Source organism: Butyrivibrio sp. VCB2006 (genome assembly GCF_000420945.1).
In the GTDB taxonomy this organism is placed as follows: Bacteria; Bacillota; Clostridia; order Lachnospirales; family Lachnospiraceae; genus Butyrivibrio.
The window spans coordinates 1-115,343 of the sequence record NZ_ATVX01000001.1 but is presented as its reverse complement, the minus strand read 5'-3'; the positions used below and the strand labels follow the sequence as shown (position 1 = coordinate 115,343).

Annotated in this window: 97 protein-coding genes (1 of these 97 running past the window's edge); 20 read left to right on the top strand and 77 right to left on the bottom strand. The window is 41.6% G+C overall.

Annotated elements, in window-relative coordinates:
- From G613_RS0100490 to G613_RS0100450, 9 genes are all read right to left on the bottom strand, one after another.
- Nucleotides 1-989 carry the 5' portion of a sodium-dependent transporter gene (locus G613_RS0100490; RefSeq protein WP_029230773.1) on the bottom strand. 382 nt of this gene lie to the left of the window's left edge, so the window shows 989 of its 1,371 coding nt (coding positions 1-989); it begins with the start codon at nucleotides 987-989; its stop codon lies off the left edge, out of view.
- Nucleotide 990: 1 nt separating this feature from the next.
- The gene (amrA, locus tag G613_RS0100485; RefSeq protein ID WP_029230772.1) at nucleotides 991-2,388 is read right to left on the bottom strand and encodes an AmmeMemoRadiSam system protein A; all 1,398 of its coding nucleotides are present in this window, start codon (nucleotides 2,386-2,388) and stop codon (nucleotides 991-993) included.
- A 47-nt stretch (nucleotides 2,389-2,435) separates the two neighbouring features.
- Complete coding sequence (locus G613_RS0100480; RefSeq protein WP_029230771.1) at nucleotides 2,436-3,422, bottom strand: helix-turn-helix transcriptional regulator; 987 nt, start codon at nucleotides 3,420-3,422, stop codon at nucleotides 2,436-2,438.
- A gap of 54 nt (nucleotides 3,423-3,476) precedes the next feature.
- Entirely contained in the window at nucleotides 3,477-5,501 is a 2,025-nt protein-coding gene (locus tag G613_RS0100475) for a glycoside hydrolase family 31 protein (protein ID WP_029230770.1), read from the bottom strand.
- A gap of 103 nt (nucleotides 5,502-5,604) precedes the next feature.
- On the bottom strand, nucleotides 5,605-6,561 hold the full coding sequence (locus G613_RS0100470) for a methyl-accepting chemotaxis protein (protein ID WP_029230769.1): 957 nt from the start codon (nucleotides 6,559-6,561) through the stop codon (nucleotides 5,605-5,607).
- 13 nt (nucleotides 6,562-6,574) lie between these two features.
- Nucleotides 6,575-7,630 carry an FIST signal transduction protein gene (locus G613_RS0100465; protein ID WP_029230768.1) on the bottom strand — a complete coding sequence of 352 codons (1,056 nt, stop codon included), beginning with the start codon at nucleotides 7,628-7,630 and terminating at the stop codon, nucleotides 6,575-6,577.
- Between the two features lie 138 nt (nucleotides 7,631-7,768).
- Nucleotides 7,769-9,832 (bottom strand): FAD-dependent oxidoreductase, encoded by a 2,064-nt coding sequence (locus tag G613_RS0100460; RefSeq protein ID WP_029230767.1) that lies wholly within the window; start codon nucleotides 9,830-9,832, stop codon nucleotides 7,769-7,771.
- The gene (locus G613_RS0100455; protein WP_029230766.1) at nucleotides 9,829-10,668 is read right to left on the bottom strand and encodes a patatin-like phospholipase family protein; all 840 of its coding nucleotides are present in this window, start codon (nucleotides 10,666-10,668) and stop codon (nucleotides 9,829-9,831) included. The genes G613_RS0100460 and G613_RS0100455 overlap by 4 nt, the downstream gene beginning before the upstream one ends.
- Before the next feature lie 108 nt (nucleotides 10,669-10,776).
- Nucleotides 10,777-12,672: an EAL domain-containing protein gene (locus G613_RS0100450; protein ID WP_081647711.1), complete on the bottom strand. Its 1,896-nt coding sequence runs from the start codon at nucleotides 12,670-12,672 to the stop codon at nucleotides 10,777-10,779.
- 315 nt (nucleotides 12,673-12,987) lie between these two features.
- On the opposite strand from G613_RS0100450, the gene G613_RS0100445 reads away from it, so the two are divergent.
- Complete coding sequence (locus G613_RS0100445; RefSeq protein WP_029230764.1) at nucleotides 12,988-14,280, top strand: aminotransferase; 1,293 nt, start codon at nucleotides 12,988-12,990, stop codon at nucleotides 14,278-14,280.
- Between the two features lie 333 nt (nucleotides 14,281-14,613).
- On the opposite strand, the gene G613_RS0100440 is transcribed toward G613_RS0100445, so the two are convergent.
- The 3 genes from G613_RS0100440 to G613_RS0100425 form a co-directional block, all read right to left on the bottom strand.
- Nucleotides 14,614-15,636, bottom strand: a complete 1,023-nt coding sequence (locus G613_RS0100440) for an NAD-dependent epimerase/dehydratase family protein (protein ID WP_029230763.1) — start codon at nucleotides 15,634-15,636, stop codon at nucleotides 14,614-14,616.
- A gap of 68 nt (nucleotides 15,637-15,704) precedes the next feature.
- Nucleotides 15,705-16,202: a hypothetical protein gene (locus G613_RS0100435; protein ID WP_029230762.1), complete on the bottom strand. Its 498-nt coding sequence runs from the start codon at nucleotides 16,200-16,202 to the stop codon at nucleotides 15,705-15,707.
- Between the two features lie 233 nt (nucleotides 16,203-16,435).
- Nucleotides 16,436-17,008, bottom strand: a complete 573-nt coding sequence (locus G613_RS0100425) for a xanthine phosphoribosyltransferase (RefSeq protein ID WP_029230761.1) — start codon at nucleotides 17,006-17,008, stop codon at nucleotides 16,436-16,438.
- Nucleotides 17,009-17,091: 83 nt separating this feature from the next.
- Here G613_RS0100425 and G613_RS0100420 point away from each other — a divergent pair, with 83 nt between their 5' ends.
- Entirely contained in the window at nucleotides 17,092-17,454 is a 363-nt protein-coding gene (locus G613_RS0100420; RefSeq protein ID WP_029230760.1) for a hypothetical protein, read from the top strand.
- Between the two features lie 120 nt (nucleotides 17,455-17,574).
- Here G613_RS0100420 and G613_RS0100415 read toward each other — a convergent pair whose 3' ends face one another.
- Nucleotides 17,575-19,866, bottom strand: a complete 2,292-nt coding sequence (locus tag G613_RS0100415) for a hypothetical protein (protein WP_029230759.1) — start codon at nucleotides 19,864-19,866, stop codon at nucleotides 17,575-17,577.
- Nucleotides 19,867-20,112: 246 nt separating this feature from the next.
- On the opposite strand from G613_RS0100415, the gene G613_RS0100410 reads away from it, so the two are divergent.
- Complete coding sequence (locus G613_RS0100410) at nucleotides 20,113-20,325, top strand: helix-turn-helix domain-containing protein (protein WP_029230758.1); 213 nt, start codon at nucleotides 20,113-20,115, stop codon at nucleotides 20,323-20,325.
- An 87-nt stretch (nucleotides 20,326-20,412) separates the two neighbouring features.
- On the opposite strand, the gene G613_RS0100405 is transcribed toward G613_RS0100410, so the two are convergent.
- From G613_RS0100405 to lepA, 35 genes are all read right to left on the bottom strand, one after another.
- Nucleotides 20,413-20,769: a response regulator gene (locus G613_RS0100405; protein WP_029230757.1), complete on the bottom strand. Its 357-nt coding sequence runs from the start codon at nucleotides 20,767-20,769 to the stop codon at nucleotides 20,413-20,415.
- A gap of 64 nt (nucleotides 20,770-20,833) precedes the next feature.
- Nucleotides 20,834-21,721: a Uma2 family endonuclease gene (locus G613_RS18275; RefSeq protein WP_029230756.1), complete on the bottom strand. Its 888-nt coding sequence runs from the start codon at nucleotides 21,719-21,721 to the stop codon at nucleotides 20,834-20,836.
- Between the two features lie 135 nt (nucleotides 21,722-21,856).
- Nucleotides 21,857-22,438 carry a histidine phosphatase family protein gene (locus G613_RS0100395; RefSeq protein WP_029230755.1) on the bottom strand — a complete coding sequence of 194 codons (582 nt, stop codon included), beginning with the start codon at nucleotides 22,436-22,438 and terminating at the stop codon, nucleotides 21,857-21,859.
- Nucleotides 22,435-23,388 carry a ribosome small subunit-dependent GTPase A gene (rsgA, locus tag G613_RS0100390; protein WP_029230754.1) on the bottom strand — a complete coding sequence of 318 codons (954 nt, stop codon included), beginning with the start codon at nucleotides 23,386-23,388 and terminating at the stop codon, nucleotides 22,435-22,437. The genes G613_RS0100395 and rsgA overlap by 4 nt, the downstream gene beginning before the upstream one ends.
- 5 nt (nucleotides 23,389-23,393) lie before the next feature.
- Nucleotides 23,394-25,448, bottom strand: coding sequence for a Stk1 family PASTA domain-containing Ser/Thr kinase (gene pknB, locus G613_RS0100385; protein WP_029230753.1), 2,055 nt, complete (start codon nucleotides 25,446-25,448; stop codon nucleotides 23,394-23,396).
- Nucleotides 25,441-26,205, bottom strand: coding sequence for a Stp1/IreP family PP2C-type Ser/Thr phosphatase (locus tag G613_RS0100380; RefSeq protein WP_029230752.1), 765 nt, complete (start codon nucleotides 26,203-26,205; stop codon nucleotides 25,441-25,443). Before G613_RS0100380 ends, pknB begins: the two co-directional genes overlap by 8 nt.
- Before the next feature lie 52 nt (nucleotides 26,206-26,257).
- Nucleotides 26,258-27,316, bottom strand: a complete 1,059-nt coding sequence (rlmN, locus tag G613_RS0100375; protein WP_029230751.1) for a 23S rRNA (adenine(2503)-C(2))-methyltransferase RlmN — start codon at nucleotides 27,314-27,316, stop codon at nucleotides 26,258-26,260.
- Between the two features lie 66 nt (nucleotides 27,317-27,382).
- Nucleotides 27,383-28,735, bottom strand: coding sequence for a 16S rRNA (cytosine(967)-C(5))-methyltransferase RsmB (gene rsmB, locus G613_RS0100370; RefSeq protein WP_029230750.1), 1,353 nt, complete (start codon nucleotides 28,733-28,735; stop codon nucleotides 27,383-27,385).
- A 45-nt stretch (nucleotides 28,736-28,780) separates the two neighbouring features.
- Nucleotides 28,781-29,788, bottom strand: coding sequence for a methionyl-tRNA formyltransferase (gene fmt, locus G613_RS0100365; protein WP_029230749.1), 1,008 nt, complete (start codon nucleotides 29,786-29,788; stop codon nucleotides 28,781-28,783).
- A 1-nt stretch (nucleotide 29,789) separates the two neighbouring features.
- A complete protein-coding gene (gene def, locus G613_RS0100360; protein ID WP_029230748.1) occupies nucleotides 29,790-30,284 on the bottom strand; it encodes a peptide deformylase in 495 nt (164 codons plus the stop codon).
- Between the two features lie 81 nt (nucleotides 30,285-30,365).
- The gene (gene priA / locus G613_RS0100355; protein ID WP_029230747.1) at nucleotides 30,366-32,624 is read right to left on the bottom strand and encodes a replication restart helicase PriA; all 2,259 of its coding nucleotides are present in this window, start codon (nucleotides 32,622-32,624) and stop codon (nucleotides 30,366-30,368) included.
- A gap of 22 nt (nucleotides 32,625-32,646) precedes the next feature.
- Entirely contained in the window at nucleotides 32,647-34,137 is a 1,491-nt protein-coding gene (locus G613_RS0100350) for a UDP-N-acetylmuramoyl-L-alanyl-D-glutamate--2,6-diaminopimelate ligase (RefSeq protein ID WP_029230746.1), read from the bottom strand.
- 247 nt (nucleotides 34,138-34,384) lie between these two features.
- Entirely contained in the window at nucleotides 34,385-36,202 is a 1,818-nt protein-coding gene (recJ, locus tag G613_RS0100345) for a single-stranded-DNA-specific exonuclease RecJ (RefSeq protein ID WP_029230745.1), read from the bottom strand.
- A 168-nt stretch (nucleotides 36,203-36,370) separates the two neighbouring features.
- Complete coding sequence (locus G613_RS0100340; RefSeq protein WP_029230744.1) at nucleotides 36,371-38,635, bottom strand: protein translocase subunit SecDF; 2,265 nt, start codon at nucleotides 38,633-38,635, stop codon at nucleotides 36,371-36,373.
- Between the two features lie 16 nt (nucleotides 38,636-38,651).
- Nucleotides 38,652-40,091, bottom strand: a complete 1,440-nt coding sequence (gene scfB / locus G613_RS0100335; protein WP_029230743.1) for a thioether cross-link-forming SCIFF peptide maturase — start codon at nucleotides 40,089-40,091, stop codon at nucleotides 38,652-38,654.
- A gap of 157 nt (nucleotides 40,092-40,248) precedes the next feature.
- Nucleotides 40,249-40,395: a six-cysteine ranthipeptide SCIFF gene (gene scfA, locus G613_RS17745; RefSeq protein ID WP_013281386.1), complete on the bottom strand. Its 147-nt coding sequence runs from the start codon at nucleotides 40,393-40,395 to the stop codon at nucleotides 40,249-40,251.
- A gap of 92 nt (nucleotides 40,396-40,487) precedes the next feature.
- Nucleotides 40,488-41,774 carry an HlyC/CorC family transporter gene (locus G613_RS0100325; RefSeq protein WP_029230742.1) on the bottom strand — a complete coding sequence of 429 codons (1,287 nt, stop codon included), beginning with the start codon at nucleotides 41,772-41,774 and terminating at the stop codon, nucleotides 40,488-40,490.
- Nucleotides 41,771-42,436 carry an HAD family hydrolase gene (locus G613_RS0100320; RefSeq protein ID WP_029230741.1) on the bottom strand — a complete coding sequence of 222 codons (666 nt, stop codon included), beginning with the start codon at nucleotides 42,434-42,436 and terminating at the stop codon, nucleotides 41,771-41,773. The genes G613_RS0100325 and G613_RS0100320 overlap by 4 nt, the downstream gene beginning before the upstream one ends.
- 8 nt (nucleotides 42,437-42,444) lie before the next feature.
- Nucleotides 42,445-42,759, bottom strand: coding sequence for an L-rhamnose mutarotase (gene rhaM / locus G613_RS0100315; protein ID WP_026489596.1), 315 nt, complete (start codon nucleotides 42,757-42,759; stop codon nucleotides 42,445-42,447).
- Nucleotides 42,760-42,845: 86 nt separating this feature from the next.
- A complete protein-coding gene (hisS, locus tag G613_RS0100310; RefSeq protein WP_029230740.1) occupies nucleotides 42,846-44,114 on the bottom strand; it encodes a histidine--tRNA ligase in 1,269 nt (422 codons plus the stop codon).
- Between the two features lie 80 nt (nucleotides 44,115-44,194).
- A complete protein-coding gene (locus G613_RS18270) occupies nucleotides 44,195-46,150 on the bottom strand; it encodes an EAL domain-containing protein (protein ID WP_029230739.1) in 1,956 nt (651 codons plus the stop codon).
- A gap of 4 nt (nucleotides 46,151-46,154) precedes the next feature.
- The gene (locus G613_RS0100300; protein WP_029230738.1) at nucleotides 46,155-48,107 is read right to left on the bottom strand and encodes an EAL domain-containing protein; all 1,953 of its coding nucleotides are present in this window, start codon (nucleotides 48,105-48,107) and stop codon (nucleotides 46,155-46,157) included.
- 23 nt (nucleotides 48,108-48,130) lie between these two features.
- Nucleotides 48,131-48,391 (bottom strand): hypothetical protein, encoded by a 261-nt coding sequence (locus G613_RS0100295; RefSeq protein ID WP_029230737.1) that lies wholly within the window; start codon nucleotides 48,389-48,391, stop codon nucleotides 48,131-48,133.
- A gap of 75 nt (nucleotides 48,392-48,466) precedes the next feature.
- Nucleotides 48,467-50,668, bottom strand: a complete 2,202-nt coding sequence (locus G613_RS0100290) for a beta-galactosidase (protein ID WP_029230736.1) — start codon at nucleotides 50,666-50,668, stop codon at nucleotides 48,467-48,469.
- A gap of 71 nt (nucleotides 50,669-50,739) precedes the next feature.
- Entirely contained in the window at nucleotides 50,740-51,738 is a 999-nt protein-coding gene (locus G613_RS0100285) for a LacI family DNA-binding transcriptional regulator (protein ID WP_029230735.1), read from the bottom strand.
- Between the two features lie 37 nt (nucleotides 51,739-51,775).
- Entirely contained in the window at nucleotides 51,776-52,660 is an 885-nt protein-coding gene (locus G613_RS0100280) for a sugar ABC transporter permease (protein WP_051151005.1), read from the bottom strand.
- Nucleotides 52,660-54,060 (bottom strand): carbohydrate ABC transporter permease, encoded by a 1,401-nt coding sequence (locus G613_RS0100275; RefSeq protein WP_029230733.1) that lies wholly within the window; start codon nucleotides 54,058-54,060, stop codon nucleotides 52,660-52,662. Before G613_RS0100275 ends, G613_RS0100280 begins: the two co-directional genes overlap by 1 nt.
- 108 nt (nucleotides 54,061-54,168) lie before the next feature.
- Complete coding sequence (locus tag G613_RS0100270) at nucleotides 54,169-55,506, bottom strand: extracellular solute-binding protein (protein WP_029230732.1); 1,338 nt, start codon at nucleotides 55,504-55,506, stop codon at nucleotides 54,169-54,171.
- Between the two features lie 319 nt (nucleotides 55,507-55,825).
- The gene (gene dprA / locus G613_RS17735) at nucleotides 55,826-56,974 is read right to left on the bottom strand and encodes a DNA-processing protein DprA (RefSeq protein ID WP_029230731.1); all 1,149 of its coding nucleotides are present in this window, start codon (nucleotides 56,972-56,974) and stop codon (nucleotides 55,826-55,828) included.
- Between the two features lie 15 nt (nucleotides 56,975-56,989).
- Nucleotides 56,990-58,558 (bottom strand): YifB family Mg chelatase-like AAA ATPase, encoded by a 1,569-nt coding sequence (locus G613_RS0100260; RefSeq protein ID WP_029230730.1) that lies wholly within the window; start codon nucleotides 58,556-58,558, stop codon nucleotides 56,990-56,992.
- A 196-nt stretch (nucleotides 58,559-58,754) separates the two neighbouring features.
- Complete coding sequence (locus G613_RS0100255) at nucleotides 58,755-59,816, bottom strand: type IV pilus twitching motility protein PilT (protein WP_029230729.1); 1,062 nt, start codon at nucleotides 59,814-59,816, stop codon at nucleotides 58,755-58,757.
- Between the two features lie 76 nt (nucleotides 59,817-59,892).
- A complete protein-coding gene (gene yfbR, locus G613_RS0100250; RefSeq protein WP_029230728.1) occupies nucleotides 59,893-60,486 on the bottom strand; it encodes a 5'-deoxynucleotidase in 594 nt (197 codons plus the stop codon).
- A gap of 19 nt (nucleotides 60,487-60,505) precedes the next feature.
- Nucleotides 60,506-62,305 (bottom strand): oligoendopeptidase F, encoded by a 1,800-nt coding sequence (gene pepF / locus G613_RS0100245; RefSeq protein WP_029230727.1) that lies wholly within the window; start codon nucleotides 62,303-62,305, stop codon nucleotides 60,506-60,508.
- 114 nt (nucleotides 62,306-62,419) lie between these two features.
- The gene (gene hemW / locus G613_RS0100240; RefSeq protein WP_029230726.1) at nucleotides 62,420-63,550 is read right to left on the bottom strand and encodes a radical SAM family heme chaperone HemW; all 1,131 of its coding nucleotides are present in this window, start codon (nucleotides 63,548-63,550) and stop codon (nucleotides 62,420-62,422) included.
- Between the two features lie 27 nt (nucleotides 63,551-63,577).
- Nucleotides 63,578-65,386, bottom strand: coding sequence for a translation elongation factor 4 (lepA, locus tag G613_RS0100235; protein WP_029230725.1), 1,809 nt, complete (start codon nucleotides 65,384-65,386; stop codon nucleotides 63,578-63,580).
- 187 nt (nucleotides 65,387-65,573) lie between these two features.
- On the opposite strand from lepA, the gene rpsT reads away from it, so the two are divergent.
- Nucleotides 65,574-65,837, top strand: a complete 264-nt coding sequence (rpsT, locus tag G613_RS0100230; RefSeq protein ID WP_029230724.1) for a 30S ribosomal protein S20 — start codon at nucleotides 65,574-65,576, stop codon at nucleotides 65,835-65,837.
- A gap of 85 nt (nucleotides 65,838-65,922) precedes the next feature.
- Here rpsT and G613_RS0100225 read toward each other — a convergent pair whose 3' ends face one another.
- The 12 genes from G613_RS0100225 to rsxC all read right to left on the bottom strand — a co-directional run bounded on the left by G613_RS0100225 (nucleotide 65,923) and on the right by rsxC (nucleotide 77,722).
- Nucleotides 65,923-66,981, bottom strand: coding sequence for a putative ABC transporter permease (locus G613_RS0100225; RefSeq protein ID WP_029230723.1), 1,059 nt, complete (start codon nucleotides 66,979-66,981; stop codon nucleotides 65,923-65,925).
- 21 nt (nucleotides 66,982-67,002) lie between these two features.
- Complete coding sequence (locus tag G613_RS0100220; RefSeq protein ID WP_029230722.1) at nucleotides 67,003-67,962, bottom strand: TIGR03943 family putative permease subunit; 960 nt, start codon at nucleotides 67,960-67,962, stop codon at nucleotides 67,003-67,005.
- A gap of 67 nt (nucleotides 67,963-68,029) precedes the next feature.
- Nucleotides 68,030-69,310 carry a CobW family GTP-binding protein gene (locus tag G613_RS0100215; protein ID WP_029230721.1) on the bottom strand — a complete coding sequence of 427 codons (1,281 nt, stop codon included), beginning with the start codon at nucleotides 69,308-69,310 and terminating at the stop codon, nucleotides 68,030-68,032.
- A gap of 99 nt (nucleotides 69,311-69,409) precedes the next feature.
- Complete coding sequence (locus G613_RS0100210; RefSeq protein ID WP_029230720.1) at nucleotides 69,410-71,128, bottom strand: hypothetical protein; 1,719 nt, start codon at nucleotides 71,126-71,128, stop codon at nucleotides 69,410-69,412.
- A gap of 252 nt (nucleotides 71,129-71,380) precedes the next feature.
- Entirely contained in the window at nucleotides 71,381-71,884 is a 504-nt protein-coding gene (locus G613_RS0100205; RefSeq protein ID WP_029230719.1) for a Gx transporter family protein, read from the bottom strand.
- Nucleotides 71,885-71,950: 66 nt separating this feature from the next.
- Complete coding sequence (locus G613_RS0100200; RefSeq protein ID WP_029230718.1) at nucleotides 71,951-72,334, bottom strand: NusG domain II-containing protein; 384 nt, start codon at nucleotides 72,332-72,334, stop codon at nucleotides 71,951-71,953.
- Nucleotides 72,335-72,559: 225 nt separating this feature from the next.
- Nucleotides 72,560-73,354: an RnfABCDGE type electron transport complex subunit B gene (locus G613_RS0100195; protein WP_029230717.1), complete on the bottom strand. Its 795-nt coding sequence runs from the start codon at nucleotides 73,352-73,354 to the stop codon at nucleotides 72,560-72,562.
- Nucleotides 73,355-73,382: 28 nt separating this feature from the next.
- Nucleotides 73,383-73,967, bottom strand: coding sequence for an electron transport complex subunit RsxA (rsxA, locus tag G613_RS0100190; protein WP_029674322.1), 585 nt, complete (start codon nucleotides 73,965-73,967; stop codon nucleotides 73,383-73,385).
- Nucleotides 73,968-73,969: 2 nt separating this feature from the next.
- The gene (gene rsxE / locus G613_RS0100185) at nucleotides 73,970-74,830 is read right to left on the bottom strand and encodes an electron transport complex subunit RsxE (protein ID WP_029230715.1); all 861 of its coding nucleotides are present in this window, start codon (nucleotides 74,828-74,830) and stop codon (nucleotides 73,970-73,972) included.
- Between the two features lies 1 nt (nucleotide 74,831).
- Nucleotides 74,832-75,437 (bottom strand): RnfABCDGE type electron transport complex subunit G, encoded by a 606-nt coding sequence (locus G613_RS0100180; protein ID WP_029230714.1) that lies wholly within the window; start codon nucleotides 75,435-75,437, stop codon nucleotides 74,832-74,834.
- Nucleotides 75,434-76,387: an RnfABCDGE type electron transport complex subunit D gene (locus G613_RS0100175; protein ID WP_029230713.1), complete on the bottom strand. Its 954-nt coding sequence runs from the start codon at nucleotides 76,385-76,387 to the stop codon at nucleotides 75,434-75,436. The genes G613_RS0100180 and G613_RS0100175 overlap by 4 nt, the downstream gene beginning before the upstream one ends.
- Before the next feature lie 18 nt (nucleotides 76,388-76,405).
- A complete protein-coding gene (gene rsxC, locus G613_RS0100170; RefSeq protein ID WP_029230712.1) occupies nucleotides 76,406-77,722 on the bottom strand; it encodes an electron transport complex subunit RsxC in 1,317 nt (438 codons plus the stop codon).
- A 268-nt stretch (nucleotides 77,723-77,990) separates the two neighbouring features.
- Between rsxC and G613_RS0100165 the strand changes: the two genes are divergently transcribed.
- Complete coding sequence (locus G613_RS0100165; protein ID WP_029230711.1) at nucleotides 77,991-79,175, top strand: ribonuclease H-like domain-containing protein; 1,185 nt, start codon at nucleotides 77,991-77,993, stop codon at nucleotides 79,173-79,175.
- A 177-nt stretch (nucleotides 79,176-79,352) separates the two neighbouring features.
- Here the strand turns inward: G613_RS0100165 and G613_RS0100160 are convergent, their stop codons facing one another.
- From G613_RS0100160 to G613_RS0100125, 8 genes are all read right to left on the bottom strand, one after another.
- Nucleotides 79,353-80,138, bottom strand: a complete 786-nt coding sequence (locus G613_RS0100160) for a CheR family methyltransferase (RefSeq protein ID WP_029230710.1) — start codon at nucleotides 80,136-80,138, stop codon at nucleotides 79,353-79,355.
- Nucleotides 80,139-80,331: 193 nt separating this feature from the next.
- Complete coding sequence (rpsA, locus tag G613_RS0100155; protein WP_029230709.1) at nucleotides 80,332-81,474, bottom strand: 30S ribosomal protein S1; 1,143 nt, start codon at nucleotides 81,472-81,474, stop codon at nucleotides 80,332-80,334.
- On the bottom strand, nucleotides 81,455-82,345 hold the full coding sequence (gene ispH / locus G613_RS0100150) for a 4-hydroxy-3-methylbut-2-enyl diphosphate reductase (protein WP_029230708.1): 891 nt from the start codon (nucleotides 82,343-82,345) through the stop codon (nucleotides 81,455-81,457). Before ispH ends, rpsA begins: the two co-directional genes overlap by 20 nt.
- A gap of 70 nt (nucleotides 82,346-82,415) precedes the next feature.
- Nucleotides 82,416-83,078 (bottom strand): (d)CMP kinase, encoded by a 663-nt coding sequence (cmk, locus tag G613_RS0100145; RefSeq protein ID WP_029674319.1) that lies wholly within the window; start codon nucleotides 83,076-83,078, stop codon nucleotides 82,416-82,418.
- A gap of 65 nt (nucleotides 83,079-83,143) precedes the next feature.
- A complete protein-coding gene (locus G613_RS0100140; protein ID WP_029230706.1) occupies nucleotides 83,144-84,448 on the bottom strand; it encodes an NAD(P)/FAD-dependent oxidoreductase in 1,305 nt (434 codons plus the stop codon).
- Nucleotides 84,449-85,384, bottom strand: a complete 936-nt coding sequence (locus tag G613_RS0100135; protein ID WP_029230705.1) for a MurR/RpiR family transcriptional regulator — start codon at nucleotides 85,382-85,384, stop codon at nucleotides 84,449-84,451.
- 23 nt (nucleotides 85,385-85,407) lie between these two features.
- The gene (locus tag G613_RS0100130; RefSeq protein ID WP_029230704.1) at nucleotides 85,408-85,962 is read right to left on the bottom strand and encodes a TetR/AcrR family transcriptional regulator; all 555 of its coding nucleotides are present in this window, start codon (nucleotides 85,960-85,962) and stop codon (nucleotides 85,408-85,410) included.
- A 77-nt stretch (nucleotides 85,963-86,039) separates the two neighbouring features.
- The gene (locus G613_RS0100125) at nucleotides 86,040-89,282 is read right to left on the bottom strand and encodes a glycosyl hydrolase 53 family protein (protein ID WP_029230703.1); all 3,243 of its coding nucleotides are present in this window, start codon (nucleotides 89,280-89,282) and stop codon (nucleotides 86,040-86,042) included.
- Nucleotides 89,283-89,526: 244 nt separating this feature from the next.
- Here G613_RS0100125 and G613_RS0100120 point away from each other — a divergent pair, with 244 nt between their 5' ends.
- From G613_RS0100120 to G613_RS0100105, 4 genes are all read left to right on the top strand, one after another.
- A complete protein-coding gene (locus G613_RS0100120) occupies nucleotides 89,527-91,005 on the top strand; it encodes an MFS transporter (protein ID WP_029230702.1) in 1,479 nt (492 codons plus the stop codon).
- Between the two features lie 79 nt (nucleotides 91,006-91,084).
- Nucleotides 91,085-91,813 carry a glycerophosphodiester phosphodiesterase gene (locus tag G613_RS0100115; protein ID WP_029230701.1) on the top strand — a complete coding sequence of 243 codons (729 nt, stop codon included), beginning with the start codon at nucleotides 91,085-91,087 and terminating at the stop codon, nucleotides 91,811-91,813.
- A 14-nt stretch (nucleotides 91,814-91,827) separates the two neighbouring features.
- On the top strand, nucleotides 91,828-92,799 hold the full coding sequence (locus G613_RS0100110; protein ID WP_029230700.1) for an alpha/beta fold hydrolase: 972 nt from the start codon (nucleotides 91,828-91,830) through the stop codon (nucleotides 92,797-92,799).
- A gap of 52 nt (nucleotides 92,800-92,851) precedes the next feature.
- Nucleotides 92,852-95,956 carry a DEAD/DEAH box helicase gene (locus G613_RS0100105; protein WP_029230699.1) on the top strand — a complete coding sequence of 1,035 codons (3,105 nt, stop codon included), beginning with the start codon at nucleotides 92,852-92,854 and terminating at the stop codon, nucleotides 95,954-95,956.
- A 40-nt stretch (nucleotides 95,957-95,996) separates the two neighbouring features.
- On the opposite strand, the gene G613_RS0100100 is transcribed toward G613_RS0100105, so the two are convergent.
- The 5 genes from G613_RS0100100 to gap all read right to left on the bottom strand — a co-directional run bounded on the left by G613_RS0100100 (nucleotide 95,997) and on the right by gap (nucleotide 100,518).
- Nucleotides 95,997-96,695 carry an MgtC/SapB family protein gene (locus G613_RS0100100; protein WP_029230698.1) on the bottom strand — a complete coding sequence of 233 codons (699 nt, stop codon included), beginning with the start codon at nucleotides 96,693-96,695 and terminating at the stop codon, nucleotides 95,997-95,999.
- Between the two features lie 92 nt (nucleotides 96,696-96,787).
- Nucleotides 96,788-97,288 (bottom strand): shikimate kinase, encoded by a 501-nt coding sequence (locus G613_RS0100095; RefSeq protein WP_029230697.1) that lies wholly within the window; start codon nucleotides 97,286-97,288, stop codon nucleotides 96,788-96,790.
- A gap of 54 nt (nucleotides 97,289-97,342) precedes the next feature.
- On the bottom strand, nucleotides 97,343-98,089 hold the full coding sequence (gene tpiA, locus G613_RS0100090; RefSeq protein ID WP_029230696.1) for a triose-phosphate isomerase: 747 nt from the start codon (nucleotides 98,087-98,089) through the stop codon (nucleotides 97,343-97,345).
- Nucleotides 98,090-98,150: 61 nt separating this feature from the next.
- Nucleotides 98,151-99,389: a phosphoglycerate kinase gene (locus G613_RS0100085; protein ID WP_029230695.1), complete on the bottom strand. Its 1,239-nt coding sequence runs from the start codon at nucleotides 99,387-99,389 to the stop codon at nucleotides 98,151-98,153.
- Nucleotides 99,390-99,486: 97 nt separating this feature from the next.
- Nucleotides 99,487-100,518, bottom strand: coding sequence for a type I glyceraldehyde-3-phosphate dehydrogenase (gene gap, locus G613_RS0100080; protein WP_029230694.1), 1,032 nt, complete (start codon nucleotides 100,516-100,518; stop codon nucleotides 99,487-99,489).
- A 288-nt stretch (nucleotides 100,519-100,806) separates the two neighbouring features.
- On the opposite strand from gap, the gene G613_RS0100075 reads away from it, so the two are divergent.
- The 9 genes from G613_RS0100075 (at nucleotide 100,807) to G613_RS0100035 (ending at nucleotide 107,062) form a co-directional block, all read left to right on the top strand.
- Nucleotides 100,807-101,634, top strand: coding sequence for a histidinol-phosphatase HisJ family protein (locus tag G613_RS0100075; RefSeq protein ID WP_029230693.1), 828 nt, complete (start codon nucleotides 100,807-100,809; stop codon nucleotides 101,632-101,634).
- A gap of 149 nt (nucleotides 101,635-101,783) precedes the next feature.
- A complete protein-coding gene (locus G613_RS0100070; protein ID WP_029230692.1) occupies nucleotides 101,784-102,533 on the top strand; it encodes a GGDEF domain-containing protein in 750 nt (249 codons plus the stop codon).
- 44 nt (nucleotides 102,534-102,577) lie between these two features.
- Nucleotides 102,578-103,594 (top strand): transglutaminase-like domain-containing protein, encoded by a 1,017-nt coding sequence (locus tag G613_RS0100065; protein WP_029674314.1) that lies wholly within the window; start codon nucleotides 102,578-102,580, stop codon nucleotides 103,592-103,594.
- Nucleotides 103,595-103,619: 25 nt separating this feature from the next.
- The gene (locus G613_RS0100060) at nucleotides 103,620-104,654 is read left to right on the top strand and encodes a type II secretion system F family protein (protein ID WP_242826112.1); all 1,035 of its coding nucleotides are present in this window, start codon (nucleotides 103,620-103,622) and stop codon (nucleotides 104,652-104,654) included.
- Nucleotides 104,655-104,679: 25 nt separating this feature from the next.
- Nucleotides 104,680-105,027 carry a hypothetical protein gene (locus tag G613_RS0100055; protein WP_029230689.1) on the top strand — a complete coding sequence of 116 codons (348 nt, stop codon included), beginning with the start codon at nucleotides 104,680-104,682 and terminating at the stop codon, nucleotides 105,025-105,027.
- Between the two features lies 1 nt (nucleotide 105,028).
- Nucleotides 105,029-105,514, top strand: a complete 486-nt coding sequence (locus tag G613_RS0100050; protein WP_029230688.1) for a DUF4860 domain-containing protein — start codon at nucleotides 105,029-105,031, stop codon at nucleotides 105,512-105,514.
- 20 nt (nucleotides 105,515-105,534) lie between these two features.
- Nucleotides 105,535-106,077, top strand: a complete 543-nt coding sequence (locus G613_RS0100045; RefSeq protein ID WP_029230687.1) for a hypothetical protein — start codon at nucleotides 105,535-105,537, stop codon at nucleotides 106,075-106,077.
- 26 nt (nucleotides 106,078-106,103) lie between these two features.
- Nucleotides 106,104-106,517: a hypothetical protein gene (locus tag G613_RS18265; protein WP_029230686.1), complete on the top strand. Its 414-nt coding sequence runs from the start codon at nucleotides 106,104-106,106 to the stop codon at nucleotides 106,515-106,517.
- Nucleotides 106,518-106,699: 182 nt separating this feature from the next.
- Nucleotides 106,700-107,062, top strand: coding sequence for a response regulator (locus tag G613_RS0100035; protein WP_013281447.1), 363 nt, complete (start codon nucleotides 106,700-106,702; stop codon nucleotides 107,060-107,062).
- 63 nt (nucleotides 107,063-107,125) lie between these two features.
- Here G613_RS0100035 and G613_RS0100030 read toward each other — a convergent pair whose 3' ends face one another.
- Nucleotides 107,126-107,485, bottom strand: coding sequence for a hypothetical protein (locus tag G613_RS0100030; protein ID WP_029230685.1), 360 nt, complete (start codon nucleotides 107,483-107,485; stop codon nucleotides 107,126-107,128).
- A 411-nt stretch (nucleotides 107,486-107,896) separates the two neighbouring features.
- Here G613_RS0100030 and G613_RS18955 point away from each other — a divergent pair, with 411 nt between their 5' ends.
- Nucleotides 107,897-110,908, top strand: coding sequence for an endo-1,4-beta-xylanase (locus G613_RS18955; protein ID WP_029230684.1), 3,012 nt, complete (start codon nucleotides 107,897-107,899; stop codon nucleotides 110,906-110,908).
- A gap of 94 nt (nucleotides 110,909-111,002) precedes the next feature.
- Here the strand turns inward: G613_RS18955 and coaBC are convergent, their stop codons facing one another.
- From coaBC to G613_RS0100010, 3 genes are all read right to left on the bottom strand, one after another.
- Entirely contained in the window at nucleotides 111,003-112,202 is a 1,200-nt protein-coding gene (coaBC, locus tag G613_RS0100020; protein WP_029230683.1) for a bifunctional phosphopantothenoylcysteine decarboxylase/phosphopantothenate--cysteine ligase CoaBC, read from the bottom strand.
- A 302-nt stretch (nucleotides 112,203-112,504) separates the two neighbouring features.
- Nucleotides 112,505-113,521: a type III pantothenate kinase gene (locus G613_RS0100015; protein ID WP_029230682.1), complete on the bottom strand. Its 1,017-nt coding sequence runs from the start codon at nucleotides 113,519-113,521 to the stop codon at nucleotides 112,505-112,507.
- A 185-nt stretch (nucleotides 113,522-113,706) separates the two neighbouring features.
- Nucleotides 113,707-114,357: an ECF transporter S component gene (locus tag G613_RS0100010; RefSeq protein ID WP_029230681.1), complete on the bottom strand. Its 651-nt coding sequence runs from the start codon at nucleotides 114,355-114,357 to the stop codon at nucleotides 113,707-113,709.
- Between the two features lie 141 nt (nucleotides 114,358-114,498).
- Between G613_RS0100010 and G613_RS0100005 the strand changes: the two genes are divergently transcribed.
- Nucleotides 114,499-115,158: a TVP38/TMEM64 family protein gene (locus G613_RS0100005; protein ID WP_029230680.1), complete on the top strand. Its 660-nt coding sequence runs from the start codon at nucleotides 114,499-114,501 to the stop codon at nucleotides 115,156-115,158.
- The last annotated feature ends 185 nt before the right edge of the window (nucleotides 115,159-115,343 follow it).

Here is a 115,343-nt window from a genome sequence, read left to right as displayed (position 1 = left end):
TTTTCAAATACTCCGATCATGGTAGACAGAGCTGCAAAATACATAAACAAAAAGAACAGGCTACCAAGTATCCTTCCGCCCTTCATAGAAGCAAATACGTTTGGAAGAGTAAGGAATATAAGGCTTGGTCCTTTGTCAGGAGCTACTCCGTAGGCAAAGCATGCGGGAATAGTAATAAGTCCTGCAACTATTGCCACAAAGGTATCAAGACCTGCAACAATAAGTGCTTCTCCTACAAGGCTTCTCTCTTTTTTGATATAGCTTCCGAATATCTCCATGCTGCCGATACCAAGACTAAGCGTAAAAAAACTCTGGTTAAGGGCACCGTATAACACGTTTCCAAGACCAACCTTGCGTACATTCTCAGCATTGGGCATAAGATAAAACTTAACGCCTTCTCCTGCGCCCGGAAGTGTAAGGGATTTAACCCCAAGTCCGATCATTATGAGTATCAGCGCAACCATCATAATCTTGGTAACTCTCTCAACGCCCTTTTCAAGGCCAAGAGAAGTAACCACAATAGTTATCACCATGGTGATGGCCATAAATCCGATAAGTATTACAGGACTATCCATCATCTCCTGATATATGGCTGATATCTGATCAGGGCTTTGTTCCTGGAACGTTCCAACAACAGACAATACAAAGTATCTTAATATCCACCCTGATACCACGGAATAGAACATCAACAGCACATAGTTTCCGGCTATAGCGAAGTATCCGAAAATATGCCATTTACTCCCCTTTGGTTCAAGCTGTTTATAGGCTAAAAGAATACTCTTTCTGGAAGAACGGCCGATTGCATATTCCATTGTCATTATGGGAACGCCGAGAGCTAAAAGAAATAGCACATAGACTAGTACAAATAATCCTCCCCCATTTTCTCCAACCATGTATGGAAAACGCCACACATTTCCTATTCCTATGGCGCATCCTGCAGACAACAGAATAAATCCCATTCTGCTGCCAAGTGTTTCTCTCTCTTTCATATTACGTGTGTCTTATTACTTCAAATCTCTGAAGCTTAATCTCCTCATCTTCTGTAATACCACCCTTTTGCATGGCAATTGCCACCTGTTCTTCAACGGTATCCACGCCTTCAAGATTCGGTAAAAGAAGTCCTCTTTTCCTACCACTTGAAACTATAACACCATACCTTTTTACGTTGAGTTCGTCAAGTGATGAGATATCCTGCGGCCTTCCAAGAACATCCACATTTATCTCCAGCTCTTTTAACTCTTCGGGGCCAATAGGCGCAAATCTTGGGTCCCTGGTAGCTGCACTAATTCCGTTTTCTATGATCTCAAGGGCAACGTTGTCAGTAGTAGGCCCGATTGTCCCGATACAGCCCCGGAGCCTTCCGTTCTTATGAATAGACACAAAAGCTCCTGCCCTGATATTCAACATTTCTGTAGTAACATAATCAGGAACCGACATCTTTTTTCCCTTGATCACGTAGTTAACAACTGTCTGATATGCAAGCTTAACGTAAGGGTCTTTTTTGTCACAAAAAGCTTCCAGTTCTTTTTCCATGTTTCTCTCCAGATCCTTGTAATAGGCCTTAAGAAAACATCTCTTAGGATCCTTCTCTCCGGGAATAAAGGTACATATTCCGTAGCCCACACCTGTAACATCCTGATGTGAGAGCTTGGTGGCTGATACCTTAAGTCCGTCAAGACATCCTGCCATTATAACAAAGGATCTGTGCCCGCACTCTGCTGCCCTTTCGCAGAAGCCTTCCTCAAAATCAAAAAGCTCTTTGAATGCAGCTCTGGAGCACACATCCATAATTTTCTGATCATATACGGGGCCCTCGGGAGCATAGCCGTAGGGGCCATAGCTCTGAAGCTTGTGAGAAAGATCTCCGCTGGCTATCACCACAGCTCTGCGTCCGGTCTTTTCTACAGCCTTCTGAATGATCTGTCCTAATTTGTAATGATCTGTAAGCGGAAGGGATGAAAGTCCGATTCTGACTATGTTTCCGGCTTTGTATTTCTTCCTTATAAACCACAAGGGAACCATTGTTCCGTGGTCTAAATCTCTGTCCACTTCTCCAAGAGTTCCGGCGGGAAAAGACTGTTTGGAAGCCATTTGGTCAATAGTCTTGACCAGCTCCATGTCATAAGCCTCAAGGAATTTCACATTACCTGCCCCAAAGGCCGCAAAAGACCCTGTTGCTGCATTTCCCGGCGAAATATGGAAATAATCTGAATACATGGTGGCATGCGGACTTGTGATAATAATGGTCTCAGGAGCAAGCTCCGCAACCATATCCGCCACCTGATTATATGCGTTTGTTGTTTCTAAAATCTGGCTTTCTCCGCCCCTTCCCACATCAGGAACTATAAGAGGTGGATGCGGCACCATAAATGCTCCTACAATGCTCATGTTTTGTCCCCCAAATACTATCTGCTTAGCATTGTTAATTGCCAGGCTTATTCATCAAGCTGATTCTTAAGCTTAGCATTAAATTCATCTTTGATTTCCTTGGGCCCTGTGATTTTCACATTGCCACCCATAGCAAAAATCCAGCCATAAAACTGATCACTTATGAAAACCTCCACATGTGTTCTGGACCAGCCTTCTTTTTCCGCGGGCCTTATCGGCATTTCTTTTCCGAATCGGTCTATCATAATGCCTACAAATTCATTATTAAACTCTATGTCCACCGTGGTGAGTTTCTTTTTGCCGAACATTCCAAAATTTGCCTTGGCATAAGCTCCCATATCATAGGCTTCAAATTCTTCCTTGCCTACTCGCTTATCCTCGGTCAGCTCTATGGACTTCATTTTGTCCACGCGGTAATGCTTGATTTTACCTGCCTCCGGGTCATATCCAATGAGATAGTAGTTCTCATCATCCCAGGTAAGAGCCCAGGGACTGGTAACATAGGGCTTATCTTTTCTTGGAACCATCACCTTGTCCAGATTCCACTGAAGGTACTGGAAGGTGATGTTCTTGTTCTCAACCATGGCCCTGTGAATATCGTCCACCAGGTAGTATATACTCTCATTCATGGTCTTGATTCTGCCCTGAACCACAACCTGACGCTTTAACTGCCTTGCCTCATATTCACTGGCAAGGTCAGTAATCTTTTTGATCAGGTCACCGGATTTCTTGGCAGTAATAAATTTGGAGGACTGAATCGCATCCACAAGAAGCATCAGCTCAGCCAGCTCAAACCTTTTACCGCCAACACGGTAGTTAAAGCTTCTTCCGTCTTTTTCTCCGATAATATCAAGGCCGATTTCCCTAAGGGCATCAAAATCATCATAAATACTCTTTCTATCGGCACTTACCCCCTCTGCCTGCAAAAGATCTATTATCTCCGGCATAGTAAGAGCATGATCCTCATCAGTTTTTCTGATCATTATCTGGCTCAGATAGTAGAGCTTAAGCTTTTGTCCTGCACCTTTGGGCATTTTGTTCGTCCCCCATAATTATTTTTTTATTGCGTATATACGGATTTCTCTGCTTTATGCACGCTCGAAGACCGGCATGTAGTCGATAGGAGCCGGAACCTTAACAGTCTGGCCGCCTTCATATTTCTGTCCGTCACTTGTAAGAGTCCACTCTCCCTTAGGAAGGTATACTTCCCTCTCATACTCATTGAGGTGAAGAATCGGAGCAACAAGGTACTTGTCACCGAACATGAACTGATCCTTTAAGGTCCAGCACTTTTCATCCTCAGGGAACTCATAGAACATGGCTCTCATAAGAGGTGAGCCGTTAGTATGAGCCTCATCGAAGAGTTTTTTAAGATATGGCTTCATCTGAATTCTGATGTCGTAGTACTTCTTCATAATCCCAAAGTTGTCATCGCCATAGCTCCACATCTCGTTGTCCTGACCGGTGTGAAGATATCCGCCGCCCCAGTCTCTATCATCAAGAGGTGGGATATTATATGGTCCACGATCTCCGTGAAGTCTCATAACTGCAGTAAATGTAGCAAACTGATACCATCTGATAAGAAGCTGTCTAAAGTCAGGGTCATTAACATCATCAGTCATGAAGCCGCCGATATCAGTATTCCACCATGGAATACCTGCAAGTCCCATGTTAATACCGCACTGGATCTGATCCTGAAGGGATTCAAAGGTACTTGGAATATCTCCTGACCAGACTACATTGCCATACTTCTGGCTTCCTGCCCATGCACATCTAAGAAGGTTAACCACCTTGCCGTCGCGAAGGTTCTTCATCTTGTCGTAGTAAGCTCTTGAATACATCTGAGGATACATATTTGATACCTCAAGAGCAGCACCTTCACTGTAACGGAAGTTTTCAAAATCATATACACCGTAATCAGGCTCGGAATTATCAAGCCAGAAGCCATCAATTCCAAGGTCGTAGTAGTTCTTTTTGCAAATCTCCCATACGTAGTTTCTGGTCTCTTCATTGAAGGCGTCTATCTCAACACAATCGCCCTGGAAATCATAGGTCTGAAGAGCACCGCGCTCTGTCTTAATAAGAAGGCCCTTCTCCAGCATTGGATAGAAGTTCTCACTCTTTCTGTCAACAGAAGGCCATACAGAAACAATAACTTTGATGCCCATGCTGTGGAGTTCATCTATCATAGCCTTAGGATCCGGCCAATACTTGGTATCAAATTTCCAATCTCCCTGATAGGTCCAGTGGAAGAAATCGATGATTATCTGATCAATGTGAATGCCAAGCTCCTTGTACTTTCTGGCAATAGAAAGAACCTCTTCCTGTGTACGATAACGGAGCTTACACTGCCAAAGTCCCATAAGCTCCTCAGGGAACTCATCGGCATGGCCTGTAGCCTTAGTATAATTAGCGACTATTTCCTTGGGTGTATCAGCAACTGTTACGTAATAGTCCATCTCCTTGGTGGATCTCATATCCCAAAGAGTCATGTTGCTGCCAAAGGTAACCTGACCAACTCCCGGATTATTCCACAGAAGACCGTATCCCATATTTGATACTGCAAAAGGAACTGAAGCCTGTGAATTTCTCTGGGCGAGCTCCAAAGTGCAGCCTTTCATGTCCATCTGCTGCTGTTGGTACTGTCCCATACCAAAGATTTTCTCGCCATCATTGCTTTCAAATCTAACCTTCAGAGCGTAGTTGTCACCGCCATAAAGTCCCTTCCACTCTCTGTTTACAACCTTAAGGCATCTGCTCTCCTTGGAGATGGTTCCGCCGTAGGATCTGAAATACTCACGCAAAAAGAGCTTGTCATCTCTGAAAAGAGATATAACTCCCGCATAGTTTACTTCAGCCTTGATACGTCCATTAGTAATGCTGGCCCACTCATTATCCTGAACGGTGCCCTCTCCTGTCTTTTCTGGAACAATATATGTCTTAACCTCTGCTTTAGTCTTTTCCGGTGTCTCTGTAAGAGCCCAGTTTCTGCCTGTAAAGCTTCTGTTCATAGTAGCTCTGATTCTGAGTGAATCTGCTCCCCAAGTCTCAATTACGACTGTTTCCCCCTGTCTCTTAAACTCCAGGGCATTGTCTTTACAAATAAACTGCATACTTTTTCTCCTTAAGTGTTCTTAATTAAACCCATAGTAAAAGGAACTATAGGTTATTTTACCACCTATAGTTCCTCATTGTTAGTATCTAAATCATTTATTATTACTCTTTTACAATTGGCTCAATCTGGGAAACCAGGTTATCAATACTCTCGAAAACACTGCTCTTGGTTGTTCCCATAGCATTGACTCTGTCAAGCTGAACTACCAGATCATCGTACTTTCTGTTGATATCATCGAATCTTCCACCAATCTTTTTAAGCTCGTCTGATGCGGTGTCGGCTGTGTCTGCAATTTCCTGCTGAACAGCATTGGCTCCGTTTGTGCTCTCAATGATCTCATCGAAGGTAGCATGGGTTTCTTCAACTTCCTGAAGACTCTTATCCATAGCTGCGATGGAGTTTTCCATGCTCACAGAAAGCTTCTCGCTTTCCTCTCCGGCATTGGCAATAGATGCATTAACCTGATCGATCATGGTCTTGATCTCATCAGCCAGCTCTCTTACCTCTGTGGCAACAACCGCGAAACCTTTTCCGGCAGCCCCGGCTCTTGCAGCCTCAATAGAAGCATTAAGTGCAAGCAGGTTTGTCTGGGAAGCGATACTGATGATTTTCTTCATGTAATCGGAAATCTGATCAACAGATTCCTTGAAGGACTCAAAGCCTCTTGCCATCTCATCAAAGCTTGCTCTTACTTCGTTGGAGCTGGTCTTTAGCTCTTCAACCTTGTCCTGAGCGTTCTGCACGCTGTTTAAGATATTTACCTTAACATCTTCAAACTTGGATGCGCTCTGATTAACAGCATCAAACATCTCATTGAAGTTCTGCATGTCATCACGAAGCTGAGTATTGCAGTCAATAACGTTATTAACCGCCTCACCCATATCGTGGATCTCTGTCAAAGATTTTACTTCGTTTTCTACAAGTCTTTTCTGGCAGTCCTTAATTGAATCAGCTATATAGATAAGGGACCTTGATCGTTCTTCAAAATCATTAATAGGATTCTGAACTGCAACTACAGGCTCGTCTTCTTTCTTTTTTCCAAACATATTCTCAAACATTTCTATCTCCTCTTTATTCGAATACTACACATGTCATAGTCTGGTTAACGAACTGGGTATTGTAATGTTCTCCAAATCCTACAAGGCCACAGCTGGTTCCAAGGGTTCCTATCTTACTAAGATATGTTCCAAGTTCACTTCTGTTTTTAAGTACCAAATATCTGAATATGCAGTTAACAGAATAAATAGCAGAAATATGTGTGAAATCTCTATGTATCTTATCTACGGTTGCCTGGGCAATCTCCATAGGATCTCTCATTTCAAGGAGCGTTAAGATATCTGAGTCATTGATCTGTCTATATAGGATAAGACCATTTCCGGAAACATCCTTAAGAGAAACGATGCAGACATCATCACCCATCATCTTGCCAAACGGATTCTGGAAGGTCTGATCAACAACCTTTCCTTCCTGGGCACCTGTAAGCTCCATATATACCTGCTTGGCAGGTCTTCCGTTAAGCTCTCCGAGATAGTACTTACTCTTATCTGTCTTGGAGGCAATGAGCTGTTTATTGTCCTTAGGTACGTAAATATTCTCTTTGTAGGTCTTAACTCTTCCGCCTTCATTTCTGATGATGGCATAAACACAAGCATCCTCGTAAACCTTACCGTTTACAGAAACCTTTCCGGCATCACCCGTTGCTCCCATAACCTGAAGGTCGTTCTTTTTAATGAGGCCGCTCAAGGTTGTAAGAACCGCCGCATCATTTCCTGTACAGAAATCAATAATAGCGGTATTTTCTTTTCCCGGGCGGACTGCTGCGATATCTTTTTCGATTCTGGAAATATATCTTGCAGGAGAAATAGATACCTTTTCCAAAACACCTGTAGCTACGGTCACCCCATCTCTAAAGGCCATTACAAATGTACCTTTTTCCAGAATAGCTGTATCATATCCCATTCCAACGCAGCAGATACTTGGAACTCCTGGATATAATTTTTCAAGCTCCTCAACGTTTTTCTCAAAGTCATCTGCAGTACTAGTCATGATGATAAGCTTTGCTGTTCCAAGACCCTTCACAGCCTCTGACACGTTCCCAGAAGCGCTTTTTCCGTAAAAGATATTCATAACCCTGCTCTCCTATTTTTTTACAAACGATTGTCGGAAAATGTGCACAAAAACAGAGTGCCACTGCTAATATTGTAGCACTCTGTCGTTAATTAATTCTCTGTTTAATGTATAAAGTATAATTAAAATTTTATAAAATCATATCCTCATTGCAACCTCATAAGCTCTCCAAATTACGCTTCTAAGATTTCCAACCTGTTTGCAGTCTCCGACGTAATCCATATTGCTCTCACGTTCATTTTCTTTTACCACAGGATTAGGAATGTATCCGGCACTACTTATAACGCTGTCGCAGTCGATGGTGAACTCTTTGCCTGTCTTATCAACACAGACGATGCAGTCCTCCCACACTTCCTTAAGGGTTGTCTCAAGGTAAACAGGAACCTTATAAAGATCAAACCATTCACGAAGATATGAGCTGTTAGCAAGGCAAACACCCTTCTGAGAAATGATGTCATCCTTCATCTCAACGATAGAAACATCTTTTCCCTGAAGCGCCAACTCATAGGCTATCTCGCATCCGGTAAGTCCGCCTCCAACAACTGCCACCTTATCTCCAACCTCTTTTCCCCTGAGGAACTCGCAGGCTTCTATCATAAGCTCATGACCTGGAACACTCTTAAGCTTTCTCGGAACCGCTCCGGTGGCAATGATTATGTCGTGTTTACCGAATTCTTTTACATCTTTTATTTCAGTATTATAGTGAATCTCTATTCCCAGCTGTTCCATCTGTCTTATGTACCAGGCAAGAAGGTCCCGGAGTTTACCCTTATAGGACTCAGCGCTGGCTGCAATAAAGGTTCCTCCAAGTTCACCAGTCTTTTCATAAATAACAGGCTCATGGCCACGGAGCTTAAGTACTCTTGCTGCTTCCATTCCGCCAATTCCGCCGCCGATGATTATTACCTTCTTGGGATGCTTGGTCTTCCTTATGAAATGCTTGTCAGTCTGCATAGTTTCTGCGTTAACTGCGCATCTTGCAAGGTGGAGACTGTCGGAAAGCTCCTGATCATTTGGAACGCCCTTGTAGTGGCACATGTTAAAACAGCCATTGTGACAAAGGATACAAGGTCTTATATCCTCTTCCTTTTCCTCAATCAGCTTGGTTACCCACTGAGTATCAGCAAGGAACTGTCTCGCAAAGCCGGCACCATCAATTCGCCCGTCTGACACAGCGCCTGCTGCCACCTTAGGATCCATTCTTCCGGCACAGACAACAGGAATGTCAACGTATTTGCGGAGATTAGCTACATCCTCAAGATTGCAGTTTTCAGGCATATAAATCGGTGGATGAGCCCAGTACCAGGCATCGTAGGTTCCGTTATCACAGTTGAGCATATCGTAGCCTGCATCCTGAAGGTACTTTGCAGCTCTTTTGCTCTCCTCGAAATCACGACCCACTTCGTCGTAGTCTTCTCCGGGAAGCGCTCCCTGCCTGAAGCCTCTGGTCTTGGAAATAACGCTGTATCTCAGTGATACGGGGAAATCCTTGCCGCACTTTTTCTTTATTTCCTGAACTATCTCACAGGCGAAACGATACTTGTTCTCAAAGCTTCCGCCGTATTCGTCAGTTCTTTTGTTAACGTAATCAAGAGTAAACTGGTCCAGAAGATACCCTTCATGGACAGCGTGAACTTCTACACCATCTACTCCGGCCTTTTTAAGGAGCTCTGCAGTCTTGCCAAAGGCAGTTACATATTCATGAATCTCGTCAACAGTGAGGGCTCTTGATGGCACCACGTCTGACCAGCGGTTAGGTGACTCGCTGGCTGATGCCGTGATCTTATCAAGGTCCATTACAGGCTTACTGAGGACTCTGAGCACCTTGTTGGTATATAATTTTTCCATCATAGGACTTATGGTAAAAGAGCGTCCGAAGCCGGCAGTGAGCTGCACAAAAAGCTTGGCTCCTGTCTTGTGGAACTCCTTCATCCACTCAGCAAGGTCCTGATACATTTTCTTATTGGTATAAAGCCACTGACCAAACATTGGATTGTAAACCGGCTGGCATCCAGGAAGCACAAGTCCTGCGTTGTTTCTGGCAACTTTCAGAATAAAGTCTGCTCCTGCCTTATCGAAATGGTTCTTTTCCATCCATCCAAAGAGGTCTGTACCACCCATAGAAGTAAGGACTATTCTATTCTTGATCTCACAATTTCCAATCTTCCAGGGCGTAAACAGTGGTTCATATTCTTTCTTCATATTTGCCTCTCCTTTGCGAGGTACTCCTCCCCCGCCTGTCTTCCCAGTTTATAAACTCTCTCTATCTGGGCTGGATTTTTTTCTATCGAGCTTATATTAAGTGGCTCCTTGGGCCTTATTACTCGTACTTTACCGGCAAGCTCCTGCTGCCTTATGTATTTCTTTTCCTCGTTATACATAATATAGCGCTCTTCCATGCACTTAATCATGTTGGGATATTTCCTGAGTGACCATCTGACAACTGGCATGTATTTCTGTTTGCCTTTGACATAGTCAACTGGCTGGGTCTCTACGACCAGTATGTCGTCATAGCCCTTATCTTCCATAAATTTAAGAGGGATTGAATCTGAGATTCCACCGTCCAGATACATTCCGCCGTCAATGTGAACTGGCCTTGAAACTATTGGCATAGAAGCTGACGCCTGAATCCAGGTGATGTCCTCTTTTTGTCCATCAATGCATTTGTGATAAACGGGTCTTCCTGTGTTAATGTCAGTAACCACGCAGTAAAACTCCATTGGGCTGTCTGCAAAAGCCTTGGTATCCCATTTATCAAGCTTGTATGGAAGCTCATCGTAGCAAAATGGCACGTTATAGATATCACCAGTGGTGATAAGTGATCTGATACTGTGATAGCGGGGATCTGTGCAGTATTTCTTGTTATATCTGTAGGCACGACCTATCTGATGAGACTTGATATTGCAGCCAAAGGTAGCTCCTGCCGACACTCCTACTGCCCCGTCAAAAGAAATATCGTTCTCCATTAAAACATCCAAAACGCCGCAGGTAAACATACCTCGCATAGCGCCGCCCTCAAGTACAAGCCCTTTTTTCACACTGTCACCTCTCGTAAATGCACATCCATAGCACGTCTTGCTCATCACAATTAAAAAGAGTAGCGCCGCCACTACTCTTTTTGTTACTTATAATATTAATACAAAGCTTTACCCTTGTGAATATTTTTTGATAAATTCATCAACAGAAATAGGCTTTGAATAGTAGTAACCCTGTAGATATATGCATCCAAGTGCAGCCATAGTCTGAGCCATATATTCGCTTTCTATGCCTTCAGCTGTTATGCCAAAGCCCATACTTGCAAAGGTTTTGACCATGTTAGGTAGCATAACATCAGGCTCTCTGCAGTAGTCCCAAACTATGCTCATATCAAGTTTGATATTAATAAATGGACATCTTTTTAATCTTGTCAGGTTGGAATAACCTTTGCCGTAGTCATCAAGCACAAAGTGGAAGCCCATCTCTTTTATCATATTGGTCTGATAAACAAGGAGCTGATCGTCGACCATGGCTTCCTCAGTGATCTCCAGATGAATGAATCCGAGGTCAATGTCGTATTTCTTAATGTAGTGCATAAGGTTATTACCTAGATTAGCCTTCATGAACTGGATTGGCGAAAGATTTACATTTATCCAGTTAAGACCCATCTCTTTGGTATTATTTTCCTTGATAAACTTACAGGTCTTAATAAACACCTGGGTTCCAAGCTCTGATATTCGTCCGTTGTGTTCTGCTATTGGAATAAAGAGGCCTGGAGGAATAATGTTGCCTTCTGCATCTCTGATTCTTGCAAGCGCTTCTGCACCCGCAAGCTTACCTGTAGCAGCATCCATAATAGGTTGCAGGAAAATCTCTACCGCATCATGATCAACAGCATATTCGATAGCTCTTTTGATCTCCAGCTCTTTTTCTGCTTTCTGAAGACCTAACTCATCTATTATCCTGACTTCATGCTTCTCAGCTAGATCAGCCTCGTTAAAAGCAGTCATGAGAACCTGTGTCATGGTGTTATAATCAAGCTTCCTATTACCGGGATTTAAGAGCGCGCAGCCTATCTCAACATAAAGCTCTACATCATCTGAAACCCATGGTTTGCTGAATTTTTCCTGCAAGGTTTCATGTATTTTATCTATATTATCTTTGTCATCACAGACAATTCCAAAGCGTCCGCTTCTATAATAGAAAACAATCTTGTTAGGGAAGGTCTTTTTAAGATAATCGCAAATCAGGTTAACACCGTGATCCATCTGTCTTATTCCATACAGCTCTCTCATATCTCTGTAATCATGGATAACAAAAGCAAATATCCGGTATTTCTTTTGCCCATTTATCTCATCCAGGTACTCTCTTATGGCTCTGGTATTAAAAATCCAGGTTTTACCCTCAAGGTAAAAGTCAGGATTCATGTAGGACAGATAGCTTACAAGAAGCGCAATGAGGCAGAAGGTATCCATGAGAAGATACTGTGGAAAAGCCAGTCTGCAGATAGTTCCTATAAGAAGAATTGTGTTGATCCAGAGCGCAGTATTAAACTCTCTTTTTCTCCTAGGTCTTTCCTTATGAGTTAGAATTGCAAAATAACTGATGCCAATATACAGCCAGAACAAAAGATAAAGTGTGTTGTATAAAGGCGCACTGTGATAGCCGGTGTCATCCATATAGTAGAAATTCCTGGTAAATGGCGTGATCAATACAAGTACAGATTCTACAATAAAGGGGATCATAGCTAAAAAGTACTTATAATGATTATTGAGAAATTCCAGTCTTAAGACGCTTATGGTAAATACACAGAAGAATAAAGCTCTTGCAAAGAATGCAATGAAATACAGATTGTTAAGGGCATAGAGTGCCCATATTGGGAAGAGCTGATAATTCATATCTGCCCAGGAGGATATGACATCCATTATCATAACTACGCACTCAATACCAATCAAATGAATGAAGGTACGATTCATTCTGATAGGAATTCGTGGCAGCATAAAATAATAGCTGACTAATATGAATAGTATTAATAAACTTGGAAAAACATATGAGTAATTCCACATAATACCGGCCTCTTGGTTGATTATTGGTAGCTAGTATATCGAATTTATTGTATTTGTCGCAATTGTTATATTTAGCCGCCTTGTCGTTATATCGTGCATATCTATACAAATATATCTTACTACAATTTGTTAAACAATAATCAATATCTTTTCATATTTTATAGAAATCTTATAATCATAAATTTACTCCTTTAAAGCAATAAATTATGTTGCATTTTCCTGGGGCTACGTTGTAATATTGTCATAGTGTTTTTTGGACATGATTTTTATAGGCTAGAATCATATAAAATATCAGATTTAGTGAGGAGACGGACTATGAAGAAATATGCAGAAATGAGCCGCCAGGAGCTTGAAGAAGAGATCGTAGCGCTCAAGGCTCAGTACAAGAAATATCAGGAGATGGATCTTAATCTCAACATGGCTAGAGGTAAGCCATGCAGAGAACAGCTTGATCTTTCTATGGGACTTATGGATGCCCTTAATTCTGAGGCTGACCTTTCCTGTGAAGATGGAACAGATTGCCGTAACTACGGTGTCCTTACAGGTATCGATGAAGCCAAGGTTCTCATCGGTGCCATGATGGAGAACAAGCCAGAGAACATTATCATCTATGGTAACTCCTCACTTAATGTCATGTACGATACAGTATCAAGAGCATATACTCACGGTATCATGGGCAACACTCCATGGTGCAAGCTGGACAAGGTCAAGTTCCTCTGCCCTGTTCCTGGATATGACAGACATTTTGCTATCACAGAATATTTTGGAATCGAGATGATCAACGTAGATATGACTCCTGAAGGTCCTGATATGGACAAGGTTGAAGAGCTTGTATCTTCTGATGAATCTATTAAGGGAATCTGGTGTGTTCCTAAGTATTCCAATCCTCAGGGATATTCTTATTCAGATGATACAGTAAGACGTTTTGCAAGGCTTAAGCCTGCAGCCAAGGACTTCCGTATTTTCTGGGATAACGCTTATGGTATCCACCATTTATACGATAACAATCAGGATTACCTTATTGAGATCCTTGAGGAATGCAAAAAGGCTGGAAATCCTGACATGGTTTATAAGTTTGCTTCAACTTCCAAGATTACATTCCCTGGAAGCGGAATCGCAGCTCTTGCTACTTCACTTAATAACCTTGACGATATCAAGGCTCAGCTTTCTAATCAGACAATCGGCCACGATAAGGTTAACCAGCTTAGACACGTACGTTTCTTTGGTAACATCGAGAACATGAAGGCTCACATGAGAAAGCATGCAGACATCATCAGACCTAAGTTCGAGGCAGTTCTTGAGATTCTCGACAGAGACCTTACTCCTTGCGGAATCGGCGACTGGACCAAGCCAAACGGCGGATACTTCATCAGCTTTGATGCCCCTGAAGGCTGCGCTAAGGCCATCGTTGACAGAGCCAAGAAGGCCGGTGTTACAATGACAAACGCAGGTGCAACTTATCCTTACAAGAAGGATCCACACGACAGCAATATCCGTATTGCTCCAACCTATCCTTCACTTTCAGACCTTCGCACTGCTATGGATATCTTCACTGTCTGCGTAAGACTTACAGCAGCCCAGAAGATGCTTGAGGCTATGGCTGAATAAGTTAGTTCGAAGATAATGAATTTTACGAAGTAAATTAATAGCCGCTTGCGGTTATTTGAACATCCCGGATATCACTGTCAATGGGAATTTCGCGGCATATCCTCGCAGGCCATGCCTGCTGCGGTATTCCACGGTTCCCATGACAGAGGTACACGGGATGTTTTTTGGTGGTCAAGCGGCTATGAATAAGAATGGCATGAATTCCGGTAAATACCAATTTTGAATTGAGCCTGAATCATCAGTCCAAATTATCATTCAAACATATCGGTGTAAATGCTGATATTGCTGGTAATGTTGGCATTATTGCCATTATAATTCATTACCGCTCTTTTATCATACTTTACTCTTGCTATCTTCCAGTGCTGCTATCACTCTGTCGCACCACTCATCAAATTCAGGATCCTCTACCTGACACTCGGGATGTTCTTTGATGTAGTTAAGGGCAATGCGAACGCCCTGATCAAATCTTATTGTTGTGCCCATTCCCGGAACAGCTCTTTTAAGCTTACTGTTGTCAAACACTACAGATACTGATTTATCACCGAGAAGACTTCCTTCAAAGTCATATCCATACTTATCTCCTACTGCGCTAAGATAATAGGCTGATACGTGATATGGCTTAAGTTCTACTCCAAGAGCATCTGCGATTGTCTGATATATCTGATTCCAGGTAAGGCACTCATCTCCTGTTATCTGGAAAGCCTCGCCGATTGCCTTTGGATTTCCCATAAGACCTGTGTATCCAACAGCAAAGTCCTTATTAAAGGTAACGTGCCAAAGAGATGTTCCATCACCCTGGATAATTACAGGCTTTCCTTCCATCATTCTCTTAATAACCTGATAAAAGCCCTTCTTACCATGTACTCCAAGAGGAATATTTCTCTCGTCATAGGTATGACTTGGTCTTATGATAGTTACCGGGAATCCCTCTTCTCTATATTTCTTCATAAGGAATTCTTCACAGGCAATCTTATTTCTGGAATACTCCCAATGAGGATTTGAAAGAGTTGTACCTTCTGTGATCACATAGCTTGCAGCCGGCTTATTGTATGCTGATGCTGAACTGATATACATGTACTGTTTGGTCTTGCCCTTAAAGAGTCTGTAGTCTCTCTCAACCTGATCAACAGTAAATCCAATAAACTCACTTACTACATCAAATTCCACTCCTTCAAGCTTTTTTATGGCATCTTCTTCATCAGAAATATCGCAGATAATTTCATGAACATTTTCAGGAACTTCGCTCTTTCTGTTGCCACGATTCAAAAGCCAAACCTCCCAAAGTGGATTCTGCGCCAGTCTCCTGACAATTGCCATACTGATTGTTCCCGTTCCGCCAATAAATAATGCCTTCATAACCCTTCTCCTTCACATGATAAAAAAGAATTCTTGGAAAATCCTTAGTTTACGCGATTTTCATTCATTCAATTATCTATAATACATCTTATTACCGGCTGTTCACAGTCTACAAATTCATCATACTTGCCAAGCCACTGTCCTTCACGAACTTTCCAAAAGCGAAGTGTAAATGAAGGACCATATTCACATCCATCCTCCGGATCAACACCATCATCAAAAGAAGCCAGTATAACAAACCTTTCTTCAGGATACTGTTCCAACATCTGTTTATGCCAGCTCTTCATTATACCAATTGCTTTCCTGAATAAGGTCATCTCTTCATTGCTGTCCGGAGCATTTAAATAAACCTCATTTCCATCCCACTCAAGCTGAGACAAGTCACTATCTTCATAATCGGGTCCTTCGATTCCGTAAAAGTTTGAAACACCATAATATGAATGCCCCCAGGCATCTTTTTTAGACCATATAGGATATTCATCCAAAGGAGCGATATCGTCTATAATAGAAAAATCAAACCTATTTCCAGCTGCTTCATTAAAAGTCAGCATTACCTTTTTAGCCATTAAGCCTCCTCAGAAAAACACTTTATTCGATTATCCGATACAGTGCCTGTATTATAGAACTCAGCCATGATCTTAGTCATTTCATCTATGTTTGACTTCTTTCCAAACCAAAACATGATCTTATCCTCCAGTAATATATTTCATCACCTAAATTCCATAGTTTAGCCTTCGTCATTTACACACATAAGCCTTTGTTATTGTTGCGGTTTTATTGATATACTATCGGTATTGCTTTATCTGAACACAATTTCCCCATCCTCGCTCATACTGTCTATAATAGCCAGAGACATTACATCATACCCCATTTTTCTTAGATCATCGCCACCTGTTTGAAATCCCTTTTCAATACATATACCGATTCCTGCAATGCATGCTCCCGCCTGATTACAAATATCTATAAGGCCCTTCATAGCATTCCCTATTGCAAGAAAATCATCTATCAAAAACACCTTGTCTTCCCCGTGAAGATAATTTCTTGAAACTGTGATGTCATAGTCCTTCCCATGGGTATAGGAACTAACTCTCGAAGTATAAACATCATTTCCAATATTCAAACTTTTTGACTTTTTCGCAAATACTACAGGAACCTCGAAGTATCTGGCAGCTGCACATGCTATTGCTATACCCGAAGCTTCTATTGTAAGTATTTTGGTTATCCCCTGGTCTTTATACCTGTCATAGAATTCTTTTCCCAATTTATCCAAAAGTGCTACATCAATCTGATGATTTAAAAATCCATCCACTTTAAGAATATTTCCGGGATAAACTCGTCCTTCACTTTTAATGGTATCTTCTAATAGCTTCATCTACATGCTCCCATTTATGAAACTGCAACAATTGCATCATCGACACTGTATCGTTATTATAACATCAGGAGTAGGAGTTATTTATGACCAACTTATACAAATACTATTCAGACATAGCTTTTATTTCAGCCTTCGATTTGGCAAAAGAGATTGAAAGCACCCTAGACTCAGACCAGAATAATCTTGTATGCTTTGAATTTATGGATGACGGGAAAAGCATTATGATGTGCTTTGACAAGTATGAACTGTCACCTCTAAGTGGACGCGGTTCAGTAAGCATGACCGTACTTGTAAAAGAAACTCAGGGCAGCTTGGAAATCACAGTTTTTAGCTGTGGAGAAAACAATGACATTCTCATCGGTAAAAAGAGTTTTATGGGCAAAATTAATTGCCTTCTTTCAAAGTATGGCTTTAGAAGTGAAAGAATTACCAAAGTAATAGACTAATAATTCATCCAACTTCTCCACAAAGACCTTTATGCCAAAAAGAGAATGGCGATACCCTCATCAAGAAGGTACCGCCATTCTCAATACATGGAGAAAACTCTAATTTAGAGCTTGTTAGCATTAGCCGTTATTTGCTGGTGCGTCATCCTTATAGTCATCAACAATTTCCTTGGCAGCATCTACTGCATCATTTGCAGCATCATCTGCCTCCTCAGCTGCATCAACTGCTGCTTCTGCATCCTGCACATTCTGTTTTGCTTGATCTTCCGCTTCTACTGCTGCTGCATAAGCCTGATCTGCTACCTGATCCTGAGCTACAGCTTCATTAAACTCATCACGTGCTTTATCAGCTGCTGCTTCTGCTGCAGCAACTGCTGCAGGTCCGTTATCTACAGTGGTCTGTGCTGCAGTCTGAGCACTTTCTCTTTTTGCATGTTCCGCTGCTGCGTTATTATAAGCAGTCTGTTTATCTGCCACATCGTCATCAGCATCTTTCTTAGCTGTTTCTTTTGCTGTAACTTTATCCTGTTCATCAGAATTTGCCTGTGCTGCATCGTCCTGTGCGTCTGTATAAGCCTGATCCTTTGCGTCATAATCGCTAGCTGTTTTAGCATCATTCTCAGCCTGAGTAACTGCTGCCTGTGCATCTGTTACATCCTGCTGTGCTGTATCAACTGCATCCTGTGCTGCACCAACTGCTGTAGTGTTATTAGCTACATCTATATCATATTGAGCTTTGAATGCAGCATCTTCATATGCTGCATCAAAATCTGCAAAACTAGTACCATTTGTATCATTGTAAGCAGATACATAATCTGCCTGCGCAGATTCAAGATTTGTATTGGCTGTATTAAGTGCATTCTGCTTGGTTGAAAGGCCCTGAGCTATTTCTGCCTGAGCTACTGCAGCATTAACTGCCGTTTGTGCTTCTGCAAGATCTTCCTGTGCTTCCTGAACAAGCTTCTCTTGCTGCTGTCTTACTTCATTAGCATGACTAATTGCTGCTGCCAATTCATCAGATGCTTTTGCAGCTTCACCCTTAGCATCATTGAGATCTGTAAGCGCCTCTTTCTGCAGCTCTGCAGCCTCAGCCACAGAGCCTACAGTATCTTTATCGCCATCTAATGTAGCAAGCGCCGTCTGTGCATCTGAGATAGCCTTATTTACATTAGTAACCTGCTGATTTGCTGCTACAAGAGCATCAGAAGCTTTCTGCTTAGCTGCCTCTGTTACACCTGCTGTCTTTTCTGCATCTGCAACCGCCTGAGATGCTGCTAGCTTGTTAGCCTGAGCAACACTAAGAGCTTCCTGTGCATCCTTGAGGTTAGCTGAAGTCTGCTTAGCTATACCTCCAGCATCTTCTAGTGCTGTGTTAGCTGCTGTAAGAGCAGCACCTGCTGCATTTGCATATGCTGTCTTTGCTGCATCCAAAGCATCCTTTGCATCTGCTTCTGCCTGCTTTTTAGTAGGATCATTTGGATCTGCATCCAAAGCAGCCTTTGCTGCATCATAATCTTGCTGAGCTGTATTCAATTCAGCTTTCTTACCTGCAGCTACTGCAGCCGCATCACTAGCATCATTCAAAGAGCCTGTTGTAGCAAGGTTCTGAGCTGCAGTTTTAAGTTCGCCAGCCTTCTGACTTACAGCCTGAATTTTCTGTGTATTATTAGCTACGCTCTGCGCCACCTTAGCAACCTGCTGAGTAACCTCTGCAGGAGACTTTGTTTTATCTGCAGGCTTACTATTTCCACCACCTGATGGTGTAGAAGACTCCTCTTCTGCCGAAACATCTTCTACATCTTCATCTGATGACTTATCTTCAGTCTTGCCTGAGCCACCAGAAGATGAGCCCGATCCTGTAGAAGCTGTGCTTACAGTCTTGATACCTCCGGGAAGAATTTTCTCAGCAGGAAAACCTCCAAGTGTTCTGTGCTCGCCAATACCGAACAGTGCAAAATGAATGTAGTAAGCAGGAAGATTGTCTCCAAAGGCTGCCCTTAAATCGCTATAGGCATTCATGTATGCATAAACATCAAAATATCTGCAGAATCTTCTGCCTTCTTTCATACCAAACTGAATGAAATGATTGAAAAGTGCATCTTCACTAGTACCATAGGCCTTAACAACATCCTGATAACGGCTTGCATAGTACTTTGCATCGAACATTTTGCGAAGTACTTTTATGTACTCAGCTTCAGCGCTCTCACTTCTACCCTCAGCTTTTCCAAAGGTGTCGTAATGAGTCTGAAGTGCTTTAGCCGAAGTTCCGACTGCAGCAACAACATCAGGGTTCTTATCCGCATAATACTTAGCATCAAAAGCTGCTCTTGCCGGCACAACTCCCATTGCAGAAACTGTTAAAGTAGCAACTGCAATTGCCAGCGTCTTAATAAGTTTCTTGTTTCTGTTCATTACCAAAATACCTCCTTGATACACTTTTATTTATGCCACCATACGGTAGCACTAATGAGTTATTTTTTGCCACCAAACTTTTTTGCAACTGTTTGGTGGCATCTCTGTGTTAACTATATCACCGTTTGGTAACTTTGTCTTAGGAATACGGTTTATTTAATAGTTTTTTCATATTGTTTCGTTCATTTTTACGTTTATTTCATCCTTAAATTGTGTGTATTTTTAAAGTCACTTGAGGTAGCCCATATGTTTGTCAGAAGACTAAAAGACCTTAGAATTGATCATGATTTAACCCAACAAGCAGTTGCTGATATCTTGTTTTGTAAAAGAGAAGTATATAGACGTTACGAAAAAGGTATCCGGGAATTGCCTTTATCCTATGCCATTGTTCTGGCCCAATACTACAATGTCTCTCTAGACTACCTTGTAGGATTAACAGATAATCCGAAATTAAGATAGTACTTTTGTTTTTCACAAAAATGGGCTAATCGATTTATATTTGATCGATTAGCCCTTTATCTTTATTATTTTCTTTAATTTTTCTAGCTATAAGCAATTCCTGATTGCTTCCAAAATATCCTCGTTCTCATATGGCTTGGTAACAAAAGCAGCTGCGCCAGCCTGCATGGCTTCAAGCTTGTTGTATTCCTGACCTGCAGCCGAAATAATAATTACCTTGGCATCAGGAACCTGATCCTTAATGGCCCTCAAGGAATCCAGGCCATTCATTTCCGGCATAGTAATATCCATAGCCACAACATCAGGTCTAAGCTTTAAAAACAAATCCAGGCCCTCTTTTCCGTTGATGGCTTCAGCGGCAACCTCATATCCGGAATGTTCCAAAAGATTTCTGATCATCTTTCTGGAAACCCGGGAATCATCTACGATGAGAACGCTCTTCATGCGCAAACCTCCACAAAAGAAGCATATGTCAGATTATAAATAATTATATCACTTTTGTTCGGTTTTACATATTATCTTTTATTCTTATCTTAAGCTTGCCATCATAGATATACACTGGTATATCATCCTCAAAACTGTAAATATATGCCATCATAGGTTCACCTTCTATATAGGTGGTGACCTTCTCTTTATCCGGATCTACAATCCAGTATTCTCTTACTCCGGCATGCATATATTTGTGCATCTTATCATTGTAGTCACGGCGTCTAGTACTTTTGGAAACCACTTCGATAATCCAGTCAGGAGCTCCGTTGATGCCATTTTCATCGATGATGTCAGGCTCGCATGCCACCGCAATGTCAGGAATAAGCATAGTATAATCGTCCTCATCCAGCCTTACATTAACCCCAACATTGAACATCTGGCACTTGCCTTTATTGGCTTCTATAAAAGCATCAATAGCTTTGCCCAATCTCTGAACCAGGCGCTGATGTCCAATACCAGGTGCCTCATTGTAAATGATGTGCCCATCCATGAGTTCGAGGGTCTTATCTTCTCCTATTTCATGCATAAGTGCCACTGTAGCCCTAGTATCACGCATTGGTGCAAGATTGCCATCCTCATCTCCTTCTCTTATGGCAAAAGGAATGGGGTCATTTCCAAGATTTTTTTCTTTTCTGTATGACTTTTCAAACTTAATCTGATCCACTTCCAATTCGGGGTTACTTCGCATATACTCTTGCAAATACCTAATGTATTCGCTTAGTCTATGTAACATTTCCTCATGGAAAAGAGCTTTATCAATTTTCTCAATTGTGGCATAAGTAGGATTACGAGTCTCCCCGGTCATAATTTTACTGACCGTGCTGACTGGAAGCTCTGCAAGATAAGCAAGTTCCGCCGTAGTAAGTTTCAATGCTTTCTTTCTTTGTTTTAATTCGCTAATATCCATAAACGTCTCCTTCTACTAAAGCCACATGTTTTCCCTGCAGTCACGCTAATCAACCATTACAAAAAGACATCTCTCACCTACAGTTTAAAATTGTAGATAAGAGATGTCAATTATTTTTACCCAAGTACGGGTAATTTATTCATGGTATATGTTTTTAATGAAACTGTGATGCCCGTCAACAGACTCATACACGCGAATCTCGCAGTTCTTGGGTCTTGGGCGCCATACATAACCTCTTTTGGCATCTTCCAAATAGCCTCTGATAACTCTGATTATCCCTCCATGGCAGGTAACCAAAACGTTCTCATAATCTTTACTTTCAAGCTCTGTAAAAAAGCTACGAACCCTGGCAATCATCTGATCTGTGGTCTCCACAGTTCTTGGTGCCGGAAATACCTCAGGAAGCATCCAGTACAGGTTCATGGGAAGTCCCATCGTCGCATAGGGCCTTTGCTCATACTTGCCAAAATCTGTCTCAATGATTCGCTCATCTATTATGATCTCTGAACGGTCCACGCCCCCAATAATTGACGCGGTCTCAATTGCCCTGTCCAAAGGACTCGCATATACTGCATCAAATCTTGCATCACCGATAAGCTTTCTGGTAGCCCTGGCCTGCTGCCTTCCGGTTTCATTTAATGGGATATCGGATCTGCCCTGCATGAGGTTCTGGGCATTTAGATCAGTCTGTCCATGTCTGGTAACCCAAATTTTCATCTTCGTGCCTTCTTACTGTAATCAGGTCTCATATTCTTTAGTTCTTCATATAAAACCTTGTAATTGTCATATCTAACCTTGGCAATCTTGCCTTCTGCTATAGCATTCTTAACGCCGCAGTCAGGCTCTGCTATATGCGCACATCCGCCAAATCTACACTCCGGCTCATACTCGGTAAACTCAGGGTAGAACTGACATAAAGTCTCCGGTGTTACATCTCTTAGTTCCAGTGAAGTAAATCCCGGTGTATCAATGACATATGTCCCGTTGTCTACAAATGTGTCATCATCCGCATTCTGTTCCGACACATCACCGGATAACTCCTCTACAAAGAACAACTCGGAATGCCTTGTGGTATTCTTGCCCCTTTCAATCTTACGGCTAAGTTCTCCTGTCTGCATATCAGCATTGGGGACAAGCTTATTCAAAAGAGATGACTTGCCCACACCACTTGGTCCTGCCAAAGTAGTCGTCTTGCCCTTAAGAAGTTCTTTTAACTCATCAAGACCACGTTCTTCCCTTACACTGATAAAAAGAACCTTGTAGCCGCATTTCTCATAGGCGTCATAAAGTTCCTGCTGTTCCTCTTTGGTTGCAATATCCTGCTTGTTAAAGCAGATTATTACAGGGAGGTTCTGCTGGCGCATCATGATAAGGAATCTGTCCAGCAGGTTGTAGCTGGGATTTGGCTTAACGATGGCAAACAAAATAACCGCCTGGTCCACATTGGCAACAGGCGGTCTAAGTAGCTGATTTTTTCTGGGAAAGATTTCTGTTATATTTCCCAGTTTCTTTTCCTCGTCGATGATATCGATTTCAACATCATCTCCCACCAGCGGTTTCAAATTAGATTTGCGGAATATGCCTTTTGCCTTACATTCATATACCTTTTCTTCAAAGGTTTCTACGTAGTAAAACCCGGCAATTCCCTTAAGAATTCGTCCCTTCAAAGGCTTTAATTCTCCTGTGTGAAAGTTACTGCTCTTGTAACTGTGATCTCTTTGGTCTCACCACCGGTAGTCTCTCCTGTATCAGGATTGGTTGTTGTAGGTGATGTTGCTGTATAAACAAATGTCAGTGTTCCGGTAGGTGATGTAATTCCCTTGGAATTCATCTGAATAGGAAAATCTGATGTTGTTGTATTAAGTAGTGTTGTTCCATCTGATGTAACTAAAGTAACATGAACTGATAATCCGGCTGTATAATTCTCTCCCTCTGTAGGAGCGGAAATATCAGAAACATAGCTATATGTAACACTTGCAGGTCCTGTAGAGAGCTCCATGTTAATTGTTGTTCCCTCAGAAACAGAAGTGCCATAGGCAATGCTCTGTGCACAGATAAGTCCTGTAAGGTTAGGATCTTCATTACTTGTCTCTACTACAGTTCCGGCAGTAAGTCCTGCCTCAACAAGCATAATAACAGCTTCTTCTGAAGTCTTGCCGATAACATTAGGAACTGTAACCTGTCCATCTGCCTTGGCTGTAGATACTGCAGCAGTAGAACTTGAGGATGTTGCATTTGCTCCTGTGCTGACAAAAACACTTATGGTAGATCCGCTCTGAGCTCTGTTGCCGGCTGCAGGATTTGTGTAAGAAACAGTATCCTTAGCAAGCGTACTGGAGGCATCCTCGCCCTTTTCTACCTTGAAGCCTTTTTCATTGAGAGTAGCTACTGCCTCTGCATATGACTTGCCACTGACATCAGGAATAATAATGCCATCAGCACTATCCTCTACAGTTGTGCTCTCTGTGCTGGCTGTTACATCTGCAGCACTTGAAGCCTCACTTCCTGCCTCAGAAGAGCCAAAAAGTCCAAGCTTCTTGCCTACCAGCATAAGTCCCATAAATCCAATAAGAACAGCAAGTACAATGGCCATAACCACTGTGAGCTTCTCTATTCTGCCATCTGACGGAGGATTAGGTCTGCGATACCTATCTCTGTCTCTATTTCTGTCATACTCGTAGAAGTCATCGTCTTCATCGTATTCACGTCTCTTACGTCTGCGCTCTCTGTCTCTGTCATCGTATCTGTCGTCATCGTCATAATCGCGCATAACTTCGTCTTTGAGTCTCATCTGCTCAGTATCGGAAAGTCTTCCATTACCGTTTTTAACAGAAGAAACCTCTTCCTCAGACGCCACCCTTGTAGCTCCCTCTTCATCAGGGTCCACAAGAGATACAAAATCTTTATCCGGTGTGATCAATGATTTCTTAAGGTCTGCTATAAGCTCTGCAGCATTCTGATAACGTCTGTCAGGGCTCTTTTGACAACACTTAAGAACAATTTTCTCAACACTGATTGGAATCTCGTCGTTATAATCCGCAGGAGTAGGTAAATCCTCCTGAATATGCTTGATTGCAATAGCTACAGTAGTGTCACCATTAAAAGGAACACGTCCTGTCAGCATCTCAAACAACGTAATACCAAGGGAATAGATATCACTCTTGGCATCACTGTAACCGCCTCTTGCCTGCTCAGGAGAGGTGTAATGAACTGATCCCATAACGTTGGAAGTAATGGTATTGCTGGTAGCAGCCTTGGCGATACCAAAGTCTGTGACCTTAACCTTGCCTTCCTTGGAAATCATTATGTTCTGAGGCTTGATATCTCTATGGATAATGTTATTATTATGAGCAGCCTCAAGGCCCATAGCTACCTGAATAGCTATACTAACAGCCTCTTTTACGGAGAGCCTGGATTTCTTTTCTATGTATTTCTTAAGAGTAATTCCGTCAACCAGCTCCATTACAATGTAGTTGACGCCGTCTTCATCACCTACATCGTAAACATTAACAATGTTTGGATGCATCAGTCCTGCAGTAGACTGCGCCTCTACACGGAACTTGGAAACGAAATTCTCATTCTCTGAAAACTCCTGCTTAAGTACCTTAACAGCAACAAGGCGGTTAAGCTTATGATCTTTTGCTTTATATACATCAGACATACCGCCGGTGCCTATCTTTTCAAGCACCTCATAACGGTCTCCGATAACCATTCCTATCTTAATCATTTAGTCCTCCGTCATGTGCCGCTTCATCAGCAAACGGCTCTATAAGGATAACAGCAATATTATCCTTACCCCCATTGTTATTGGCCGCAACTACAAGCTTCTGAGCTTTCTCGATAATATCTCTTTGGCCACTTACTATCATGCGAATTTCTTCGTCCTCTAACATATTTGTAAGTCCGTCAGAGCACATGAGAACTATATCCCCTCTGTTCAATTCCACATTAAAAAAGTCAACGTCCACGGTCTCATCAGCACCGATGGCCCTTGTAATAATATTCTTGTCAAGAGAATGTCTGGCTGTCTCTCTATCGATACCGCCCATTCTGACCATCTCTTCGACAAGCGAATGATCTCTTGTAATCTGGGTAATCTTATCGCCGCCTATGACATATAACCTTGAATCCCCCACATTGGCGACCTGTAAATATCTTCCTAAAACTGTACATGCTACAACTGTTGTTCCCATTCCAAAAAGCTTGGGATCCTCAGCAGCCTTCTCGCGAAGCTTGGTATTGGCAGTCTTGATAGCCTTCTCCATAATCTTGATAGGACTCTTTTCAAAAGACTTCTCAATTTCCTCAACCATGGTATCTACTGTATATCTTGAAGCATAGTCCCCAGCGTTATGACCGCCCATGCCGTCAGCTACAATAAACACATTGGAAAGATTACCAATCTTCCTGTCAGAAGAAAATACATAATCCTGATTCAGTTTTCGCTTTTTTCCAATATCCGTTACGGAAAAAGTTTTTAACAAAAAAGCTCCCTCCAACCCTATCTTTTTCGGTCAACACAAAAAAGCAGAAATACTATTTTTCTTCCAGATGGCGTCTGCGAAGCTGTCCGCAGGCTCCATCAATATCCCTGCCCATTTCTCTTCTAATAGTAACATTTATTCGGCTTTTTTCAAGCTTATTTTTGAAAGCCACAGCTCCTGCGCGGTCTGTGGGTTTGAAATCTCTTTCTTTGATAGGATTTACCGGTATTAGGTTAACAACGCAGTTAAATCCCGATAACAGCTGTGTGAGTTCCCTGGCATCCTCATCGGTGTCATTTACTCCTGCCACCAAAGAGTATTCAAAAGTAAGCTGTCTGCCCGTCTTTTCAAAATATGTCTTGCAGGCGTCCAAAACCTCATGTATCTCAAATTTGTTAGCTATAGGCATAAGTTCTTTGCGCTTATCCTGATTGGAGGCATGAAGTGAAAGTGCCAGGTTAATTGCCAGATCTTCCTCAGCCAGTTTCAGGATGTTAGGCACAATGCCGCAGGTAGAAACCGTAAGATTTCTCTGACTCATGTTAAGACCATTTTCATTAGTCAAAAGATCTATAAATCTAAGAAGATTATCGTAATTATCAAGAGGCTCACCGCTTCCCATAACTACTACTCTTCCAACCTTCTCGCCGGTAATTCGTGAGATGGCGTATATCTGATCCAACATCTCTGACGGTAAAAGATTTCTCACAACGCCGTCAATAGTTGATGCGCAAAATCTGCATCCCATGCGGCAGCCCACCTGAGATGAGATACATACACTGACACCGAACTTGTATTTCATAAATACACTTTCAATCATGTTTCCATCTGAAAGCGCAAAAAGAAACTTCTTGGTCTCGTCCAGCTGTGATTCCTGAACCATCTCGCTCTTAAGGGAAACATAGTCAAAATTCTCCCTAAGCTTTTCTTTAAGTGCCTTGGAGATGTTAGTCATCTCATCGTAGTCTCTTGCAAGTTTAACATGCATCCACTCGTAAATTTGCTTGGCCCTGAAGGCAGGCTCACCAAGCTCCTTGATGGCTTCTGTAAGCTCCTGAAGGGTAAGAGACTTTATATCTGTTTTACCGCTAATTCCTTGAATATAACTCATAACATTTACTCACATTTATATGAAACAAAACAACCTTTATAACAAACGCACAGGGTCTATATACTATCACACCCTCTTAAGCTTCGCAATAAAGAATCCATCTGTTCCATGTTCACCGGGGATCAGCTGGATATAGCCTTTGGATGCACTCTTTTTAAGTTCATCCGGAAGCTTATCGCTAAAGTCCTCAAGCTTAAAAGGAAGCTCGTTGCAGATTCTTTTTACCATTTCATCATTCTCAGCTTTGTTAACAGTACAGGTAGAATAAACCAGGGTTCCGCCCACCTTCACATAATCCCAGCAGGACTTAATGATTTCCCACTGAAGTCTTGTGAGTTCCTCAAGTCCCTTAGGCTTTACGTTGTGTTTAATATCGTTTTTGCGTCCCAAAATACCAAGTCCGGAACATGGAAGGTCCAAAAGAAGTACATCTGCCTGTCCCTTAAGTTCCTCATCATGAATCTTGGCATCGTTAACCTTGATATTGATATTGGATAGGCCAAGCCTTTCCGCATTTTCCTGAATAAGCTGACACTTTCTGTCAGATAAGTCTCTGGAATACACTTTGCCGTCCGGATAAACTCTCTCTGCAGCATGCATGCTCTTTCCACCGGGAGCTGCACATACATCCACAACAACCTGCTTGTTCTGCGGATCGGCAACCTCCACCACCAACATGGAACTCACATCCTGTACTGCAAATCGTCCCTCTTTGAATCCCGGAAGATATCTGATATTGTCTGTCTTTTCCAGTTCAAGCGCATATGGAAGTAGTGAGTTTTCAGAAACACTCACGCCTTCATCTGTGAGATTTTTCTTGAGTTCCTGGACGTCTATGCTCTGTGGAAGTCCCTTAGTAACCCTTATGGTAGTTGGTCTGGGATTCAAAAAGAAACTGAGCATTCCTTCGGTTTTATCAAATCCATACTCGGAGACCCACATTTCACACAGCCACTTGGGCATGGAATACATCACTGATAAATACTCTATTCCACCATTTTCATTTTTGTCAGGATACTTGATTTGATCTTTGTTACGGGATATGTTGCGAAGTACTCCGTTAACAAAGCCCTTAAGACCTGAGAATTTGTGTTTAGCAGCAAGCTTAACAGCCTCATTGCAGGCAGCACTGTCAGGGACTGAGTCCATGAACATGATCTGATAGGCACTCATTCTCATAAGGCTTCTGATAAAGGGCTGCATCTGAGCCACCGGAGTCTTAGCAAAAGAGTCAATGATATAGTCTATCTGGATATTTCTCTCAAGACATCCTTCTGTAACTCTTTTAATAAAAGACTTATCCCTTGTCTCAAGATAGTCATATTTTTCCAAAGTGTCCTTTAAAAGGGATGGCTTTCTATTGCCATCCCTATCGTATTCTACAAGTATATTAAGTATTATTTCTCTTACATTAACCATAAAAACAACTCTTCCCCCAAAGAAATTGAATTTAATATTTCATATTTATTGTATTGTTTCAGGCCCCAGCCTGGTTCCAACTTCAAGCTTATATCCAAGCAAAAAGTCTTTAACAGCCATTCTCTTTTTGCCTTCAAGCTGTACCTCAAATATCTGCAGGTATCCGTCTCCCGTAAGAACAATAAAGGAATCCTTTAGTACTCCTACAATAGTGCCGGCCTTTTTATCGTTTACAGCTTCCTGTCTAAGTTCGTCGGCGCCATCATTAAGTTCCTTGGCAATCTGTCTGAACTCAAGCTCCATAAGAGATTTAGCTTTCCAGATTTTAAAGGTCTTTTTACCAAGTGTAGTATATGCGCTTGGCCATGGATTAAGACCTCTGACAAGATTTCTGATGGTTTCGGAAGACTCATTAAAATCTATTCTTCCCATATCCTTGCTGAGTTTGCCACATTTTGTAGCCTTTTCTTCATCCTGAGGAACAGGTGTAATCTCTCCTCTCTCAAGCCTAGGAAGAGTCTCTACAATAAGTTCGCCTCCAAGTACGGAAAGCTTATCAAAAAGTTCTCCGCCTGTCTCATCATCAGCAATAGGGATAGTTCTCTGTGTAAGAATATCTCCTGTGTCCATTCCTGCAGCCATCTGCATGATTGTAACACCGGTCTCTTTTTTGCCATCTAAAATAGCCTGCTGAATAGGAGCAGCTCCTCTGTACTCAGGAAGCAGTGAAGCATGAATGTTCACGCATCCAAGTCTTGGAATATCCAGGATTTCCTGTGAAAGGATCTGTCCAAAAGCCGCTACTACATAGATGTCAGCATCGTATTTTTTAAGTTCAGCCACATTTTCAGGAAGCTTGATCCTGACCGGCTGAAAAACAGGTATATTATGTTCAAGGGCGCAGGCCTTAACGTCTGAAATCTGCAGTTCTCCGCTTCTGCCCTTTGGTTTGTCCGGCTGAGTAACAACAAGCTGAATCTCATGTCCGGCTTCAATTATCTTCTCAAGAGCTGCCCTGGCAAAGTCAGGAGTTCCCATAAAGATTATCTTCATATTATTCGTCGACCTCTTCCTGATCAGCCATAAGCTCTTCGTTATCTACAAGTTCGCCTTCAACCTTCTCGACATACATATGTCCGTTAAGGTGATCATTCTCATGAAGAATAGCTCTTGCAAGAAGCTCCTCTCCCTCGATCACAAATTCATTGCCATCAAGGTCAGTAGCCTTAGCCTTAACATAATTAGGTCTTGTAACTACGCCAGACTTTCCGGGAATAGAAAGACATCCCTCGTAGCCTGTCTGCTCACCGCTAGTCTCAAGGATCTCAGGATTGATAAATACAAGTGGATCCTCTCCTGTGCAGTCAATTACAAATATTCTCTTAAGTATTCCAACCTGTGGTGCAGCAAGGCCAACGCCGTTTGCTTCATACATGGTTTCAAACATGTCTTCCACAAGCTCTTTTATTCTAGGGGTAATTTCCTTAACTTCCTTGCAGTTCTTGGCAAGTACGTCATCACCGTATTCTCTGATAGTTCTTATTGCCATGTTTTTCTCCTCATTAATTATTCTTAAACAAGTATACCATATGTTGTAGTTTCATATAAAGAAACGCAAAATTATCGCATGTTAGAATCCGTTTACCGGATCAAAATCAAACTGGACTGAGATTTTCTTAAGTTTTCCTTCATCCTCCAGCCCTCGGATATATTTTTCAAGCATATCCTTATATTCTATAAGTCCCTGATAATCATCCATTTTAACATACACAGCCATGCGGTAAACATCGTTGATCTTGCCGATAGCTGCGGAAGCCGGGCCTATAAAGATAGCTCCGTCTTTTTTGTTTTGTTCCATGATGGCGCGAAGACGGTTTGCAAACTGCATACCAAGCTCTTCATCATAGCTCATTATCTGAACCGACATCATGTGGGATATTGGCGGATAGCGAAGAAGATCTCTATAAGCAATTTCTTCTTCATAAAAGGCTTCGTAGTCCTGATTCTTGGCAGTCTGAATGCTGTAATGCTCAGGCTCATAGGTCTGAATTACCACATTCCCCGGCTTCTCTCCTCTACCTGCTCTTCCCGCAGCCTGTGTCAGAAGCTGGAAGGTCCGTTCACTTGCTCTGTAATCGCTGGCATACAACGACATATCTGCAGCAAGAATTCCAACCAAAGTAACATCCGGAAAATCATGGCCCTTAACTATCATCTGCGTCCCTACAAGAACGTCCGCCTCTTTAGCTGCAAAAGCAGACAGTATCTTATCATAGCTGCCCTTAGTCCTGGTAGTATCGGCATCCATTCGAAGAGTCCGGGCGCCAGGCCAGAACTTTTTAACCTCATCTTCTATCTGCTGAGTTCCCGCTCTGAAAGAGGACACATATTTGGAGCCGCACTTAGGACATATCTTTGTAAGGGGCTGTTCATAACCGCAGTAGTGGCACACAAGTCTTCCGCCTCTGTGCTCCGATAAAGAGACATCGCAGTGAGGGCATTTAAACACATATCCACAGGACCTGCAGGACACAAATCCTGCCAGACCTCTTCTATTTATAAAGAGCATTGCCTGCTCGCCTTTAGAGAGTCTGTCCTCCATAAGCTCCTGCAGTCTTCTGGAAAAGATTGATCTGTTACCACTACGAAGTTCTTCTCTAAGGTCAGCAATCTCTACCTGTGGAAGTGTACCGCCTGTGAGTCTTCTTTTAAGCTCAAAGAGATGGTACTGTCCTTTTTCGGCCCTATAATAGGATTCAAGAGAAGGCGTTGCAGAACCAAGTACCACACTGGCGCCTCCAGGAACCAGTTTTGCCAGCTCTATAGCTGTTTCCCTTGCATGAAATTTAGGCATGGATTCACTCTTATAGGTGGATTCATGCTCCTCGTCAATTATTATTATTCCTGTGTTTGGAAATGGTGTAAAAAGAGCTGACCTGGGGCCAATGATAATGTCTATATCACCGGTCCTTGCTCTCTCCATCTGATCATACTTTTCTCCCGGAGAAAGAGATGAGTTCATAACTGAAACCCTGTCTCCAAAATGCCTGTAGAATCGCATCAGTGTCTGATATGTAAGGGCAATTTCCGGAATGAGAACAATGGCCTGTCTGCCTCTTTTTATAATCTCATCGATAAGTGCTATATAGACCTCAGTTTTACCGCTTCCGGTAATACCGTGAATTAGATACGTATCTCTTTTACCGGTATCATAGTCCGAAACAAAGCTGTCAACAATTTCCTTCTGTTCGGGACTAAGCTCCTTGGTGCCATATCTTGAAGAATCTCCAGCTACAGGTTTCCTAAAATACTCTTCCTCATCAATTCGAATTATGCCTTTGTCACTAAGGCTCTTAAGCGTAGCCGCCGTAACATGAAGCTTACCGGTAATAAGTTCGTAGGGAATTCTCTCATCAGGTGTAGCCAGAAGTTCAGCCATAATTCGTTCCCTGGCCTTTTGTTTCTTGCTGACGCACTCGTGGTAGTATTCCGTAGCCTCTCTAAGGTTCATTCGAAGAGAAACAAACTTATGCACCTGCTTATTTTGTTTCTTGGTAACGGGAAGAACAGTTTTAAGAGCTGCTATCATGGTGGAGCCATAATATTTCTTCATCCATGCAGCCAGCTTAATGGATATTTCCTCTGCGCTCTCACTGTCAGCAGGGATATTCAATATTTCTTTTATCTTGGAAGGCTCCCAATTTGCCTCATCAGTAAGCTCCATAACATACCCTTTTCTAAGAGTATTTCCCCTGCCAAAGGGCACTTCAACAGGACTCCCGACATCGATCTTCTCCTTCAATCTGTCAGGAATCCTGTATTGGAACAGCCTATCAACTTTTTCGTGTGAAATGTCAATTATGATATTAGCGTATTCACATGAAGTCATTATAAATCCCCATTAAGTGAATTTAATTATTGCGCTCATCAAGGATTTCCTGAATGATAACGCGCTCATCCATAGGATATTTTACACCCTTGATTTCCTGATAGTCTTCATGGCCCTTACCTGCAAGAACAATAATATCACCCTGCTCGCCATGTTCGATAGCGTATTTGATGGCCTCTTTTCTATCTGTAATCTTGATATACTTGCCATCAGTTTTCTTCATACCTGTCTCAATATCATTCATGATATCTTCAGGTTCTTCAAATCTTGGGTTATCAGAAGTAATAATAGTAAAGTCTGAATATTTTCCACTGACTTCACCCATCTCAAATCTACGGAGCTTACTTCTGTTACCGCCGCAGCCGAATACACTGATAAGACGGTTTGGATGATAATCTCTAAGTGTTGTAAGAAGGCTCTTAAGTGCCATTGCATTGTGAGCATAGTCAATCATAAGTGTGAATTCATCAGAAACCTTGACCATCTCAATTCTGCCCTTAACCTTAGCCTCTTTAAGGGCCGGTGCAATCTCCTCAGGTGTGCATCCAAGCTCGGAAGCTACAGCAATGGCGCAAAGTGCATTGTATACACTGAACTTACCGGGAGTTCTGATCTCAGCATGCATGTTAATAAGTCCCTCAGTGTCAAAGAACACACCGAGTTCGCCTGGTTTACGAATATAAGCAAGATTTATAGCGCGAAGATCAAGTTCCTCACTAAATCCATAGGTATATGCCTTGCAAGTATGTCCTTCAAGAATATCATCTGTATGAATATCATCGCCGTTACAGATACCTATCTTACACTGTTTGAACAAAAGTCCCTTGCAGTGCATGTAATCCTCGAAATCCTTGTGCTCATTAGGTCCGATATGATCCGGCTCAATATTTGTGAAGATACCGATATCAAAGATAAATCCCTGAGTTCTGTGAAGCATAAGTCCCTGGGAAGATACTTCCATAACTACGCTGTCGCATCCTGCCTCAACCATCTTGGCCATATACTGCTGAAGAGTAAAGGACTCAGGAGTTGTATTCTCTGCGTGAATATGCTCGTCTCCGATAATAACCTCAATTGTCCCGATAAGACCAACTTTGTGTCCGGCATTTTCAAGCATATTTCTGATAAGATATGTAGTTGTTGTCTTACCCTTGGTTCCTGTTATACCAATGGTCTTAAGTTTTCTGGCAGGATGATCAAAATACGCTGCAGAAATAAATGCCATCGCATATCTGGTATTCTCAACTCTGATAACAGCAATCTTACTATCTTCTGGAAGCTCTACATTCTGTTCAACTACAATAGCAGCTGCCTTTTTCTGAGCGGCTTCCATAGCGCAGGAGTGTCCATCGAAATTTGCTCCCTTAATGCATATGAAAAGAGATCCTTCTGAAATCTGTCTGTTATCATTAACAACATTCTTAATTTCAATGCTGTCAGTATCAACGATCTCCGCTGAATTGCCTACTGTTACCTTGCAGGTAATCTCCTCTAACAATTTGGAAAGTTTCATTTTTCCACCTCCGTTTAACCTACTATTTTGCTTAAAAAGTAATTAATTTAACTTAATAATTAACTAATTTTGATTAATTCTAATTTTTAGATTTTTTTCACAATTTATTCACATTTTTTTGTTAATATAATAATCAAGAAGTGAGTAACAACTTACTCACTATCTCCCCCTCATAAGAAACCGCAGACACACGCCGACGCGTGTGTTTTTGTGGTTTATGGGGTTCTTTTTTCATGAGGATTTCCCATTACAGGAAATCGCTCATGACATACTGCAAACTCTCGCGCCCCTGATAGCTGTTGATATCAGGATAATACGCCACATTTACCTTCATGGTTCCATCTGTATTTCCACTATAAAGATCATCAATGGCTGCCTGTCCATATTTCTCAGACAGATATTCATGCCATCTATCCATATCACCAAAATACATCATATCATACATAAGTCCGCTTTCATCTGTGACCCTGTATTTGCCGCAGTTCCTGTTTTTGCCAAGAATGCGTCCGGATAAAAGCACCACATCTCTTTGTGCAAATAATGGCTTGGTATTGCCATTTCCAAATGGCTCAAGGCGCTTAAACTCCCTGACAAGATCCATATCTGCATACTTGAGAGGCATAACCATATCTATATGAAGTGTAGGCTCAAAATCACCTTCCACCAGATTACAATTGTCATTTAGCCTCTTGCGAAGAGGCTCAACATTTTCTTCCGGAAGAGATAATCCGGCAGCCATCTTGTGTCCGCCAAATTTGGTAAAGAGATCCTTACAGACTGAAAGCTCTTCATACATGTCGTACTTCTCAATAGATCTTCCGGATCCCTTAACTCCGCCGTCTGCCGCTCTTGTCAAAACAATAGTCGGCCTGTAATACTTTTCTTTTACCTTGCCTGCGATAATGCCCGCAATAGACTCGTGAACATCAGGAAGATACAGCACCAATACTTTAGGGCATTCTCCTTCTCTGGCTCTCTGCTCCTCTACTATTTCTATGGCACTGTCTACGCCAAGCTTGGTCATATCCTTGCGATTATCATTGAGCTGCTTGAGAATGGCAGCAATCATGGCAGCTTTTCCCTCATCCTCTTCAAAGAAAAGAGTAAGTGCACGCTCCGCAAGATCAAGTCTTCCCGTAGCATTAAGGCATGGTCCAAGAACAAAACCGTAGTGATAGCAGGAAATATTGTTCTCGTCAAGGCTGTTCTGATGAATAAGAGCCTTCAGTCCCGGATTAGTTGTTCCTCCAATGAGCTTGAGTGATTCTTTTACAATAACTCTGTTCTCGTCCTTGAGTTCCATTACGTCGCAGACTGTAGCCAGCCCTGCATAAATCAGCATCTCAGTGAAGTAATCTCCAAGTTTTTCTCTACTATCCTCAAAAAGCTCGGAAAGAACCTGCATAAACTTATAAGCAACTACCGCTCCGCAGATTTCCTTAAAGGGATAATCTCCCTCACGTCTCTTTGGATCAATCACTGCATCAGCAGGAGGGAGGATCTCTTTCTTATCATCACCCTCTCCCATTTCAAAAGGAACTTCATGATGATCTGTAACTACAACAGTCATGCCCTTATCCTTGGCATGAGCTATCTGCTCACTGGCTGCAATCCCATTGTCGCAGGTAATAATTGTATCTATACCCGTTTCAAGAGCTTCATCCACAAGCTTAATGCTAAGGCCGTATCCGTCCTTAACCCTGTCAGGCAGAACGTAATCTACATCTGCCCCAAGAAGTCCCAGGCCATGAGCCAGAATATAAGAGGAACAAATGCCATCAACATCATAATCTCCAATAACTCTAATCTTGGCCCCGGCTGTAATCCTCTCATGCATGACCTTGGCGCCTTTATCCATATCCGCCATTTTGTGCGGATCATGAAGCATCTCAAGACCACCATCCAGATATCTTCTAACCGCCTCATCAGAGCAATCGATGTCTTCAGTTTCTCTGCTATTTATAAGTCTATTAGCTATAAGTCTTGCTGTAATGTTCCTGATACCAAATTCCTTGGCCAGTCTGTCAAAATCAGCTTTCTTATTAGCTACCATCCATTTTGCCATAAATATCCCCATTTCAATATAAAAAAAATTGCGTTTTTCAAGGCGAAAACTGCTGCTCCAATTATACACCATCCGCCCCGATACTCGTATAAAAACGTGTAAAAAAGAACCGATTCCCCAACTTGAGGAATCGGTTCTCAAATATCATATTCTGATCAGTTCACTTAATTAAGCTGCCTTTGAAAACAGTGTCTTGAACTTAGTCTTAAGGTCGTACCACATTGGTGATGCAACAAAGATTGATGAATATGTACCGCAGATTACACCAACCATAAGTGGAAGTGCAAATGCCTTGATGTCAGCAACACCAAATGCATAAAGTGCAGCTACTGTAAAGAATGTTGTAGCTGATGTGAAAAGGCTTCGTGTAACTGTCTGAGCAACACTGCCATTAACAAGATCAGCATACTCCTTCTTGCTTGTAGCATTAGCAAGGTTTTCTCTGATACGGTCGAAAGTAACGATTGTATCGTTGATAGAGTAACCGATGATTGTAAGTACAACAGCAATGAATGTGTTACCAACTGCATATCTTGTAAATGCATAAGACACAATTACGATAAGTGCATCATGTGCAAGAGCTATGATAGCAGCTGCACCAAACTTGATGTCCTTGAATCTGATCCAAATGTAAATAAGCATACATACAAGAGATACAAGAAGAGCTACAATAGCGTCTGCTCTCATCTCGCTACTGATAACTGAACTGATTGTCTCAGCGGCAATGTTATCAGCTGATACACCGTAATTATTTGTAAGTACATCTTCAACAGCTTCTCTCTGCTGAACATTAAGTGTAGGTGTCTTGAAGATAACCTGTGTTGTTCCGGATACTGTCTGAATCTGAATCTGGTTGATTCCGGCTGCCTTCTTGATATCCTCAGCAACTGTCTTCTCAAGATCAGCAAGTTCCTTAGCTTCCTCGAATGTAACAGTTGTAGATGTACCACCTACAAAGTCAAGGCTGTAGTTGAATGCCCCCTTGCCCTGTCCGGCATTTACGCCCATTGCGATGAATCCTGCAATGATGATTGCACATGAAACACTGTAGAAGATTTTTCTCTTACCAACAAAATCAAATTTAACGGGTGCCTTAGCCTTACCGTAAAGAACAGGGTTCTGAAGCCCGATTCCATAGAACAGTGATGTAATAGTTCTTGTAATTACAAGAGCTGTGAACATTGAAAGGACAATACCAAACATAAGTGTTATAGCAAATCCCTTGATTGATCCTGTTCCAAGAATATAGAGCCAGAATGCTACGATGAATGTTGTTACATTACCGTCGATGATTGATGAAAGAGCTTTGTTATAACCAGCCTTTCTTGCCTCATTAACATCCTTACCGCCGGCGATTTCTTCCTTGATTCTGGAGAATACAAGAACGTTAGCATCAACCGCCATACCGATTGAAAGGATGATACCTGCAATACCAGGAAGTGTAAGTGTCTGCTCAAATGCTGAGAGCATGAACACCATAAGTGATGAATAGAATGCAAGTGCAAGTGTTGCTGAAAGACCAAGTATTCTGAAGAATACGATCATGAATACAGCAATAAGAGCAAAACCAACTGCTGCAGCATAAAGTGATGTTCTGATAGCGTCAGAACCAAGCTGAGCACCAACTACGTTAGAACGGAGCTCGTTAAGCTGAAGCTTAAGTCCACCGATTCTGATCATAGATGCAAGATTTGCTGCGTTCTCATAATCAGACATTCCTGTGATAACAGCCTTGCCATCTGTAATAGCAGCCTGAACTGTAGGAACACTGATGAACTGTCCGTCATAGTAGATACCAATGCTCTCGCCATTTGCATATGCCTTTGTCGTAGCCTCTGCAAATGCTGTTGTACCATCCTCTGTAAACTCAAGAGATACGATTGGCTCATTTCCGCCATATGAATCCTGCTGATATCCAGCCTGAGCTGTCTCAACATCTGAACCTGAAAGAACGATTGAACCATCTGCCTCAAGTTCCTCGATTGTCTTGTTCAGTTCATATGTATAGAAAAGACCATATGTTGAATCAAGCTTGTACTCGTAGTTTGCATTTCCCTCTGAATCTGTCTGGGCAATAAAGTACAAGTTACCAGGCTGACCAAGTTCTTCCAATATAGCATTGGCATCTGATACACCTGGAATTTCGATGTTAATTCTGTTGGAACCTTCCTGATAAACAAGTGACTCTGTGCTGTACTGATCTACACGCTGCTGAAGCTTGTATATTGTATCAGACATATCCTCTTTGTCAGGATTCTCATCCCCAACTACTTCATAAGTGATGCTGACACCACCCGCAAGATCAAGTCCAAGTGGAATACTGGATAATGATCCTGACTTGTCTGAGCCAAGTCCTACTACTGCTGAATATCCAAGTCCCCCAAGGAGAGCCAGCATAAGGATCAGCCCGATCACTGATTTTAAGCGTTTCATACTAAAAATCCTCCCATTAACCTTCTTCTTCGGCTAAAGCCGCTTTTATCATAATGGCACATTCTATGCGCTTTCTCTGAAGCTCACATCCGTGCTTATATGTTGTGTTAATATCGCCATTGAAATTATAGGCGTTGGCAGCGCAACCGCCGCTGCAATAATATCTTGCGAAACACTTCTCGCATTCAGGTCTGGAATAAACATTACTCTTCTTGAACATCTCGCGAATGTCATTTCTTGTTATTCCATCATATACATTACCCATAATGAAGTCTTCATTACCAACGAACTGATGGCAAGGGTAAAGGTCTCCCCAAGGAGTAACACCAAGGTACTCGCATCCTGAACCACATCCTGAAAGTCTCTTTGCTACACAAGGGCCGCCTTCAAGATCAATGTTAAAGTGGAAGAAATTAAAGCCTCTTCCCTCTTTGTGTCTCTCAATATAGAACTTGGCAAGCTTGTCGTATTCCTCGCAAAGCTTAGGAATATCTTCATCCTTGAGCGCGTACCAGTCCTCAGGCTTAGCTACAACAGGCTCTACTGAAATCTGCTTGAAACCAAGATCTGCAAGATGCTTAACATCCTCTGAGAAATCAAGATTGTTATGAGTAAAGGTACCTCTTACAAAGTATCTGAGCTGATGACGGGATTCTGCCACCTTCTGGAACTTAGGAACTATATCCTCGTAGCAGCCCTGTCCGCCCTTCCTTGGACGCATAAAGTCGTTAACCTCTTTACGTCCGTCGATAGAAAGAACTATATTACCCATTTCCTTGTTGACATACTCAAGTATCTCATCATTTAAAAGGGTACCGTTTGTTGTAATAGTAAATCTGAAATTCTTGTTGTGCTCTTTTTCAATAGATCTGCCGTATTCAACGATTTTCTTGACAACTTCCCAGTTCATAAGTGGCTCGCCGCCAAAGAAATCAACCTCAAGGTTTCTTCTGTTGCCGGAATTCTTGATAAGGAAATCAAGAGCCGCCTTACCAACTTCTTCACTCATGAGAGCTCTTCTGCCGTGATACTCCCCCTCGTCAGCGAAACAATACTTACATCTGAGATTACAGTCATGTGCTATGTTAAGGCAAAGAGCCTTGATTACTGTATCTCTGTTCTGGAAATCTTCTACGTAGTTCTCATATACATCATCTACATAGAGGACTTCACCTGCTCTGAGCTCTAAAAGCTCTTCTATAGCTTCTCTGATGTCTTCCTCTGAGTATTTGTCCTTAATATCAGTAGTACTTGTAACATCATCAAAGAGCCACTTAACATCTGCCTCGTCTACACCAGTGTTATCCTCGGCAGCTGCTGCAGTACCGTATTTGTCCTGCAGTCTTTTCTCTACGACCTCTACAAGGTCGAAAACAACGTCATCTACAACATGCACTGAACCACTGTTAACATCTAAAACGATGTTGTAGCCGTTGTTCTTATACGCGTGAATCATAAATACTCCTAACTAATAACTAATTACAAAGTCAGGCTCGGAAATGCCTCCTTTGAATAACCACAAAAAGTGAGCAGCGGCAAAGCCGCTGCCCGACATGACTAAATCATGTTTCCGGGATTAGTTATGTGCTTCCCGGAATATCTGAACCGGTAAATTACTTGCTAAGCTGTTCGCAGCTCTGATTTCCTACTGTGCAGGAAGTCTTGCAAGCAGACTGGCATGATGTCTGGCACTCGCCGCATCCGCCCTTCTTCATTGATTCCTTAAGGTTTCTTGTAACTAATGATTTAACGTGTTTCATAATTGCCTCCTACTAGAAAATGTGGTAATAACCATATTTCGAGTTTTTCATCAACTCACTATAACATATTTTCATAAATTTATAAAGAGCTTTTATTCTTTATTATCATCTTCAGTTTCTTGCTCCTTGAGCGGCTCTACATGCATCAGCACCTTGGTAATTCGGTTACGTTTGATTGCTCTTGCAGTAAGAGTTATTCCGTTGTCAAGAGTAACTGTTTCTCCATATCCCGGAAGTCTGTCAAGGTTCTCGATCATAAGACCACCGATAGAATCGTAATCCTCAGAATCCAAATCGGTGCCAAGAGCATCATTGATATCATCCAGTTTCATATTACCCTCAACAAGATACTTGTTATCTCCAAGATTCTTGATAAACTGGGCCTCATCAGAATCATACTCGTCTCTGATCTCACCAACGATTTCCTCAAGAAGATCTTCCAAAGTGATCATTCCCACCGTAGTCCCATATTCTGAGAGAACAAAAGCTACGTTTTGGGATTTTTCTCTCATCTCCATCAAAAGATCTGCTGTCTTCTTGAATTCATAAGTATAATAAGCTTTTCTTATGTAATCCTTTATCTTGAAATTGTCTTTATCTTCTATAAGGATAAGATCCTTGACGTTTATAAGTCCAATGATATTATCCTGCTCATTTCCCTCATAAACAGGGATTCTGGTGTACATTTCTTCCTTGAACACCTTCATGACTTCATTATAGTCATCATCAGAGCTTACACAGGACATGTCTATCCTTGGAATCATAATATCCTTGGCCACTGCGTCAGAGAAGTCAAATACATTGTAAATGATCTCTTTTTCTCCGGTCTCAATTACACCATCCTCGTGGCTGACATCAACATAAGTCTTGAGCTCATTTTCAGTCATAGCCACTCTGTTCTGAACATCTACTCTGAGGAGTTTCAGAATAACTGATGCCACAGCATTGACTACCACGCTAAGGGGCTTTGTTATAGCCATGATGAAAAGAATAACATTGGCATACCAAAGGGACATATTCTCGGAATATGCCGTTGCTATAGTCTTGGGAAGTATCTCACCTACTATAAGTACAACAAGAGTGAGTACTCCTGTACCAATACCTACCGCAAAGCTTCCCCAAAGATCTGTGACAAAGACAGTCATCAGCGCAGATGCACTAAGGTTTACAATATTATTTCCTATTAGGATCGCTGATAGCATTTTCTGTGTGTCTTCACATATTCTGATAACAGAAGCAGCTCTTTTGTTGCCTTCATCTGCAATAGCCTTCATCTTGACTCTGTTTACAGTCATAAACGCAGTCTCTGCAGAGGAGAAAAAAGCTGAGAGAAGCACCAGCACAATAAGTACTATCAGCCTGACTAAGTGAACGTTCAAAGTTCTTCCTCCTGTAAAACGTCAAGTATTTGCATGGGGTCAGTAACAAAAATATTATTAGCAGCGCCGGCTGCCAAAAGTTCATCCTTGGTTCTAAAGCCCCACAGACAGGATATACATCTAAGTCCGCTGTTAAGCGCTGTCATATGGTCAACTTCAGAATCACCTACATATACACAGTTTTCCTTGTTTACACCAAGTTCCTTTATGGCTGCTTCCACTGTATCCGGTGCAGGTTTCTTGCGTATTCCGGCAGACTCTCCGATGGCTACTGATATAAACTTGCTAAAATAGAGTTCGTTAAGCTCTTTTACAGCATTCATATATTTATTGGAAACTATAGCCAAGTTAAAGCCCTTATCATGAAGCGCTTCCAAGAGCTCCATAATATGTGGATAAGGACCTGTCTTATCGTTACAGTGAATCAGATAATATTCCTTGAAACAAGCAAACGCGTCTGCAAAAAGAGGATTCTTTTTGCCCTCAGGAACAGCAAGCTCCATAAGTCTCTCAACACCGTTTCCGACAAAGTGCCTGATTTCATCAAGTGATCTCAGGGGCATATTGTAACGCCCCAGAGCGTAATTAACACTGTCCATCAGATCTTCCAAGGTGTTAAGAAGAGTGCCGTCCAAATCAAAAATAACAGTATTGCATTTCATATCCAACTTTAATCTAAATGGAACACAGGGTGTAAATCTACAGCTACAGGGCTGTTATCAGGATTAGTCTCCATGATATCTGCCATAAAATCCCACCATTTACGGTTTATAGCAGTATCTGCACTCTTTGCCCAAAGCTCCTCATCTTCAATTTCTATATATCCATAGAGAACAAGAGTCTCAGGATCAAGATAAATACTGTAGTTGTGTCCGCCATGCTCATGGATCATCTGCTGCATTTCAGGCCACAACTCGTTGTGTCTCTTTTCGTACTCCTTCTCCATTCCTGGATATAACTTCATTTTAAAGCCTTTTCTAATCATCTTATGATCCCCCAATCCGGTTTTTCTTCATTGTGTCACACCGGAATTTCCCCATCAACGCAAATTTCTCTGAAACCTTCTCAGTTTCATGCATCTAAAGGTTTCTCATAGAAGTCTCTGATATCCTCATAGCCCTGCTCAGTAAGCTGCTGTTTCTGGAACTTCTTGTTCTTAGCCATGCGAACTGTGAGAACGTTCTTACCTGCTGCTCTCTCTTTCTGTGCCTCAGAAATAATCTCAGCAAGTCTCTCTCCCTTGATGCCTTTCTCAATAAGGAAAGCAATCTTATCGCTCTCTCCCGGAATCTTGAAGCCTTCATCCATCATGATCATGATGATACGCTCAAAACCAATTGAGAATCCGCAAGCCGGAGTATCCTGGCCAAGGAACTTACCAACCATCTTATCATAACGTCCGCCACCGCCGCAGCTTCCGCCGTACTGAGGCATAGCAACCTCGAAGATAGTTCCTGTATAATAGCTCATTCCTCTTACAAGTGTAGGATCAAATTCCATCTCAAACTGAGCTGTCTTGGTAGCATCTACACTGCTGATGATCTCATTGAGGTTGTCTCTTGTGTCAGCGTCAAGGAAACCTCCAATCTTATCAGCAATAACCTTGATACCCTCAAGATTCTGCTTACCTTCTGCTGCCTTGAAAAGATCCAGGTACTTATCAACGCTTGCCTGATCATAGCCCTGCTTAACAAGTGTCTCTGCCACGCCATCGATACCAATCTTATCCATCTTATCAAGAGTAATAAATACGTTATCGTATTCTTCCTCAGGGAATCCACTGTATGCAGCCATTGCCTTAAGCATTCTTCTGTCGTTGATACGGATCTTGAAATCCTTGAAGCCAAGTCTTCCAAGAGTTGTAGTTGTAGCCAGAATAAGCTCAATCTCAGCAAGATTTGAAGCCTCGCCCAAAATATCTATGTCGCACTGCATGAACTGGCGATATCTTCCCTTCTGAGGCTTGTCAGCTCTCCATACATTGCCCATCTGAAGCGCCTTGAATGGAGCAGGAAGCTCATTAGCGTGATTAGCATAGAAACGAACAAGGGGAACAGTCAGGTCATAACGAAGTCCTGAATCTGTAAGGTCGTTCTCTTCCTTGGCTGTCTCAAGGTTAAGCTTCTCTCCTCTCTTCATTACTTTGAAGATAAGCTTCTCATTCTCGCCGCCCTGCTTGCTGTTAAGATTAGCAAGAGACTCGACAGCAGGTGTTTCGATTGATGTAAATCCAAATTCTGCATAGGTCTTCTTGATAATGCCAATGCAATAATCCCTCAGCTGCATTTCTGAGGGCAAAATATCCTTCATACCAGTAACAGGTTTCTTAATTAAAGCCATATAATACCATCCTTACCTTATAAAAATTCAAATCTAATCATACACTCAAGCGCACTTTATTGCAATGCTAAAAGAAAGCGTTATCCGTTGTGCTCGCGAAGGAACTGAACGAATTGATCGCGCGGCATCGGACGTGCATAGAAGAACCCCTGAATGTGGTCGCATCCCAGTTTAATCAACTGGCGCGCCTGTTCACCGGTTTCTACGCCCTCTGCCACAATTTCTTTTCCGAGGGATTTAATGATCTTAATAAGATTAATCATTACCATATAAGAAGTTTCAGACTCAAATGCAGACTGAATTATGCTCTTATCAAGTTTGAACAGCTCCACAGGCATGGCTGCCACTCTGACGAGGTTTGAATAGCCTGTTCCGAAATCATCCATGGAAAAAGACATACCTATATCCATAAGTTTTCTAACATTCTCATCCATTACAGCTGTAATGCCCTGTTCATAGGTCTCGGTAATCTCAAAGTTAATCTCAGAAGGTTTTACCTTGAACTTATTAAGAGTTCCCATTACACTCTCAGCCAGATTGGTTTGTATGCAATCAACAACCGACAGGTTAACCTCTGTGTATTCAAGTCCGTACTTTCTGACATCTGTCTCTGCCAGCATCTCGCAGACCGCAGACAGAACATACCTGTCTATAGCGAGAATTGTTCCATTTCTTTCAGCTATCGGCATAAATATAGCAGGAGAAATATAGCCTAGCTGAGGGTCTTTTAACCTAAGCAAAGCTTCACAGGAAGAGAACTTGCCTGTAACAGGCGAATATATCGGCTGGTAAAAAACATCCAGAAGTCCGTCCTCCAATGCATGCTTAACAATGCCATCAATCTTCTTGTCGTGTTCAACCACCTTAAGATTAATGTCAGATATACGCACAATATCTCTGTTCTGCTTGCCAAGTGCTTTATCGAGAACTGCTTTTACTTCATGGAATCTCTCAAGACTGTCTACCTCATCAGGAAAGGCTATGGCATATGGAGTTTCAAACAGCTTGATTTCTTCTTCGCCAACCTTCCAGCTTTCCTTGAAGCGCTTCCTTATCTGTTCTGCCGTCTTATCTATTATTGTTTCTTCTGCCGTAACTCCCGGGAAAAGAATTACAAAATCCTCCATATAAGGATAGTAAATCGTTCCATCTGGGCTAAAGCCCTTAAGATATTCCGTAATCTGTTCCAAAAGCTCGGAAGAAAATTCCGGGGATTTTTCTCCCATAGTTACCACAAGTCTGTCAATGTGGATGCCAAAGATCGTAAACTCTTTTTTCTGCAGTATATTTGTGGATATTGAGAAGTCCATGGCATTTCTGGTGGCCGCCCCCGACATTCTATCCACAAACTCACTTGGATTTTGGAATGTATAAACACACAAAAGAAGTGCCAAAGAAACGCTAAATTCAAATATAGAGCTGGATTTTGTGACAATTCTTATAGGCACAGCCAGCAGCATCAGCACGTAGTATATCCATAGCGCGCAGGCTTTTTCAGTACTAAGAGATTTGGTGTATTTTATCAAAAGATATGTAGCAAAAATAAAGTACAGATCCGAGCCGATATAAACGGTGGCTCCCTGTGGATATATGTATTTAAGATTTCCTTCTTCGGTAAAATAGAAAAAGAATTCCGTAAAATATCCGATTATAAACAAAGATAATGAATATACGGTAGGTACAATAATTACAGCTTTTTTCAGAATCGTATTGGTATTAATCTGGAATATGCTCATTACATAGTTTATAGACAGATAAGGAAGAAGATACGCAAACATCTTTTCAGCTATGACCAGATAGCAGTTTCCATCATAACCTATCACCGTCTTAAATACGTCACTGTAAAGATATGCATTATGAAGAAGTCCCATAAGATTGAGCATGAATGCATCAAAAATCATGGCACCAAAAATATGCCCCTGCTTATTGTATACTTTTTCTTCAGACGCATGAATAAGATACGTCACCAGAATAAGTACAAGAGACGCGATGGAAAAACACGTATTATAAGTTTGAGGGTTAGTAAGAAGTTCCATTAAGTCACCCTTCCTCAAAATATGCATCTATAAACTTAACGTAGGAACTGTCCTTCATTGGTTCACCCATGTAATCACCAATAAGGAAATCGCAGCCAAGCTCCTCCGCCATTTTCTTATCATCCTCATTCTCAATATCTGTTGCGCCCACAAAAATGCTGACATCATGGAAAAGATTTACGATTCCCTCTGCCACAATTTTCATCTTGTCTGAAGCTGCAGCCATTCGCAGCACGGAAGTATCAAGATTTACCTGCAGAACAGGCAGAGAAAGGATTCTATCCAGATCTCCGTAGCCGCTTCCGAATTTATCTACAATAATATAGCTGTTCATTTCTCCCATGAGCTTTAAGTTGTGCTCTGCTATCTTGTTCATGGTAGTAAGAGTTGTTTCTGTAAGTTTAAGACTTATCCAGGAAGCATCCGCTTTCTCTTCCCTGAGTATTTTCTTCATTCTTCTAACAAAATCATTTCTCGATATTTCTCCCTGAGAAAGACCTACGATAGCCCTGTATTTTCCCTTTTTGTCTCCGCCATTCCAGAAAGACAACGCTCTGCAAGCCCTTCTATAGACATATTCATCCACATCAAGAAGCGCCTGAGTAGCCTTTACATCAGGAATATTCTTACGAAGATCCACTTCGTTTCCATTTTCATCCAGCGGAAAATAAATAACATCTGCGCTGTAGTTTATTCTGTATACCTTAGACAGCATAGGCTGATACTTGATAACAGAGGCCTTCTTATCAAGACTGATTCTGGCCAGATGATCATAATCTCTGGCCTTTTTAAGTTCTTTGAACTCAACGCTGTCTATATCAACAATTGTACTTTTATTTGATGCAATATCCTCCGTAACAATATCGATCTTATTCATAAGCTCAGCGGTTGTTTCATAATTGTTCGGATACTTTATAAGGAAGCAATGGACTTCCACCCTGATTGCCATTCCGGCGCTGTTCCATGGCTCTTTAAGCCTTTCAGCAATCCTCTCAAGTAATAGCTTTATCTTTTCATCATTCTTGCTGTGTATAGTCACAGCAAAAACGTACTCGCCATACCTGTATGCATAGCTACGCAGCTTATACTCAGTCATGCCGACATTTTTAAGATACTTGGCAATAAGTCTTACAACGCCCTGGGCTTGCTTATAGCCGATTTCTGAACTCAGAGCGCCAATATTATCAATGGTTACAAAGATTGTGCTATGGGGTTCTTTTCTTTTTATCTTGAGATCAAGTCCCTCCAAAAATGCCTTTCTATTGAGCATATTAAGGCCATCATCTACCATTTCACTTGGGTTCTGAAGTGTGATAAATACAAGGGTTGCACTGACTGTATTGCAGAAGTTTTCGATAAGCAGTGTTGGGAAAAAGAACTGAAGACATATGCCCACAAATATAAACACAACGTAAGAAGCTATGAACATTCTCGTCCTGAATCTCATGAGCTTATTGTACCTAAGCATCAGAATAACCCCGGCGCTTATGTAATACACGGCAATGACATAGTAAATCCCGATAAATGTTCCTCTATGATATAGACCGTCCTTGGAATAATAGAAAAGAATCGGTACAAACCAGTTGATCACAACGCATGTGGCACCCACCAGGTATCCAAATGCAACAAGCATAAAGTTTTTGATTTCTCTGAAGTTCACATAGATGTCAAGAACAGACATGACATAAAGCATGTAAGATGTAGCAGAAAACAAATGAGCAAGATAATAGACGGATCCAAATGCCTTTTCCGCATAAGGATACCAGACAGTATCAAAAGGATGCATTTGAAGATATGTCTCAAATCGCTCAGCTGCCGTAGCTATAAAAATCGCAAAAACAAGAAGGCCATAAGCTTTCTGTCTGTAGGCAGGAACCGACCTTCTAGACATAGTAGTTACAGCTATAGTCGCAACTATACACAAAGCGCAGATGTCAAAGTAGTAATTATACTGCATGCGCTAGCCTCCAGCTAGATTAATCAAAGCCACTTAAGCGGGTTACTGATCACTTTGGCCTTGCTCATAAAGTCATCCAAATTCCCCTTCAGGTACTCCTCCAGTCCAGTGACTTCCTCAGCTGAATAACCGTTTTGACTGATTATTTTGCAATCTGGAAGAAGGCCTTCTGCTATTTCAGGGCCATTCTTTCCATTCCTTTCGAACTTAATGCGTACTATCTTTCTGCCGGATTTGTCCGGAACTATTGCAGAATATGTCATTGTCATATTACCGTCAGCCATGTTCTGCTCCCCTCAACTAAAAACAAAAAGTGTTACCGAAAGTGCAAACTTTCGATAACACTATTATACATAAATTTATGCAATATTGATACTAAATTGTGTATTAAATCGTACCTCTCTTAATTCACAGGCTTTTCCGTCTATAAACTGCGGCCATTCCTGTAAATACAGGTGCTGCCTGTCATTTTCATAAAGAGGAGCAATTACAATCTTTGCATCAAGGCTTGTATCCGTATATCTCTTAAGGCCAAGTTCCCAAAGCTGTCCTGTGTAGAATGTGTCTGTAGCTATCTCATCACCTATGATAAACTTTGCTCCATCTCCCACAAAATCCACATGCATAAAGACTTCATTTGCATTTGCAGGAATATCTTTTACCGAAATGTTATAGCTGGCCTTTCCGTCTTCATCGTCGTTTCTTGTAAAGCTAGCCTTAGCACTAACAGTAAATACTTCATTACTCTCATAGATGGCAAAAGAATCCGATGTTCCATATTCGCCTACGTTTCCGGCAACTTTTTTGCACTGGAAGTTATTAAGAGTTCCTGCTATCTCAGGATAAGCCCTGAAAACAAGACTAGAATCAGTCTCTGTTTCAAAGAGGAAAGTTACCTTTCCATCAGCATCCGTAACTGCCTCTGCCGCCGCTATTACCAGATGTTCTTTTCCACCTATTACTACCTTGGATGAGTGAACCGCCTCTTCTCTGTTAAGAATAATGATCTTATTTCCATCGAGATCACCCTTAACATCCATGGACACTTCTCTGTCTGTATCAGTATAGAATACATAAGCATCATGGTGCTCTCCGTCCACGTCATGAAGGATGCAGATTGGAGTTGCGTCAATTGTGAGAAGCGCCTTACTGCCTACTTCCATGTTGAATGGGTAAAAGAAAAAGTCACCGTCTGCTACGTCACGCCTTGCAAAGCTTGCAAGCTTTGTTTTTCCGTCCTCAGCAAAAGCTGTAAGCTCTACGTCCTTATGAAGCGCCATCTCATATCTTCTCTGATAATTATTTACAAAAAGATATCCGCTGGCATATTCATTGCCCTTTGCGTCGGTTTTTTTCTTGTATCTGACTGAAGTTCTAAGATCTGTCAGATTATCGGGTTTAAGAGGATTTCCAGGCTGCTCTGTATAAGCCATATCGCAGAGATCATTGCCAAAATTGTGGATAAAGGTTGATATCAGTCGTACCTCTCTGTAGGTATCCTCCATCTGGCCAAACTCACGAAGTGGGGCATTAAAGTCATAGGAGTACTCAGGAAGATCGTTTGGATATCCTGTTGATGTGCATTCCTGAAGAGTCGTAAGTTTTCCTTTTGGATTTGTACCGCCGTGATACATATAGTATCCAAGGAGATTAGCGCCGCATCCAAGCTTGGTCATAGTCATTGCCGCAGTATCAAGTCCTGTAGCAATGGGTCTTCTGTGATGTGTAACCTGAACACCGCCACCAAGTTCCGCTGTAAGGAATGGGAATTTGTTCATATCAAAGGTGATTCCCACTCCAAGGCCATGGTCAGAGCCTATATTGTGATCGTTTCTTTCTCTTGTAAAAATGTAGTTTCCGCTGGGCTCAATTTCAGTAAATCTCTGATCCCATGGAGCCTCGCAGTAGCCTCCCATAACAGGAAGCATTCCACCGGTAACAGCTCCTCCCCAGCCTGTTGCTGTATATATCGGAGTAATAAAGCCAATCTCCTGGGCCATAGCCTTAAGGGTTCTCATATGTTCCTCACCCTCTTCTCCGCCAAGTCCGCCGCAATGGCCATACTCATTTTCAATCTGAATTCCTATAATAGGACCGTCGTCCTTAATGAAAAAGCCCTTGGCCTGCTCGTAGGTCTTTTCGTAGAAGTTTCTTACATGCTCAAGATACTGAGGTGCATTTGTTCTTAACTCATAGCCCTTATCCTTAGCATCTTCTAAAAGCCAATCCGGGAAGCCTCCATTTCTTGCCTCTCCATGTGCCCAGGGTCCAATTCGCAGAATGCTGTACATTCCGACTTTTTTAACTGTTTCAAGGAAATCTCTAAGGCATCTGTCCCCGGTAAAATCAAACTCTCCCCTGATTTCTTCGTGATGAATCCAGATAACATAGAGAGAAACAATATCTATGCCTCCGGCCTTCATTTTGCACAGTTCTTCTTCCCAGTTCTTCTTGGGATATCTGCTAAAATGCATTTCTCCCATCATAGGAAACCATCTTTTTCCATCCACAAGAAGACTTACGTTATCGTATCCTACCTCTGACTTAGAAGTTATTTTCATTACTCTTTCTCCTCACTACCCTTAAACAAGACACGTGGGCGGTGATACTTTCTTATCATCGCCCACCATTATCATTTCGTACTCTCTTTTAATATCAACTCATAGTTTCTAAGCATCTTACTCTGTACATTCTCGCCGTCGATTATAGCAAGCAGTGTTCTTGCTGCCTCAGCCCCAAGGTTTCTGTCATTAAAATTAAGAGATGTAACAGAAGGAACTGTGCTATCAAGAAGAGAGCTGTTATAAAAAGATGCGATTCTCAGATCTTCGGGAATCTTAATGTGTTCATCCCTGCATCTTGCTATTACTTCTCCTGCGATGCTGTCGTCCATACAGATAACACCATCTATATTCTTCTTGAGAAGATCCTTGATGATTCCGCCTATCTTGATATTATTCTCAACATCAAGATATATCAGATTCTGATTGATCTCTATAGCCATTTCCTCAAAGGCTGCCACAAATCCCTGGTACCTGGTCTGCGTAATATAATGATTAGTCGAGCCGCCTATAAGAGCAAGTTTGCGAAGCCCCTTAGCCAAAAGAATAGAAGTCAGCTCTTTGCATGCATCAAAATTGTCGTTATCTACCGTTACAATGTCAGGATCGTTAGTTTTTCCTATCGCAACAAAAGGAACTCCCGACTCCTTAAGGTACTCCGCAGGCGCGTCGTTAACCATAGTCCTTGTAAGAATGACTCCGTCAACCTTATGGTTTTCGATTATTCTTTTCAGACCGGATAAATCGCCTCCTGCAATAAGAGAAACAACGATGTCATATCCAAAACTGGATGTGATCTCACTCATACCGATCATGCACCTTTGAAAAAAAGGAAGATCCACTGCGTTGTAATCGTCAGGCCAGACAACCCCGATATTGAACGTTCTCTGCTGCGCAAGAGCTCTCGCCATAACATTCGGCCTGTAATTATGCTTTTCTATAAACTCCATGACCTTGGCTTTGGTTTCATTTCCTACCCTGCCTTTTCCCGAAATAGCTCTGGAAACAGTAGTCTTGGAAATACCCAATGCTTTGGCCACATCGTCTATGGTAATTTTCTCGTCAGCCATTACCGTAACCCCAATCAACAAATTGTTATACCGAACATCAGCCCTTTACAGCACCACCTGTAACACCTTCTACATAGTACTTCTGAAGGAACATGAACAGAAGTGTAATAGGAACAGCAACTACAATTCCGCCAGCGCAGAATCTTGTGAAATATCCCTGATAGTCTCCAACAACCATCCATCTCTGCATGGCAACAGCTACGTTGTAGCTTGCATCGTGACCAAAAGCGATATAAGAAGCAAATACGTAATCACACCAAGGTCCCATGAACGCAACAAGGGCTGTGTAGATGATAATTGGCTTAGCCATAGGAATGATCATCTGGAAAAATACTCTTGCTCTGGAAGCGCCATCAATTCTTGCTGCTTCGTCAAGAGCCTTTGGAATAGTATCAAAATATCCCTTGCATACGTAGTAACCCATACCTGAGCTTGCAATATACACAAGGATAAGTCCAGGTACAGCACCTGCCTGAGTAAGCCCAAGCTGTTTGAGCAGGAAGTACAAGCAGATCATTGTAAGGAATCCAGGGAACATTCCAAGAACCAGCCAGAATCTCATGAGGAAGGTTCTTCCTGTAAAGCGCATACGTGAAAGAGCATAGCTTACACATAATACGATACATGTGTTAATGAATGATGCCGCAAATGAAATGATCAGTGTATTAAGATACCATTTTGGATAGTTGTTCTCACCATTAAACAGGAACTTGTAGTTATCAAGTGAGAATGTATGGGGAATAATATAATCTACTACTCCGCCGTATTCTATAGCTGGGTCAAAAGACCTAAAGCTCGCCATAAGAAGTCCAAAATATGGGAACAACCAGATAATGCTTATAATAATGAGTAGCACATATGTAATAGCATTTCCGATAGCTCTTTTTCTTTTCATAGAACCTGGATTTGTATTATTAGCCATTATTGGAAGCCCTCCTCATCTTTTACTGAAGGTAATAAGTTATAAACCACAAGGCTTATGCCGGCTGTAACAATGAATACCATGATACCTATTACAGCAGCCATACGATAGTTGGTATCGTTAATTGTCATCTTATATAGCCATGTGATAAGAAGGTCCGTACGTCCTGCTCCTCCAACAAGGTTTCCTGTCTTAGGCTGTCCCTGTGTAAGAAGGAATATTACGTTAAAGTTATTAAGGTTACCTGTGTACTGTGTAAGAAGGAATGGTCCTGTTACAAACAGCATGTAAGGTAATGTAATGTGAAGGAACATCTGCCATGAAGTTGCACCGTCAATACGTGCACTCTCGTAGAGATCTTCCGGAATATTCATAAGAAGTCCTGTTGCAATAAGCATCATGTAAGGAATACCGATCCAGATGTTTACTACAATAATTGTAATCTTTGCAAGAGTAGGATTAACCCAGAACTGAATTGCCTGATCAATCAATCCCCATTTCAAAAGATATCCATTGATAAGTCCATCATTTGCAAAGAGTTTAGATACATAAAGGAGTGATACAAACTGTGGTACAGCAATTGTTACAACAAGGATTGTTCTCCACAGCTTTTTAAACTTGATTCCCTTTTTGTTAATAAGCATTGCAACTGCAATACCAAGGAAATAGTCAATGAATGTAGCAAAAAATGCCCATACCAATGTCCAGGTAAGGACAGTAACGAAAGTTCCACCAAAGCCTGCTGTTCCAAATGAGAACAGATCATGGAAGTTTTCTACTCCCACCCAGGTAAACAGATTTGATGGTGGCTGATGGTTGGCATCATAATTGGTAAATGCCACGCAGATCATAAATACAATCGGAAGTACTGTAAATACAAATACTCCTGTAACAGGAAGCGCAAGCAGCGTCTTGTCAAAATTTGAATCAAAAAGAGACTTAAAGTCATCACCATTTGTAGGAAGCTTTCTTCCATCCCTCAGAATAATCTGTTCAGTACGGCTGACTCTGACATTTATTCTCCAAACAGCTATAAACGCAACTACAGCAAAAAGTGCAAGAAGTCCGAAAAGCAAGATCAAAAAGCTGTTGTCACCATAAACTGTTTTTCTGCCCTGCTTGGTTGTAGCTATCGTGCCGAGAGTTCCAAGCTTGGACAGGTAAGTCCATCCAAATGAAAAGATAAAATATAAAAGTCCTGCTTCTACGGCAAGAAGTGTCAATCCTCTAAGCCACAATCCACGAAGCAGAGAACCAAAACCAAAAATCATAAATGAGATTCTTGTCTTAAAATCTCCCTCTTTAAATGTCAGTCCTATTTCCTTCAGGTCATTCCCCAGGACGCTAAAGAACTGTGCTAACGCATTTTTCCTTTTCTGGCCTTTATTAGTTTTAGCCATACCGCTTCCTCCAAGTTTTCTTTACATTAATTCTTCCGGCAAAGACTCTATCTCTGCCGGAAGAACACAAGGTACTAAATAAATGATACTGATATCACTTATAAATAATTATTTTGCATATGACTCAAGGTCAGCCTGATATGCTTCAAGAGCTGCTTTAAGATCATCATCAGAAGCCTTCTGGAATGCATCCTTAACGTCGCCTGCAAGTGACTCAGCACGTGACCAGTAATCTCCAGGATAGTTGCCCTGTGGGATTGTGTATGCGAACTGCTCTGCAAGAGCTGAAAGAGCTTCGTTAGCCTTAACTTCGCTTGATGCCTGTGCATTTAAGTTAGATGGGCCCCACTCAACAGCCTTGAATCTTGCAAGCTGTACTTCCTCGCTTGTGAGGTAGTATGCAAGGTCATCACAGATCTGAAGCTTATCTTCGTCTTCCTGAGGCTTAACACCAAGGAGCTTGCATCCGTTGAATCCGCTCATCTGATATGTCTGTCCGTCAGAACCTGTGAATGTAGGAAGCTTAGCGCAAGCGTAGTTGTCGCCAAGAACTTCTTTAACTGTACCAGCATCCCATGTTCCATCGATGATAGCTGCATAGTTAACAGCATCGCCAGCTGATGAACCAGCCTGGTAAGCTGAAGAAGAAGCAACCTCGATCATCTCCTTAAGAGCTACAAGACCCTTATCTGAAGCATAGTCTACGTTACACTTTGTGAAGTTACCATCTGGATCTGTGTCGTATGTAAGCTCACAGCCTGTTCCAAAGAAGAATGCTACCTGATACCAACCTGTCATATCAATGTAGAAGTTCTTGCCAGCTGCTTCGCACTGCTCAAGGATACCCTCAAGAGTAGAAGGATCTGTTACAACGCTCTTATCATAGTAAAGGAAATATCCGTTATCAGCTGTCATAGGATAAGCGTAAAGTGTTCCGCCAACCTTACCGGCCTCAACAACACCTGCTGAGTTAGCAGCCTCAACGTCTGCAAGGAAATCTGGATTAACTTCCTCAAGAGCGCCTGCTGTTACAAGTCTTGTAAGCTGATCCTGTGCGAACCCGAATACATCAGCACCTGCTGTTACGTCTGTGATCATGTTACCAGCTGCATCGCCCTCACCTACTGGCTCAACTGTGAAGTTAACACCAGCGTACTGAGGATATGCTGTCTTAAAGTTCTCAATCTGCTCGTTTGTGAAGTCTACAACGTTCTCAGCAACCCAAACCTTAACTTCCTTACCATCATAAGCTGCTGGATCAACGTTAGCTGCTTCCTCTGCAACAGTCTCAGCAACTTCCTGAACTGCTGATGCTGCATCTGCAGCTGTCTCTGATACTGTCTCAGCTGTGTCTGTTACAGTCTCTGCTGCGTCTGAGCCGCATCCAACTAAAAGTGAAGCGCCCATAGCAGCTGTTAATAAAACAGATACCAATTTCTTTTTCATTTTTCTTCCTCCAATAAGTAAAATGTTTACATGGCCCAAAAAACGTTTTCCGAAGCCATTTTTTCCGTTGCGCATCGCGCAATCGGTTGCTCTATAAAAAAGTTTATGCTTTGTGCATTTTTTTGTCAATAAAGCACTTTGTATGATAAAACATATATGTTTTTATACAAAGTGCACATTGACTTTTCTTTCGGAAACGTTTACGGTTACGTTTCCGGTAACGTTTTGCGCAATCGGTGTCACATTCAATATAGCGCATTTGCCTTATCTTCATAGCGATTAGTTTCCATGTTTATAATTTCTGCGCAACAAGGAAAATCTAGCATTTCTTACGAAAATAGCTTCCCTCCTGAATCACAAATCCCTGATGAATAAAGTCCATAAGTTTCCCAAGGAGTTGTGGAAATGAAATATCAATTTCATCTCTTTGGAGCTGTTCCATGATCTGAGAGGAGGAAATCGGTATTATATCTATGCATTCCAGTATCCTTTCATCCATGCTCTTTTCTTCCTCTCGGCCCTGTTTGTCGCACTCTGACAGACAATCAGCTTTATTCACAGCTTTATCTGCTGTTTTCTGTTTCTTAACATCCCATATTCTCTCCAGTACATCCTCAACACCGATTGCGACGCCTGCCCCCTGACTGATCAGAAGATTGCAACCATCACTTAGTCTGTCTGTCACTCTTCCCGGAACAGCCAGTACTTCTCTGCCCTGTTCCAGCGCTGTATCCACTGTAATCTGCGTACCCGACTTTTCTCTTGCCTCGATAACAAGAACAACATCCGCTAGTCCACTGATAATGCGATTTCTCATTGGAAAGAACGCTGCTTTGGGAAAAGTTCCCGGCGGAAACTCAGAAATAACACCACCACAGGCGCAAAGATCATTATAAACATCGAGATTTTCCTCGGGATAGCAGACGTCAACGCCGCTACCAACGATTCCAAAAGATCTCCCTCCTGCTGCAAGGGCTGCCTTCTGGCTGATTCCATCAACACCTCTTGCCATTCCGCTTATAACCTGAACTCCAGCAAGGGCCAAACCTCTACCAAAGCTCCTCGCCATATATCTTCCGTACTCAGAACACATTCTCGCTCCAATTATTGCAACAGACGGCTTTTCCGGGTCCGGGAGCTGTCCTTTTACATACAGTGCAAAGGGCGGATCCGGAATATTCTTAAGCTTTTCCGGAAATCTTTCATCTATTCTTGAGATAAAAGAAATATTCTTTTTGGCTAATTTTGCTGCTTCCTTTTCAAAATCCCAGCATCTTCGGTACTGCTCCAGGCTTTTTATCTGCTTTTCAGTCAGAATTCCTTTGAATTCTTTCGAATTAGCCTCATAGATTTCCCTACAGGTCATTCCATTACAAAGAAGCTTATCAATGCTCCTATTGCCAAGTCCCGGAATACTAAACAGCCAGTGGGCATATTCATTCTCAGTAATATTATTAATATCTGTCATTTAAAATCCTTTCGATCATTCCTCATTCTGATTCCAGTATTTGCCATCAGTCATTCTGTATCCAACAGCCTCCATAAGATGAATTTCTTTTATATCCGGTGACTCATCTATATCCGCTATAGTCCTTGCCACGCGCAAAATCTTATGGTAGGCTCTTGCACTTAGCTCCATAGTACAAAAAGCATTTTCAAGAAAACTTTCTTCTCTGATACCAAGGCGGCAGTACTTCTTGATATCCGACGGTGTCATCTCGGAATTAAAGCGAATTTCAGTACCTTTAAAGCGCTCCTCCTGTGCTCTCCTTGCCTTCATTACCCTCTCTCTTATAGTCCTGCTGGATTCATTTATTCTCTTTGTTTTCTCCGTAAGATCAGCTATATCTACTCTCGGAGCCTCAACGCAAATATCTATTCTATCCAGAATAGGTCCGGAGATATGTCCCAGATAGCGTCTTATCTCATTTGGCGTACATTTGCACCTGTTCCTGTCCGGATAATACCCGCAGGGGCAAGGATTTAAAGCTCCTACCAATTGGAAATCGGAAGGATACGTAAATTTCCCTTTGGTCCTGACAATATTTACTTTTCTATCCTCTATGGGTTGTCGCAAAAGATCTAACTTTGCTCTTGGAAATTCCGGCATTTCATCCAGAAAAAGAACTCCTCTGTGAGCCATGGATATGACTCCGGGATGAGGAATATTGCCTCCCCCTGTAAGGGCAGTTTCGGTAATTAGATGATGAGGACTCATAAATGGTCTTCTTGTTATGAGTGCATCATTTTCTCCAAGCATTCCTGCTACTGAATATATGGTTGATACTTCCAGACTTTCTTTTAAGGATAAGGGCGGCAGAATTGTAGGAATTCGCTTAGCCACCATACTCTTTCCTGCTCCCGGCGGTCCCACGATCAAAATGTGATGAAAGCCTGCTGCCGCTATTTCTACAGCTCTTTTAACTGCTGCCTGTCCGTTGATATCAGCAAAATCCAGATTTGTTTCATCGTACTCGCTCTTTCTGAAAAGTTCCTGAATATCAACCGTTGTAGGACTAATAAGTTTATCCCGTTCTTCGTCTGATGCGCACAGATAAGCAACCGCTTCCTGTAAAGACGAAACTCCGATGACCTTTATGCCATCAATTACTGCCCCTTCTCTTGCACATTCTTTTGGCAAAAGAACTGTCTCAAAGCCTGTTTCCCTGGCTTTTATTACAATGGGCAGAATTCCGTTAACCCGCTTAACTTCTCCGTCAAGCCCCAGTTCTCCCAGCACCATGACCTTATCAAGTCTTTTTTCATCTATCTCTCCCATGGCCGTCAGTATTCCGATTGCTACCGGAAGGTCAACTATGACGCCTTCTTTTTTGATATCTGCCGGGGAAAGATTTATTGTAATCTTGGATGCCGGGATCTTATAGCCCATGTTTTTCAGAGCTACTCGAACTCGTTCTCCGGCCTCCCTGACTTCGCCGCTCATAAAGCCAACCATATTAAATCCGGGAAGTCCATCCGACACGTCAACTTCCACCTGCATCAGGTAGGAAGAAATGCCATGGACAGCTCCCGAAACAATTGAACTGAACATAAAAACCTCTTTCTTAATTCCTAATATTTCGCATAGACAATTTGCGCAAAAAAATCGACCTGCCAATCATATAACAGGTCGATTCAAAAAGTCTTTGCGATTTTCTTAAGATTTCTTTAAGATTTTATGTATGTCGTTTTATTGTTATTCTTTTGCTGTATTATCATAAATCAGCTATATATTTTTCCTTACCAACTCACCTTAACATCTTCATCTGCATAGTATCAGGATCCTGTGCAAACTGAATTGCCATTTCCCTTGATATCTTCTGAGCCCTGTATAGCTCAAGGATAGCATCGTCCATGGAGATCATTCCAAGTTTTCTGTTAGTCTGCATTACAGTCAACAGCTGATGAGATTTACCTTCTCTGATAAGATTACGTACTGCACTGTTAACATGAAGAACCTCAAAGGCTGCAATTCTGGATACACCATCACTGGCAGGAATAAGCTGCTGAGAAATAACTGCTTCCAAAACACTGGCCAGCTGGATTCTGATCTGTTGCTGCTGATGTGAAGGAAATACATCAATAAGTCTGTCCACAGTATTGCTGGCTCCGATAGTATGAACCGTTGAAAGAACCAGGTGTCCTGTCTCAGCTGCGGTTATGGCAGTACTGATGGTTTCCAGGTCTCTCATTTCTCCAACCAGGATAACATCCGGGTCTTCACGAAGTGCTGCTCTTAATGCATTGGCATAAGAATTTGAGTCAGTGCCTATCTCTCTCTGGTTTACAATAGACATCCTATGCTGATAGGTAAACTCAATAGGATCTTCCAGGGTAATAACATGGGCTTCCCTGTTATTGTTGATCATATCAATTATTGATGCCAGTGTTGTGGACTTACCACTTCCTGTGGGTCCGGTAACAAGCACCAGTCCACGTTTCTTTTTGTAAAGATCGCAGACCTCTCCGGGAATACCAAGACTTTCAGCCGAAGGAATATCCGAAGCTACAACTCTGAAAGCCATAGCCACAGAACCTCTTTGTTTGAATACATTCAGCCTGTATCTTCCGACTCCGGGAATAGCAAAAGACATATCGTGTTGTCCGTTTTCTTCCAGCTTTTCAAGCTGTTTGTCAGACATTATATCCTGTGCAATAGCCCAGGTGTCCGGAGGCAACATTTTCTGAAAACTGTCCATAGCAATAAGCTTGCCGTTAAGTCTCATTTTGGGTGGCAGACCTACAGTAACATGTACGTCGGACGCCCCCTTATCTTTTGCTTCTCTAAGGATATCTTCAATAATTGACATGCTATGTCTCCTTCATAACAGTAAATTTTATGACGGTATTACATTAATTATGAGACCTATTGCAAAAAAAATCAAATCATGTAAGTTCATCCAAAGTATTGCCGTAGGAAGACAAAAATTCATTTACAAAATCCAGAACTTCCGGCAGTTCCTGATAAAGACTTCTAATTGACTTTCCAGTACTCTCCTTGGCTGTTCTAAACTCTGTATTGCCAACATTAACCTCATTGATGCACTTAATAAGGGCAGAAATCTTATCTGCTGCCTTCACAAGCTTTCTGATATACTGATCCTCCTCAGTATCAGAAGGCACAAAAATATCCTCATAAACAGGCCTCATATCATCAGGAAGCTTTTCAAGAAGCTTACTGTCAGCCAGTGCTTCAACTTCTTTATAGGCGTGCTTTAAGTCAGAATTAAAATACTTAACCGGAGTAGGCATATCTCCGGTAATAATCTCAGATGCATCATGATAAAGCCCTATAAGAGCTGCTCTGTTAGCGTCAAGCTTCTTGCCGTATCTGATATTGCCGATTGTGCAGAGCGCATGGGCAATCATTGCAACCTCCATGGAATGCTCACACAGATTCTCCTGTCTTGTATTTCGCATAAGAGCCCATCTATCGATGTATTTCATCCTGGATATCAGGGCAAAAAAGTTGTAGTTCATGCTATACTCCCCTTTAACATCAGTCCATAAGTGATTCTATTTCATCTATGATTCCGCCGATATACTCGATGGTATCAATAAGCGCTGCATCAGTTGTAATGTCAACGCCTGCCATCTTGGCAAACTCGATTGGATCTACAGTACTGCCGGCTGCAAGAGTCTTTTTCCAATCTTCAACTGCAGGTGCACCAAGGCTTCTGATTCTCTTCATTACCTGCGTTGCGATAGTAAGGCTGGCACTGTAACAGTAAGAGTAAAGTCCCATGTAGTAGTGAGGCTGTCTCATCCAGGTAAGTTCGCATCCTTCTGTAAGTTCAACATCCTCGCCCCAGAATTTTTCAAGTACCCCTCTGAAGATTTCATTAAGCTTCTCGGCAGGAACGGCCTCTCCCTGATCCACAAGTTTGTATACTTCCCTCTGATAAGCTGCTTCAAGAAGGTGTGTTACAAAGTTGTGGTAGTAAGTATTAGCAATCTGAGCTGAAAGAACCCATCTTCTGAATCTCTTGTCATCCTTATTGGTTTCCTTGAGATATTCAGCCATAAGAAGTTCGTTAATTGTAGACGGAGCTTCAACCACATATGTTGAAACATTATTGTTGTAATAGTTCTGAGCATCTCCACAGGCTTTAAAGTGTCCTGCATGTCCGAGCTCATGAGCCAGTGTAAAGACATCGCTCATTCTTTCATTCCAGGACAAAAGAATAAATGAACCCTTTCTGTAAGGGCTGGCGCAGAAGCCACCTGTGGATTTACCGACATTCTGTGCAAAGTCAATCCATCTCTTTTCATAGGCCTCTTTTAACATATCCTGATAATCAGCGCCCATAATTGAAAGGCCATCAAGAATATATTTCTTGGACTCTTCTATTGTAACCTTCGGATCATATTCCGGATCCAAAGCAATCTTAAGATCCGCATAAGTCATCTTATCAAGACCATTTGCCTTTTTGAGAAGCCTTGCATACTTTCTCATATGAGGAGCAAGTTTCTCCATGATAAGATCTATCTGGCGATCATACATTCCTCTGGTGACCTTCTGGTCAAATAAAAGATAATCAAAAACGCTGTCATATTTTCCAAGCTTGGATAATATCTTTTCTGTGCGGACTGTTGCGCCATACTCAGCAGCTGTTGTGTACATATAGTCTCTTAATTTACTGGAGAATGCTGTAAACGCTGCTCTGCGCACATCTGTATCTTTTTCGTATTCATAGTTATCCTCAAAAAGAGAATAGCCCAGAGGGTGCTTTTCTCCCTTCACTTCAAAGTCAGGGAATTTCATATCTGCAAGCTTGGTCTGCTCATACATTCTATAAGGTGCTCTGAAAACCTCATTAAGAGCAACAAGCGCTGCCTCTGTCTCAGCACTCTGTCTATGAGGCTTTGCCCTGAGAATATCCTTAAGATAATTCTTGGCTATAGTTGCTGTTTCAAGCGCCTGTTCAAGCACTTCCTTGGGAGCATCAGAGATCTCACTTTCTATGAAAGAAAGTCTGCTGAAAGCTTCCATGTATTCGTTGGTAGCAATAGAGTCGATTCTCTGAAGCTCAGCATCTGTGAAATCCACAGATACGTTAAGGGATGTATAGTTTGAAACATAATCCACCAGGATCAGGAACTTCTCGTACTCCGCAAGGCAATCATTTATAGCCTTACCATTTGTCAGCTTACCCTTATATTTTTCCTCAATCTCGAAACTGATTTTGGTGCACTCATGAAGAGCCTCCATGCAGTCCTCATTTGTCTTATAAATACGTGAAGTATCCCACTTTAATTCTTCCGGAACTTCGTTTCTCTTTTTAAGTGTTTCTGCCACCTTTTTTCCTCCAATACTTTTAGATACAAATAGGCTTAGTCTCGCTAAGCCCATTCATTACACTTTAAAATCCATATAAAGCCATGTCACATGGCTTGTCTCGATGCGCGTAGGTCACTTATCCAGCAAAAAATCTGCCATAACCGTGTTGCTTACATCAAGTCCAATATCTGTCAAAGACAAATAATCTTCGTTTATCTGAAGCAATTTCTCGGACACATACTTCTCAATAATTGTACCATAAACCCGGTAAATATCCTGAGAAAAGTTCTCTTTAAAAGCGCTGATACTAACACCCTTCACAAGACGAAGGCCGAGGAACATATACTCTTCCATCTGATCCTGTAGCGACAGTTTTTGCTCATCGCGCCTTATGTCATCTTTTTTCAGATACTCGCCAAAATCAGAGGTATTCTTCCACCTGACATTGTCCACCATACTGGATGCCCCAAGTCCAAGTCCCAGGTAATTTCCTCTGGTCCAGTACACCTTGTTATGGTAGCATTCATGCTTTTCCTGTGCATAGTTAGAAATCTCGTACCTGTGGTACCCATTTTCCAAAAGAATTCTCTTGGTCTCATGATACATCCGCCTGTCAGTATCTTCATCAGGAAGATCAAGGTCCATATCATAAAATGGTGTTCCCTCTTCAACAATAAGACTGTAGGCAGATATATGCTCCGGCCCAAGAGAAAGCACCTTTTTCAGCGTCTCCATATAAGAGTCAAAGCTCTGCCCTGGGAGGGCGCTCATCACATCAACATTGATATTCGCAAATCCCGCTTTTCTTGCATTATCAAAGGTGTCAAAAAACATCTTGCTGTCATGAACTCTTCCAAGGCACCTAAGCTCCTCATCGTTAAGTGACTGGGCTCCAATGCTAATTCTGTTAATGCCGGCTGCCTTGAAAGCCTTCAGTTTATCAGACATGGCCGATGCAGGATTAGCTTCGATGCTAATTTCAGCATCCGGGCTGACGTGGAAGCTTTCGCGAATCTTTTCAAGAGTCTTGCAAATATAACTTGAATCAGGGAAAGAGGGTGTTCCCCCACCAAAAAAGATACTCTTTACCTCAAATTCGGAATTTGCTTCGGAGCAGCATTCAATTTCATGCTCAAGTGCTTTAAAATACTCCTTCTCATTATCACCACCGGGACAAAAAGATAAGAAGTCACAATAAAGACACTTTCTTACGCAGAAAGGAATATGAACATATAATGATAAATTTGTATCCCTTTCCTGCATAAACCTTCATCCTCACGTAATAACGAATTAGTCCGTATTATCCAGCTTAAGTACACTAAGGAATGCTGCCTGTGGTACTTCTACATTACCAATCTGGCGCATCTTCTTTTTACCCTCTTTCTGCTTCTCAAGAAGCTTCTTCTTACGGGAAATATCACCACCATAGCACTTAGCCAATACGTCTTTTCTGTATGCCTTAACTGTCTCTCTGGCAATTACCTTGCCACCGACAGCCGCCTGAATAGGAATCTCGAACATGTGCCTTGGAATCTCATCCTTGAGCTTTTCACACATCTTACGTCCTCTCTCATAGGCGCCTTCTTTATGCACAATAAATGAAAGAGCATCAACCTCTTCTCTGTTGATGAGAATATCAAGCTTAACAAGGTCAGACTTCTCGTAACCCTTAAGCTCATAGTCAAAGGAAGCATAGCCTCTTGATCTTGACTTGAGTGCATCAAAGAAGTCGTAAATAATTTCGTTAAGAGGAAGCTCGTATTTGAGAATTGCTCTGTTCTGCTCTATATAATCAGTACTAAGGTACTTGCCGCGTCTCTCCTGACAAAGCTGCATGATCGCGCCGACATAATCGGTTGTAACCATGATTTCACCATTAACAATAGGCTCTTCCATAAACTCAATTTCTGATGGATCAGGAAGGTTTGTTGGGTTCGTCAGGTCAAAGCATGTACCATCTGTCTTGTGAACCTTGTAAACAACAGAAGGCGCAGTTGTAACAAGATTAAGATCATACTCTCTTTCAAGTCTCTCCTGAATAACTTCCAAATGGAGAAGCCCAAGGAATCCTGCTCTGAATCCAAAGCCAAGAGCCTGTGAAGTCTCCGGCTCATAGAACAGAGAAGCATCATTAAGCTGGAGCTTTTCAAGAGCATCTCTAAGATCTGAATAATGCGCAGAGTCTGCAGGGTAAAGACCGCAATAAACCATTGGCATTACCTTCTTGTAACCCGGAAGTGCCTCAGTACATGGATTTGCAATATCAGTTACAGTATCACCAACTCTGGTATCCTGAATATTCTTGATAGAAGCGGTAAAATAGCCAACTTCGCCGGCTGATAATTCATCACTCGCAATAAATCTTCCGGGGCCAAAGAAACCAACCTCAACAACTTCTGCCTCAGCATCAGTAGCCATAAATTTAACTTTCATGCCCTTTTTGATAACACCATCACGGACACGAACAAATACGATAACACCTCTGTATGAATCGTAAATACTGTCAAAAATAAGAGCCTTAAGAGCGGCATTAGGATCCCCTGTGGGAGCAGGAATCTTATGAACAACTGCCTCAAGGACATCTTCTATTCCAATGCCGTTTTTAGCGGAAATAAGTGGTGCGTCCTGAGCCTCAATCCCGATCACATCCTCAATTTCATCCTTAACTTCCTGAGGCTGCGCGCTCGGAAGGTCAATCTTGTTGATAACAGGGAAAACATCCAGATCATGATCAAGAGCCATATACACGTTGGCCAGTGTCTGTGCCTCAACACCCTGAGTAGCATCAACTACCAAAATAGCTCCGTCGCAGGCAGCAAGGGACCTTGAAACCTCATATCCAAAGTCAACATGGCCTGGAGTATCAATCATGTTAAATGTGTATTCCTGACCATCCTTAGCCTTATAGATCATTCGAACAGCCTGAGATTTAATTGTAATTCCCCTCTCACGCTCGATGTCCATATTATCAAGGACCTGATTCTGCATTTCTCTAAGTGTAAGTACACCGGTCTTCTCAATCATTCTGTCGGCCAGAGTAGACTTACCGTGATCTATATGTGCAACTATACAAAAATTTCTAATATTCTCCTGGTTCACTTAAAATACCTCATTTATTTTTTTAGTCAGCATCCTTATAATACCATGTAAGAAACCAAAAATCTATTGACAGTATATAGATTTTATTCTAAAATATAATCCGTATGTGGCATTAACTGTCCGTGTCCGGCTTAATGCGCACACGAACATGAATTATAAACAATTTGCAAGTATATCGGAGGTAATTATGGCTAATATTAAATCCGCCAAGAAGAGAATTTTAGTTAACGAGAAGAAGGCTGCTAGAAACCAGATGATCAAGTCTGCTGTTAAGACTGAGGTTAAAAAGGTTCGCGCTGCTATCGAGGCAGGCAACAAGGAAGAGGCTGCTAAGGCACTTCTTGCAGCTACATCAGCTATCGACAAGGCTGAATCAAAGGGTGTTTTCAAGAAGAACACAGCTTCTAGAAAAGTTTCTCGTCTTGCTCAGGCTGTTAACAAGATGGCTTAACTTTCAGAATATAAATATGTATATTATAAAACCTCGCATCTTCTCACCGATGCGAGGTTTTTTATTATCTTAATCTTTTATAAGATCATTCTTCATTTTTGTTTCTTCTAAGTACTCTCTCTTTTACTTCCTCAAGGCTGAACTTGAATCTCTCAGAAGACATGGTAGGGTTACCCATAATGGTACGCTCTTTATACCACTCAAAAAAGTTCTTAACCGGGCTTGGAGTTACTCTGTCCATTATTATCCTATACTTGGCATAAAGTTCAGATACCTCTTCTCTTACGCCCATTACATAGTCTGAAGGATTGAGCATTATCTTTTCCCTGATAGCAGAAAATGATTTCTCCAGGGATGAACTCAGCACATCCATTCTACTACTAATGCCTGCGCCAATGCCTTCTACTCTATTACTGATACCATTGCTTATACCTTCAACTCTGTTACTTATACCTTCAACCCTGTTACTTATACCGGCTCCGATTCCTTCGATCCTATTGCCGATGCCCTCAACAGTACTACCTATACCTTCTTTAACATTCTCTCCTTTAAATGCTACCAAGGCATCAAGACGTTTTTGCATCTTTTTCATTTCTTCTTTAGCCTTATCCATATAAGCAAGGATATCGCGAAGTTCCAGAGCTGTCTTAAAGGCAATCATGAAATCGCAGCTGACAAGAGCTGTTAGCACTATCGTCGCAGTGGATACAAATCTCATTGGAAGCATCAAAAGAACTTTTTCTATAGGAAGCTGCAGGAAATGTGAAAAGACAACCGTGCATACTCCCCAGAACAAAGAAGATTCAAGACATACATAGCCTTTATAGTTAAACTTCTTGTGATCATAGGTCCAATATCTCACTTTGAAAAGAGTCTCCATGAGAACTCCGGTAAGATATTCAAGTACAGTTGCTCCGATACATCCTGCGATATAGACCAGCAAAAGATTATCATAGAATGGTTTAGATACGATCAGCATCATTGTTCCGCCGCATCCATACAAAGGCAAAAAGGGGCCTCTCATAAAGCCCCTGTTTACAAATCGTTTTTCTAAAATCGATACATAAGCTGTTTCCCAACACCATCCACAAAAACTGTAGAAAAAGAAAAGAAAAAGCCACTGTGGTGGATTATAGTTAAACATTGCTCCCCCCTGAATAAAGAATTACTGTTCCGGATTAGAGAAATCTATAACCTGATTGTCAGGTGCGTTTGTCTTCTCTACAGAAATAGCCTTAAGAACAGGGCCCTCACCCTGATATTCAGCCACATACTCTTTTACAACCTTGGCAGTTACAAGAACCCAGTCTTTTTCTACTAAAGACTTAGTGTCTTCGTATTCACAAGCAAAGCCAAGAAACTGCATATCCTGTGCGCAGCAAGTCATAGCCATTCTTCCCGGAACAAATCTGTTCTCAGGGAATTCTTCAGGCTTGAGCACCATACCCTTAAATCTAACTGTCTTGCCCTCATATCTCTCAACATGGTCTAGAGCATCAAGGTAGAACATTCCATAACCGTAGTTGTTAAGATCTATAGGGTTAGCATTAAGATCAAATGGAAGATCCTCATCAAGAGTTACATCAACCTCACCATTCTTGTCCTCAAAGATAATATCAGCCTTCTGGTTAATAGCCTTAACATTTCTCTTATAAGAAGCAAGGTCCTCAATTCCATCACATCTGTTGAAAAGAATCAGATCTGAATTACGAATCTGCTCAGCAAGAAGTGACTTCATATTATTGAAATACAGCTCAAAGCTGGAAGCATCAATAACTGTAATCTGCTGCTCAAGATTCCACATTACTGGAAGTCTCATGTTCTTGAAGTTCCACATACCGTTGTACTCAACAAGAATACGCTCTGGATTGTGCTTGGAATCAAGAGCTACAAGAGCATCAGGATTAAAGTCCTCTTCATCCTCGATTCTCTCTACTACTGTATTAGTTGACTTAAGGAGCTTCTCCTCGTAATCATTTTCGCCATCCTCACAAACAATGAGAAGTGTCTTGCCCTTTGTTCTGAAATATTGCTGTGCAATTGTGTAGCGGAAGAAATCTGTCTTGCCGCTGTCAAGAAATCCGTTAATTATATATACTGGTTTCAATTTGACTCTCCTAATCATATAAAACACCGAATACCGTCACATCCGGTTAAAGACATGACGGTATAATTTACCTGCTAATTATTTATTACAGTCTTCTGAAAAGCTTCTCTAGATTCTCTTCCTTAAGCTGTGACCCGATTACGCAGAACTTACCTGTTACATCTGCGGCGCCATTTCTTACATCTGCTTCTCCGGGAACATAGTCGAATTCAATCCACTGACCATCTGCTGTAGGAACAACACCCTTTGTACGAAGAACGATACCGAATCTCTCCTCGTCCTCAAGCTGTCCAAGCATCTTCTCGATTTCTTCCTTGGTGTACTTAAGAGGTGTCTCCATACCCCAGCTAACAAATACATCGTGAGCTGCGTGATCATGGTCGTGATCATGATGGTGATGATGATGTTCATGTTCATCATGGTCGTCCTCGTCATGGTCATGATGATGGTGGTGCTCATGCTCATCGTGATCATCGTCGTCGTGGTCATGATGGTGGTGATGATGCTCATGCTCATCGTGATCATCGTCGTCATGATCATGGTGGTGATGATGATGCTCGTGCTCGTCGTGGTCATCGTCGTCATGGTCATGATGGTGGTGATGACAGCTGCACTCCTCGTCATCGCACTCATCTTCATCGTGATGTGCCTTGTATACTACTGAACCATCTTCGTTAACAACCTTGTGGCTGCCATGATCGTGATGATGATGGTGATGATGTTCTTCCTCTTCCATTACCTGCTTAAGAAGCTCTGCCTCAAGGTCATTGTTACCCTCGAAAGTATCCAGGATCTCTTTACCTGTAATCTGATCAAGAGGAGTTGTGATAATAGTAGCCTTCGCATTGTGCTGACGAATAAGCTCTACGGCATCCTCAATCTTCTTCTGATCAGCCTTGTCTGTTCTTGTAAGAATAACAGTTCCGGCATTCTCAATCTGATTAATAAAGAACTCACCAAAGTTCTTGATATATACCTTTGCCTTGGAAACATCAACAACAGTTACAGCGCTGTTAAGTTCCATATTTGCTGAACCTTCTGCAATATTCTGGATGGCTCTCATAACATCAGAAAGCTTACCTACACCTGATGGCTCGATAAGAATACGCTCAGGTTCATACTGATCCATAACCTGCTGAAGAGATGTCTCGAAATCTCCAACAAGTGAGCAGCAAATACAACCTGAATTCATCTCTGTGATTTCGATTCCGGCTTCCTTAAGGAAACCTCCGTCAATACCAATCTCTCCGAACTCATTTTCAATAAGAACCACCTTTGTTCCATTTAATGCTTCTTTTAAAAGCTTCTTGATAAGAGTTGTCTTACCAGCTCCCAAGAAGCCTGAAATAATATCAATCTTGGTCATTTATTCGCTCCATTCTGCACATATCTGTGCTATATACACTACAACAACCATCATTGTAAGCACAGACAAACATAATGTCAAGAATGCCGCTTTCATGCATTAGTACGTAACTTCTGCTGCAATAACCTGTCCCGAAACCTTTCCGCAGGATGCTTTATATCCAATTACTCGCTGATTATCGCATCTTCCGATTTGTCCATAGCCACCCGCATCTACTCTTCCGCCGCAGGTAGTACAAAAGCCATAATGAAATACATTTTGATCAAGCTGACCATCCCCATCATAATCATAGTAGTATCCACCATAATCTTCATAAAGTGCTTCTCCGCTTCCACCGCAAGGACCATAAATAGGTTCATTAAAGCAGCCTCCCTTAGATGAACTGGTATCTCCGCCATAAGCCTTTCCGGATGAAAAAGAAGTATCAACAACAGTCTTATCTGTGGCAGAATTACTGTGGACATGATGAGTATATGTAATATTTGCAGGCAGACTGGAAATATCTGCAGTTACTGTAATGGAATCATAGTATCCGGCTTCCAGTGACTGTGAACGATTGTCTTTTGATAACGCTATATTAACAGATCCATGATTTGCCATTGTTCCTATTACCATTGCGCCATTAACATAGGCGGTCTGTCCGGATAAAATGTGATCAGAAAGGCATGACGCATCACTGGTTGCTGTACCGGTAATAGTCTGGTCATTTACTGTGACTGTCTGTCCGGCAAGTATCTTTTCAGGAGTTACGGAATGCTCGCTATCTTCTATTTTTCTTTCAGCATCACGCATTTTGTCTCCAAGTTCTATGATTCCATTATTAATGTCATCAAATTTAGCATCCTCTTTAACGGAAATTCCGTAAGTGAGTAACGTGGATACTAATTTCTTTTTACCGTCACTCACACGCTGAAAAACCAGGTCAAGTTTATCATTGATGTTCTTAGCTGAGGAATCTATATAGCTCTTCAAATCGCCAAAGCCATCGCCAACAGACTTGTTGATATTGTTAAAGTTGTTATTCACATTATTGTTAACTTCTTCAATATTGTTGTTCATTGTGTTCTGGTAATCATCAAGTTTTTTAGTAACGCTCATGCCGAGAGCAGAAATATCTTCCTGAAAAGTAGCGATGGACTTGGAGCTCTTTTCATCCATGCTTTTGTTCATAGAAGAAAGCTCATTCAAAAGAGCCTTATGATTGTCGGCAGCCTTCTCATCAAGCTGCTTATTTCCTGAGTCAATTTCTTTCTGAAGCTTATCCATAAGCTCCTTGATCTGGCTCTGTGCACTGTCGTAATCTGACTTGATGCTGTCAAGATCAGCATTAATTACAGTGAATTCCTTTTCAATCTGTTCTTTATTATCTGAATCACCTTTTTCAATAATAGTTTTCAGATTCTCAATCTTAGTGGTAGTTCCATCGATGTTTGTGTGTACTTCCTTAAGTTTACTGTCAATGCCGATTACCTTCTCACTAATAGCACTTGTTGCCTCAGAGTTTTCGGAATCAGACCTCTCATTTATTGAATTAAGGCTCTCCTGATTACTTGTAACAACTTTATCAAGTTCACTTAAGTACTCACCGATTTCGCCAAGCTTATCTACAGTATCCTGGTTAGCAAGTCTCTCACTCTCAGCCAGTCCTTCTGTCGCATTTTCTGCAACAATAGGTGTACTGATGTAGATCAGTCCTCCGCTTAAAACAAGAGCAATAATTACAGCAATAGCCACAACCTTTGTGTCATGCCTCTTAAGCTTTTTAAGCAGATCTTTTACAGAATTAGTTCCTTTTTCTTTCTTCATAAACAGCTTCATTTCTTTCTCCCTTTCTCTTTTGCGCACAAAAGAGCACAAAAAGAGACGAAATGATATCCCAATAGTAGCCCTTTGACGCATACTATAAATAATTAAATGTGGAATCGTCATCGAGAGATTTCTCGTGACTATTTGTCAGCAGAATGCCGACGAAAATTCATTATACAGAAAGAGAATGAAAAAGCAAGATACTTTTTTGTGAATAATCTGTGAAGCATAAAAATTGCAGGTAAACACTAGCTCCACAGATCATTATTTTTCATCAATATTTATTTTTGAGAGCCTCTCATATACCATCCCGCCGATAACGCCAATCAGGATGCCACTGAAAACCCCCGTAATCCATAGCACCGGAAGATACCAGGCAATTGCCTTTGTCCCCAGTAACACCATAGCAGTGATAATCTGTCCGATATTATGGGTAACGCCGCCAACAGCACTGACACCGATAATCCTGAACTTGCCGATTCTTTTTAGTACGATCATCATAACTGTGCTAAGCATTCCACCTACCAGAGAAAACGCAAAGCTCATAGCTGTTCCAAACAAAACTGAAACTATGATTATTCTAAGAACATTAATTGCCATAGCACTTTTTTCATCAAGATAATAAAGTGTGACCAAAACAACAATATTGGTTAAACCCAGTTTCATTCCCGGAATTGCCACAAAGGCAGGAATCTGGGTCTCGACATAGCTAAGTATTAGTGCTAATGCTATTAGAACTCCATATAAAGATATTTTCTTAGTATTCAAATCTATTCTCCAACGTCTCAAATTCCAAAATCATGCACGTACTGCTTTCTAATAATTTAAATCTGCTTATGATACAGTATCATACTCAGGTTCCACATCCTTGCTACCCCTGATTTCAACAACAACTCTGTTAGGCAGACAAATAATAGACTGTCCCACCTTACTAATTTTGCCCATATGCATACATAAGTGATCCGGGCATGACGCATCTGACATATAAGCTACGCCATTTTCTATTACAAGGGTATTCAGGCCTTTGTTATAGCCTTCTATCTCATAAGTTCCGTTATCATTTAGGGAATACGTAGACACAACAACACCATCAACAGAAACAACTACTTGTTTTCCATCCTGTTTAAACAGCATCAGAACTGCACATATAACCAGAGCAACCACAGAAAGTCCCACGACCAGTTTAACATCATTTTTCCCAAACAAACTTTTATTCAATCTGTATCACCTCAAATTATTTTAGGTATCACATATAATATTCAACTACAAGACGAGATTATATACAAGATTTTTTGAATGTACATAAAATTACATGTATCCAGAAGTTCGTAAAATACATCTTTACCGCGCTATATTCCCCTTAAATCACCTTTTACAAAAAGAGAGATAATGCACATTTAATATGCATTATCTCTCAAATTATCTTTTTCAGTATTGTATGAATCAAACAGCCTTAATAGCCTTCTTTGGGCACTTCTCTACGCAGGTGCCGCAGTGTGTGCATTTATCCTGATCGATATGTGCCACATTGTTCTCTACAGTGATAGCACCAGCAGGGCAATTCTTTTCACAGATATGGCAGGCGATACAGCCAACCTTACAGTAGCCGTTAACAAGCTTACCCATATCCTGAGATTTGCAGGCAACAGACTCTTTTGCATCGTAAGGTATAAGGTCAATAAGATGGCGAGGGCAGATATCAATACACTTGCCGCAGGCCTTACACTCTTCCTTGTCTACAACGGCGATGCCATTTACAACATGGATAGCGTCGAACTGACAAACAGATACGCAGCTTCCGCCTCCAAGACATCCGAATGCGCAGGTCTTAGATCCCGCACCGGGAGCCTGCATCTGGAGTCTACAATCAGCTACTCCGTTGTACTCATACTGCTGCTGAGCTTTCTCACAATCACCGCCACAGTGTACGAAGGCTACCATTCTCTTAGAATCTCCAGCCTCTACTCCCATGATTTCTGAGATTGCACTTGCTACAGGTGCTCCGCCAACAGGGCACTGATTAACTGCTGCTTCACCCTTTGCAATGGCTGCTGCACATCCTGAACATCCGGGATATCCACAACCACCACAGTTATTACCTGGAAGGACTTCCAAAATAGCCGCTTCCTTTTCATCTACATCTACATGCAACTTCATGTCTGCTATGCCAAGGATTATACCAATTACAATTCCGACACCAGCAACAACACAGGTTGCAATAAGTATTCCACCAATCATAGTCTTATCTCCTTGAAAGTTTAATCACTTACTTGAGTGCCGAAAATCCTGTAAACGCTATAGCCATAAGTCCTGATGTCAAAAGAACCAGTGGCATGCCCTTGAAAGGAGCCGGAATATCATTGTATTCCATCTTCTCACGAAGTCCTGCCAGGATAACTATTGCAATAGTAAATCCAACTGCAGTAGCAAAACCGCAAACAACGCTCTGAAGAATTGTATAACCATCTGTAACGTTGTTGAGTGCTACACCAAGAACTGCACAGTTAGTTGTGATAAGAGGAAGATATACACCAAGTGCCTGATAAAGGGATACGATGTATTTCTTAAGAATCATCTCAACAAACTGAACCAGCATGGCAATTACAAGAATGAATACGATTGTCTTAAGGTAAGACAGATCAAGTGGATTCAAGATAAACTTGTAAATAATGCTACATACCAAAGATGCCAGTGTAATAACGAAGATACAGGCTCCTCCCATTCCAAGCGCAGTGTCAGTCTTCTTGGAAACTCCAAGGAATGGACACAGTCCTAGGAACTGGCTCAGTACTACGTTATTAACAAGTGAAGCTGATATCATAAGGCCAACTAAACTCAAGATTGTTTCCATAATCATTCAGCCTCCTTTCCTGAATTACTTGGTACTGCTTCTTTTTCAGGTGCTTTTGCACCAAGATCCTTTTCAATCACGGGCTTTTCTTCAAGCCTTTCTTTTTTCTCTGCTACGATCTTATCTGCCGCAGCTTCCTCAGCTGATGAGCAGCAACCCTGTCCGAACTTGGAAGTATCTTTTCCCTTTTTCTCCATATTGGATTTGATCTTGTTCATAATGGCAATAAGGAATGCCAAAACAAAGAACGCTCCGGCCTGCTGGATGAAAATACTAACCGGCTGATAGCCTGAAAGTAATGCACCTACAGGGCCCGGTACAACTGTTCCTTCTCCGAGGATTTGAACATCAAAGGCTGTTCCTGCACCAATGAACTCACGTATAAGACCGATTACCGTGATTGCACAGGTAAATCCGATTCCCATTCCAATTCCATCAAAGAATGAAGGAACAATACCATGCTTACTAGCATATGCCTCGGCCCTACCAAAGATGATACAGTTAACAACAATAAGCGGAATATAAACGCCAAGAGCCTTGTTAAGTGTAGGTACATAAGCTTTCATAAGAAGCTCAACAAGTGTTACGAATGAAGCAATAACAACGATGAAAGACGGAATTCTAACTGTTGAAGGAATTGTCTTACGAAGCGCTGAAATAACCGCATTACTAAGTGCCAAAACGAAGGTTGTTGCAAGTCCCATTCCAAGACCGTTAATGGCTGAAGATGTAACCGCAAGGGTTGGACACATACCGATCATCAAAACCAGCGTTGGGTTTTCTGCAACCAGTCCGTTAAAAAATCTTTCTGCAGGAGTATCCTGTTTGAAGCCCAACGCGCCTTTTTTAGCCTGTGAACTCATATCAGTTTCCTCCTTTCAATACTTTTTCAAAATATGAAACCGCACCGTTTACACCTTCTGTTACTGCTCTTGATGTAATTGTGGCTCCGGATATAGCCTCAATCTGAGTAGAAGAATCAGTTAACTGACCATTCTTAACAACAGAAAACTGTGTAGCTGCCTTGTCTACAAACTGAGGTCTGATCACTTTGTCAGCATTCATACCAAGACCTGGAGTCTCAGCAATTGAGATAATTGATATGCCGTTGATGTTTCCATCATTTGTGATACCAACGGTGTACTCGATAAAATCGCCGTATCCCTTGGACTTAACCTGAATTACATAGCCGGCTGCGCCGCTTCCGTCAACAGCTTTTTTAACACTTTCAATTGTTACTCCGGGATGCGCTGCTGTAACTTCTGCTACTGCTGCCTCGTCCAGGTCCACGTCCTCAAAGGTCTGCGCACTTGCAAAAACTGACTGATTAGCCTTGTCCTGTGCAAGCTTATCCTGGTAAGCAATAGGTTCCTTAGTAACCTGATAAACCAGGCCCAAAAGAACACCGGCTACCAAAGTAATTGCAAAAAGGATAAGGGCGTTTTTAATCATGCTCTTAGTATCGTTCATGCTTTTTTCGCCTCCTTCTTGCCAGATTTCTTCTTAATTCCGAAAGCTCTCGGAATAGTAAACTTCTCAATAAGCGGAACCAGAAGGTTTGTGATTACAATTGCAAAAGAAACACCCTCTGCGTTAGCTCCGAAGATTCTGAATATCCCCGTCAAAATACCAAGGATAAGTCCGTATATGAATCTTCCCTTAGGAGTGATAGGACATGTAACATAGTCAGTTGCCATGAAGAATGCACCAAGCATAAGTCCGCCGCCTGCAAGGTGTGCGGAAATGTATGACCAGTTAAATCCATAGCCACCAAAAAGAGCTACAAAAAGAGCAAACGAAATAATATAGGTAAATGGAATTACATAATCAATGATTCCAACTGCGAAAAGGATGATAGCACCAATTGCTATACAAAGCATTGATGTCTCACCGATAGTACCTGCAGTTTTACCAATGAGCATGTCCATTACGTTAACCTCAACGCCGTTTTTAAGGTTGGCAAGAGGTGTTGCTCCGGTGTAAGTATCTGTTACAAAGTTGGTCATTAGAGCTGGGAAAGAAATTACAAGGAAGCATCTTCCGCCAAGGGCAGGATTCATGAAGTTCTGTCCAAGACCGCCAAAAAGCTGCTTAACCATTATAATGGCGAAAATACCGCCAAGAACCGGAATCCACCACGGCACTGTGGATGGAAGGTTCATTCCCAGTAAAAGACCTGTAACAACCGCTGATAAATCGCCAACAGTAACAGGCTTATGCAGAGCTTTCTCATAAATAAACTCGGAAAGCACGCAGGAAGCCACTGATAATAAAAGAATAATAAGTGCATCAATTCCAAAATTGTAGATACCAAAACCTGCAGCAGGCAGAAGTGCTATTACTACCCACATCATGATATTAGATGTTGTGGTCTTGGATCTGACATGCGGATTGGATGACACTCTACGCAGATCACTCATCTTATGTTAATCCTCCCCTCACTTTTTCCTCTTGCCAAGCTGAATCTTCCTCATACCCTTGATCAGCTGTGTAAGCTGACGTCTGGCTGGGCAGATATAGCTACAGCATCCACACTCACAACATTCCATTCCGTACATATTCAGGAAGGTCTGCTCGTCATTGTGTTCAACCGCATCTGCAAGGTTCTTGGGAACAAGTCGCTCCGGGCAAACCTCTACGCAGCGAGCACAGTTAATGCAGGCACTTGGTTCCATCTCGGAAACCGCATCCTTGGAAAACGCAGTGATAGCAGAAGCAGTCTTGGTTGTTGGAACATCAAGATCAAAGATGGCAAATCCCATCATAGGACCACCGGATATGATCTTGGCAGGTTCAGTTACAAAACCGCCGGCTTCTTCTATAAGCTCTTTGTAGTTTGTACCAATCCTAACCTTGTAGTTTCTTGGATCAGCTATGCAGTCACCAGTAATAGTTACAATCCTCTCCATGAGAGGACGACCCTCTTTTACTGCTCTGCAGACAGCACAAAGAGTATCAACGTTGTCGACAATACATCCGGCATCTGCAGGAAGCATAGAAGAATTGATTTCTCTACCTGTGCAGGCATAGATAAGCATTCTCTCTGCGCCTTCCGGATACTTGGTCTTAACCGCTTTAACGCTGATCTTATCCTCGTTCTTGGTAAGTTCTTTATACTTGGCTATACAATCAGGCTTGTTGTCTTCTATTGCAAGAATTCCCCTTGCATTAGGGAATATGCTGACAGCAACCTTAAGTCCCTCTAAAAGGAGCTCCGGTTCTTCAACCATACGTCTATAGTCAGAAGTAAGATATGGCTCGCACTCTGAGCAGTTAGCGATGACGTAATCGATCTTGTCAGGCTCCTTTGGTGCAAACTTAACCGCAGTAGGGAAGCCTGCTCCGCCCATACCAACAACTCCAGCCTCGCGTACTGCTGCGATCTTATCCTCCGGTGTCATTTCTTCGTACGGCTTAAGCGGCTTAAACTCCACCTCTTCATACTTGCCATCGTTCTCCACGATGATACTGTCGCACATTGCGCCTGTAGTAAGTCGTCTCTTTTCAATTGCCTTAACCGTTCCGGAAACTGTTGCGAAGATATTTGCAGACACAAAGCCGCCTGCTTCCGCAATCTTCTGACCGGTAAGAACATGATCACCAACTGCCACAATTGGCTTGGCTGGCGCACCGATGTGCTGAGACAGAGGATATACCAGATCCCCTTTTGGTAGCACTGATTTTATGGGCTTATCCTTAGACAGTTCTTTGCCTTCATATGGATGGATTCCGCCCGCGAACGTACCTCTAGCCATTTCCTACCCTTCTTTCAATTATTATTTGAAAATATCCCGAAAAGAACTTCCGGGAAGATTTTCCCCAACATAATTAGTATATCTATTTTTGTGAGAAAATTCCATATTTATACGTTTTTTTGTGTATAAAAATGTAATAATTCACAGAATATAATTGAAGATAATTTATTAATGCAATGATATAATAATTTTGATATGCAATATTTACTTGCCGGTGCGAATTTATGCGGCATTTATCAAATATTAAACAGCAAAGTGAGCATCCATCATGATCAAGACAACCGAAGAATTCATTCTGCCAGAAGACTCAATTGCAAATTCACTTAATCAGGGCCTGGGCTGTCAAAAAGAGGAAATCCTTTTTATGGATATCGAGACCACCGGCCTTTCTGCCAAGACCTCTGATTTATATCTTATCGGAGTTTCCTATTTTCAGGGTAATACCTGGCATATTGTTCAGTTCATGGCTGAATCTCTGGAACACGAGAAGGAAATCCTACTTAATTTCCAAAATTTGATTAAGTCCTTCAAGTACGTGATAACCTTCAATGGAAATCGCTTTGATATTCCATTTCTGCAGGACAAATTAAGCAAATATGAGCTTCCTGATTCTTTTTCCAAGATACAGTCCTTTGATCTGTATAAACAGATTTTGCCCTACAAATTGCAGTTAGGGCTCCCTGACTGCAAACAAAAGACAATAGAACTCTATCTTGGAATTGATAGAGAGGATAAATACGACGGCGGAAAGCTTATTCCTGTATACAAAGAATTCGTTGAGACCAAGGATCCTGATAAGCTTCGTCTTCTGCTTCTTCACAATTTAGAAGACGTAAAGGGAATGTTTGGACTTCTCCCTATGCTAAGATATCAGGAATTCTTTAATCTTTTTGCAAATATGCCCAAGGTTTCCATAAGAACTGATGAAGAAATAGACGATGACAGAATGGATTATATCCTTCCCGTCAGAGCAAAAAAAGTTCAAGCCAACTACTACAAGGACTATGACGGTTCTTCCAAACAGGAAGTGTTCATGAAGCTTTCACTTCCCTTTGAACTCCCTTCCTCCCTCAGCGGCAATCTGGACAACTGCTATTTCAAGATTGTGGGAAAAGAGGCTACTCTTAGAGTTCCACTCTATGAAACCGAGCTAAAATACTACTATTCAAACTACAAAGATTACTATTATCTCCCCAAAGAAGATATGGCAATCCACAAGTCCATCGCTGAATTCGTAGACAAGGCCTATAGAGAAAAAGCCACAGCCGAAAACTGCTACACAAAAAAAGAAGGACAGTACCTTCTTGAGTGGGATCTGGTATTCTCACCATTCTTCAAAGAAAACTATAAAGACAAGAGATTTTTCTTTGATCTCAATGAAAACATGAAAAAAAGCCGCTTCGCCATGAGTCTTTATGCATCCCACGTAATTGCTCATATACTTGAACTTTAGGCCAAGAAAGTTGAATTTGCGAATCATTCGCACGAGCACGTAAATTCATAAGTGCAAAAATATAGAGAAGTTATTCTGTTATGGTTCACTTTTTTGAACCACAGAATAACTTCTCTTTATTTTTGTGCTATGAATTAGTACGAGCCAGAAGTGAGCAAATTCAACTTTTGGCCATTTTTAAGCCTTGGGCTTCTCGTAGTAGAAGGAATTCTTACGAACAAAACCGATATCCTTGTAGTTTACTATCTGCTCTGTACTTCCAATAAAGAGAATTCCGCCCGGAACAAGATTTGCATAATACTTTCTAAAAATGTCGTCCTTAGCTTCCTCAGTAAAGTAAATAAGAACGTTTCTACATACAATCAGATGGCAATCCTTTGGATATGGGTCTCTTAACAGATCTGCCTGTTTGAAGGTAACGCGGGAAGTAATCTCGCTCGAAACCTTCATTTTTCCGTCAGGAGTCTCTGTGAAATATTTCTTCTTAAACTCCTCGGGAGTATTGGCGATCTCTTTTTTATCATAAATAGCAGCCTTAGCCTTGGCCAAAACCACTGCATCCAGGTCAGTAGCATAGACATTGATCTGATTAAGAGGCAAGTGCTTGCTAAGCATCATAACAATTGTATAAGGCTCATCACCTGTAGAGCAGGCTGCACTCCAAATCTTAAGGTTCTTGCCGAACTTACTCATAAGTTCAGGAACCATCTCTTTATCCATAAGATTCCACTGATCCATGTTTCTAAAGAACTCTGAAACATTGATAGTCAGATATGTTACAAAAGAGTCCAGTGCCTCTCTGTCTTTCTTAATAAGTGCAAGAAATCCGTCATAGCCCTTAACTTCATACTTACCGATAAGGGTATCGATTCGTCTTTTCATCTGTTTTTCTTTGTATGCATTAAGATCAATCTTGGTTAAATCATAGACACCCTTTTTAAACCACTCGTAATCGTATTCCATTCAAGCTTTTCCTCCTATCATTATACTTAGCCAGAATAAACACAAAAATCAGCGAATATGCCACACTTCTATTTTAATGGAGGTGGTATTGTATGTAAAATTAAATAATTATAAATATTATTTCGATAATAGCTGAAGACAGAAAAAGAGCTGACAGCATAAGCCATCAGCTCTTTGTAATTATTATTCGTAATTAGTTCTCTTCGTTCTGCTCAGCGATAACCTTGTCGATATCAACAGATACTACATCGCCTTCCTCTGCAGGAGCTTCCTCTTCCTTCTCAGGAGCGAACATAGCCTTGATTGAAAGAGAAATCTTCTTCTCATCCTCGTTGAAATCAACGATCTTAGCTTCTACTTCCTGACCAACCTTAAGTACATCAGCTGGCTTCTCAACGTGTTCCTTAGCAATCTGAGAAACATGAAGAAGTGCATCGATACCAGGCTCAAGCTCTACGAAAGCACCAAAGTCTGTCATTCTGGCAACCTTACCCTTAACTACGTTGCCTACTGCATACTTCTCTGTAGCATTCTTCCAAGGGTTCTCATCATCGAACTTTCTTGAAAGAGCAATCTTGCTGCCGTCGATAGACTTAACAAGAACCTTAACTGTGTCACCGATCTTGAAGACCTTCTTAGGGCTCTCAACTCTTCCCCAGCTCATCTCTGAGATGTGAAGAAGTCCATCAGCACCACCGAGATCAATGAATGCACCGAAATCTGTAACATTCTTGACTACACCGTCAACTACATCGCCGGCTTTGATTGTATCAAAGAGCTTCTTAGCAGCCTCAGCCTTCTCAGCTGAAACAAGCATCTTGCGGTTACCGATATATCTACGTCTCTTAGGATTGTACTCTGTTACTACGAACTGAATTTCCTGATCCTGATACTTGGAAAGATCCTTCTCATAGCTATCAGAAACAAGGCTAGCTGGGATGAAGATTCTAACTTCATCAACTACTACTGTAAGGCCACCCTCAAGTACCTGTACAACCTTAGCTGTAAGAACTTCCTTGTTGTTGAAGGCCTCTTCAATTCTCTTGTTGCCTCTGTCGATGGCAAGTCTCTTGTATGAAAGAATAACCTGTCCGTCAGCGTCGTTGGTCTTAAGGACCTTAACATCCATTGTGTCGCCAACCTTAACGGCGGTTGTAAGATCGATACTGTTGTCGTTGGTGTATTCGTTCTTGGTAAGAACACCATCGGACTTGTATCCGATGTTGAGGATTATCTCGTCAGGCTTAACGTCAATAACAGTTCCCTCAACAACCTCCCCTGTGTGAATTGTTTTGAACGATTCGTTAAGCATCTGTTCAAAAGTTTGTTCTGACATAATTCTGAACCTCCTCGATAATGTTCTTTGGGGTCGATGCCCCGGCAGTAATCCCTATGAGCTTAACATTTCCCTTAATTTTTAAATGCAAATCCTCAAGGGTCTGAATAAAATATGTATCCGCACATTTTTCCTTACAGATTTCATATAGTTTCCTGGAATTGGAACTGTGCGCACCACCAATTACTATCATGGCGTCCGCTTTAGATGCTATTTCCTCAGCTTCTGTCTGACGTTCATCAGTTGCATTGCATATAGTATTCACAATATTAATATTGTAACTGTTATTTTTGAAGATTTCAACGGTTTCTTGAAATTTCTTCTTGTTAAAAGTAGTCTGGGCCACAAGTGTGTAATCCAGTTCCCTGTTTTTGTCGAATTTTGCTGCACTTTCAGGGCCGTCTATTACATAAACGTCTCCATCTGCATAGCTTACAATTCCTTCAACTTCCGGATGATTGGCACTACCTACAACTATGATGCTCTTACCCTTGGAGCTCTCCTCACCTACTACCTTGTGGATTCTTTTAACAAAAGGACATGTAGCATCTATGACCGCAAGCCCGGTCTCTTCAATAAGAGCCTGAACTTCTCTGGTTACACCATGGGATCTGATGACAATGGTTCCTTGAGATTTTTTATCATTATCGGAACTGTTTTTGTCAGCCACAAGCTTTTTTAGTTCTTCTATACCCTCTATTACTTTAACGCCTTTTTTCTCCAAATCGGAAACAACAGTCTCGTTATGGATAATTGGACCATAGGTATAGATATTCCCGGCAGTTCCCTTATCAATCTGTTCATAAACCGTATCAACAGCCTTGGTTACACCGAAACAAAATCCGGCGTGTTCAGCTACTATTACATCCATAATATACTCCCAATAAGATATAACTAAATTAAATGGTAACAAATTGATTTTTATTAATCAATAATATGCTTTAAGCTCGCTCTTTGTAAAGCTCAATTATCTTGTCTGCTACTTCCTTGATTGACATATCGGAAGAGTCAACCAGAACTGCATCATCAGCCTGCATAAGAGGTGAATTTTCTCTGTGCATATCTCTGTAGTCTCTGTCGATGATATCTTTCTCAATCACATCGATATCGCAATTTTCTCCCTTTGCAATAAGCTCCTTATAGCGGCGCTCCGCTCTTACTCTTGAGCTGGCTGTAAGATAAACCTTGAGAAGTGCGTCAGGAAGTACAACTGTTCCTATATCTCTTCCGTCCATTACAACATCCGTAGTCTTTGCAAGCTTTTGCTGAAGCTCAACAAGCTTCTTTCTCACATCGCCATTTACGCTGCTTGCAGATGCCATTTTGCCGACCTCTTCGGTTCTGATCTTGCCATTAACATTCTCGCCGTTTAGATAAACGATCTGTTCATTATTCTCATACTTAATTGTGATGTCAGCGCTCTGGCAGGTTGCGCTGATCTTGTCAGCATCATCAGCGCTTACATTATTATTGATCATATAAAGAGCCATTGCTCTGTACATAGCTCCTGTATCAACGTACACAAATCCAAGTTCCTTGGCTACCATCTTGGCGATTGTACTTTTACCTGCTCCTGCAGGTCCATCAATTGCGATATTTCCCATTATTACTACTCCTCATTTCAATTTATAACTCAAAGATTTGATTTTATTTAACGGATTCCAATTAGTCAATCCATAGCCGCACAAGTTCCCGCAAGATGGCCTGTAGACCAGGCAACCTGAAGATTGAAACCTCCGGTTTCCGTATCTACATCTATTACTTCTCCAGCAAAGTAAAGTCCCTTTACCAGCTTAGACTCCATGGTGGAAGGATTGATTTCTTTTACACTTACACCGCCCCTTGTGATAATGGCTTCATTAAAGTTTCTGGTGCCTGTAACAGTCATAGGCAGGTTCTTGATAAGCTTAACAAAAGAACTTCTCTCTTCTTTGGTAATTTCGTTAACTTTTTTATCCGGATCTATTCCGGAAAGGCTTATCATCACAGGAATCAGCTTACTTGGGAAAAGACCTCCCAAAATATTCTTAAAGGACTTATTAAGTCCATCTTCAAAGTCCCTTAGAACTCTCTTATCAAGCTGTTCTTCTGTAAGAGCAGGCTTAAGATCCAGAAGAAGTCTTGCCTGTCTGTCTTTTTCGTAGTGGCAGCTGGCTGTAAGAACAAGGGGGCCGCTAACTCCAAAGTGAGTAAAGAGCATCTCTCCAAAGCCGTCATATACAGGCTTTTCTTTCTTTTTCTTTCCACCCTCAGTTTTTTTCTCTTCTCCTGATGCTTCAGCCTTTGCCTTCTTGGGCTCAAGATACATCTTAAGTCCCACATTCCTAAGAGATAATCCCTGAAGTTCCTTGCACCATTCCTCTTTTATTTCAAAGGGAACCAGTGAAGGAAGCGGAGTTACAATTGAATGTCCCAGGTCCTTGGCAAACTTATAACCATCTCCCGTTGATCCGGTGGATGGATAAGAAACACCTCCGGTACAAACAATTACGCTGTCAAACTCTTCCCTTGTTATGGGATCGTCTTTACTGCTGTAAGTCACTGCAGAAACTAAGCCGTTTACTTCCTCTACGGAAAGAATTTCTGTACCAAACTGAACGTTAACACCTGCCTTAACCACAGCTCTGTATAAGGTGTTTATGATATCAGAGGAATGGTCCGAAACAGGGAATACCCTGTCGCCACGTTCTACCTTAAGCTTGCAGCCATTGCTTTCAAAAAAGTCCATGACTGCTCTGTTGTCAAAATCATATATTGCACTGTACAAAAACCTTGGATTTCGCTTAACAAATCCAAAGTAGTCCTCTACATCACAGGCATTAGTCACATTACATCTTCCCTTACCGGTGATGTATATCTTTTTTCCGGGTTTTTCATTCTTTTCAAAAATAGTGACGCTCCCGCTGCTATTTGCAGCAGCAAGCGCCGCCATCATTCCGGCTGCTCCGCAGCCGATAACTGCAATTTTCTTCATTTAGGATTTTTCCTTATTTCTTGTAGATGGATAATAGGTCATTGGTGCATCTGACGCAAAGTCAATCTCGTCATTAAGATACACCTGATAATTATTCCATGCTTCCTCAAGCATCTTGAGATCAGCCTGTACCTCCGCAGGTCTCTTCATACATAATGCCACAACAAGTGCATTTATCACACTTAATGGCGCAACCAGTGAGTCCACAATTGAAGCCATCTCACTCTTTGCCAAAAGATTACAGGAAGAATACAGATTCATCGGTGAATGAACCGAGTCTGTAATGGTAATAACTTTGGCATTTCTATCATTGGCAAACTCCATACACTTAAGAGTTCTCATGGAATACCTTGGAAAGCTGATGCCGATGATGCAGTCTCTGTCTCCGATTCTGATCATCTGCTCAAACATCTCACTGATACTGGTGGTCTTAATTAGTACGTTATTGCCCCTAATGATGTTTAGATAGAAGTGTAAAAAATCTGCCAAGGGTTCACAGGATCTTAGGCCAACAATATACACTGTTCTGGCCTTCAAAATAATATCAACCGCGGTCTTAAAAGCGGCCACGTCTATGTTATTGATTGTATGCTCGATATTGGATATGTCAGACTGAAGGATTGCTGATAATATTTCTCCTTCGTTGCTCTTGCCAAATTTACGGCCAACCTTCTCAACCGAGCCAAATTTATCACTTACCCATACAGCAAGTGCCTTCTGAAAAGCAGGATATCCGTCATATCCAAGACTCATGGCAAAACGAACAACAGTTGATTCACTCATACCAACTATCTTGCCAAGTTCCGCCGCTGTCATGAATACTGCCTGCTCATAGTGATCACAGATATATGTAGCAATAGATTTCTTGCCCTTACTCATACGAGAGTAGCATTCATTTATCCTGGTGATTACATCAACGCCCTCTTCAAACTTCATACCATTCCCCCAATGCCAGCTTATCAGCCAAGACTAAATGCCTTGTAAGCAGATTCAAGCATAGCAACAGATGAATCCTCATCAAGGTCATAGTCTCCTGTAACAGCCATGCAGCCTGCACCATGGATAAAGATCCACATCTGCATAAAGAGCTGCTGGGCATTGCGGACTCCATTCGCCTGAGCCTTACTGATCTCTTTAACCACGTTCTCAGTAGAACCGTTTACAAGATCATACATGCTTCTTCCCTCAGATTCCTGACCGGAAACAAAAAGGAGCTTGAAAAGATGAGGATATTTCTGGGCAAATCCTATGTATGCAAGTCCCAGATCCACGAAGGGAACTTCATGAGTCTTATTAAAGTCATTGTAATAATCCTCATAATAGGCTGCCGCCTTGTCATAAACGTCCTTCTTGAGGCCGTCCATATTCTCATATATACGGAAAATAGGCTGTGTTGAGCATCCTGCTGCAGCTGCAAGCTTTCTGGATGTAATCTGCTCGAAGCCCTCTTTCTTGGTTATCTTAAACGCTGCATTTACAATTTCTTTTTGTGTGATGGTAGCTTTTCTAGACATATTTCCTCCCCGATGTAATAGATAAACAGATATTTAAAAATCATGCGTTATTATTTTACAAAAAAGAGTGCTGCGTGTCAACGCAGCACCCCATTTTCATCAAAGGAATATTTAACTCCCCATTTAGTTATTGTTTCATTGATTGCCATTCTACCATCTGCCTTGGCATAATGTTTTTTACCGTCAATTACAAACCAGTTGCTCTTTTGCAAAGCACCATTCTGATTGAAGAAGTAGTAATCATCATCAATTTTAACCAGTCCGTATTGCATATGGCCGGCTTCATCAAAATAGTATGTGGTTCCCCACTTTACCATGAAACCTGTGACCATGTGACCATCTTTATCAAAGTAATACTTGTAATTATCAATAATCACATAATTTTGCTTAATAATCTGGCCATTAGCATTTGCATAGTATTTATGCCCATCTCCCGGTTCAAAGATTCTTTCGGTAACCAGTTTTCCGTCTAAATCGAAGTAGTATATAGAATACCACTTTTCCATAAACCCTGTTACCATTGCTCCGTCTTTGTCAAAGTAATATCTGTTTCCATCTTTATCAAGGAAGCTCTGATAAAGCATGTGTCCATTTTCTTTGAAATAATATGTTTTTCCGTCGATAACAGTTATTCCGATAGCCATGGTTCCATCACTATATTCATAGTATTTTGAACCCCACTTCGTTTTCCACTGTCCCGTTTTTTCAGGTTCTACAGGTTCATCAGGTTCATCTTCCTGTGAAATATCACCTGTTCTGTACAGGTAGAAATCGTCAAAAGCTCCCCAGGCTCCGGCAGGTGTCTTAACGCTCACTCCGACAGTTACTACTGTGCCATCCTCTTTTACTGTAATATCTGTAACTTCAGGATTTGCCCAGTTCTGCCAGGAAGTTACACCAGTTGCAGTACTGAGCTTGTCTTCTCCTACCACTGCATAAAGCTGGAAATCCGATGTAGTTCCGGCATCTCCGCCTTCCAGGTATGTTCCAAGCTTGTATACACCTTTATTAAGAGTAACTTGCTGTTCAACTGTGTAAGAAATTTCTTTATTATCCCAGAAATGAAGGCAATAATTACCGGAATGAACGTTACTGGAATCATTCTTCCTACCTACGCAGGAATTTGTGTCATTTATAACCCATGCAGTCATGTCTGCATTTTCAAAACCCGGATTAACAATGTTATTAAAAGGTCTGATTGTCAGATTAACTGATACTGCCTTCTCTTCACCTGAAACTTCCACTGTTCCGTTTATCACATATGTTCCAACGCCGCTGTTTACTGCCTGTGTGAGCTCATCCTGGTTCCAAACTACCGGCGCCTGACTTGTATTGCCATCAGAATATGTTACGGTTGCATTCTCCGGAAGTGCTATTGTCTCGCCTTCTTCAAAAGAAACATCTGCTACCGAAACACCTGTTACAGTGATCTGGGCAGTTGTACCTGTTCTAATGTAGCTATATAACTTAGCAGTAGCAAGAGGATGTCCCGTAAAATCAAACCAGGCCTCGTTATCCACTGCAGATCCGCCGTACCAAGGGCCGGCATCTTTATCATAGCCCCCTGCATAGGATGTAGCCCATCCGCTTCCGTATTTTTCCCATAATTCCTTATTCTGAGATAAAATATCGGCTGCATTATCTGCATTTTCATCGTAAACCTGAACAGGAATCCATGCGGGCTCCCAATAGAATACTCCGATACCTCCGGCTATACCTGCAACCGTATCTACAACTGCACGAACTGAATTAGCCTGTCCCTGCACCGATACATCAAAGTTTATAGCATCTCCGGTCTTTCCTTCATACTCGGTATTGCCATGTCCATCACCATCTTCATAGGTTGTAAGATATGATGTCTCCGCAACCATGACCTTTTTACCATATGTTCCGGCGATGTCAGAAAGAACTGACTTCAAGTTGTCCAGAGAACCATGCCAGTATGGATAATAGGATGAAGCAAATACATCGTAATCAACGCCATAAGAATCCAGTTTCTGTGCATATCCTGCATATCTTCCGCTGGACTCGGGATTAGTGAAATGAACAGCTACAAGTATTTCTTTTCCGTAGTCCTCAGAAACCTTCCTAACAGCAGCACTTCCTGCTGAAAAGATCCTTGCCATACCATCCCAGCTCTTTTCACCGGCTATACCATTGTTGGTCTCGTTACCAACCTGTACCATTCCCACATTTACGCCGCTATCAAGGAGACCCTCAAGGCTTTCCTTGGTAAATTCTTCTATAGCCGCGCTCTTCTCATCTAAAGACATTCCAGCATAAGCCTTGGGCGCAGTCTGCTTGCCGGGATCAGCCCAGAAATCCGAATAATGGAAGTCCACAAGAACTTTCATACCTGCATTAGTGGCAAGCACGCCAATCTTCCTGGCAACATCTATATCGCAGTTTCCGCCGCCGTATCCATTTCCATTTTCATCATAAGGGTCATTCCAAACACGGATTCTTACATAGTTGACGCCGCCATCAGCAAGGAAGTTAAAAAAGCCCTGGTCATCAAGCTCATTTCCGTCATAATCATAGTACTTAACGCCGCTGTTTTTCTCAGCAACATAAGAACTCACATCCACACCGGTGATAAAATCACCGTTTGCTCCCGGAACCTTTTCCACATATATTTCTGCGTCTACAGGTTCTTCTGATGGATTCTCAGGTTCTGGATCCTCAGGATTCTCAGGGTCGGGATTTTCCGGTTCATCGCCGCCTTCTTCTCCGGAAGAAGCACTGCTACCTCTAGTTACCTTAACGCTGTTAAGATAACCCCAGCCTTCTTTTTCCACATCAAAAACAACACTGATAGTGGCCTTTTCAATGTCCTCATCAGTAGTAAACTCCAGCTCGCCCGTAAGCCAGTTGTTATAGCCTGTAAGGGACACAGCTTCACTCTTTTCATCCTCTACGCAGATGCTAAAAGAGCCCTTTTCTCCCATTGCTTCTGAAGAAAAAGTATATGTTCCCGCAGGAATATAGGTTTCTTGTGAAAAAGAAAGAACCCCCGTCCCATTACCGAACCAGTAGTTTACACCGTAATCGGAGCCATCAGATGGCTTTTCCATCCACTGGTCAGATGAATAAGTATAGCTTTTGATGCTGGCACCTGTACTATCCCAGTCATCAACAGTTACGCTCCAGCCTGCATCACTTCCCCAAATATCTGCAGACAGGTCTGAATTAACGATTGTCACGCCATTGCCCTCTTCGACATTTTCTGCCGCCAAAGCACAAACAGCGGACATCTGTCCAATGGTCATTGCCGTTGCAAGGGCCATGGACAAAGCTTTACCCCATTTTGCTTTTCTCATATCAGCCTCCAAGAAAAAACTAATCAACATTACTGAACATCATTATAATTGCGCAATTCTGCGCAACGCCATATGTAATAATCACGATTTTTCATGCGCAACTTAGCGCAACAACATATCATATAGTAAATTTGCGAAAAAAATGCACAAACATGTTGTGAACATTTAAGTTGTGGAAGGTGGTAAACTTAATACAAAGGAAATAGTTTCCATTATTATTTAGATTTCGGGGGTTATCACAATTATGGGAGACAACAAAAAGCACAGCTATGGCATTATTTCCAGGCTTATGTATGGCATGGCTGAATTCTACGGTGGCGGTGCTTTCGTCATCATCAACACTTTTTTCACTGTATTCTTAACAAAAGCGCTGGGAATGCCGGCCGCAATGGCAGGTACTATTCCGCTTGTAGGTAAAATATGGGATGCGGTTACAGACCCAATCATGGGCAACATCACAGACCGTACCAAATCACGCTTTGGCGCCAAAAGATTCTACATACTTATCGGAGGCATTGTATCTTCACTTACCTTTGTTACTATGTGGTTATCCGTAAAGACTGAGTCCATGGCTCTTCTTTATGTCTTTTACCTGTTAATGTACTGCCTGTTCTCAACAGGCTTCACTATTCTGATGGTTCCATACAATGGTCTTCTTCCTGATATGATAGATGACTATTCTATGCGCTCCAGATTCTCCAGTGTCCGTATGATCTGGTCCACTCTCGGTTCCATGGTCTGCGGCCTTGTACCAACCTTTATCATCAGCGACAACCTTGATAAAAAATCTTATCTTCAGTGTGCTGTACTGTTCGGTGTATTGTTCTTTGTAACAACAATGGTTACCTTTGTGGGAACCTGGGAAAAGCAGAAAGAGCCCGTTAAAGCAAGTCTTTCTGAGAGCTTCCCTCAGGCAGCAAGCGTATTTAAGAGTCATTCCTTCAGATTGTTCATTGGGCTCTATCTCTTTGGACAGTGCGGAATGGACTTTGTTTCAGGAATGGCAGTTTACTACGTAGATGATGTTCTTAATGGCTACGGAAACATGTATTTCACCTACCTTATGGCTGTTCTTCTCATATCTCAGCTCACAGGAATGTTGGTGTTTGCTCCGGTAATGAGCCACACCTCAAAAAAATTCACTATCCTTGTGGGTGCGCCCATAAGACTGGTCGGCACTTTGGGGCTGTTATTCTTCTCTTATGAAGGAGCAAACATTATTCCCATCCTTGTTATGACAGCACTTATCGGTTTTGGTAATGCAGCCACTCTTTCCAGTATCTTTGCAATCATGGCGGATATGGCTGAAATTGATGAGCTCATCACTTCAATCCATAGACCGGGTATTGTTTCAGGAATGGCTACCTTTGCAAGAAAGATCTCTTCAGGTCTTTCCGCTGCCATCATCGGATTCCTGTTATCTGCAGTAGGTTATGACGAGGTCTTGGCCAACCAGGGTGCAAGACAGTCACTGTACACTCAGCATGGAATCGCACTTATTTATATCTTCGTTCCTGCTCTTCTCATTTCCTGCCTCATCATTGTGGGAGCTCTTTTCCCTCTTACAGGAAAAGAATTTGCTGTAGTTCAGAAGGAAATTGCAAGACGTAAGGGTGAGGATAATTCAAGAGCAACAGAAAGTGAAATAGCTATCTGTGAAAAGGTAACAGGATTGTCCTATGACCAGTTGTGGAATCCAAAGAATGCCACACTCAACAAGTAATTGGTCTTAGGTCATCAATTGATATTCTATATACTGCAAACATAAATTTTGTTATTGCAAAAGAAAGAAGGAATAACATATGAATTCACCACTTGTATGGGCTCATAGAGGAGCCAGCGGATATGCACCGGAGAACACACTTCCCGCCTTTAAAATGGCAGCTGATATGGGAGCTAATGGCGTAGAACTTGATGTCCAGCTCACCAAGGATGGCGAGATTGTTGTGTGCCACGATGAAAAAATCGACAGAACCAGCAATGGCGCAGGTTTTATCAGAGATTACACTCTTGAAGAGCTTCGTAAATTTGACTTCTGTAATGGTAATATTGCTTTTGAAGGAACTAAAATCCCAACCATGGAGGAGGTATTTGACCTACTTGAGCCTACAGGATTAACCATCAATATAGAGCTTAAGACCGGAGAATACTTCTACCCCGGCCTTGAGGAAAAGATTGTGGACCTTACCCGGAAAAAGGGATGGCTTGGCAGAGTTATCTTTTCATCCTTTAACCACTATTCAATCATGAAAATAAAAGAATTGGAGCCAGAAGCAAAGACCGGTTTTCTCTATGCGGACGGAACCCTTAACATGCCGGGCTACGCTGCCGAAAACCAGGTTGATGCTCTTCATCCAGCATTCTATAACCTTCAGTATCCTGACTACATGGATGACTGCAACATGTTTGATATCGATGTAAACGTTTGGACAGTCAATACCGATGCTGCCCTCCTAAAGTGTAGGGAATACGGTGTTAATGCAGTAATAACCAATTATCCAAAGAAGGCTATCGAGTTATATTCCAAATAAAAAACGGAGATCACATGAATAATACAATTACTCTTCTTGGTGAGGATGACTTCCTCTCCGCAATGGAAAACGAAAACAAAAAATGGCGCAATGAATGTGTTACAAGGGGTTCTCTAAGTAGCTTTGACGGCACTAAGCTAAGCTACTACGTTGCGTCCCCCAATAAACCCATAGGAAGCGTTACAATAGTTCACGGTATGGCTGAATTTTGGGGCAAATACCATGAATATGCCTGGTATCTTTATCAGGCAGGCTACAAGGTATTTTTCATGGAGAACAGGGGCCACGGCTACTCTGAAGGCAAGGTCAAGGATCCACAGCTCATATACGTTGATGACTACTCCACTTATGCCGAGGATTTACGATGTTTTGTGGAATCTGTTGTAGTTCCTGAGAGCAAAGGCCTTGAGATGATGCTCATAGCTCATTCCATGGGCGGTGCTATAGCAACTCTTTTCCTGGAAAAGCATCCTCAGTACTACAAGGCAGCAATCCTAAGTTCACCAATGCTTAAGATGAAGGCAGGAAACCTTTCTCCACTTGCTGTTTTTGCCCTCAGACTGTATGCCAAGCTGTTTAGGAAAACGAAGTCTATTGCACCTAATCAGAAGCGTTTCAATCCCGATACGCCTTTTGAAACAAGTAGTGCCAAGAGCAGACCTCGCTTTGATTATCAGCTGCAGATTCGCAGAAAAGATGAGCATTATCAGATGACAGGAGCCACCTTTGGTTGGGCTCTTGCCAGCATTAAAGTTCATAGAGACATCTTCAGGCACATAAACAACATAAAAATACCGGTAGATATCTTTACCGCTGGTCAGGATCATCTGATTGATCCCATTGGTTATGATATGTTCAAAGAAAGACTTCCAGAAACCAAAATACACGCCTTTAGCGAATCAAGACACGAGATTTTTAATGCCGATGAAGTTTCCAGAAAGCGTTATTACACAGAAGTTCTTTCTGTTCTCCAGAGCCATTTATGATTTAAATAGTCTGAAATATCTTATTTTTCTTCTGAATATTGTGTATAATTAAATGATGGCTAATAATTCAATTGACAATTCTAAAAACGGATTTATAACCGCCTCAGGCAGGCGGTTTATTTCCGATGTTCAAAAAGAGTTTCATTATACATCCTTTGAAACAAAAAAACTGCTTAATGAATACTCTCCCGGAAGTAGTGGCCCTCTGCTCTACAAAAAGACTTCCACTGTAAACTTGGAACCACACGTTACACTAAATCGCGATAAATTATCCATTAGTTTTAACATATACTCTGATATTAGCGGACATAGTTATGTCCTCAAGGACATCGCTGCTCTGCTGACTGCAATTGATGAAAGAGAAATCGTAAGCTACGGAAAACATTTGGAATTCACTCATGACCTGGCTGCTTTTTCAGAGCAGTCCCAGCGAATAATCGCTTTTCTTAAGGACTATTTCAGAGGTAAGCAGCGTGGTGATGAGTTTTCATCCTATTCAAACAGCCCCTACTCCTATGGTAGAGGACATAACAAAGAACTTGAACTGTCAGGACATGAAATTGATGAGTTTTTCAAGGCTGTCCATGATATCTATTTTGTAAATACAGATTTCAGAGCTCGTTACCACGAGGAAAGGCCGGTGGAGATTGTTCCGGTTTTCCCGCCTATAGACCTTCACATTGAAAAAACAGCCAACGGTGTAAATTTTGAAGCCAGTTCCTTTACCATGTTCGAAGGATATTCGAATATTTATTTCGAGCGCAGAAGAAAGATACACATGATATCCAGAAAGGACTGCGAAGATGTCTTCCCATTCCTTAAGTTTCTCTCTGCCCGCAGAACAGAAAACGAATTGTTCATATCCAACAAGGATCTTCCTCTTTTCTCTTCAGGTCTTTATCCGGTACTTGAAGAATACTTCAACGTAAGCTGCGATGGTTTCTATCCTGCCAAGTTTTCTCCGGATATTCCGAAATTTAGAATATATATTGATATGCCTGATTCCGTCACAATAACTTGTGATATACAGGCTATTTATCATGCAGATAAAAGAACGGAGCAAGTCATAAGTCTTCTAAAAGGAACCATTGATAATGCGGATCTATCGCTTAAAGAAAGCAGCGAAACCGTCATCAAAAGGAATTTCCATCAGGAAAGCACTGTTACCCAGCTTGTAAGCCAGAATTTCGACAGCCTTGATATGCAGAAGGGGCTATTCATATTACAGGCTGATCCGGATAGTGAAGACAAACTATACACTTTTATAGCAGAAAGTATCCCTCGCCTTTCTGAAATTGGCGAAGTATATCTGTCCGAAGCAATCAAAGCAGTAAACATAACATCTACTCCTATCGTAAATATGGGAATTTCAGTTGTTTCTGATTTGCTTGAGCTATCTATAGCACCTTCTGATATTTCAACCAAGGAACTCAATGAAATTTTGGGAAGATACAAGAGGAAAAAGAAATATTTCCGTTTGGATTCAGGTGATATTATTGACCTTCGAACCAAAGAATTGGATCTCCTTTACAGCCTTAATGAAGGTCTTGGTCTTAGTTCAAAGGACATTTTATCAGGGCACGTATCAATACCTAAATACAGAGCTCTTTTCCTAAATGAACTTGCAGAAAACAGCGAACTTATCAGTGGAGCTACGATTGGAAGAACAAAGGCCTTTAGTGATCTTGTAGGTTCTTTTGCCACAACAAGCGACAAGTTGTTTGCCGTTCCCAAATCCCTTGATAAAATTGTTCGTGATTATCAGAGAGATGGTTTTATCTGGCTTCGCACTCTTCGCCACAACGGTTTTGGCGGCATCCTAGCAGATGATATGGGTCTTGGCAAAACATTGCAGGTATTATCTCTTCTTCTTAGCATCAAGGAAGAGTCTGTAAGAAACAAAAAGAAAAACCGCTGCTCTCTTGTAGTGTGTCCTGCATCCCTTGTTTATAACTGGGAACATGAAATCAAACGCTTCACTCCATCCCTTAACTGCGAGCTTGCAGTGGGAATAAAACCTGACAGAGTAAGAGTCACCTCGGAAATAGACGAAGAGAATACTGATGTTATCATTACTTCCTACGATCTCCTAAGGCGTGACATTGATCTGTACAAGTATATAGACTTTGACTGCCAGATAATAGATGAAGCCCAGTTCATCAAAAATCCCACCACTCAGGTTGCCAAGGCTGTTAAGAGCCTTAATGCCTCCTTTAAGATTGCTCTGACAGGTACTCCTATCGAAAATAGGCTAAGTGAGCTTTGGAGCATCTTTGACTATTGCATGCCGGGATACCTTTTTTCCTACAAGCACTTCAGAGAATCCATCGAATCTCCCGCCATTTTAGATGGAGATGAAGAAGCTATGAAGAGATTAAAAAGAATGATCTCTCCTTTCGTCCTTAGAAGGCTCAAGAAGGATGTGTTAAAAGACCTGCCTGATAAGCTGGAGGAAAACATCTATGCTCCAATGGCCAAGGAGCAGGAAGAACTTTATAAAGCACACCTACAGCAGATAAAGCTCATGGTAGATTCCAAAAATGAAGAAGATTTCAGACGCGACAGGATTATGATCTTATCGGAGCTCACGAGACTGCGACAGCTTTGCTGCGATCCTGGGCTTATTTACGAAAACTACTCAGGTGGCAGTGCCAAAGCCGATCTGTGCCTTGAAATGATAAAAAGTGCCGCCGAAAGTGGCCATAAGGTACTCCTCTTTTCACAGTTTACTTCCATGCTGGACAGACTTACTGCGCTGCTGAAAAAAGAAGGTATCAAGCATTACCTCCTAACAGGGGCTACCAAAAAAGAAGACAGAATTCAGATGGTCGATGCCTTCCAGGAGGATGACACCCCTGTATTCTGCATCTCTCTAAAAGCCGGAGGCACAGGCCTTAACCTTACCGCTGCTGACATTGTTATTCACTATGATCACTGGTGGAATATCGCTGTAGAGAATCAGGCCACGGACAGAGCCCACAGAATCGGGCAAAAGAATGTGGTTACTGTTTATAGACTAATAATGCAGAACACCATTGAGGAGCGCATAATTCTTTTGCAGAATAAAAAGAAAGAACTGGCGGACCAGCTCCTAAATACGGATTCGCTCAAAAATCCTACACTATCGAAGAAAGAACTTTTGGAGATACTTGGATAAAATGAAAATACCCGACAAATAAAATTTGTCGGGTATTATTTTAGATTTCTTCAACGTAGCTCACAAAATCGAGTTCATTGAGTTCTGTTAAGAATTCTCTGTGAGAGCGCTTTTTATCAAAATCCACGTCTATTATAAGGGCTACATCAGATGAGTTAAGGGTTTTCTCTTTTGACTTGGCAAGGCTGCTTGTCTTATAGCCCTGCTCACTAAGCCATTTGGACAGTTTCTTAACTCCACCGCTTTTATCCACCTCAATGAAGATACTGATATACTTGCTATACTCTTCAACTACTCTGCTGACATTCATAAGAACTACATTAGCAAGCATAATGAGAGCAAAGCAGGCAATTCCCACAATAAGATAGCCACCACCTATAGCCATGCCCATGCAGGACGTAACCCAAAGCGAAGCGGCTGTTGTTAAACCCTTGATCTGCTGACGTCCGGTAACAAGAATTGTACCCGCTCCAAGGAAACCAATACCACTTACGACTCCGGCAGGAATACGACTGACATCGGCATTAAGACCTGGTTCCATAGCAAGGAAAATATTAAGTGCAGTAGCAATTGCAGAACCAAGGCTAACTAGGGCAAAGGTTTTTATACCGGCACTATGTCTTTTGACAACACGTTCCCATCCAATGAAGCTTCCAAAAAGTGTTGCTATAACGAGTCTGATAGCAACTGCTATGTCGGTTGGGCCCTCTAAGAATTCTATTAATGATTGTGCTCCCATAAGCACCTCCTGACCATACGAAGTTGTACTTCAATTATACCATTAATTTAAATACAGCCCCTCATAAGAGCAGGCTGTATCCTATCCACTATTTAGCTAAGTGCAGCCAAAAGATCTGCCACAACTTCCTCCATGGTCTTGTCACCTTCATCAATAACGATGTCGGCATACTTTTCATAAAGAGGAGTTCTCTCGTTGTAAAGAGAAACCAGTGACTGACCTTCTCTCATAACAACGCCTCTCTGCTTAACATCACTAAGTCTTTTTGTAAGAACACCCATGCTTACTTTGAGATATACAATCTTACCGATATTCTTATAGTGGTCCATGGCTTCCTTGCCATAAACTGCGCTACCGCCTGTAGAAACAACAGTCTTTTCAACTTCTATTTCCGTATTAACCTTGTTTTCTATATCAATAAAGCCGTCAATTCCCTCTGATTCAATAATCTCAGAAAGCTTACGTCCCTCTTTTTCCTGAATCACAATATCTGCATCAACAAAATTGTAACCAAGTATCTTGGCTAAGATTACACCTACTGTGCTTTTACCTGACGCAGGCATACCGATCAATATAATGTTGTTCTTTTTCATAAAACTCCTTAAAAAAGCCCTCTGCCTTCGCAGAGGGCTAAAAAACACTTCTACTTACGCGTTAACGATCTGGCCGAAATCTGGCTTAAGAGATGCGCCACCGATAAGACCACCGTCGATGTTTGGCTTTGAAAGAAGCTCTGCAGCGTTGCCGGCATTCATTGATCCGCCGTACTGGATACGAACTTCATCAGCTGTAGCCTGATCATAAAGCTTAGCAATAAGTTCACGGATAAATGCGCAAACCTCTTCAGCCTGATCAGCAGTAGCTGTCTCACCTGTTCCGATAGCCCAGATAGGCTCGTAAGCGATAACAAGCTTCTTAACCTGATCAGCTGTAACGCCTAAAAGATCCCAAGTGATCTGTCTCTCAATCCACTCCTTGTAAGTACCAGCCTTACGAAGTGCAAGAGACTCACCGCAGCAAAGGATTGGTGTAAGACCGGCTGCAAATGCCTTCTTAACCTTTGCATTGATAAGGATATCATTCTCGCCGAAGATATCTCTTCTCTCGGAATGTCCCATGATTACATATTCAACGCCTGCATCTACAAGCATAGGAGCTGAAATTTCACCTGTAAATGCTCCCTTGTCCTCGATGTAGAAGTTCTCAGCACCAACATGTACGTTTGTGCCCTTAACAGCCTCTACTACAGGAACGATATCGATAGCTGGTACGCAGTATACTACGTCTACAGCATCGTTCTTAACTAAATCCTTAAGCTCTGCACAAAGAGCTACTGCCTCGCTGGGAGTCTTATTCATCTTCCAGTTGCCGGCAATAATACGTCTTCTTGCCATTTTATTATTCTCCTTTATAAACCACTGACCGGTTCTCCGACCAGTGGAATTCTTATTTATATCAGTCCTTGTCGTCTGCTGCGTAAACACCAGGAAGCTTCTTGCCCTCAAGGAACTCAAGAGAAGCACCACCACCTGTTGAGATGTGGCTCATCTTGTCAGCATAACCAAGCTGGTTAACAGCTGCTGCACTATCACCACCACCGATGATTGTTGTAGCGTCTGTCTCTGAAAGTGCCTTAGCAACTTCCTTAGTACCGTTAGCAAGAACAGGGTTCTCGAATACACCCATAGGTCCGTTCCATACTACAGTCTTAGCTGACTTAACAGCCTCTGAGTAAAGAGCGATTGTGTTAGGTCCGATATCTGCGCCCTCTTTGTCAGCAGGGATCTTATCAGCATCTACAACTATTGTCTTGATTGATGGGTTGTCGATAGGGTTAGGGAACTCATCGATGCAAACTGCGTCAACAGGAAGAAGAAGCTTCTTGCCTGACTTCTCAGCCTTCTCCATCATCTCTTTACAATAGTCAACCTTTGTCTCATCAAGAAGTGACTTACCAACTTCGTATCCCTTAGCCTTAAGGAATGTGTAAGCCATACCACCACCGATGATAAGAGTGTCGCACTTATCAAGAAGTGTGTTGATAACGTTGAGCTTATCAGCAACCTTAGCGCCACCAAGAATAGCTACGAAAGGTCTTACTGGATTCTCAACTGCGTTTCCAAGGAAGTCGATTTCCTTCTGCATAAGGTATCCAACAGCGTTGTTTCCGCCTTTTTCCTTGATATACTTGGTTACAACTGCTACAGAAGCGTGTGCTCTGTGAGCTGAACCGAAAGCGTCACATACATAGTCATCTGCAAGATCAGCAAGCTCTTTTGCAAAAGCCTCACCAGCCTCTTCAGGCTTAGTCTCTTCCTTGCCTCTGAAACGAGTATTCTGAAGAAGGATAACATCGCCTTCCTTCATAGCCTCTACAGCACCAGTAGCTGCTGCGCCTGTTACGCTGTAATCGTCAATGAACTTAACGTCCTTGCCAAGCTTCTCTGAAAGTCTCTTAGCAACAGGGCCAAGTGACTCTCCCTCGTTAGGACCATTCTTAACCTTACCAAGGTGTGAGCAAAGGATAACCTTGCCGCCGTCCTTAACAAGCTTCTTGATTGTAGGAAGAGCTGCAACAATTCTTGTCTCGTCTGTGATCTCACCGTTCTTAAGAGGTACGTTGAAATCGCAACGAACTAGTACACGTCTGCCCTTTACGTTGATGTCATCTACGGACTTTTTATTAAGTGCCATATTCTTTTTCCTCCTGGGATATAGTTTTAAAAGAAAAAAGGGTCTGGTCCGTTAGGGCCAGACCCTCTAAAAAAGTCTATTTAGATATTAGAATCAATTAGCCAAGCTCTGCAAAGTACTTGATTGTTCTAACCATCTGTGATGTGTATGAGTTCTCGTTGTCATACCATGAAACAACCTGTACTTCGTATGTATCGTCGTCAACCTTGTTAACAAGTGTCTGAGTAGCATCGAAGAGTGAACCGAATCTCATACCAACGATATCAGATGAAACGATCTCGTCTGTGTTGTATCCGAATGACTCTGTAGCTGCTGCCTTCATAGCTGCGTTGATAGCTTCCTTAGTAACGTCAGCCTTCTTAACTACAGCGAAAAGAAGTGTTGTTGATCCTGTAGGTGTAGGAACACGCTGAGCAGCGCCGATAAGCTTTCCGTTAAGCTCAGGGATAACAAGGCCGATAGCCTTTGCAGCACCTGTTGAGTTAGGAACGATATTAACAGCACCTGCACGTGATCTTCTGAGGTCGCCCTTTCTCTGTGGTCCGTCAAGGATCATCTGGTCACCTGTGTAAGCGTGGATTGTGCACATGATACCTGACTGGATTGGAGCGTAATCATTAAGAGCCTTAGCCATAGGTGCAAGGCAGTTTGTTGTGCAAGATGCAGCTGAAATGATCTTGTCATCCTTTGTAAGTGTTGTGTGGTTTACGTTGTAAACGATTGTAGGAAGATCGTTTCCAGCAGGAGCTGAAATAACAACCTTCTTAGCACCAGCATTGATGTGTGCCTGTGCCTTTTCCTTAGATGTATAGAAGCCTGAGCACTCAAGAACTACGTCTACGCCAAGCTCTCCCCATGGGCAGTTGTTAGCATCGGGCTCTTTGTAAATCTTGATTGTCTTGCCCTTTACTGTGATTGTTCCAGCCTCGTCATCAGCTGTTACGTCATCTTCATGACCAACTTCTACGTAACGTCCCTGTGAAGAATCGTACTTAAGAAGGTGAGCAAGCATCTTAGGGCTTGTCAAATCATTGATAGCTACTACTTCGTAACCTTCCGCACCAAACATCTGTCTGAATGCAAGACGACCAATACGGCCAAAACCATTAATTGCAACTTTTACTGCCATTTTAAGTTCCTCCTAAAATGAAATTTTATAATGATTGCTGTTACATATTATCTCATTGACAATTTTTTATCAGCAATTACAATTCTAATAGACTTTTCGCCATAAATCAAGTCGGATTTCGTAAAAAACGTGATATTATAATAGGGTGCAAAAACCTAATTTTATAAAATTGCGTAGTCAAGGCATTTTTCGTATTTTTATTAAAAAAATATAAACATATCCCATAATTGAAATAACAATATTCATCAATAAATCGACTATTTTTATCATCTTTTGAAAGGATTAGACATGTCTTTTTTACCAGCCGATTATCACCTTCATACACATAATTCCGGAGACAGTGAAGCTCCTATGAAAGATATGGTAGAAAGTGCCATATCCAAAGGCCTTACCGAAATGTGTTTTACTGAACATATGGATCTGGATTTTCCTATCACAGAGCAGGTTCCGGAGGGTCTTTTTACTTTGGATATTCCTCCCTATGAAAAAGATCTCTTTTCATATAGAGAAGAATACAAGGACAGAATTGCCATCAAATATGGCATTGAGCTTGGACTCCAGCCCCAGATTTTAGCAGATAATAAAGCAATCATTCAAAATCATGGTTTTGATTTTGTCATTGGCTCTGTTCACCTTTTAGATCACAAGGATCCTTATTACTATTCAAACTACTGGAGTGCTCAGGACGAAGATTCCGTAATAAGACGCTACTTCGAATCCACCCTTGAAAACATAAAGCTTTTTTCAGACTTTGACGTACTGGGACATTTAGACTACATCGTGCGCTACACTCCTTCCAAGGGTGCTGATTATTCATATTTCAAATACAAGGATATCATCGATGAGATACTCTCTCTTCTTATAGAAATGAAAAAAGGCCTTGACCTTAATACCAAGGCTTTGGTTTCCGGAAATGAAAATCCTAATCCCGGCATAGATATCCTAAAGCGCTACCACGAACTTGGCGGACGCATTATCACCTTCGGCTCGGACGCTCATGTTCCTGATGGCGTAGCTGGATGCTTTGATAAAGCCAAAGATATTGCTCTTAAATGCGGTTTTGACTCTTATTACACCTTCACAAAGCGCGTTCCATGCGCCAATACATTAAACTAAAATTCTAAAAGGTCATGTTTTCGATTCTTCTCATCGAAACATGACCTTCTTTATGTAGTTATCAAAATATAGTATAATAGTTTCGTATATATCCATTCACATTCATATTATAAAGATAGATCTGATCATACCGATTTTGGAGGTTATTTATGACACCCGAAATATACAACAAGAGCAAAAGATCCAATATATACGGTTCAATTTATATCTATAAGATAATATCTCTGGTTGTGGTTGTAATCCTTACAATAACAATGGCTGTAACATTCTTTGTGGAAAAAGCAAAAATGAGAGCATCCGACGATTCATATGCTCCGCCAACTCCGACTGTTTTCTACATAATGGCAGTCTGCATTATCCTGTTCTTAATATCTATCCTGTTAGATTTCTATATTCTGCATAGAACAGTATCTATCGGAAGGCATCTCAATCGCCTTGCTTACATTGATAAGCTCACAGGTATCCCAAACAGATACAGTTGTGACCTCTTATTTGACAGCTTTAATAATACTCAGATGCTTCCCAGTGCAGGTTTCCTTATTTTAAAGATCAATAATCTTGTTACCATCAACAATGACAAGAGCCACAATAACGGTAATTTCCTCATCTCAGAGTTCTCCTCTATCCTTGAGGACGTAAGCCAGGAATACGGATATGCCGGAAGAAATGGCGGTAACGAGTTCGTTGTTATCATGGAAAACTGCGACAGTACCAAGCTTGAGATGTTTCTTATGGACCTGACAAAAAGAATTCGCGGCTACAACGAGATGAATGTGGGCGACCCTCTTGAAGTTGCCTACGCAAGAGCTCTCAATCAGGATGAGCATAAAGAAAAAATCTCCGAGCTGATATCTCTTGGCTACAGAAGACTAAACGAAATGCCTCAGATCCTTTCATAACCTAAACCCATGCACAGTTTCTCACTTTGAGATCAAATAAACCTATGCATAGAAAAATCGAATCAATATCTTTTCAAAAAAGAATATCTCTTTTAACAATAGCGGGTGTCATCGCCCTTTCTCTGTGTGCTTGCGGGAAGCAATCCTCCGATACCCCGGTGGCCGCCACAAAGTCTGCCCCCTCTTCCACTCAACCAGAAGAGGCTACTCAGGAAAGCACCGTCCCAAAAGAAAAAGGAAGCCGTGACAACACCTCTGTTTGTCTTGTGCCAGAAACTCCCGGAACAACAGTTTACGAAAATGAATACGCAGTTCTGGATGCCTCCAATATTACCGAAGGCTATCTGGTAATCAAATATATCGGTTCCTCCGGAAAGGTTAAGCTCCAGATAACAGGCCCAACGGGCACTACCTACACCTACAATCTTACTGTAGGTACTCCCACCTTTGAGGTTTTCCCTCTTCAGTGCGGAAACGGTGAATATCTGGTCAATGTTTTTGAGCAGCTTGAAGGGACCCAGTACACCACTGTTTTTTCTCAAATGCTGGATGTACAGCTGACTAATGAGTTTGGTCCTTTTCTTTATCCGAACCAGTATTGTACCTTTTCCAAAGACAGCAACGCTGTGAAAAAAGCTTCCGACCTGGCGTACCCATGTAACAGCGATCTGGATGTTGTTTCGGAAATATATAACTTCATGATCAAGAATATTAAATACGACTACGAAGAGGCAGAGACCGTACAAAGCGGTTATCTTCCGGATGTAGATGAAGTTCTTTCAACCAAAACAGGAATCTGTCTGGACTACTCAGCCCTTATGTGCTGCATGTTAAGGAGCCAGCGAATCCCAACCAGAATGGAGATTGGATATGCCGGAACTGCCTACCATGCCTGGATCAGTACCTACATTGAAGATATTGGCTGGGTTAACGGAATGATCCAGTTTGACGGAAAAGAGTGGTCTTTAATGGATCCAACCTTTGCTTCCAACACAGAAGAAAAATCTCTCCAGGAATTTATCGGAGACGGCGAAAACTATTCGGTAAAATACATCTACTAATTGTTTGGAAAGGAGAAACAAAGTAGTGAGACTTTCAAATTATGAGATATCAAGTTTTTGCAAACAAATGTCTCTTCTCATCAAGGCAGGAATATCTCCTGCGGAAGGTATAGAAATCCTGCTTCAGGACACCCACGACTCCTCTGCAAGAAAGCTTCTTGAATCCATAAGTCAGGTCCTTCACAGCGGAGAAAAATTCCATATCGCCCTGGAAATGAGTGGCTCTTTTCCCGACTACATGATTCATATGGTGACAATAGGTGAGGAATCCGGAAGTCTTGATACCGTAATGAACTCCCTTGCCGAATACTATGAGCGCGAAGAAAACATAAACTCCAGCATAAAAAGCGCCGTGAGCTACCCACTTATCATGGTCTTTATGATGCTGGTCGTTGTGATAGTTCTGGTAACCAAGGTCCTTCCTATCTTCGAGCAGGTATTTGCTCAGCTGGGAACCAACATGAGCGGCTTCTCTCAGTCACTTCTGGATTTCGGAAACCTACTGAACCGCTATTCAATTGTCCTGGTAGTCCTTTTGGTTATCGTGGCGCTGTTATTTATCTTTTTCTCAAGTACAACAAAGGGAAAAGACCTGTTTAAATCCCTTCTTGGAAAGATGGCCATCACCAAAAAGCTCATGCAGGATCTGGAAAGTGCCAGATTTGCCAGCGGTATGGTCTTGACTTTATCAAGCGGAATGGACACCTATGAAGGTCTCTCTCTTGTAAATAAATTAGTGGAAAGTAACGCCATGAAAGAAAAAATTGAGAACTGCAGAAATCTTTTGATAGATGGGGACAGTTTCCCAGAAGCACTGGAAAAGTCAAATATCTTTTCCTCCTTCTATTCACAGATGGTCTCTGTAGGCTTTAAGTCAGGATCAATGGACAGTGCCATGCAGCAGATTGCAGATCGTTTTGAAAAAGAAACCGAGAGAAAAATCTACTCTCTCATCGGTATATTGGAACCAACTCTGGTAATTGTTCTATCCATTATTGTCGGCATGATTCTTTTATCAGTAATTCTGCCGCTTATGGGAATTATGACAACTATCGGATAACCAAAATCCAAAAAGGGTAACTTGAATGAGTAACAGATTTGAGTCGAAAAACAACCAAGTTTTCAGAATATCTGACAGGGCCTACAGACTGATATCCATTGCCATTTTCCTGTGCATTGCGGTACTGTTCTTCTTTGCCGTTGATGCAACAGGAAAAAGCTCCATCAGTAAGGAGCAGGAGTCCTTGGAGAGTGCTCTGGCGAGGGATATTGTTCAGTGCTACGCCATAGAGGGAAGATATCCCCCGAACCTTGAATACCTTGAGCAGCACTACGGCCTCACCTATGACAAGTCCACTTTTTTCGTAGATTATATGCCTATAGCCGCCAATCTCTATCCGGATGTAACAGTTATTTTGATAAGGAACAACTAATATGAATCCAGCTTCAAATAAGCGTCATGTAATCGATACTGTTTTCGTTATCTGTCTGCTACTTTTGTTTCTTATTTCAGCGCTGACCATTATCGCCATCGGTGCCAGCATTTACAAAAAGAACGTAGCTCAGACCAGTGAAAACTATGCCCAAAGGGTTTCAATTGCATATGTTACAGAGAAGGTCCGCCAGTCAGACCAAGATGGCAAGGTTTTTGTCCAGGAACTGTTCGGTCAAAACGTCCTTGTATTTCAGCAAGAGGTTAAGGGTGATCTCTATAACACCTTTATTTACAGCTATGACGGCTATTTAATGGAACTCTTTGCTAGAGATGATCTTAATAACTTCTACCCCCAGACCGGGCAAAAGATATTAAAAATCCACTCTTTTGATGTAGAAAAAACAAATGATAATCTTCTCAAAGCAACAGTAACCGAGGAAGACGGCTCTGAAGAAGCAGTATTCATTTCCATCCACAGCAACTAAAACCAAGAAAGAAGGCTCTTATGAGTAGCAATGTCCACTCAAAAACAAGTTTATTCCTTATGGAAATCATAATTGCCATATTTTTCTTTTCCCTGGCCAGTGCTATCTGTCTAAGGCTCTTTGTCTCTGCCCACAACCTGTCGGAGCATGACAGAGATCTTAACAACGCGCTTTTATGGTCTCAGAACCTGTCAGAGAGTTTCTACGGATGTAACGGTAACCTTTTGATGATCAAAAACCTCTATCCGGATGCTTTCTTTTCCCAGGGTGATAATGAAACCGACGGAACCATCATTATCTTCTTTGATGACAATTGGGAAGCTATCGACAACTCCCTTTATGACGCCTCTTACGAAGCAATTCTAGCCATAAAAAAAGGTTCTGCAAGCGAAATCTACTCAGACGTAAACAGTTACGACGTCACCTTAAGCGGTAAGGCTATTTCAGGCAGAATTGCAGTTATAAACATAAAAAATCGTGCAGAAGAATACATGTCAATTCCCGATGATGAATCTGACGTTATTTTCAACAACTTCGTAGATGTGTACGTCGGAAAAGAATAATTCCAATATTTTGAGAAAGGCAGATCATGGAAGTAAAAAGACAAAGTGGCATGAATGTGGGTAGTGCCTCATTACTGCTTATATTTACGGTACTGAGCCTCGTTTCATTCGCCACCCTCACACTGGTCAATTCAAAAGCAGACTATAATCTGAGCCAGAATCTGGCAGAAAGACAGATGGCATATTACGCTGCCTGTCATAGTGGAAATGCCTTTATTGCTGCGGTTAATTCAGGCTATGAAGCTCCTTTAGAGGATGGTATAATAAAGAAAAGTATACCAATTACCGACAATCAAACACTTGATATTGCGTTAATGTCAAATATTAGTAACAACTCCGTCAATTCATCAAATATGTACACAATATCCCAGTGGCAAATAGTCAATCATGACACCAATGACTATGATTACACACTTCCCGTGTTCAAATTTGATGACTAAAACTTTAAAACAATTTCCCTAAGACTTTATCAAATTTTAATTTTTTGCATAACGATTTAACGCATATAATTTGAAATCCGTGTTACAATAGATTATGTACATAGCAGATATAAATTAAAAAATCCAAAAAGGAAATTTCATTTATTTTCTTAGCAACTAAAAATACTTATTGGAGGTTCAATATGGGAAAAAGAGTACTCATTACTGATGACGCCGCTTTCATGCGCATGATGCTTAAGGATATCCTCTCCAAGAATGGATATGAGATTGCTGGCGAAGCTGAGAACGGTAAAGTCGCAATCGAAAAGTATAATGAGTTGAAGCCCGACCTTGTTACTCTTGATATCACAATGCCCGAGCTTGATGGTATCGGAGCCTTGAAGGGAATCAAGGCTGCAGATCCTAATGCAGTTTGCATTATGTGCTCTGCTATGGGTCAGCAGGCAATGGTAATTGAATCTATTCAGGCTGGCGCTAAGGACTTCATCGTTAAGCCATTCCAGGCAGATCGTGTTCTTGAAGCGGTTAAAAAAGCTATTGGATAATTATTACCCACGCGTCAAAAAAGGGAAGCCTCTATAAGAGACTTCCCTTAATTTTTTTGTGTGTCACATTGATTCGCCAAGTTCTTTTATTGCACTGTTCATTGCGGAATTTACTTTTGCATTCATGTCGTCTGATAGCTGGATATGCAGCATATCTATCACTCTATTGTCTATTGAATAACCAAGTCTGGTTGCGTGATCTTTAAGTGAATCCTGATGATTAAATTCGTAGCTGCTACGCATGCTCTCATTAAGAGCTCGGGTAGCCATCATGGAATCATAGGCTTCCTCAAACTCTTTTCCAAACTTTTTCTTGGTATCATCGTCTATGGATTGCACCTGAGAAAGAGCTTTCTCAGATGATAACTGATTAAGATATTTATTTGTAATGCTGTTTGCTGAAGCTAAGAATCCAAAATCCATTTACAGATCCTCCTTGGCAACTTTTCTTTTTTTCCACATGATATATCGGTCAGCACATTCCAAACAATTACATGGTAAATCACATTTTAATATTTTTATTCAAAAAGACTAAAATTCAATGGATAGTAATTGGATTATATGCACAAATTTACAAAAAACTGATGCTGATTTTTCGTAATATTTTTCGCATAGTTGTTATATTTACAGGAAACTCTGATATTTGTATGTAAATATTTGATAATTATAGCAAATTGTGCAAATTGTTAAGCAATTATTAAGAAGTTATTACAAAGTATAATTGCTAGAATGATGGTGCTCGAGCACGTAACCTGTGGGCAAATCGGCCAATGTGAAATGTATTTACCGCATTTGTCTGCGTAACAATTATGAAAAAGAAATGGGGATATGGGTATGAAAAAGCAACATATGAAATGTATCATTTCAAAAGTACTAATCATGCTTCTTCTTGTCTGCACAATGGGGGTGTGCAACAAGACCACTGCCAAGGCCGCCAGCTACAATCTCATGGAGACCTACGGCGCCAAATACGGTTATTCCGGCAACTGTGTACACACATATATGCTCAGAAACCAGAATACTGTTAACGCAATCAAAAAAGATTCAAATATTATTACGCTCGGAAACGAGTTTAAGCCTGATTATCTTCTCGGAAGCAGATCAGCTACACTTATATCAGTAGACGAAGCAAAGAGGCTTGGCTACTACATTCCTTCTAATTACAAAGAAAGCTATGTACCAAAGATCAATTTTTCAACAGTTGATGAAGCTATGAAGCTTTGCTACCAGAACGGCCTTAAGATGAGAGGTCATACTCTGGTTTGGCATTCACAGACTCCTACATGGCTCTTTAGACAAAACTACTCATCAAACGGCGGTTTTGTTAGCCAGAGCGTAATGGATGCTCGTCTTGAGTTCTATGTAAAGTCAGTTCTCAACCACGTTTATTCAAGCCAGTATGGAAGCGTTGTTGTATATTGGGACGTTGCAAATGAAATCATGCACGCCAGCAACTCAGGCTGGGAAGCAGTTTACGGAAGCAGCAAGACCAATGCTACTTATGTAAAGAAAGCTTTCAACTATGCCTATGAATGTCTTGAGTACTTCAACCTCACAGATAAGGTTAAGCTCTTTTACAATGACTACAATACCTACATGGTAGTTAATGACGAGATCAAGCTTGTTAATTACATTAACGAAGGCAAAAAGGTTTGTGCCGGAATCGGTATGCAGTCTCACCTTAGCACAAGCTATCCATCAGTTGACTACTATACACAGGCTCTTAACGCATTTATCAAAGCAGGTTTTGAAGTTCAGATCACAGAGCTTGATATCAAGAACAACGGTGATAATGATCTTAACAACTATTGCTACAATCTCTTCAAGAATATCAATACAGCCAAGAAAAACGGTGGAAACATCTCCTGCATCACATGGTGGGGACCATCAGATGCTGAGACATGGCTTACAGGTCAGAAGCCTCTTATCTGGTCAAATATCGGTGTTAACAAGTCTGCTTACGACTACGTAGTTAAGGCTTACACAGATGTATTCGGAAATCCTGGTCAGGGAGGTTCACAGCAGACTCCTACTACTGATCCAACACCTTCAACTACAGTAAATTCCGGTGATACAGCCCGTATCGAAGACGGTTGGTACTATATCAAGAACCCTGTATCTCAGAAATACCTTACTGTAGAGGGCAACAAGTCCAGTGGTTGGAACAGTGTTGTTATCAGCACAGGCACAGGTGTTGACGGCCAGAAGTGGTATGTAACAAACCGAAATGATGGTTACGTCACACTCACAAGTAAGCTTGGAAACATCATGATGGATGTAGCTAACGGTGAAGATGCTGATGGAGCAAATGTTGGAACATATCAGGGCTACGGCGGAAACGCTCAGCAGTTTATAGTTAAGACAACAGGAACAAGCGGCGTTTACACAATCGGAACAAAGTGCTCTAATGCAGCAAGATTCCTTGATGTATACGAGAAAAAGACAAATGACGGCGCTAATGTAGTTCAGTGGACTTACAACGGAAATGCCAATCAGCAGTGGCAGTTTGAGAAGGTTGATAACGGTTCTTCTCAGCAGGAGCCTGTAGTAACACCTGACCCAGAGCCAACTCCTGACCCAGAACCAGAGCCAACTCCTACTACTGAGCCTACACCTGTTACATCCGGAGCCCTTGACCTTGAGTACTCAGTCAACAGCTGGGGTTCAGGATATCAGGTTAGCTATAAGATTTCCAACAACTCCGGAAGCACAGTTGACGGATGGACACTTAAGCTCAACAAGAATCAGGTTAACCTTGATTCAAGCTGGAATGTAAATGTAACAACAACAGGTGACTACTACGTAATTACACCTGTTGACTGGAACAAGACAATTTCAAGCGGAGCAAGCGTAGAATTTGGTTCAATCGGTGTTGGACAGATTGGTGATTCTTTTGAATATGTATTAGAATCAGCCGCCGGAAGTTCAACCGGAAACACAGGTAATACAGGTAATACCGGAAGCGAAACAGGAAATACAGGTGAATCTGAAGGCGGAAACCAGGGCGGATCAACAGGTTCAGAGACAACCAACCCACACTATGATCCTACTGCAACAATTGCTAACTCAATTCCTTCCAAATATACAGAAGTAAGATATGGCGAAGGTTCAGGAACAATTGTAAATATCTCCTACACAGCTCATGATACAGAGGCTAACGGACGTACTTACACCAAGAAAGCAAACGTTTATCTTCCAGCAGGATATAGCGCTGATAAGAAATACAACGTATTATATCTTCTTCATGGTATCGGCGGAAACGAGAACGAATGGGGAATGACCAATAACACATCCCGCGTAAAAGCCATCATGGATAACCTTGCTTACTATGGCGATATTGATTCCTTCATCGTAGTTACACCAAACGGAAAGGCATCAGCTAGTGGTTCAGTTAATTCTTTCTACAACTTCGGAAAAGAGCTCAGAGAAGACCTCATTCCTTATATAGACTCTCACTACAGCACAAATGCTGACAGAGATCACAGAGCTATTGCAGGTCTTTCAATGGGTGGTATGCAGACAATCAATATTGGATTATGCGAATGCACAGACCTGTTTGGATATTTCGGAGCATTCTCTGCAGCACCAACAAGTAATACAGCTCAGACAATCAACTCCAAACTCAGCGGCAACAGCTATCCAATCCACTATTTCTACAATATCTGTGGACTTCAGGATGGAACAGCTTACGCAAGCGCATCTGCAGCAGCCAAGAATCTTCCTTCTGTTTGCAACCAGTTTGTAAACGGACAGAACTTTATGTGGCAGGAGCTTAACGGTGCTCACGATTTCAATATCTGGTACCTTGGTTTCTACAACTTTGCACAGATTGCATTCAGTAAGTAATTGAAATAAGTCATATAAAATAAACGGGAATGCCTGATTACAGGTATTCCCGTTTTTATGATTAATGAATCAATTTTATTTACATACATAAGTTTCACTGTCTTATTTTCAATATCTCATCAAGAATACGATGAGAAGCTTTATCTTTGCTCATAAGTTCAAGTTCGGTCTCAGATTCTTTTGTAATTAGTGTTATAACATTTGTGTCCACACCAAATCCGGCACCGGCAACCTTCAAATTGTTAGCACATATCATATCAAGATTCTTTTTGGAGAGCTTTTTTCTGGAGTTTTTCAGCATATCCTTTGTTTCCATTGAAAATCCGCATAGAATCTGATTTTCTTTTTTATGTTCTCCAAGCCACGCAAGAATATCCTGGGTTCTCTTAAGCTTAATCGACATATCGGAGCCGTCATCAGATTTTTTTATCTTGTCATCTGCTACTGTCTCAGGCGTATAGTCAGCTACAGCTGCTGCCTTAACTATCACGTCCTGCTCTCCTGCTCTTTTTGTCACTTCATCAAACATCTCCTGGGCAGAAGCTATTCTGACAACACTTATATAGGACGGAATTTCAATATCAATGGGGCCAGCTACAAGAGTAACATTAGCGCCTCTACAGGCTGCTGCCTTAGCAATGGCAACTCCCATTTTTCCGGTCGAATGATTCGTAATGTATCTTACAGGATCAATTGCTTCCCTTGTAGGCCCTGCTGTTACAAGTACGCTTAGTCCTTCCATATCCTTGGGGCAGGAAATCTCATGAATTATCGCATCGACAATATTTGCAGGCTCTTCCATTCTACCCTTTCCTATTGTTCCGCAGGCAAGATAGCCATCTCCCGGAGTAACTATAACGTACCCAAGTTCCTGCAAAGTTTTGAGATTTCTCTGGGTTACAGGATTCTCATACATCTTGGTGTTCATTGCCGGTGCAATGATTTTAGGACATGTGCAGGCAAGTGCTGTTGTCGTAAGCATATCGTCTGCAATTCCACAGGCTAGCTTTGCGATACAGTTAGCTGTAGCCGGAGCAATTACCAATACATCTGCCTTGTCTGCAAGAGCTATATGCTCGACTTCCCATGGGTGATTTCTGTCAAAAGTATCTGTAACACATCTATTATGGGTAAGAGCCTCAAATGTAAGTGGTGTAATAAACTGTGTAGCATTCTCTGTCATGATCACATCCACATTGGCATGCTGCTTGATGAGTCTTGATGCCAGATCAGCACTCTTGTAGGCTGCTATTCCACCTGTTACACCCAGTAATATGTTTTTTCCTTCTAACATAGCTCTTTTCTCCTATTGGTAATCATTTGGCATTGGTATTATTGATTTCTTTGGTATTGTTGTTTTCTTTGATATTACTGAATTCTTAATTCCTGTAATGTCATTTTGGGTTCTGATTTGTCTTTGTTATTACCATTTTCTTTTTCTGTAATGTCAAACTTGATTTTAATTTGTCTTTAGTATTACCTGATCATTTTCCTGTAATAACAAAACCAACTCTGATTTATTTATAGTATTACAGGTTTTCTTCTCAGTAATAACAATCTTATTTCATATCTTACTTTGGTATTCATCACACTAATTCATGTTTCCAAAGTATTGTTAATATAAATTTCGTATAGCCCTCTGAGTAATAAATCAGGTTCATAATAAACATCAGCCTTGGTATTAATCCAGGGAATAACCAATTTTCCTAATCCTCCGGTTATCACAACCTTAAGATTAGACATATCTATATCATTGGCAAAAAAATCAACATTTGTAGAATCACCTGAAGTACTAACAGATTCTTTATTCACGCTAATCTGAATGTCACCACTAACCAGCCTATCCGCCAGTTCAGATATCATAAGGCCGCACCCTGCCACAACGCCTGACATCATGTTCGAGGCTGTGTCTGTTCCAAGAAGCGAATCTACGCCGCAAGCCTCTAGCTGAGGCAATTGTGAAGCGCGCTGTGCCTGAGCGTCAAGGGACAACTGAATTCCGGGGCAGATCATGCCGCCAACAAGCTTTCCTTTATATTCTGCATCCGATGAAGCACAATCATCTTCCACATCGATGTATTCGGCTTTAACTAATTTTGTATCTGCCATTCCTGCCACTGTAATGGTAGTGCAAGTCCCAAGATCAACTGTCATAACCGGAGCACCATACATGGCTACAGCTGCAGATAGATCTACGATTCGATCCATTCCAATTGAGCCTGTAGCATAAGAAGAAATATCAATGCCGGTCTTAAGGCCAGAACTCATCAGAAGCGGCTCTTTTCCAGTAATATTCTTAAGGGCAGCCATCATCTGATCAGTAATCTCAGGAACAACAGATGATAAGATTGCTCCATCATAGATATCCTCACAGCATCCAGATATTTGCTTATCTACATGTATATCTACTTGCATATCTACTTGTTTATCTGTCTGTTTATAAATTCCATTATTAGAATTATTTCTAATCAGTTCTTTGAATGCAGAAGTGAGCTCATCCTCAGTGTAGTCTCTCCTAGTTTCAAGCCTTCCGGTAAACTCCAGTGTCTGCCCTTCCCAGATACCTACAACTATATTCGAATTTCCTATATCAACCGTAATTATCTTATTCATTAATATCCTTGCGCACAATAAAACTAATAATATTTCTTATTATCTATAAGCTATGTCACCTGCTTATATAATTTATACTAATAGTCAGTTCAAATATGCAAAAAATCAAGTGTCAATCCAGTATGTAATTGACACTTGATTCAATGTTAAACTCTCCCTCTAGTCAATAACCTCTAAACCGCAGGTCACGCTCTACGAAGAACCTTAGAAAGAACTACTCCAAGAGTTCCGGCAAGAAGGCATCCGATAACAGCCTCTACTGTAGCCTGAACGCCAACCATAGCAATTACAAATGAAAATGCATTAGTTGCATTGTACTTAGCTACAAGTCCCTGTACATAGTCTGTGTTATAGAAGAAAATGCAAAGTGCGCTCATGAAAAATACTGTGTTGAAAAGTGGCATAAGAGCGCCTGTGATGTAGTATGAAGCCTGTTTAAGCTTAGTCTTCTTGAGAGCCTGGAAAATAAAGCTTACTACTGTAGCGTCAAGAAATCTTGCTACTACTGCTGTAAAAAATACGCCGGCTGGGCTGATTGTGAAAAGTGTTGAAAGCATTCCGCTTGCTCCTGTAAGAGCGCCTGCAAAGCTGTTGAAACCAAATACGATACCGCAGATGATTCCTGCTGTAGGTCCAATAAGCATTGCCGCAAGGGCAACCGGAACGGTTACGATAGAAACCTTAAGAAATGGTGTAGGAATAGTACCAAGTACTGTGTTGCCCATAATCAGTACGATTGCGATCATGAGGGCAGTCTCCACCATGTAACGAGTTTTGCTGCTAAGTCCGGCTGACTTCTCTTCAGTCTTGCGGCCAAGCATTGTCATGTTATCCATATTCAATTCTCCTTTGAATAAAAAAGCTACCGTTCAGAACTATTTCTGATACAGTGCACCATAAATATAACAATGCGTTAATTATATGTCAATATATGTGATATCATATTTATAACGTTATTTCGCCAGAAGGAAAAACACATGTCCAAGTCACTAATTAAGCGCTTCTTAATAGTAATATTTATTATCCTTTTTCTTATTGCAATCTACTTCTGCATCGGACAACCCCTGATAGCCTTTGTTAATGACAGGGACTCTTTTCAGTCTTTTATCGAATCAAGAGGAATCCTGGGATGGGTAATGTTCTGTCTTCTGATAGTCGTTCAAACACTTTCAACCTGCATTCCCGGCACTCCTTTCTATCTGGCGGCAGGTCTTCTTCTCGGCGGTTTCAAGGGAGCTCTTATCTGCGATCTTGGAGCAACAATAGGAAATACCATAGCCTTTGTCATTGGAAGACACTTTGGATCAAAGCTACTCTACTTCCTGTTTTCAGAGGAAAAGATCAAGAAAGTTGAAAGCAGAATAAGCACCCAAGAGCCTATGTTGGTCCACATGCTCTTTATGCTGCTCCCACTTCCCAAGGACACTTACGCCTGGGTTGGTTATCATTCCAAAGAAAAAGTGGGAACCTGGATTTTACTTACGTTCATCTGCAGATTCCCACATATATTTATCTATACCTTTGGCGGAGCAATGATTCTTGAAAAGAACTATGCCGTACTTATAGCCGGTGGCTCTTTTGCTGTGCTCGTGTATGTTGTTCTGATGATTTATCTTAGAAAGAACAAATTATCATAATTCATCTGATATATATTCTATATCGAGAAAAACCCCCGGTTATATCTATTGTTTAGCAAAATACGCCACAAGAAAGAATGCCGCTTGCGGCATTCTCGCGCCGAGCGCGGTTGCATTTATGCAACATATTCCTATCGCGCGAGTGCGCATCCTCGCGGAGCGTTTTTTATCTTATAGGAATTCCG

Bases quoted from the DNA above. Each gene is read 5' to 3' on its own strand.
- G613_RS0100125 (WP_029230703.1), bottom strand. From the start codon at position 89,282: ATGAGAAAAGCAAAATGGGGTAAAGCTTTGTCCATGGCCCTTGCAACG.
- G613_RS0100470 (WP_029230769.1), bottom strand. From the start codon at position 6,561: ATGTTTGAGAATATGTTTGGAAAAAAGAAAGAAGACGAGCCTGTAGTT.
- G613_RS0100350 (WP_029230746.1), bottom strand. From the start codon at position 34,137: ATGAAACTTTCCAAATTGTTAGAGGAGATTACCTGCAAGGTAACAGTA.
- pknB (WP_029230753.1), bottom strand. From the start codon at position 25,448: ATGATTAAGATAGGAATGGTTATCGGAGACCGTTATGAGGTGCTTGAA.
- G613_RS0100440 (WP_029230763.1), bottom strand. From the start codon at position 15,636: ATGAAGGCATTATTTATTGGCGGAACGGGAACAATCAGTATGGCAATT.
- G613_RS0100285 (WP_029230735.1), bottom strand. From the start codon at position 51,738: ATGGCTGACGAGAAAATTACCATAGACGATGTGGCCAAAGCATTGGGT.
- G613_RS18265 (WP_029230686.1), top strand. From the start codon at position 106,104: ATGGAAGTAAAAAGACAAAGTGGCATGAATGTGGGTAGTGCCTCATTA.
- fmt (WP_029230749.1), bottom strand. From the start codon at position 29,788: ATGAAGATAATCTTTATGGGAACTCCTGACTTTGCCAGGGCAGCTCTT.
- G613_RS18270 (WP_029230739.1), bottom strand. From the start codon at position 46,150: ATGGAACTTCTTACTAACCCTCAAACTTATAATACGTGTTTTTCCATC.
- G613_RS0100120 (WP_029230702.1), top strand. From the start codon at position 89,527: ATGGGAGACAACAAAAAGCACAGCTATGGCATTATTTCCAGGCTTATG.
- G613_RS0100395 (WP_029230755.1), bottom strand. From the start codon at position 22,438: ATGAAAATTTGGGTTACCAGACATGGACAGACTGATCTAAATGCCCAG.
- scfA (WP_013281386.1), bottom strand. From the start codon at position 40,395: ATGAAACACGTTAAATCATTAGTTACAAGAAACCTTAAGGAATCAATG.
- G613_RS0100420 (WP_029230760.1), top strand. From the start codon at position 17,092: ATGACCAACTTATACAAATACTATTCAGACATAGCTTTTATTTCAGCC.
- G613_RS18955 (WP_029230684.1), top strand. From the start codon at position 107,897: ATGAAAAAGCAACATATGAAATGTATCATTTCAAAAGTACTAATCATG.
- G613_RS0100105 (WP_029230699.1), top strand. From the start codon at position 92,852: ATGATGGCTAATAATTCAATTGACAATTCTAAAAACGGATTTATAACC.
- G613_RS0100450 (WP_081647711.1), bottom strand. From the start codon at position 12,672: ATGTGGAATTACTCATATGTTTTTCCAAGTTTATTAATACTATTCATA.
- G613_RS0100030 (WP_029230685.1), bottom strand. From the start codon at position 107,485: ATGGATTTTGGATTCTTAGCTTCAGCAAACAGCATTACAAATAAATAT.
- G613_RS0100140 (WP_029230706.1), bottom strand. From the start codon at position 84,448: ATGAAGAAAATTGCAGTTATCGGCTGCGGAGCAGCCGGAATGATGGCG.
- yfbR (WP_029230728.1), bottom strand. From the start codon at position 60,486: ATGAACTACAACTTTTTTGCCCTGATATCCAGGATGAAATACATCGAT.
- G613_RS0100110 (WP_029230700.1), top strand. From the start codon at position 91,828: ATGAATAATACAATTACTCTTCTTGGTGAGGATGACTTCCTCTCCGCA.
- G613_RS0100295 (WP_029230737.1), bottom strand. From the start codon at position 48,391: ATGGCTGACGGTAATATGACAATGACATATTCTGCAATAGTTCCGGAC.
- G613_RS0100475 (WP_029230770.1), bottom strand. From the start codon at position 5,501: ATGCAGTTTATTTGTAAAGACAATGCCCTGGAGTTTAAGAGACAGGGG.
- G613_RS0100135 (WP_029230705.1), bottom strand. From the start codon at position 85,384: ATGAAGTTTGAAGAGGGCGTTGATGTAATCACCAGGATAAATGAATGC.
- G613_RS0100035 (WP_013281447.1), top strand. From the start codon at position 106,700: ATGGGAAAAAGAGTACTCATTACTGATGACGCCGCTTTCATGCGCATG.
- G613_RS0100445 (WP_029230764.1), top strand. From the start codon at position 12,988: ATGAAGAAATATGCAGAAATGAGCCGCCAGGAGCTTGAAGAAGAGATC.
- G613_RS18275 (WP_029230756.1), bottom strand. From the start codon at position 21,721: ATGGATATTAGCGAATTAAAACAAAGAAAGAAAGCATTGAAACTTACT.
- G613_RS0100460 (WP_029230767.1), bottom strand. From the start codon at position 9,832: ATGAAGAAAGAATATGAACCACTGTTTACGCCCTGGAAGATTGGAAAT.
- G613_RS0100255 (WP_029230729.1), bottom strand. From the start codon at position 59,816: ATGTCAATTATTGAAGATATCCTTAGAGAAGCAAAAGATAAGGGGGCG.
- amrA (WP_029230772.1), bottom strand. From the start codon at position 2,388: ATGAGCATTGTAGGAGCATTTATGGTGCCGCATCCACCTCTTATAGTT.
- dprA (WP_029230731.1), bottom strand. From the start codon at position 56,974: ATGACAGATATTAATAATATTACTGAGAATGAATATGCCCACTGGCTG.
- G613_RS0100015 (WP_029230682.1), bottom strand. From the start codon at position 113,521: ATGAATAAGATAATTACGGTTGATATAGGAAATTCGAATATAGTTGTA.
- rpsT (WP_029230724.1), top strand. From the start codon at position 65,574: ATGGCTAATATTAAATCCGCCAAGAAGAGAATTTTAGTTAACGAGAAG.
- G613_RS0100115 (WP_029230701.1), top strand. From the start codon at position 91,085: ATGAATTCACCACTTGTATGGGCTCATAGAGGAGCCAGCGGATATGCA.
- G613_RS0100425 (WP_029230761.1), bottom strand. From the start codon at position 17,008: ATGAAGCTATTAGAAGATACCATTAAAAGTGAAGGACGAGTTTATCCC.
- G613_RS0100130 (WP_029230704.1), bottom strand. From the start codon at position 85,962: ATGTCTAGAAAAGCTACCATCACACAAAAAGAAATTGTAAATGCAGCG.
- G613_RS0100300 (WP_029230738.1), bottom strand. From the start codon at position 48,107: ATGCAGTATAATTACTACTTTGACATCTGCGCTTTGTGTATAGTTGCG.
- tpiA (WP_029230696.1), bottom strand. From the start codon at position 98,089: ATGGCAAGAAGACGTATTATTGCCGGCAACTGGAAGATGAATAAGACT.
- G613_RS0100480 (WP_029230771.1), bottom strand. From the start codon at position 3,422: ATGCCCAAAGGTGCAGGACAAAAGCTTAAGCTCTACTATCTGAGCCAG.
- G613_RS0100280 (WP_051151005.1), bottom strand. From the start codon at position 52,660: ATGGCTAATAATACAAATCCAGGTTCTATGAAAAGAAAAAGAGCTATC.
- G613_RS0100085 (WP_029230695.1), bottom strand. From the start codon at position 99,389: ATGGCACTTAATAAAAAGTCCGTAGATGACATCAACGTAAAGGGCAGA.
- def (WP_029230748.1), bottom strand. From the start codon at position 30,284: ATGGCAATAAGAACTATCAGAGAATACGGTGATGACGTACTTGCCAAG.
- rhaM (WP_026489596.1), bottom strand. From the start codon at position 42,759: ATGATTAGAAAAGGCTTTAAAATGAAGTTATATCCAGGAATGGAGAAG.
- G613_RS0100225 (WP_029230723.1), bottom strand. From the start codon at position 66,981: ATGTTTAACTATAATCCACCACAGTGGCTTTTTCTTTTCTTTTTCTAC.
- coaBC (WP_029230683.1), bottom strand. From the start codon at position 112,202: ATGTTAGAAGGAAAAAACATATTACTGGGTGTAACAGGTGGAATAGCA.
- G613_RS0100005 (WP_029230680.1), top strand. From the start codon at position 114,499: ATGTCCAAGTCACTAATTAAGCGCTTCTTAATAGTAATATTTATTATC.
- G613_RS0100195 (WP_029230717.1), bottom strand. From the start codon at position 73,354: ATGATTGGTGGAATACTTATTGCAACCTGTGTTGTTGCTGGTGTCGGA.
- rsxA (WP_029674322.1), bottom strand. From the start codon at position 73,967: ATGGAAACAATCTTGAGTTTAGTTGGCCTTATGATATCAGCTTCACTT.
- G613_RS0100270 (WP_029230732.1), bottom strand. From the start codon at position 55,506: ATGAAAAAGAAATTGGTATCTGTTTTATTAACAGCTGCTATGGGCGCT.
- G613_RS0100180 (WP_029230714.1), bottom strand. From the start codon at position 75,437: ATGAACGATACTAAGAGCATGATTAAAAACGCCCTTATCCTTTTTGCA.
- G613_RS0100210 (WP_029230720.1), bottom strand. From the start codon at position 71,128: ATGAAGCTGTTTATGAAGAAAGAAAAAGGAACTAATTCTGTAAAAGAT.
- recJ (WP_029230745.1), bottom strand. From the start codon at position 36,202: ATGGCAAAATGGATGGTAGCTAATAAGAAAGCTGATTTTGACAGACTG.
- G613_RS0100340 (WP_029230744.1), bottom strand. From the start codon at position 38,635: ATGAAACGCTTAAAATCAGTGATCGGGCTGATCCTTATGCTGGCTCTC.
- G613_RS0100290 (WP_029230736.1), bottom strand. From the start codon at position 50,668: ATGAAAATAACTTCTAAGTCAGAGGTAGGATACGATAACGTAAGTCTT.
- G613_RS0100165 (WP_029230711.1), top strand. From the start codon at position 77,991: ATGATCAAGACAACCGAAGAATTCATTCTGCCAGAAGACTCAATTGCA.
- G613_RS0100050 (WP_029230688.1), top strand. From the start codon at position 105,029: ATGAATCCAGCTTCAAATAAGCGTCATGTAATCGATACTGTTTTCGTT.
- G613_RS0100410 (WP_029230758.1), top strand. From the start codon at position 20,113: ATGTTTGTCAGAAGACTAAAAGACCTTAGAATTGATCATGATTTAACC.
- G613_RS0100065 (WP_029674314.1), top strand. From the start codon at position 102,578: ATGCATAGAAAAATCGAATCAATATCTTTTCAAAAAAGAATATCTCTT.
- rlmN (WP_029230751.1), bottom strand. From the start codon at position 27,316: ATGAGTTATATTCAAGGAATTAGCGGTAAAACAGATATAAAGTCTCTT.
- G613_RS0100275 (WP_029230733.1), bottom strand. From the start codon at position 54,060: ATGGCTAAAACTAATAAAGGCCAGAAAAGGAAAAATGCGTTAGCACAG.
- gap (WP_029230694.1), bottom strand. From the start codon at position 100,518: ATGGCAGTAAAAGTTGCAATTAATGGTTTTGGCCGTATTGGTCGTCTT.
- rsmB (WP_029230750.1), bottom strand. From the start codon at position 28,735: ATGGTTAATGTAAGAGAAATAATACTTAATATACTTGTAGAATACGAT.
- priA (WP_029230747.1), bottom strand. From the start codon at position 32,624: ATGACTTCATGTGAATACGCTAATATCATAATTGACATTTCACACGAA.
- G613_RS0100465 (WP_029230768.1), bottom strand. From the start codon at position 7,630: ATGAATATCTTTTACGGAAAAAGCGCTTCTGGGAACGTGTCAGAGGCT.
- G613_RS0100435 (WP_029230762.1), bottom strand. From the start codon at position 16,202: ATGGCTAAAAAGGTAATGCTGACTTTTAATGAAGCAGCTGGAAATAGG.
- scfB (WP_029230743.1), bottom strand. From the start codon at position 40,091: ATGATTCACGCGTATAAGAACAACGGCTACAACATCGTTTTAGATGTT.
- hisS (WP_029230740.1), bottom strand. From the start codon at position 44,114: ATGGCTTTAATTAAGAAACCTGTTACTGGTATGAAGGATATTTTGCCC.
- G613_RS0100095 (WP_029230697.1), bottom strand. From the start codon at position 97,288: ATGAAAAAGAACAACATTATATTGATCGGTATGCCTGCGTCAGGTAAA.
- G613_RS0100215 (WP_029230721.1), bottom strand. From the start codon at position 69,310: ATGACCAAGATTGATATTATTTCAGGCTTCTTGGGAGCTGGTAAGACA.
- G613_RS0100175 (WP_029230713.1), bottom strand. From the start codon at position 76,387: ATGAGTGATCTGCGTAGAGTGTCATCCAATCCGCATGTCAGATCCAAG.
- G613_RS0100075 (WP_029230693.1), top strand. From the start codon at position 100,807: ATGTCTTTTTTACCAGCCGATTATCACCTTCATACACATAATTCCGGA.
- cmk (WP_029674319.1), bottom strand. From the start codon at position 83,078: ATGGGAAATATCGCAATTGATGGACCTGCAGGAGCAGGTAAAAGTACA.
- hemW (WP_029230726.1), bottom strand. From the start codon at position 63,550: ATGCAGGAAAGGGATACAAATTTATCATTATATGTTCATATTCCTTTC.
- rsxE (WP_029230715.1), bottom strand. From the start codon at position 74,830: ATGAGTTCACAGGCTAAAAAAGGCGCGTTGGGCTTCAAACAGGATACT.
- G613_RS0100055 (WP_029230689.1), top strand. From the start codon at position 104,680: ATGAGTAACAGATTTGAGTCGAAAAACAACCAAGTTTTCAGAATATCT.
- G613_RS0100045 (WP_029230687.1), top strand. From the start codon at position 105,535: ATGAGTAGCAATGTCCACTCAAAAACAAGTTTATTCCTTATGGAAATC.
- G613_RS0100260 (WP_029230730.1), bottom strand. From the start codon at position 58,558: ATGTTCAGTTCAATTGTTTCGGGAGCTGTCCATGGCATTTCTTCCTAC.
- rpsA (WP_029230709.1), bottom strand. From the start codon at position 81,474: ATGTCAGAACAAACTTTTGAACAGATGCTTAACGAATCGTTCAAAACA.
- G613_RS0100070 (WP_029230692.1), top strand. From the start codon at position 101,784: ATGACACCCGAAATATACAACAAGAGCAAAAGATCCAATATATACGGT.
- G613_RS0100160 (WP_029230710.1), bottom strand. From the start codon at position 80,138: ATGGAATACGATTACGAGTGGTTTAAAAAGGGTGTCTATGATTTAACC.
- G613_RS0100100 (WP_029230698.1), bottom strand. From the start codon at position 96,695: ATGGGAGCACAATCATTAATAGAATTCTTAGAGGGCCCAACCGACATA.
- rsxC (WP_029230712.1), bottom strand. From the start codon at position 77,722: ATGGCTAGAGGTACGTTCGCGGGCGGAATCCATCCATATGAAGGCAAA.
- G613_RS0100415 (WP_029230759.1), bottom strand. From the start codon at position 19,866: ATGAACAGAAACAAGAAACTTATTAAGACGCTGGCAATTGCAGTTGCT.
- G613_RS0100405 (WP_029230757.1), bottom strand. From the start codon at position 20,769: ATGAAGAGCGTTCTCATCGTAGATGATTCCCGGGTTTCCAGAAAGATG.
- ispH (WP_029230708.1), bottom strand. From the start codon at position 82,345: ATGGATGTAATAGTAGCTGAACACGCCGGATTTTGTTTCGGTGTAACC.
- G613_RS0100320 (WP_029230741.1), bottom strand. From the start codon at position 42,436: ATGAAATGCAATACTGTTATTTTTGATTTGGACGGCACTCTTCTTAAC.
- G613_RS0100220 (WP_029230722.1), bottom strand. From the start codon at position 67,962: ATGATTAGGAGAGTCAAATTGAAACCAGTATATATAATTAACGGATTT.
- G613_RS0100010 (WP_029230681.1), bottom strand. From the start codon at position 114,357: ATGGATAACATGACAATGCTTGGCCGCAAGACTGAAGAGAAGTCAGCC.